This window comes from Pseudomonas sp. SWRI179 (assembly GCF_014268705.1).
GTDB classification, from domain to species: domain Bacteria; phylum Pseudomonadota; class Gammaproteobacteria; order Pseudomonadales; family Pseudomonadaceae; genus Aquipseudomonas; species Aquipseudomonas zanjanensis.
The window spans coordinates 1-115343 of sequence record NZ_JABWRA010000017.1; the positions used below are offsets into that span (position 1 = coordinate 1).

Annotated in this window: 99 protein-coding genes, 1 tRNA gene and 1 pseudogene (1 of these 101 running past the window's edge); 58 read left to right on the forward strand and 43 right to left on the reverse strand. The window is 60.8% G+C overall.

Annotation, left to right across the window (positions count from 1 at the left end; genetic code table 11):
* Window positions 1–248: 248 nt before the first annotated feature.
* On the reverse strand, window positions 249–1448 hold the full coding sequence (tyrS, locus tag HU767_RS11715; protein WP_186706991.1) for a tyrosine--tRNA ligase: 1200 nt from the start codon (window positions 1446–1448) through the stop codon (window positions 249–251).
* 212 nt (window positions 1449–1660) lie between these two features.
* Here tyrS and HU767_RS11720 point away from each other — a divergent pair, with 212 nt between their 5' ends.
* Window positions 1661–3079 (forward strand): peptidoglycan DD-metalloendopeptidase family protein, encoded by a 1419-nt coding sequence (locus tag HU767_RS11720; protein ID WP_186706992.1) that lies wholly within the window; start codon window positions 1661–1663, stop codon window positions 3077–3079.
* 2 nt (window positions 3080–3081) lie between these two features.
* Complete coding sequence (locus HU767_RS11725) at window positions 3082–4173, forward strand: anhydro-N-acetylmuramic acid kinase (RefSeq protein ID WP_186729585.1); 1092 nt, start codon at window positions 3082–3084, stop codon at window positions 4171–4173.
* A 67-nt stretch (window positions 4174–4240) separates the two neighbouring features.
* Here the strand turns inward: HU767_RS11725 and erpA are convergent, their stop codons facing one another.
* Complete coding sequence (gene erpA / locus HU767_RS11730) at window positions 4241–4591, reverse strand: iron-sulfur cluster insertion protein ErpA (RefSeq protein WP_003177727.1); 351 nt, start codon at window positions 4589–4591, stop codon at window positions 4241–4243.
* 149 nt (window positions 4592–4740) lie between these two features.
* Window positions 4741–5775, reverse strand: a complete 1035-nt coding sequence (argC, locus tag HU767_RS11735; protein WP_122566710.1) for an N-acetyl-gamma-glutamyl-phosphate reductase — start codon at window positions 5773–5775, stop codon at window positions 4741–4743.
* Window positions 5776–5910: 135 nt separating this feature from the next.
* On the opposite strand from argC, the gene hemJ reads away from it, so the two are divergent.
* The 6 genes from hemJ to coq7 all read left to right on the forward strand — a co-directional run bounded on the left by hemJ (window position 5911) and on the right by coq7 (window position 10359).
* Window positions 5911–6342: a protoporphyrinogen oxidase HemJ gene (hemJ, locus tag HU767_RS11740; RefSeq protein WP_186706988.1), complete on the forward strand. Its 432-nt coding sequence runs from the start codon at window positions 5911–5913 to the stop codon at window positions 6340–6342.
* A gap of 35 nt (window positions 6343–6377) precedes the next feature.
* On the forward strand, window positions 6378–7346 hold the full coding sequence (locus HU767_RS11745; protein ID WP_186706987.1) for a nitronate monooxygenase family protein: 969 nt from the start codon (window positions 6378–6380) through the stop codon (window positions 7344–7346).
* Between the two features lie 51 nt (window positions 7347–7397).
* Complete coding sequence (locus HU767_RS11750) at window positions 7398–8363, forward strand: DUF805 domain-containing protein (protein ID WP_186706986.1); 966 nt, start codon at window positions 7398–7400, stop codon at window positions 8361–8363.
* Window positions 8364–8425: 62 nt separating this feature from the next.
* Window positions 8426–9214, forward strand: coding sequence for an SDR family oxidoreductase (locus HU767_RS11755; RefSeq protein ID WP_186706985.1), 789 nt, complete (start codon window positions 8426–8428; stop codon window positions 9212–9214).
* An 83-nt stretch (window positions 9215–9297) separates the two neighbouring features.
* Window positions 9298–9636, forward strand: a complete 339-nt coding sequence (locus HU767_RS11760; protein ID WP_186729586.1) for an HIT domain-containing protein — start codon at window positions 9298–9300, stop codon at window positions 9634–9636.
* A 75-nt stretch (window positions 9637–9711) separates the two neighbouring features.
* Entirely contained in the window at window positions 9712–10359 is a 648-nt protein-coding gene (gene coq7, locus HU767_RS11765) for a 2-polyprenyl-3-methyl-6-methoxy-1,4-benzoquinone monooxygenase (protein WP_060740380.1), read from the forward strand.
* A 125-nt stretch (window positions 10360–10484) separates the two neighbouring features.
* Here coq7 and HU767_RS11770 read toward each other — a convergent pair whose 3' ends face one another.
* Window positions 10485–10907: an OsmC family protein gene (locus HU767_RS11770; protein WP_003206127.1), complete on the reverse strand. Its 423-nt coding sequence runs from the start codon at window positions 10905–10907 to the stop codon at window positions 10485–10487.
* A 235-nt stretch (window positions 10908–11142) separates the two neighbouring features.
* Between HU767_RS11770 and crp the strand changes: the two genes are divergently transcribed.
* Entirely contained in the window at window positions 11143–11787 is a 645-nt protein-coding gene (gene crp, locus HU767_RS11775; RefSeq protein WP_186729587.1) for a cAMP-activated global transcriptional regulator CRP, read from the forward strand.
* Here crp and HU767_RS11780 read toward each other — a convergent pair.
* From HU767_RS11780 to HU767_RS11795, 4 genes are read right to left on the reverse strand one after another with little or no spacing between them, the layout of a single operon-like run.
* Window positions 11784–12485 carry a lipoate--protein ligase family protein gene (locus HU767_RS11780; protein WP_186706983.1) on the reverse strand — a complete coding sequence of 234 codons (702 nt, stop codon included), beginning with the start codon at window positions 12483–12485 and terminating at the stop codon, window positions 11784–11786. The two genes, crp and HU767_RS11780, sit on opposite strands and share 4 nt — an antisense overlap.
* A 3-nt stretch (window positions 12486–12488) precedes the next feature.
* The gene (gene trpC, locus HU767_RS11785) at window positions 12489–13325 is read right to left on the reverse strand and encodes an indole-3-glycerol phosphate synthase TrpC (protein WP_186729588.1); all 837 of its coding nucleotides are present in this window, start codon (window positions 13323–13325) and stop codon (window positions 12489–12491) included.
* Window positions 13322–14371, reverse strand: a complete 1050-nt coding sequence (trpD, locus tag HU767_RS11790; RefSeq protein WP_092146427.1) for an anthranilate phosphoribosyltransferase — start codon at window positions 14369–14371, stop codon at window positions 13322–13324. The genes trpC and trpD overlap by 4 nt, the downstream gene beginning before the upstream one ends.
* 9 nt (window positions 14372–14380) lie before the next feature.
* Entirely contained in the window at window positions 14381–14974 is a 594-nt protein-coding gene (locus HU767_RS11795) for an aminodeoxychorismate/anthranilate synthase component II (RefSeq protein ID WP_186729589.1), read from the reverse strand.
* 410 nt (window positions 14975–15384) lie between these two features.
* Here HU767_RS11795 and estP point away from each other — a divergent pair, with 410 nt between their 5' ends.
* Window positions 15385–17292 (forward strand): esterase EstP, encoded by a 1908-nt coding sequence (gene estP / locus HU767_RS11800; RefSeq protein WP_186729590.1) that lies wholly within the window; start codon window positions 15385–15387, stop codon window positions 17290–17292.
* Between the two features lie 153 nt (window positions 17293–17445).
* Here estP and trpE read toward each other — a convergent pair whose 3' ends face one another.
* The 10 genes from trpE to HU767_RS11850 all read right to left on the reverse strand — a co-directional run bounded on the left by trpE (window position 17446) and on the right by HU767_RS11850 (window position 29983).
* On the reverse strand, window positions 17446–18927 hold the full coding sequence (trpE, locus tag HU767_RS11805) for an anthranilate synthase component I (RefSeq protein WP_186706979.1): 1482 nt from the start codon (window positions 18925–18927) through the stop codon (window positions 17446–17448).
* A gap of 70 nt (window positions 18928–18997) precedes the next feature.
* Window positions 18998–19816: a phosphoglycolate phosphatase gene (locus HU767_RS11810; protein ID WP_186729591.1), complete on the reverse strand. Its 819-nt coding sequence runs from the start codon at window positions 19814–19816 to the stop codon at window positions 18998–19000.
* Complete coding sequence (gene rpe / locus HU767_RS11815) at window positions 19813–20487, reverse strand: ribulose-phosphate 3-epimerase (RefSeq protein WP_186706977.1); 675 nt, start codon at window positions 20485–20487, stop codon at window positions 19813–19815. Before rpe ends, HU767_RS11810 begins: the two co-directional genes overlap by 4 nt.
* Before the next feature lie 78 nt (window positions 20488–20565).
* The gene (locus HU767_RS11820; protein ID WP_186706976.1) at window positions 20566–21714 is read right to left on the reverse strand and encodes an iron-containing alcohol dehydrogenase; all 1149 of its coding nucleotides are present in this window, start codon (window positions 21712–21714) and stop codon (window positions 20566–20568) included.
* A gap of 202 nt (window positions 21715–21916) precedes the next feature.
* On the reverse strand, window positions 21917–22741 hold the full coding sequence (locus HU767_RS11825) for an ABC transporter permease (protein ID WP_186706975.1): 825 nt from the start codon (window positions 22739–22741) through the stop codon (window positions 21917–21919).
* 13 nt (window positions 22742–22754) lie between these two features.
* Window positions 22755–24002, reverse strand: a complete 1248-nt coding sequence (locus HU767_RS11830; protein WP_186706974.1) for an ABC transporter permease — start codon at window positions 24000–24002, stop codon at window positions 22755–22757.
* A 184-nt stretch (window positions 24003–24186) separates the two neighbouring features.
* Window positions 24187–25230 (reverse strand): ABC transporter substrate-binding protein, encoded by a 1044-nt coding sequence (locus HU767_RS11835; RefSeq protein ID WP_003206153.1) that lies wholly within the window; start codon window positions 25228–25230, stop codon window positions 24187–24189.
* Between the two features lie 49 nt (window positions 25231–25279).
* Window positions 25280–26404, reverse strand: coding sequence for an ABC transporter ATP-binding protein (locus HU767_RS11840; protein WP_053125916.1), 1125 nt, complete (start codon window positions 26402–26404; stop codon window positions 25280–25282).
* A 347-nt stretch (window positions 26405–26751) separates the two neighbouring features.
* Window positions 26752–27381, reverse strand: coding sequence for a response regulator transcription factor (locus HU767_RS11845; RefSeq protein ID WP_003206156.1), 630 nt, complete (start codon window positions 27379–27381; stop codon window positions 26752–26754).
* 205 nt (window positions 27382–27586) lie between these two features.
* Window positions 27587–29983 carry a sensor histidine kinase gene (locus HU767_RS11850; protein WP_186729592.1) on the reverse strand — a complete coding sequence of 799 codons (2397 nt, stop codon included), beginning with the start codon at window positions 29981–29983 and terminating at the stop codon, window positions 27587–27589.
* Between the two features lie 74 nt (window positions 29984–30057).
* On the opposite strand from HU767_RS11850, the gene HU767_RS11855 reads away from it, so the two are divergent.
* Window positions 30058–31050, forward strand: coding sequence for an alpha/beta hydrolase family protein (locus HU767_RS11855; RefSeq protein ID WP_186729593.1), 993 nt, complete (start codon window positions 30058–30060; stop codon window positions 31048–31050).
* 179 nt (window positions 31051–31229) lie between these two features.
* Here HU767_RS11855 and HU767_RS11860 read toward each other — a convergent pair whose 3' ends face one another.
* Genes HU767_RS11860 through HU767_RS11870 form a run of 3 tightly spaced genes read right to left on the reverse strand, consistent with a single transcriptional unit; the run spans window position 31230 to window position 33692 of the window.
* Entirely contained in the window at window positions 31230–31997 is a 768-nt protein-coding gene (locus tag HU767_RS11860) for a TerB family tellurite resistance protein (RefSeq protein ID WP_186729594.1), read from the reverse strand.
* 1 nt (window position 31998) lies between these two features.
* The gene (murU, locus tag HU767_RS11865) at window positions 31999–32670 is read right to left on the reverse strand and encodes an N-acetylmuramate alpha-1-phosphate uridylyltransferase MurU (protein WP_186729595.1); all 672 of its coding nucleotides are present in this window, start codon (window positions 32668–32670) and stop codon (window positions 31999–32001) included.
* Window positions 32667–33692 (reverse strand): phosphotransferase, encoded by a 1026-nt coding sequence (locus tag HU767_RS11870; RefSeq protein WP_186706969.1) that lies wholly within the window; start codon window positions 33690–33692, stop codon window positions 32667–32669. The genes murU and HU767_RS11870 overlap by 4 nt, the downstream gene beginning before the upstream one ends.
* Window positions 33693–33822: 130 nt before the next feature.
* Between HU767_RS11870 and HU767_RS11875 the strand changes: the two genes are divergently transcribed.
* The 11 genes from HU767_RS11875 (at window position 33823) to HU767_RS11925 (ending at window position 47894) form a co-directional block, all read left to right on the forward strand.
* Window positions 33823–36591, forward strand: a complete 2769-nt coding sequence (locus HU767_RS11875) for an LPS-assembly protein LptD (protein ID WP_186706968.1) — start codon at window positions 33823–33825, stop codon at window positions 36589–36591.
* Entirely contained in the window at window positions 36572–37888 is a 1317-nt protein-coding gene (gene surA / locus HU767_RS11880; RefSeq protein ID WP_139197732.1) for a peptidylprolyl isomerase SurA, read from the forward strand. The genes HU767_RS11875 and surA overlap by 20 nt, the downstream gene beginning before the upstream one ends.
* Window positions 37885–38874 carry a 4-hydroxythreonine-4-phosphate dehydrogenase PdxA gene (gene pdxA / locus HU767_RS11885; RefSeq protein ID WP_186729596.1) on the forward strand — a complete coding sequence of 330 codons (990 nt, stop codon included), beginning with the start codon at window positions 37885–37887 and terminating at the stop codon, window positions 38872–38874. Before surA ends, pdxA begins: the two co-directional genes overlap by 4 nt.
* Window positions 38871–39689: a 16S rRNA (adenine(1518)-N(6)/adenine(1519)-N(6))-dimethyltransferase RsmA gene (gene rsmA, locus HU767_RS11890; RefSeq protein WP_186706966.1), complete on the forward strand. Its 819-nt coding sequence runs from the start codon at window positions 38871–38873 to the stop codon at window positions 39687–39689. Before pdxA ends, rsmA begins: the two co-directional genes overlap by 4 nt.
* A gap of 116 nt (window positions 39690–39805) precedes the next feature.
* Window positions 39806–40186, forward strand: a complete 381-nt coding sequence (apaG, locus tag HU767_RS11895) for a Co2+/Mg2+ efflux protein ApaG (protein WP_186706965.1) — start codon at window positions 39806–39808, stop codon at window positions 40184–40186.
* Complete coding sequence (locus HU767_RS11900) at window positions 40186–41061, forward strand: symmetrical bis(5'-nucleosyl)-tetraphosphatase (protein ID WP_186706964.1); 876 nt, start codon at window positions 40186–40188, stop codon at window positions 41059–41061. The genes apaG and HU767_RS11900 overlap by 1 nt, the downstream gene beginning before the upstream one ends.
* Window positions 41062–41093: 32 nt before the next feature.
* Window positions 41094–41423, forward strand: a complete 330-nt coding sequence (gene glpE, locus HU767_RS11905) for a thiosulfate sulfurtransferase GlpE (protein WP_186729597.1) — start codon at window positions 41094–41096, stop codon at window positions 41421–41423.
* Window positions 41424–41722: 299 nt separating this feature from the next.
* On the forward strand, window positions 41723–43645 hold the full coding sequence (locus HU767_RS11910; protein ID WP_003177689.1) for a PrkA family serine protein kinase: 1923 nt from the start codon (window positions 41723–41725) through the stop codon (window positions 43643–43645).
* A gap of 125 nt (window positions 43646–43770) precedes the next feature.
* Entirely contained in the window at window positions 43771–45042 is a 1272-nt protein-coding gene (locus HU767_RS11915; RefSeq protein WP_003206179.1) for a YeaH/YhbH family protein, read from the forward strand.
* Window positions 45039–46604, forward strand: coding sequence for a SpoVR family protein (locus HU767_RS11920; protein WP_186706962.1), 1566 nt, complete (start codon window positions 45039–45041; stop codon window positions 46602–46604). The genes HU767_RS11915 and HU767_RS11920 overlap by 4 nt, the downstream gene beginning before the upstream one ends.
* 63 nt (window positions 46605–46667) lie before the next feature.
* Entirely contained in the window at window positions 46668–47894 is a 1227-nt protein-coding gene (locus tag HU767_RS11925) for a multifunctional CCA addition/repair protein (protein ID WP_186729598.1), read from the forward strand.
* A 151-nt stretch (window positions 47895–48045) separates the two neighbouring features.
* On the opposite strand, the gene folK is transcribed toward HU767_RS11925, so the two are convergent.
* Together folK and folB are read right to left on the reverse strand one after the other, a co-directional pair.
* The gene (gene folK, locus HU767_RS11930; protein WP_186729599.1) at window positions 48046–48564 is read right to left on the reverse strand and encodes a 2-amino-4-hydroxy-6-hydroxymethyldihydropteridine diphosphokinase; all 519 of its coding nucleotides are present in this window, start codon (window positions 48562–48564) and stop codon (window positions 48046–48048) included.
* A complete protein-coding gene (gene folB, locus HU767_RS11935) occupies window positions 48555–48908 on the reverse strand; it encodes a dihydroneopterin aldolase (RefSeq protein WP_186729600.1) in 354 nt (117 codons plus the stop codon). Before folB ends, folK begins: the two co-directional genes overlap by 10 nt.
* Window positions 48909–48982: 74 nt before the next feature.
* Here folB and plsY point away from each other — a divergent pair, with 74 nt between their 5' ends.
* A complete protein-coding gene (gene plsY / locus HU767_RS11940) occupies window positions 48983–49552 on the forward strand; it encodes a glycerol-3-phosphate 1-O-acyltransferase PlsY (RefSeq protein ID WP_003206189.1) in 570 nt (189 codons plus the stop codon).
* Between the two features lie 8 nt (window positions 49553–49560).
* Here the strand turns inward: plsY and tsaD are convergent, their stop codons facing one another.
* On the reverse strand, window positions 49561–50586 hold the full coding sequence (gene tsaD, locus HU767_RS11945; RefSeq protein ID WP_186706959.1) for a tRNA (adenosine(37)-N6)-threonylcarbamoyltransferase complex transferase subunit TsaD: 1026 nt from the start codon (window positions 50584–50586) through the stop codon (window positions 49561–49563).
* Window positions 50587–50785: 199 nt separating this feature from the next.
* On the opposite strand from tsaD, the gene rpsU reads away from it, so the two are divergent.
* The 9 genes from rpsU to HU767_RS11990 all read left to right on the forward strand — a co-directional run bounded on the left by rpsU (window position 50786) and on the right by HU767_RS11990 (window position 63623).
* The gene (gene rpsU / locus HU767_RS11950) at window positions 50786–51001 is read left to right on the forward strand and encodes a 30S ribosomal protein S21 (protein WP_002551877.1); all 216 of its coding nucleotides are present in this window, start codon (window positions 50786–50788) and stop codon (window positions 50999–51001) included.
* Window positions 51002–51479: 478 nt separating this feature from the next.
* Window positions 51480–53438 (forward strand): DNA primase, encoded by a 1959-nt coding sequence (gene dnaG / locus HU767_RS11955; protein WP_186729601.1) that lies wholly within the window; start codon window positions 51480–51482, stop codon window positions 53436–53438.
* Between the two features lie 67 nt (window positions 53439–53505).
* Window positions 53506–55353, forward strand: coding sequence for an RNA polymerase sigma factor RpoD (gene rpoD / locus HU767_RS11960; RefSeq protein WP_186729602.1), 1848 nt, complete (start codon window positions 53506–53508; stop codon window positions 55351–55353).
* Between the two features lie 127 nt (window positions 55354–55480).
* On the forward strand, window positions 55481–59224 hold the full coding sequence (locus HU767_RS11965) for an EAL domain-containing protein (RefSeq protein WP_186729603.1): 3744 nt from the start codon (window positions 55481–55483) through the stop codon (window positions 59222–59224).
* A 15-nt stretch (window positions 59225–59239) separates the two neighbouring features.
* Window positions 59240–59316: transfer RNA gene (locus HU767_RS11970), tRNA-Ile, on the forward strand.
* Window positions 59317–59566: 250 nt separating this feature from the next.
* On the forward strand, window positions 59567–60034 hold the full coding sequence (locus tag HU767_RS11975) for a helix-turn-helix domain-containing protein (RefSeq protein ID WP_186706956.1): 468 nt from the start codon (window positions 59567–59569) through the stop codon (window positions 60032–60034).
* A complete protein-coding gene (locus tag HU767_RS11980; RefSeq protein ID WP_186706955.1) occupies window positions 60031–60606 on the forward strand; it encodes a PIN domain-containing protein in 576 nt (191 codons plus the stop codon). Before HU767_RS11975 ends, HU767_RS11980 begins: the two co-directional genes overlap by 4 nt.
* A gap of 230 nt (window positions 60607–60836) precedes the next feature.
* Window positions 60837–63125, forward strand: coding sequence for a hypothetical protein (locus tag HU767_RS11985; protein ID WP_238349459.1), 2289 nt, complete (start codon window positions 60837–60839; stop codon window positions 63123–63125).
* A gap of 36 nt (window positions 63126–63161) precedes the next feature.
* Window positions 63162–63623, forward strand: coding sequence for an Lrp/AsnC family transcriptional regulator (locus tag HU767_RS11990; protein WP_018607342.1), 462 nt, complete (start codon window positions 63162–63164; stop codon window positions 63621–63623).
* Window positions 63624–63683: 60 nt separating this feature from the next.
* Here the strand turns inward: HU767_RS11990 and HU767_RS11995 are convergent, their stop codons facing one another.
* Both HU767_RS11995 and HU767_RS12000 read right to left on the reverse strand, forming a co-directional pair.
* A complete protein-coding gene (locus HU767_RS11995; RefSeq protein ID WP_186706953.1) occupies window positions 63684–63998 on the reverse strand; it encodes an XRE family transcriptional regulator in 315 nt (104 codons plus the stop codon).
* Window positions 63991–64355 (reverse strand): annotated as a pseudogene (locus HU767_RS12000) (type II toxin-antitoxin system RelE/ParE family toxin). The gene HU767_RS11995 and the pseudogene HU767_RS12000 overlap by 8 nt, the downstream one beginning before the upstream one ends.
* 276 nt (window positions 64356–64631) lie before the next feature.
* On the opposite strand from HU767_RS12000, the gene HU767_RS12005 reads away from it, so the two are divergent.
* From HU767_RS12005 to HU767_RS12045, 9 genes are all read left to right on the forward strand, one after another.
* Window positions 64632–66314, forward strand: coding sequence for an NAD(P)/FAD-dependent oxidoreductase (locus HU767_RS12005; RefSeq protein ID WP_186706951.1), 1683 nt, complete (start codon window positions 64632–64634; stop codon window positions 66312–66314).
* Between the two features lie 12 nt (window positions 66315–66326).
* Window positions 66327–67121, forward strand: coding sequence for a carbon-nitrogen hydrolase family protein (locus HU767_RS12010; protein ID WP_186729605.1), 795 nt, complete (start codon window positions 66327–66329; stop codon window positions 67119–67121).
* A gap of 62 nt (window positions 67122–67183) precedes the next feature.
* Window positions 67184–69616, forward strand: a complete 2433-nt coding sequence (gene pqqF / locus HU767_RS12015; RefSeq protein ID WP_186729606.1) for a pyrroloquinoline quinone biosynthesis protein PqqF — start codon at window positions 67184–67186, stop codon at window positions 69614–69616.
* Window positions 69617–69786: 170 nt separating this feature from the next.
* Window positions 69787–69861 carry a pyrroloquinoline quinone precursor peptide PqqA gene (gene pqqA, locus HU767_RS12020; RefSeq protein ID WP_003177660.1) on the forward strand — a complete coding sequence of 25 codons (75 nt, stop codon included), beginning with the start codon at window positions 69787–69789 and terminating at the stop codon, window positions 69859–69861.
* A gap of 80 nt (window positions 69862–69941) precedes the next feature.
* Complete coding sequence (gene pqqB / locus HU767_RS12025; RefSeq protein WP_186706948.1) at window positions 69942–70853, forward strand: pyrroloquinoline quinone biosynthesis protein PqqB; 912 nt, start codon at window positions 69942–69944, stop codon at window positions 70851–70853.
* A 214-nt stretch (window positions 70854–71067) separates the two neighbouring features.
* Window positions 71068–71820: a pyrroloquinoline-quinone synthase PqqC gene (gene pqqC / locus HU767_RS12030; RefSeq protein WP_186729607.1), complete on the forward strand. Its 753-nt coding sequence runs from the start codon at window positions 71068–71070 to the stop codon at window positions 71818–71820.
* On the forward strand, window positions 71817–72092 hold the full coding sequence (gene pqqD / locus HU767_RS12035) for a pyrroloquinoline quinone biosynthesis peptide chaperone PqqD (RefSeq protein ID WP_186729608.1): 276 nt from the start codon (window positions 71817–71819) through the stop codon (window positions 72090–72092). The genes pqqC and pqqD overlap by 4 nt, the downstream gene beginning before the upstream one ends.
* Entirely contained in the window at window positions 72064–73215 is a 1152-nt protein-coding gene (gene pqqE, locus HU767_RS12040) for a pyrroloquinoline quinone biosynthesis protein PqqE (RefSeq protein ID WP_186729609.1), read from the forward strand. The genes pqqD and pqqE overlap by 29 nt, the downstream gene beginning before the upstream one ends.
* The gene (locus HU767_RS12045) at window positions 73181–75010 is read left to right on the forward strand and encodes a S9 family peptidase (RefSeq protein WP_186729610.1); all 1830 of its coding nucleotides are present in this window, start codon (window positions 73181–73183) and stop codon (window positions 75008–75010) included. Before pqqE ends, HU767_RS12045 begins: the two co-directional genes overlap by 35 nt.
* A 129-nt stretch (window positions 75011–75139) precedes the next feature.
* Here HU767_RS12045 and HU767_RS12050 read toward each other — a convergent pair whose 3' ends face one another.
* From HU767_RS12050 to bioB, 11 genes are all read right to left on the reverse strand, one after another.
* Complete coding sequence (locus HU767_RS12050) at window positions 75140–75298, reverse strand: YqaE/Pmp3 family membrane protein (protein ID WP_003177654.1); 159 nt, start codon at window positions 75296–75298, stop codon at window positions 75140–75142.
* A gap of 347 nt (window positions 75299–75645) precedes the next feature.
* Window positions 75646–77424 carry an acyl-CoA dehydrogenase C-terminal domain-containing protein gene (locus HU767_RS12055; protein ID WP_186706944.1) on the reverse strand — a complete coding sequence of 593 codons (1779 nt, stop codon included), beginning with the start codon at window positions 77422–77424 and terminating at the stop codon, window positions 75646–75648.
* A gap of 271 nt (window positions 77425–77695) precedes the next feature.
* The gene (locus HU767_RS12060) at window positions 77696–79492 is read right to left on the reverse strand and encodes an acyl-CoA dehydrogenase C-terminal domain-containing protein (protein WP_186729611.1); all 1797 of its coding nucleotides are present in this window, start codon (window positions 79490–79492) and stop codon (window positions 77696–77698) included.
* A 91-nt stretch (window positions 79493–79583) separates the two neighbouring features.
* A complete protein-coding gene (locus HU767_RS12065) occupies window positions 79584–80873 on the reverse strand; it encodes a GGDEF domain-containing protein (protein ID WP_186706942.1) in 1290 nt (429 codons plus the stop codon).
* Window positions 80874–81239: 366 nt separating this feature from the next.
* Entirely contained in the window at window positions 81240–83045 is a 1806-nt protein-coding gene (locus HU767_RS12070; RefSeq protein ID WP_186706941.1) for a phenylacyl-CoA dehydrogenase, read from the reverse strand.
* Window positions 83046–83321: 276 nt separating this feature from the next.
* Entirely contained in the window at window positions 83322–83618 is a 297-nt protein-coding gene (locus tag HU767_RS12075; protein WP_186706940.1) for a pyrroloquinoline quinone biosynthesis protein PqqE, read from the reverse strand.
* A gap of 121 nt (window positions 83619–83739) precedes the next feature.
* A complete protein-coding gene (gene bioD / locus HU767_RS12080) occupies window positions 83740–84420 on the reverse strand; it encodes a dethiobiotin synthase (RefSeq protein ID WP_186706939.1) in 681 nt (226 codons plus the stop codon).
* Window positions 84417–85229, reverse strand: coding sequence for a malonyl-ACP O-methyltransferase BioC (gene bioC, locus HU767_RS12085; protein WP_186729612.1), 813 nt, complete (start codon window positions 85227–85229; stop codon window positions 84417–84419). Before bioC ends, bioD begins: the two co-directional genes overlap by 4 nt.
* The gene (locus HU767_RS12090; protein WP_186729613.1) at window positions 85222–85953 is read right to left on the reverse strand and encodes an alpha/beta fold hydrolase; all 732 of its coding nucleotides are present in this window, start codon (window positions 85951–85953) and stop codon (window positions 85222–85224) included. The genes bioC and HU767_RS12090 overlap by 8 nt, the downstream gene beginning before the upstream one ends.
* On the reverse strand, window positions 85946–87124 hold the full coding sequence (gene bioF, locus HU767_RS12095; protein WP_186729614.1) for an 8-amino-7-oxononanoate synthase: 1179 nt from the start codon (window positions 87122–87124) through the stop codon (window positions 85946–85948). The genes HU767_RS12090 and bioF overlap by 8 nt, the downstream gene beginning before the upstream one ends.
* Window positions 87125–87275: 151 nt before the next feature.
* Window positions 87276–88331 (reverse strand): biotin synthase BioB, encoded by a 1056-nt coding sequence (gene bioB / locus HU767_RS12100; RefSeq protein ID WP_186706935.1) that lies wholly within the window; start codon window positions 88329–88331, stop codon window positions 87276–87278.
* Window positions 88332–88421: 90 nt separating this feature from the next.
* On the opposite strand from bioB, the gene HU767_RS12105 reads away from it, so the two are divergent.
* The 5 genes from HU767_RS12105 (at window position 88422) to rarD (ending at window position 94232) form a co-directional block, all read left to right on the forward strand.
* Window positions 88422–89162: a ComF family protein gene (locus tag HU767_RS12105; protein ID WP_186729615.1), complete on the forward strand. Its 741-nt coding sequence runs from the start codon at window positions 88422–88424 to the stop codon at window positions 89160–89162.
* Between the two features lie 58 nt (window positions 89163–89220).
* Entirely contained in the window at window positions 89221–89985 is a 765-nt protein-coding gene (locus tag HU767_RS12110; protein ID WP_186729616.1) for a TOBE domain-containing protein, read from the forward strand.
* Between the two features lie 67 nt (window positions 89986–90052).
* Window positions 90053–91948, forward strand: a complete 1896-nt coding sequence (locus HU767_RS12115; RefSeq protein WP_186729617.1) for a PhoX family phosphatase — start codon at window positions 90053–90055, stop codon at window positions 91946–91948.
* Between the two features lie 197 nt (window positions 91949–92145).
* Window positions 92146–93120 carry a serine/threonine protein kinase gene (locus tag HU767_RS12120; protein WP_186729618.1) on the forward strand — a complete coding sequence of 325 codons (975 nt, stop codon included), beginning with the start codon at window positions 92146–92148 and terminating at the stop codon, window positions 93118–93120.
* A gap of 224 nt (window positions 93121–93344) precedes the next feature.
* The gene (rarD, locus tag HU767_RS12125; RefSeq protein WP_186706930.1) at window positions 93345–94232 is read left to right on the forward strand and encodes an EamA family transporter RarD; all 888 of its coding nucleotides are present in this window, start codon (window positions 93345–93347) and stop codon (window positions 94230–94232) included.
* Between the two features lie 217 nt (window positions 94233–94449).
* Here the strand turns inward: rarD and HU767_RS12130 are convergent, their stop codons facing one another.
* Entirely contained in the window at window positions 94450–94968 is a 519-nt protein-coding gene (locus HU767_RS12130) for an ACT domain-containing protein (protein ID WP_186706929.1), read from the reverse strand.
* Window positions 94969–95493: 525 nt separating this feature from the next.
* Between HU767_RS12130 and HU767_RS12135 the strand changes: the two genes are divergently transcribed.
* Complete coding sequence (locus tag HU767_RS12135; protein ID WP_186729619.1) at window positions 95494–97671, forward strand: malate synthase G; 2178 nt, start codon at window positions 95494–95496, stop codon at window positions 97669–97671.
* A gap of 241 nt (window positions 97672–97912) precedes the next feature.
* Here the strand turns inward: HU767_RS12135 and HU767_RS12140 are convergent, their stop codons facing one another.
* Complete coding sequence (locus HU767_RS12140) at window positions 97913–98359, reverse strand: response regulator (RefSeq protein WP_053126003.1); 447 nt, start codon at window positions 98357–98359, stop codon at window positions 97913–97915.
* 257 nt (window positions 98360–98616) lie between these two features.
* Between HU767_RS12140 and HU767_RS12145 the strand changes: the two genes are divergently transcribed.
* From HU767_RS12145 to HU767_RS12175, 8 genes are all read left to right on the forward strand, one after another.
* On the forward strand, window positions 98617–100551 hold the full coding sequence (locus HU767_RS12145) for a putative nucleotidyltransferase substrate binding domain-containing protein (RefSeq protein WP_346343466.1): 1935 nt from the start codon (window positions 98617–98619) through the stop codon (window positions 100549–100551).
* Complete coding sequence (locus HU767_RS12150; RefSeq protein ID WP_186729621.1) at window positions 100548–101255, forward strand: exonuclease domain-containing protein; 708 nt, start codon at window positions 100548–100550, stop codon at window positions 101253–101255. The genes HU767_RS12145 and HU767_RS12150 overlap by 4 nt, the downstream gene beginning before the upstream one ends.
* A 242-nt stretch (window positions 101256–101497) precedes the next feature.
* Window positions 101498–102016, forward strand: coding sequence for an RNA polymerase sigma factor (locus HU767_RS12155; protein WP_018607416.1), 519 nt, complete (start codon window positions 101498–101500; stop codon window positions 102014–102016).
* Window positions 102013–102987, forward strand: a complete 975-nt coding sequence (locus HU767_RS12160) for a FecR family protein (RefSeq protein WP_186706925.1) — start codon at window positions 102013–102015, stop codon at window positions 102985–102987. The genes HU767_RS12155 and HU767_RS12160 overlap by 4 nt, the downstream gene beginning before the upstream one ends.
* Window positions 102988–103220: 233 nt before the next feature.
* Window positions 103221–105659 (forward strand): TonB-dependent siderophore receptor, encoded by a 2439-nt coding sequence (locus HU767_RS12165; protein ID WP_186706924.1) that lies wholly within the window; start codon window positions 103221–103223, stop codon window positions 105657–105659.
* Between the two features lie 222 nt (window positions 105660–105881).
* Window positions 105882–107012 carry a PepSY-associated TM helix domain-containing protein gene (locus tag HU767_RS12170; RefSeq protein ID WP_186706923.1) on the forward strand — a complete coding sequence of 377 codons (1131 nt, stop codon included), beginning with the start codon at window positions 105882–105884 and terminating at the stop codon, window positions 107010–107012.
* Window positions 107009–107188: a hypothetical protein gene (locus tag HU767_RS29190; RefSeq protein ID WP_346343465.1), complete on the forward strand. Its 180-nt coding sequence runs from the start codon at window positions 107009–107011 to the stop codon at window positions 107186–107188. The genes HU767_RS12170 and HU767_RS29190 overlap by 4 nt, the downstream gene beginning before the upstream one ends.
* Before the next feature lie 175 nt (window positions 107189–107363).
* Window positions 107364–107993: a glutathione S-transferase gene (locus HU767_RS12175; protein ID WP_186706922.1), complete on the forward strand. Its 630-nt coding sequence runs from the start codon at window positions 107364–107366 to the stop codon at window positions 107991–107993.
* Window positions 107994–108174: 181 nt separating this feature from the next.
* Here HU767_RS12175 and creD read toward each other — a convergent pair whose 3' ends face one another.
* The 4 genes from creD to HU767_RS12195 form a co-directional block, all read right to left on the reverse strand.
* Window positions 108175–109548 carry a cell envelope integrity protein CreD gene (gene creD / locus HU767_RS12180; protein ID WP_186729622.1) on the reverse strand — a complete coding sequence of 458 codons (1374 nt, stop codon included), beginning with the start codon at window positions 109546–109548 and terminating at the stop codon, window positions 108175–108177.
* Window positions 109549–109777: 229 nt separating this feature from the next.
* The gene (gene creC, locus HU767_RS12185) at window positions 109778–111196 is read right to left on the reverse strand and encodes a two-component system sensor histidine kinase CreC (RefSeq protein WP_186729623.1); all 1419 of its coding nucleotides are present in this window, start codon (window positions 111194–111196) and stop codon (window positions 109778–109780) included.
* A complete protein-coding gene (gene creB, locus HU767_RS12190; RefSeq protein WP_186706919.1) occupies window positions 111196–111876 on the reverse strand; it encodes a two-component system response regulator CreB in 681 nt (226 codons plus the stop codon). The genes creC and creB overlap by 1 nt, the downstream gene beginning before the upstream one ends.
* A 69-nt stretch (window positions 111877–111945) precedes the next feature.
* The gene (locus HU767_RS12195) at window positions 111946–112452 is read right to left on the reverse strand and encodes an ATP-dependent zinc protease (RefSeq protein ID WP_186706918.1); all 507 of its coding nucleotides are present in this window, start codon (window positions 112450–112452) and stop codon (window positions 111946–111948) included.
* Between the two features lie 296 nt (window positions 112453–112748).
* On the opposite strand from HU767_RS12195, the gene HU767_RS12200 reads away from it, so the two are divergent.
* From HU767_RS12200 to HU767_RS12210, 3 genes are all read left to right on the forward strand, one after another.
* Window positions 112749–113642: an acyltransferase gene (locus HU767_RS12200; protein ID WP_186706917.1), complete on the forward strand. Its 894-nt coding sequence runs from the start codon at window positions 112749–112751 to the stop codon at window positions 113640–113642.
* A gap of 81 nt (window positions 113643–113723) precedes the next feature.
* Window positions 113724–114710, forward strand: coding sequence for an RHS repeat-associated core domain-containing protein (locus HU767_RS28805; protein WP_238349460.1), 987 nt, complete (start codon window positions 113724–113726; stop codon window positions 114708–114710).
* A gap of 234 nt (window positions 114711–114944) precedes the next feature.
* A protein-coding gene (locus HU767_RS12210; protein WP_186706916.1) for a DUF3757 domain-containing protein crosses the window boundary here: on the forward strand, window positions 114945–115343 show its 5' portion. Its footprint extends 9 nt past the window's final position; 399 of the gene's 408 nt are visible here — the first part of the coding sequence; its start codon is at window positions 114945–114947; its stop codon lies off the right edge, out of view.

Sequence of the window (115343 nt, forward strand, 5' to 3'; positions counted from 1 at the left end):
GAATTCTACAGCGTTACTCGCTGCTGTCAACACCTCTTTTTCACCGCTTTCGACCGAGAAGATCGAACCGCCGATAGAGCCAAACATCACCGCTCTATCTGCTCCTTCCAAGCTTCGATGAACTGAAGCCCAACACCTTCGAAACCTACTTAACTCATTGAATCTCAAGGAGTTTTCCGTTTCGACTGCGCCGGAAGTGGGGCGAATTATAGACTTCCAGAATCTGCCGTCAACCCTTAATTTCAGCTTTATTCGGATTTCAGCGTAATCCGCGCAAAAGCCTTCTTGCCGGCCTGGCATACATGAGTAGATCCCAGCTCATATATATAGGTGCGATCCACAACCTCACCATCTACACGCACACCGCCCGAACCAAGGAGATCTCGTGCCACCGCTGCATTCTTGACCAAGCCTGCTTTATTAAGGACGGCCGCAATCGGCATATCCTCGGCAGCAACCAGCTCGATCTCCGGCAAGTCATCCGGCAGCTCGCCATCCTTCATACGATTACCCGCCGCACGGTGAGCGTTGGCAGCTGCCTCTTCACCATGGAAACGAGCAACGATCTCTTCGGCCAACTTGATCTTGACGTCCCGCGGATTAGCCCCAGCTTCTACATCAGCACGAAACGCATTGATCTCATCCATGGACCGGAAGCTCAACAGCTCGAAGTAGCGCCACATCAGCGCATCAGGAATGGAGACCAGCTTGCTGTACATGACGCCTGGCGCTTCCTGGATGCCCACGTAGTTGCCCAGCGATTTGGACATCTTCTTCACGCCATCCAACCCTTCCAGCAATGGCATGGTCAGGATGCACTGCGCCTCTTGACCATAACCGCGCTGCAGCTCACGCCCCATCAACAGGTTGAATTTCTGATCGGTACCGCCGAGCTCAACGTCCGCGCGCAACGCAACCGAGTCATAACCCTGCACAAGCGGATAGAGGAACTCATGGATAGCGATTGGCTGGTTGGTCGTATAGCGCTTGTCGAAGTCATCGCGCTCAAGCATGCGAGCCACGGTGTATTGAGACGTCAGGCGAATGAAATCCGCCGGCCCCATTTTATCCATCCAAGTGGAGTTGAAAGCCACTTCGGTCTTGGCCGGATCAAGAATCTTGAATACCTGGGTCTTGTAGGTCTCGGCGTTATCGAGGACCTGCTCGCGGGTCAGCGGCGGGCGCGTAGCACTCTTGCCGCTCGGGTCACCGATCATGCCGGTGAAGTCCCCTATAAGGAAGATGACCTGGTGGCCCAGATCCTGGAACTGGCGCAGCTTATTAATAAGCACGGTGTGACCCAGGTGCAGATCGGGCGCCGTCGGATCGAAGCCAGCCTTGATACGCAGCGGCTGCCCACGCTTGAGCTTTTCGATCAGCTCGGACTCGACCAACAGTTCTTCCGCACCACGCTTGATCAGCGCTAGCTGCTCTTCAACCGACTTCATAACAGACCCGTAAGGCTCAGATTCAAAGGGCCCCAACCATACAAGATCGCGCACCAAATACAAGGTTTGCCAGGCGCAAGGACGCCAATCCACAGAACAGAGCGTTCGCGGGCTTGCTTCGCAGGGGTTTTGGTTATATTTTATACAGTTATTTCATCTTCATCATGTCATTCATCTTTTCCAATTCATTTTTTCAAAAGCCAAAATTACTTATGACCACAGAACCGTCTAAAGCGCCGCCGCTTTACCCGAAGACCCACCTGCTTGCCGCAAGTGGCATCGCAGCCCTCCTTAGCCTGGCGCTCCTGGTGTTTCCCTCCAGCGATGTTGAAGCCAAAAAGACGACTCTGAGTCTTGAACTGGAAAGCCCTGCTGAACAACTGACACAAGAACAAGACGCCGCCGAAGCCGTTCAAGCCACAAACGAGCCGGCTGCTTCTCCGTTTGCACAGATTGAAAACAGCCCGCAAGACCCTGCCCAGGCCGCCTCTCAGGCAGAAGCGCCTGTGGCAGAAGAAAAGAAAGGACCGGACCATCGCGAAGTGATTGTTGCCAAGGGCGACACTCTCTCCACACTCTTCGAAAAGGTTGGCCTGCCTTCGACTTCGGTCCATGAAGTCCTGGCCAGCGACAAACAAGCCAAGCAATTCACTCAATTGCAACGCGGCCAGAAACTCGAATTCGAACTCAATCCAGACGGACAGCTGACCAACCTGCACACCAAGCTGAGTGACCTGGAAAGCATCACCCTGACCAAAAATGACAAGGGTTATGTATTCAACCGCGTCACCGCCAAGCCTACCGTTCGCTCGGCCTACGTCCATGGCGTCATCAACAGTTCGCTGTCCCAGTCCGCTGCGCGCGCCGGCCTTTCCCATAGCCTGACCATGGATATGGCCAGTGTCTTCGGCTACGACATCGACTTCGCCCAGGACATTCGCCAGGGCGACGAATTCGACGTCATCTACGAGCAGAAAGTGGTCAATGGCAAGAGCGTCGGCAACGGCCCGATTCTCTCCGCGCGCTTCACCAACCGCGGCAAGACGTACACTGCGGTGCGCTACACCAACAAGCAAGGCAACAGCAGCTACTACACCGCCGACGGCAACAGCATGCGCAAGGCATTCATCCGTACACCGGTTGATTTCGCCCGTATCAGCTCGAAGTTCTCCGCAGGTCGCAAGCATCCGATCCTGAACAAGATTCGCGCCCACAAAGGTGTCGACTACGCCGCCCCTCGTGGCACGCCAATCAAGGCAGCCGGCGACGGCAAGGTGTTGCTGGCAGGCCGTCGCGGCGGTTATGGCAACACCGTGATCATTCAGCACGGCAATACCTATCGCACCCTGTACGGGCACATGCAGGGCTTCGCCAAAGGCGTGAAGACTGGCGGCACCGTCAAGCAAGGCCAGGTGATTGGCTACATCGGCACCACCGGCCTCTCCACCGGCCCGCACTTGCACTATGAGTTCCAGGTCAACGGCGTTCATGTCGATCCACTTGGCCAGAAATTGCCGATGGCCGATCCGATCGCCAAGGGCGAGCGCACACGCTTCCTGGCTCAAAGCCAACCTTTGATGGCTCGCATGGATCAAGAGAAAGCCACCATGCTGGCCTCGAGCAAGCGCTAAGCATGGCGCTTTATATCGGTGTGATGTCCGGGACCAGCCTGGACGGCTTGGATATCGCACTGATCGAACTGACCCCGGCGATCAAATTGATCGCCACGCACTACATCCCCATGCCCGCCGTTCTGCGCACCGAATTGCTCGAATTGTGCAGCAGCGGGCCCGATGAGATCGCCCGCTCCGCCATTGCCCAACAAAGCTGGGTAAAGCTGGCCGCGCAGGGCATCCATACCCTGCTCAACGAACAGAAACTCAAGCCTGAAGACATCAGGGCGATTGGCAGCCACGGCCAGACCATCCGCCATGAACCGGCCCGTGGGTTTACTGTGCAAATTGGCAATCCGGCACTGTTGAGCGAATTGACCGGCATCACCGTCGTCAGCGATTTCCGAAGCCGCGATGTCGCCGCTGGCGGGCAAGGCGCCCCACTGGTCCCGGCGTTTCACGAAGCATTGTTCGAAGAACGAGCCGGTCATCGTGCCGTGCTGAATGTCGGTGGCTTCAGCAACCTCAGCCTGATAGCGCCCGCAAAACCTGTCGCCGGTTTCGACTGCGGCCCAGGCAACGTATTGCTCGATGCCTGGATTCATCAACACCGCGGTGAGCATTTCGATCGCGACGGCCAATGGGCCGCCAGCGGAAAAGTCGAGCCAGCCTTGCTCAAGGCACTGCTCAGCGACCCCTTCTTCGTCACCAAGGGTCCGAAAAGTACCGGTCGTGAAGTATTCAACCTGCCGTGGCTGAGCCAGCATTTGTCGCAGTTGCCAGCCTTCGCCCCGGAAAACGTCCAGGCGACGTTACTCGAACTGACCGCCCTGACTATCGTCGAATCACTTCAGTATGCCCAGCCGAATACTCAGGAGTTGCTGGTCTGCGGCGGCGGCGCGCACAACCAGGCGTTCATGAAGCGCCTGGCTGAATTGCTGCCAGAGGCCACCGTCAGCAGCACGGCGGCATATGGCGTGGATCCGGACTGGGTCGAAGCCATGGCGTTCGCCTGGCTCGCCCATTGCTGTCTTGAAGGTATTCCAGGTAACCGTCCAAGTGTCACGGGCGCCCGTGGCCTGCGCATACTCGGCGCTATCTACCCGGCCTGAATCCAATAATCACGGACAAAAAAAACGCCGCAGGGCCTAAGGCACCGCGGCGTTTTTATTGAAGCCTTCAGATCGAGAACGAAGAGCCGCACCCACAGGTCGTGGTGGCGTTAGGATTCTTGATCACGAAACGCGAGCCTTCCAGACCTTCCTGATAATCCACCTCGGCACCTGCCAGGTACTGGAAGCTCATCGGGTCGACCACCAGGCTGACCCCTTCGCGCTCGACAATGGTGTCGTCTTCGGCCACTTCTTCATCGAAAGTGAAGCCGTACTGGAAACCGGAACAACCGCCGCCCGTAACAAATACGCGCAGCTTCAAACGATCATTGCCCTCTTCATCGACCAGGCTCTTCACCTTGTGCGCGGCACCGTGGGTGAATTGCAAAGCCGTGGGGGTGAAGGTTTCGACGCTCATGCTGAATATCTCCCGGCGCTTACGCCGCCATAATGCGTGATGGCGGGCATTATCCGCTTCTCCTAGAAAATTGGTCAACTATTTAGAAGAGCAGCGGCGAGCTACAAGCCTCAAGCTTGCAGCCGCCAACATAAAGCTTATTGCTGCTATTACGGCAACATCCCCGCATGGGACAGTCCCAGACGCTCATCCAGCCCGAACAGGATGTTCAGGTTCTGCACGGCCTGGCCGGACGCGCCCTTGACCAAGTTGTCGATGACCGACAACACCACCACCAGATCACCGTCCTGGGGACGATGCACGGCGATCCGGCAAACGTTCGCACCGCGCACGCTGCGGGTTTCCGGATGACTGCCAGCCGGCATCACGTCGACGAACGGTTCGTTGGCATAACGTTTTTCAAACAACGCCTGCAGATCCACCGAACGATCGACGACAGTCGCATACAGGGTGGAATGGATACCACGAATCATCGGGGTCAGGTGCGGCACGAAGGTCAGGCCGACGTCCTTGCCCGCTGCCCGGCGCAAGCCCTGGCGAATTTCCGGCAAGTGGCGATGCCCTTTGACCGCGTACGCCTTCATGCTTTCCGACGTCTCGGAATACAGCGAGCCGACACTGGCGCCACGCCCGGCACCGCTGACACCGGACTTGCAGTCGGCGATCAGGCGCGAAGCATCGGCAAGACCGGCTTCCAGCAGCGGCAAGAACCCCAGCTGTGTCGCCGTCGGATAGCAACCCGGCACAGCGATCAATCGTGCCTGTTTGATCTTCTCGCGATTGACTTCCGGCAAGCCGTAGACCGCCTCTTCAAGCAGTTCCGGCGCACCGTGGGGCTGGCCGTACCATTTGGCCCATTCATCGGCGTCCTGCAGGCGGAAGTCCGCCGACAGGTCGATGACCTTGGTGCCGGCGGCCAGCAGTTCGCCGGCCAGGGCGTGAGCAACACCGTGGGGCGTGGCGAAGAACACCACATCGCAGGCGCCGAGGGTCTTGACGTCCGGAACGCTGAACGCCAGGCCGTCGTAATGGCCTCGCAGGTTCGGGTACATGTCGGCGACGGCCAGGCCGGCCTCGGATCGGGAGGTGATGACCACCACTTCAGCCTGCGGATGCTGTGCCAGCAGACGCAGCAGTTCGACACCGGTGTAACCCGTGCCGCCGACGATACCGACCTTGACCATAAACCTGCCCTCAACGAACCCACTGGAAAGCCGTCGATGATAGGGGCCGCAGGGCGTGGCGACAACCGTCAAGGTGACGTGCGGCCGCTCTAACCTCTACTATCGAGCTACCGTGATTTCTTGGAATAACTAAAAATGCTCTATCTGTGGCTCAAAGCACTTCACATTGTCAGCATGGTCTGCTGGTTCGCCGGCCTGTTCTACCTGCCTCGCCTGTTTGTCTATCACGCCCAAAGCGAGGACAGCGTCAGCAAAGAGCGCTTCAGCGTCATGGAGCGCAAGCTGTACCGCGGCATCATGGGCCCGGCGATGATCGCCACCCTCATATTCGGCATCTGGCTGCTGAGCCTCAACGCCGGTGCCTACTTCACTCAGGGAGGCTGGATGCACGCCAAGTTGACCTTGGTCGTGCTGTTGATCGGTTACCACCACATGTGCGGCGCCCAGGTGAAACGCTTCGCTCGTGGCGAAAACACCCGCAGCCATGTCTTTTATCGCTGGTTCAATGAGGTGCCGGTTCTGATATTGCTGGCTATCGTAATTCTGGTCGTCGTCCGACCGTTCTAATCTCCAATCAGCATTCATTATCCGGGGTACTTCCAATGTCGTTGCCCGCTCTGCTTGAACAACGCTTGCGCCTGCCCGTCGTGGCGGCGCCCATGTTCCTGATTTCCAATCCGCAATTGGTGCTGGCCTGCTGCCGCAATGGCATCGTCGGCAGCTTTCCGGCGTTGAACCAGCGCGAAAGCAGCGGCTTCAAGGCCTGGCTGGAAGAAATCGAAGCAGGCCTGGCGACCCTGGAAAACCCGGCGCCCTACGCCGTGAACCTGATCGTCCATCACAGCAACCCGCGACTTCAAGCCGACCTGGCCATCTGCATCGAACACAAGGTGCCGATCGTCATCACCAGCCTGGGCGCGGTGAAAGAACTGGTGGACGCGGTGCACGGTTATGGCGGGCTGGTGTTCCATGACGTGACGACCCGACGTCATGCCGAAAAAGCCGCCGAAGCCGGTGTCGATGGCTTGATCGCCGTTGCCGCCGGCGCAGGCGGGCATGCCGGGACCTGGAGCCCGTTTTCACTGATTGCCGAGATCCGCCAGTTTTTCGATAAGACCCTGCTGCTTGCAGGATGCCTGAACCACGGCCATCAGATTCTGGCCGCACAATTGCTTGGCGCGGACCTGGCCTACTTCGGTACGCGATTTATCGGTACAAGCGAAAGCCACGCACCTGACGCTTATAAAGAGATGTTGCTCACATCCAGAGCCGCGGACATCGTGCATACTCCTGCTGTATCCGGGGTGCCGGCGAGTTTCATGCGCCAGAGCCTGGAGAATGCCGGTTTCGATCTCGCCGCCCTGCAGAACAAAGGCGAGGTGGATTTTGGCTCGAAACTCAAACCGCTGAACGATGAAGCCAAGGCCTGGAAAACCGTATGGTCCGCCGGCCAGGGCGTGGGTGGAATCGATGATTTGCCCAGCGTCGATCAGTTGGTGGCGCGCCTGGATGAAGAATACCGTCAAGCACAAGCCCGGGCGGCACAGCTTGGCGGGCAATGGCCGCGCTGAACCAGCCCAAACAAAACAACTACTTAACTTTCAGAGACAAGGATGCCGGGCATGAGCGAAACCCGTTTCAACATCGTGTTCGACGGCGGCGTGATGCCGGGCGTCGATACCACCACCGCCAAACTCAACCTCGCCGAGCTGTTCAAGAGCGACGTCGCCGCCATTGAACGACTGTTCACCGGTCGCAAGGTGGCCCTGAAAAGCAACCTGTCCCAGAACGAGGCGCAGCAGTACCTCGAAGCGCTCAACAAAAGCGGTATCGATGCCAGGATCGAAGCCGAACCCACCGTCCAATTGAGCCTTGGCGAAGTACAGGACGCGCCACGGCAACCGAGTGGACGCCACCCCGATTCGATCATCGAACCCGCCTCGCCCTACGCGCCTCCCCGCGCCGAAGTCGGTGAAGCGCTTGCCGAGTACAGCACCCTCAAGCCCTTCAGCTTCGATGGCCGTATTGGGCGCCTTCGCTACCTGGCCTGGACCATGGCGTTGACCCTGGCTCTACTGCCGTTGGTCGGCGTGGGCTTCTGGCTCGCCTCGACCTGGCTGCTGGCTTCCGACTCGATAGCGGCGCTCATTGTCGGCGGCCTGCTCGCCGCGGTCGTTGTGCTTGCCTTTGCCTTCGTGAGCATCCAGTTCAACGTCCAGCGCCTGCACGACCTCGGTTGGTCGGGGTGGTTGTGGCTGATCAACCTGGTTCCCTTCGTGGGCAGCATCTTCCCGTTCATCCTCATCATCGCGCCAGGCAACACCGGTGCAAACCAATATGGCCCGCCACCCCCGCGCAATACCACGGGGGTCAAGCTGTTGGCCTCGCTCTGGCTCGTGATGATCGTATTGATTTTCATCGCCACGTTTGCAGGCATCTTCGGAGCCCTCCAGGAAGACTACGACACCAGCAGCCTGAGCAGCTACGAAAGCAGCGAGTCCAGCAGCGAAACCGCTGAAGAGCCCGCCGTTGAGGCAGCCGAGCCCGCTCCGCCTTCTGTAGACTATGAAGAAGAAGAGGAACAATAAGCGCGCTTCATGCCGGTGACAGCCCAGTCATTTGGCGGCGGGCTGTTGCGATGGAGAACTGCATGACCCGTTACGCACTGATCACTGGCGCCTCCAGCGGCATCGGCCTGGCCATGGCTGAAGCGCTGGCCCGGCGTGGCCGCAACTTGATACTGGTGGCTCGACAACGTGATCGGCTGGAAAGCATTGCAATCGAACTGACCCAGCGGTTTGGCGTGGAGGTACTGTTCCGGGCTTGCGACCTGGGCGAACCGCTGAGGCTTTCAGGCTTTTTGCTGGAACTGGAGGAAGGTGAACGGCAAATCGACCTGCTGGTCAATTGCGCGGGTATCGGCACCAGCGGGCCGTTCCTGGGCCAGGACTGGATGACCGAGCAGGACCTGATCGAAGTCAACATTCTTGCCCTGACACGGCTTTGTCATGCCGTTGGCAATAGCATGGCGCTGCTTGGCGGCGGCCAGATCCTCAACGTTGCCTCGGTCGCCGCGTTCCAGCCCGGACCTTGGATGAGCACCTACCACGCCAGTAAGGCCTATGTGCTGCACTTCTCCGAAGCCCTGCGGGTTGAATTGAAGAAATGCGCGATCAAGGTCTCGGTGCTTTGTCCTGGTCCGACCCGAACCGGCTTTTTTTCCAAGGCGCAGATGGACGAGCAAAAACTCATCGCCAGCAAATCGCTGATGAGCCCGGAAGAAGTCGCCCTGTACGCCGTGCGCGCACTGGACAAAAACCGCGCCATCATCATTCCCGGACGCCGCAACCGCTGGCTGGCCGCACTGCCGCGGCTAGGATCACGGTGGCTGGTCCGGACGATCGCCGGCATGGTCAACAAGGCTTACTGCCCGCACTGATGCCCTCACGCTGAACAGCCAAGACACCTCAACCGAGGCCTTCGAGGCATTCGACCTCAACGAACCCAACGGAGAAAACAGCTGTGGATACTCTGTTTACCAAGATCATCAACCGGGAAATCCTGGCGAAGATCATTTACGAGGATGACCAGGTACTGGCCTTCCACGACATCGCCCCACAGGCGCCCGTGCACTTTCTAGTCATTCCAAAGAAACCGATCCGAACGCTCAATGATCTTACCGAAGAAGACAAGGGCCTGGCCGGGCACATTCTGTTCACTGCCCAGCGCCTGGCGCTGGAATTGGGCTGTGAAGAAGGTTTTCGCGTGGTGATGAATTGCAATGAACTGGGTGGGCAGACGGTCTATCACATTCATATGCATGTGCTGGGTCAGCGCCAGATGAACTGGCCGCCGGGCTGATACCCCTGACCCAACGCAAATCTTCGGCGGCCGATTGGGTTAAACTGGCCGCTGTGATTTTTCCCGGAGGTAAGCATGACTACCCAACGTCACTACTCGCCGATTGACCGCCTGTTGCTGCAAGCCGACACCGCGATGCGCACCCTGCTGCCCTTCAGTGGCCAGCCGTACCGCCCATCACCGGCGATCGTGCAACCGGACGCGCAATTGAGTGACGAGCAAACGCGCCACGTCGCTGGATTGATGCGTATCAACCACACCGGCGAAGTCTGTGCCCAGGCGCTGTATCAGGGCCAGGCGCTGACAGCGAAGCTGCCGCAGGTGCGTGAGGCAATGGAACATGCCGCCGAGGAAGAAATCGATCACTTGGTCTGGTGTGAACAACGGATTCGCCAACTGGGCAGCCACACCAGTGTCCTGAACCCGCTGTTCTATGGGATGTCGTTCGGGATCGGCGCCGTCGCCGGGCTGATCAGCGACAAAGTCAGCCTCGGCTTCGTCGCGGCGACCGAGCATCAAGTGTGCAAGCACTTGAACGAGCATCTGGAGCAATTGCCGGCTGAGGATGAGAAGTCCCGAGCGATCCTCGAGCAGATGCGCGTGGATGAAGAACACCATGCCGAAAGTGCGCTTGACGCCGGTGGTTTCCGTTTCCCGGCCCCGGTGAAATTCGGCATGAGCCTGCTGGCCAAGGTCATGACCAAGAGCACTTATCGGATTTGACGGATTGTAATCTGGATAACCCATCCTCATTCCTCGGAAACTAAAAAGGCGACTTCCCAACGGGAGTCGCCTTTTTTCTATCCGACAATTTCTGTGCAGCAAGTCGCAAGCCCTTGGATGGCGACTCAACCCAACTCGATGATTTCATAATCGTGGGTGATTTCGACCCCGGCGGCACCGAGCATGATCGAAGCCGAGCAGTACTTCTCGGCAGACAGCTCAATGGCGCGCTTGACCTGGGCTTCCTTCAGGGCTCGCCCCTTCACCACGAAGTGCATGTGAATCTTGGTAAACACCTTTGGGTCCTCAGTGGCGCGTTCCGCTTCGAGGAACGCTTCGCAGCTTTCGACGGCCTGGCGGGACTTCTTGAGAATGCTGACCACGTCGAAGTTGCTGCAACCGCCCACGCCCAACAGGAGCATTTCCATCGGCCGAACACCCAGGTTCCGGCCACCGGCCTCTGGCGGGCCGTCCATGACGACCACATGACCACTGCCTGACTCACCGAGGAACATGGCTTCGCCAGCCCATTGGATGCGTGCCTTCATCGCCAAGACTCCACTGTTAAAAAAGGGTCGCCAGCTTAGCACAGCACCTCGTCATGACGGCTCTCCGTCTTAGGAAGCTCTTCCTGTCAGCCTGTAGGTAAATTCTCGAATCTATTCAAGACGCCTCTGTTAAGCTGGCGCGAATTCGCTGGCGTATGGCCAGCTTTTAGCGATAGCCATTCGCCCTCATCACAAAACCAAATCACAACACTGCGCAGTCTTTCGGGATACAACCATGGTTGCCATTACTCCCACGCTCAAGATCAAGAATCTCGACAAACTTTTGATGCATTGTCAGCGCCGCCGCTATCCAGCCAAACACAACATCATTTGTGCAGGTGATCGTTCCGACACGCTGTTTTTCATCATCAAGGGCTCGGTTACCATCCTGATAGAAGATGACGACGGTCGGGAAATGATCATCGCCTATCTCAACTCCGGAGATTTCTTCGGCGAGCTGGGGTTGTTCGAACAGGCGGGCAAGGAGCAAGAACGCAGTGCCTGGGTGCGGACCAAGATTGAATGTGAAGTTGCGGAAATCAGCTACGCCAAATTCCGAGAACTGTCCCTGCAAGACCCGGACATTCTTTACGTCCTCAGCGGACAAATCGCACAACGCCTGCGCAATACCACCCGCAAGGTCGGCGATCTCGCGTTTTTCGATGTCACCGGACGTGTCGCACGTTGCCTGCTGGAATTGTGCAAGCAGCCCGATGCCATGACCCACCCCGACGGCATGCAGATCAAGGTGACCCGCCAAGAGATTGGACGGATTGTCGGTTGTTCGCGGGAAATGGTCGGTCGCGTACTCAAGGACCTGGAAGAGCGCAACCTGGTCAGCGTCAAAGGCAAGACCATGGTGGTGTTCGGAACGCGTTAAGCGCCCAGCAGTTGGGTCAGCATTTGCCGATACAACGCTTCGAGCCGCTCCAACGCGTGAGGCGCCGGGAATTTTTCATGCAGGGCGATGTGGCTCTCGGCACGCACTCGCTGCTCCAGGCCACAGGCTTCATTGAAGCGATTGACCGCCGCGACCATGGACTCGCGTTCGTTCTCCAGCAACAGCGCGCCATGAACCAGGCCCACCGGACGCTGACCGCCCTTGCTCTGGCGCCAGCGCTGAGCGGTGCCAACCATCTTCCGGCCGTCGAGGTTGACGTTGAAGCGTCCGTCGCAAAAGGCCCCTTCCACTTCGCCCAGCGAAGCCACCCCGCCCAATTCATCCAGCAATTGGCAGATGGGATCGCACAATCGGCGGTACCCGGTTTCGATGCGGCCATGGTCACCTTCGCTGCGCGGTGGCGCGTAGACCAAGGCGATATTGACGGTAGCGGCCGACTGCGGCACCGGCTCACCGCCGGTTTCGCGCAGCAGGACTGGCCAGCCATGGGCGGCCGATACTTCACAGGCGTGCTCGAACCCTGGCAGGCGACTCAAGCGGCGCGGCATGACCAGCGCGCGGTCATTGGGCTGCCAGAACAGCAGGCCGAACTCGGCGTCGCCCGCGCAGATGCTGGCCAAAAGATCCTGTTCGGCTTGCAGGCCCGCTTCGACGGTGAGGGACATCACAGGCGACATGGGTCAGTCCAGCGTCGAGCCGCTCACCGGCAGGCCTCGTTCAGGAAAGAACAGCCGCTGCAATTCCGTCCCCGGGTTCTCGGCCCGCATGAATGCCTCGCCCACCAGGAATGAATAAACATCGCTGACTTCCATCAGCTCGACATCGGCCCGATTGAGGATGCCACTTTCAGTGATAACCAAGCGATCCCGTGGGATGCGTGGCAACAGGTCCAGAGTGGTTTCCAGGCTGACTTCAAAGGTGTGCAGGTTGCGATTGTTCACCCCGACCAGTTTGGTATCGAGGGTTTTCAGGGCTCGCTCCAACTCGTCGCCGTCATGGACTTCCACCAGCACATCCAGCCCGACACTCTTGGCCACTGCCGCCAGCTCGGCCATTTTCACGTCGTCCAGGGCGGAAACGATCAACAGCACGCAATCGGCGCCCAGCGCCCGAGCCTCGACGATCTGGTACGGGTCGATCATGAAATCCTTGCGGATCACTGGCAACTTGCACGCTGCCCGCGCCTGCTTCAGGTAATCGTCGGCCCCTTGGAAAAAGTCGACGTCGGTCAGCACCGAGAGACAGGTCGCGCCGCCCTTCTCGTAGCTTCGTGCGATGTCGGCCGGAACGAAGTGTTCACGGATCACGCCCTTGCTGGGGGACGCCTTCTTGATTTCGGCAATCACCGCCGGCTGTTTTTTCTTGGCCTGATCGATCAGCGCCGTGGCAAAACCCCGCGGCGCATCCGCTGAACGCGCCAGGTTTTCCAGCTCGGCCAGACTGACGCGAGCGCGACGCTCAGCCACTTCCTCAGCCTTGCGAGCCAGAATGTTTTCCAGAACCGTTGGCACGCTCATCCTTCGTTCTCCACTTTGAATACGGCGGTAAATGCACCTAGCTCTTCGAGTTTTTCCCTGGCCAGGCCAGTGTGCAGTGCATCATGGGCCAGTTCCACGCCTTGCTTGAGGCTGCTGGCGTGGTCGGCGGCGTACAACGCGGCACCGGCATTGAGCACGATCATCTCGGCGGCTTTCTGGCCATTCTCGGTCTTGCGGCGACCCAGGGCATCGCGGATCAACTCCAGCGATTGGGCCGGACCATCGACCGCAAGGCCATGCAAGCTCTGGCTCTTCATGCCGAGGTCTTCAGGTTCGACCCAATACTCGCTGATCTGATCATTTTTTAGTTCGGCCACGAATGTGGGCGCCGCCAGGCTGAATTCATCCAGGCCGTCCTTCGAATGGACCACCAGCACATGCTTGCTGCCCAGGCGTTGCAGGACCTCGGCCAAAGGCCGACACAACGCCTGGCTGAACACGCCCACCACTTGATGCTTCACGCCGGCCGGATTCGTAAGCGGGCCGAGCATGTTGAACAGCGTACGCAGGCCCAGCTCACGGCGCGGCGCGGCAGCGTGTTTCATGGCGCTATGGTGCGTCTGGGCAAACATGAAACCAATGCCGACATTGTCGATACAGCGCGCCACTTGAACCGGCGTCAGGTTCAGGTAGATGCCAGCCGCCTCCAGCAGATCGGCACTGCCGCTCTTGCCTGAGACTGCGCGGTTGCCATGCTTGGCAACGGTGCAACCGGCCGCCGCAACGACAAACGACGAGGCGGTGGACACGTTGAAGATATTGGCGCCGTCACCACCGGTGCCGACCACATCGACCACGCCGTCCAGCGTCTTGAGTTCGACCTTGTCCGCCAACTCACGCATCGCCGAAACGGCACCGACGATCTCATCGATGCTCTCGCTTTTCATACGCATGGCCATCATGAACGCGCCGATCTGCGCATCCGTGCATTGGCCGGTCATGATTTCGCGCATCACGTCGCGCATCTCGTCGGTGCTCAGGTCGAGATGGCCGACGATACGGCTCAGGGCTGTCTTGATATCCATGAAAAGTCCTTAGCGCGTGCCGCCGGTTTGTTTGAGGAAGTTGGCGAACAGCTCGTGGCCCTGCTCGGTGAGAATAGACTCGGGATGGAATTGCACACCCTCGATATTCAACGTCTTGTGGCGCAACCCCATGATTTCATCGACGGAGCCGTCTTCAAGCTGGGTCCAGGCCGTCAACTCCAGGCAGCCGGGCAGCGTTTCGCGCTTGACGATCAGCGAGTGGTAGCGGGTGACGGTAAGCGGATGATTCAACCCGGCGAACACGCCCTTGTCCTCGTGGAATACCGGGCTAGTCTTACCGTGCATGACGTGCCGGGCGCGCACCACATCGCCACCGAATGCCTGGCCGATCGACTGATGCCCCAGGCAGACGCCCAGGATCGGCAGCTTGCCGGCGAAGTACTTGATGGCGTCGATGGAGATGCCCGCTTCGGTCGGCGTGCAGGGGCCGGGGGAAATCACGATGCGCTCAGGCTTGAGGGCTTCGATTTCGGCGATGGTCAATTCGTCGTTGCGCACGACCTTGACTTCGGAGCCCAGCTCGCCGAGGTATTGCACAACGTTGTAGGTAAAAGAGTCGTAGTTATCGATCATCAGCAACATGGCGTAAGCAACCTATTGAATTCACTGACTTTAAACACAGCCTTCAGCGAGTGACCCGCACGCTGCTGCGCTTGGCGAGGCGATTGATGCCCCGGCGAAGCGGTTCTACAGCGGGTAAAGAAGGCAAATCGGTACAGGTCCGGCGAGGCCGGCGGAGAATCGTCAGGCGCGCCAACGCCAACGGGCGTGTGCCTTGATCATTTGATCCAGAAGTTTGCTGACAATCGACACAGGGGAAGTCTCGTTCATACGTCCCGGCACAGTAGCTTAGCTGGGCGGAGCACGCAATATGAGCGATCCCGAAGGGCTTTGAAACAATCACGACGTTCCTGACAGGTGGCAAAACGCCGGAAGTTTTTGGTACTGTCGTCTCGTTTTCTAACAAAAATAAGATAAAAACGGACTTTCACATGATAAAGAAGACGCTGTTCGTACCGATTGCCGGTTGCCTGCTCGCGATGGCCTGCGCCCAGGCGAGCGCCGCCCCCAACCCTTATTCCAAGTTCATCGTGTTCGGCGACAGCCTCAACGACGCCGGCCAGCTCGCCGACCCGAACGGCCCGCCCGGCTCGACAGCGCGCTACACCAACCGAACCGGTCCGATCTACACCGACGGCAGCGGTGAAGCCTATTCGGCCAACTCCACCCAATTGCTTGGTGGGCGCCTGGGCTATTCCGCCGACGAGACCGCCGCTTCCACGTCGGCGGTCCGCGCCGGCGAGGGGCTGGCAGATGGCAACAACTGGGCGGTAGGCGGGTATCGCACCGACCAGATTCTCGAATCGATCACTGGCGTGTCCGACACCGGCGAGCGCAGCCGTCCCGGCTACTTGCAGTCCAATGGCCTGCGTGCCGATCCGAATGCGCTGTATTACATTTCCGGTGGAGGCAACGACTTCCTGCAAGGCCGGGTGCTTACCCTCGAGCAAGCGAGTGAAGCCGCGGACCGCCTGGCCACCAGTGTCCAGGCGCTGCAAACGGCCGGCGCCCGCTATGTGATGGTCTGGCTGCTACCCGACCTGGGCCTGACGCCCTTCCTCAACGGCAGCCCTGCACAAGACTTTTTTTCGCAGCTGGGCAACCAGTTCAACCAACAGCTGATCACGCGACTGCAAGGCATCGACGCCGAAATCATTCCGCTGAACATTCCGCTTTTGCTGAAGGAAAGCTTCGCCGACCCGGCACGATTCGGCCTCGCCACCGGCGAGAACCTCACCGCCACTTGCTTCAGCGGCAACGGCTGCACGGAGAACGCCACCTATGGCATCAACAGCGCCACGCCGGATCCCAGCAAGCTGATCTACAACGACGCGGTCCATCCCACCGAAGCCGGACAGAAACTGATCGCCGACTACGCCTTTTCCCTGCTCGCGGCGCCCTGGGAGCTGACACTGCTGCCGGAAATGGCCCACTCGACCTTACGTGCTCACCAGGATGAATTGCGCAGCCAGTGGCAATCGGACTGGGAAAACTGGCAGACGGTCGGCGAGTGGCGAGCCATCGTCGCCGGTGGCGGCCAGCACCTGGACATGGACAGCCAAGGCAGCGGCGCCAGCGCCGACGGCAGCGGCTACAGCCTCAACGTGGGCGGCAGCTATCGCCTCAACGAGGCTTGGCGCATAGGTGTCGCCGCCGGTTTCTACCGCCAGGACATGGACGCAGGCGATAACGATTCGACGTACAAGCTCAACAGCTACCTGGCGACGGCTTTCGCCCAGTTCCAGCAAAACCGCTGGTGGGCCGACGCGGCGCTGACCGGCGGCAAGCTCGACTACGACAACCTGGAGCGCAAGTTCGACCTGGGCGTCAACGAAGCGCAGGAGAAAGGCGACACCGACGGCCATCTCTGGGCATTCAGCACGCGGGTGGGCTACGACATCGCCCAGCCGGGCAGCGAATGGCACCTCTCGCCGTTTGTCAGCGCTGATTATGCGAAGGTGGAAGTGGATGGTTATTCGGAAAAGAGCAACCGCTCCACGGCCCTGACCTTCGATGACCAGACCCGCGATTCGAAACGCCTGGGCATTGGCTTGCAGGGCAAATACAACATCACCCGGCAGACCCAGGTGTTTGGCGAATATGCCCACGAACGCGAGTACGAAGACGACACGCAAAAGGTCAACATCGCCCTCAACAGCCTGCCGGCCAACGACTTCACGCTGGAAGGCTACACACCACAGAGCCACCTGAATCGCCTGAACCTGGGGGTCAGCCACAAACTCACCCAGGACCTGGCGTTGCGGGGCGGTTATACACTGCGCAAGGACGATGACATGACCCAGCAAGGGGTGAGCCTGGGGGTCAGCCTGGACTTCTGATTGTGTAATCCCTGTGGGAGGGAGTTGCCTGAAGGACCTGTGGCGAGGGAGCTTGCTCCCGCTCGACTGCGCAGCAGTCGCATCAATGTGATGGGCCCGCTTCGCAGGCCAGCGGGAGCAAGCTCCCTCGCCACAGTTGTATGCTGAAGGGCTTCAGTCGTTCGAGGTCTGCTCGGCCAGCGCCACGGCGCGGAACATCGCGCGGCGCTTGTTCAGGGTTTCTTCCCATTCCAATGCAGGCACCGAGTCGGCGACGATACCGCCGCCGGCCTGCACGTGCAGTTCGCCGTTCTTGATCACCGCGGTGCGGATGGCAATCGCGGTGTCCATGTTGCCGTTCCAGGCGAAATACCCCACCGCCCCGCCGTATACCCCACGCTTGACCGGCTCCAGCTCATCGATGATTTCCATCGCGCGGATTTTCGGCGCGCCGGACAAAGTGCCCGCAGGCAGGATCGCCCGCAAGGCATCCATCGCCGTCAGCCCGGCCTTCAATTGGCCGGTGACGTTGGAGACGATGTGCATCACGTTGGAATAGCGCTCGATGACCATCTTCTCGGTGAGTTTCACCGAACCGATTTCCGAGACCCGCCCGGTGTCGTTGCGCCCCAGGTCGATCAACATCAGGTGCTCGGCGATTTCCTTGTCGTCCGACAGCAGGTCCTCTTCCAGCGCCCGGTCAGCCTCCTCCGTGGCGCCACGGGGGCGAGTGCCGGCGATCGGGCGCACGGTGATCAGGTTGTCTTCGACCCGCACTAGCACTTCCGGCGAACTGCCCACGACATGGAAGTCGCCGAAGTTGAAGAAGTACATGTAGGGCGTCGGGTTGAAGCAGCGCAACGCCCGGTAGAGATCGATGGGCGCGGCCTTGAAGTCGATGGACATCCGTTGCGACGGCACCACTTGCATGCAGTCGCCGGCGAGGATGTATTCCTTGATGGTGTCGACGGCCCGTTCGTAATCGTCCTGGGTGAAGCTGGAACGGAACACCGGGTCGGCCGCCGACTGCTTGCTGAAATCCAGGCCAGGACGCGGCGTGATCGGCTGACGGAGTTTTTCCAGCAGTGCCTGCAGGCTTTTCTGACCTTGCTCGTAGGCATCTTCCCGGGACGGGTCGGCGAGGACGATCGCGTGCATCTTGCCGGCGAGGTTATCGAAGACCACCACCGCGTCGGAGACCATCAGCAAGATGTCTGGCACGCCCAGCGGATCAGGGTTCGGGCAGGTGCCCAGGCGCTTTTCCACGTAGCGCACGCAGTCGTAGCCGAAATACCCCACCAGCCCGCCGTTGAAACGCGGCAGGCCGGGGATGGTCGGCACGTTGTAGCGGGCCTTGAAGGTTTCAACGAAGGCCAGCGGATCTTCGACTTCGAGGCTTTCGATTTCGACGCCGTCGTGGGTCACGCTGATGCGATGGTCATGGACCCGCAGCACCGTACGGCACGGCAAGCCAATGATGGAATATCGACCCCACTTTTCGCCGCCCTGTACCGATTCGAGCAGGTAGGAATTGGGCTGGTCGGCGAGCTTGAGATAGATCGACAGCGGTGTGTCGAAGTCGGCCAGGGTTTCGCAGGCAAGGGGGATGCGGTTGTAGCCGGCAGCGGCTAGACGCAGGAATTCTTCACGGATCATGGGATGCCTCGTGGCAAGAGGAACTGACAGTCAGGTATGCAAACGCGCCGGATAACCGGCCAGGATCATGTCAGGTGCGCCAACGCCAGCGGGCCAAGGCCTTCATGACTTTCATCCAGAGTTTGCGAGTGACCACCACGATGGCGTTTCCAGAAGAGGATTGAACAGCGTCGGGCAACGTTATCTCAGCGGCCGGGTCCAGGCAACCGGGAATTAACAGGCGCAAATCGTCGATCACCAGCGTCGGAAACTCTTCGGCGATGGGCCGGCCATGGTTGTAGCCATAACTCAACGCCACGCACTTGACCCCCGCCGCCTTGGCCGCCAGCACATCGCTGCGCGAGTCGCCGACAAACAAGGATTGGGAAGCCGGGATGTTGGCCATTTTCATCACGAAGAACAGCGCGGCCGGATCCGGTTTTTTCTGTGGCAAGGTATCGCCACCGATGATCCAACGGAAATAGCGGCCAATTTTCATCTGGTCCAGCAGCGGCGCCACGAAGCGTTCCGGCTTGTTGGTGATCAGGGCCATTTCCACGCCCTGCTTTTTCAGCCACTTGAGGGTGGAGCGCACGCCAGGATAGACCACTGTCAGCTGGTGATTGTCTTCGTAGGCTTCATTGAACAACGCCAGCGCCTGCTCGGCTTCGGCCTCATCTACGCCTTGGGCATCGATGTCGTTGGCCAGGGCCCGGCGCACCAGCATGGGCGCGCCGTTGCCGACCCAGTGGCGCACCGCGTCGATGCCGGCGGGCGGGCGCCCAAGCTTGAGCAGCATCGTGTCCACGGCCGCCGCGAGGTCCGGGACCGAATCGACCAAGGTGCCATCGAGGTCGAACATCACCAGACGCGGCAAGCTGCCGGGGAAGAGCTGCTCGAAGCCGCTCATGGGCGCGCCAGGGCCAGTTCGGCGCGCATTTTTGCGATCACCTCTTGGTAGTCGGGCGCGTTGAAGATCGCAGAGCCGGCGACAAAGGTGTCGGCGCCGGCCGCGGCGATTTCACGGATATTGTTCACGTTCACGCCACCGTCGATTTCCAGGCGGATGTCACGGCCCGAGGCGTCGATCAGGGCACGGGCTTCGCGCAGCTTGTCGAGGGTGCCCGGGATGAACTTCTGCCCGCCGAAACCAGGGTTGACGCTCATCAGCAGGATCATGTCGACCTTGTCCATCACGTACTTGAGCACGTCCAAGGGTGTCGCCGGGTTGAACACCAGGCCGGCCTTGCAACCGCCTTCGCGGATCAACTGCAAGGAGCGGTCGACATGCAGCGTGGCTTCCGGGTGGAAGGTGATGTAGGTGGCGCCTGCCTCGATGAAGTCACCGACGATGCGGTCCACCGGGCTGACCATCAGGTGCGCGTCGATCGGCGCGGTGATGCCGTATTTGCGCAGCGCCGCGCAGACCATCGGGCCGATGGTCAGGTTGGGCACGTAGTGGTTGTCCATGACATCGAAATGCACGATGTCGGCCCCGGCGGCCAGAACATTGTCCACTTCCTCCCCCAGGCGGGCGAAGTCGGCGGAGAGAATCGACGGAGCAATAGCGAAGGGCTGCATGACGCACCTGTTTTGAGCGAAATCACGATGGCGCGCATTGTATACCTCAAGATTTGGCGCGCCCACCGTGACAGTCGATCAATACGCCGCGCGGTAGATCTTCTCGATATCGGCGGCGCTCAACTGACGCGGATTGTTGCGCATCAGGCGCTCGATCCCCGCCGCCTCCACCGCCATGGACGGGATCACGTCCTCGGTCACCCCCAGGCTGCTCAGGCCCTGGGGAATCTGCACGGCGGCGCACAGCGCAACCATGGCTTCCACGGCTTCGTCGGCCGCTTCAAGATCACTCAAATGAGCGGTCCTGATGCCCATGGCCTCGCCGATATCACGCATGCGCTCGACGCAGGCCATCTTGTTCCAGGCCATCACATACGGCAGCAACAAGGCGTTGGCGACACCATGGGACACATGAAAGCGCCCGCCCAACGGATAGGCCAGCGCATGCACCGCACCGACCCCGGCATTACCGAAGGCCATGCCGGCCATCAAGCTGGCCGTGGCCATGTCTTCACGGGCTTGCAGATGGTTAGGATTGGCATAGGCCTTGGGCAGCGCGCGGGTGATCAGTTTGATTGCGCCGATGGCCAGGGCATCGGTGATCGGCGAAGCATTGAGCGACAGGTAGGCCTCGATGGCGTGCACCAGCGCATCGACGCCACTGGCGGCCGTGACGCTGCGCGGGCAGGTGAGGGTCATTTGCGGGCTGACCAGCGCCACGTCCGGCAACAGAAAATCGCTGACGATGCCTTTTTTCAGCTGCGCGGCCTTGTCGGAGAGGATCGCCACGTTGGTGACTTCCGAACCGGTGCCGGCCGTGGTGGGGATGGCAATCATGGGCGGGCCTTTGCGCGGCACCTGATCGACGCCGAACATGTCCTGCAATTCGCCGTGATAACCGGCATAGACGCCCACGCATTTGGCGATGTCGATGGCACTGCCGCCGCCCAGGCCGATCAGGCCATCGTGGCCGCCGTCGCGGTAGGCTTGCATGCAGTCTTCGACGATGGCGATTTCCGGGTCCGGCATGACCCGGTCGAAAATCTCGTAGTCGCGCCCGCCCAGGTGCTGCAGGGCCAAGTCCACGGTGCCGGACTTGACCAGCGCCGCGTCGGTCACGATCAGCGGATTGTCGACGTCCAGTCGCGTCAGCTCGGCGGCCAGTTGCTCGATGGCAGCGGCACCGGTGATCAGTTTATGGGCGATCTTGAATGAGGAAAGACTCATGTGCGCGGCCTCTTATTCGAGTATGGGCTGGCACAAGGATAGCTCGGTATTGAGGGTTGTCTGCCATTCAGCTTATGAATACACCGCAAACCCAATGTGGGAGCGGGCTTGCTCGCGAAAGCGGTGTAACAGTCGACCCAGTTGTTGGATGTTCCACCGCATTCGCGAGCAAGCCCGCTCCCACAGGGATCAACGCTAACCGTCAGACTTGGGCAGTGCGCAGCTTCTCGCTACGCCCGCGCAACCATTCCAGGGTCAGCAGCAGGACCACCGAGAACGCAATCAGCAACGTCGCCGCCGCGGCGATGGTAGGGCTGAGGTTTTCGCGGATACCACTGAACATCTGCCGTGGCAGGGTTGCCTGCTCAGGGCCAGCGAGGAACAGCGTCACCACCACCTCATCGAACGATGTTGCGAAGGCGAACAGTGCGCCAGAGATCACGCCCGGGGCGATCAACGGCAGGGTCACCCGACGAAACGCCGTCAGTGGCGATGCTCCAAGGCTGGCGGCGGCGCGGACCAGGTTGTGGTTGAACCCCTGCAAGGTCGCCGACACCGTGATGATGACGAACGGCACACCCAGCACCGCATGGACCACGATCAGCGAGAAGAAACTGTTGCCCATCCCCAGCGGTGCGAAGAACAGATAACTGGCCACGCCGATGATCACCACCGGCACTACCATGGGCGAGATCACCAAGGCCATCACCAGCGCCTTGCCGGGGAAGTCGCCGCGGGTCAGGCCGATGGCCGCGAGCGTGCCGAAGATCATCGCCAGCAAGGTCGCCGCCGGGGCCACGATGATGCTGTTTTTCAGTGCCCGCATCCATTCGGCCGAGGCGAAGAAATCGTGGTACCACTGCAGCGAAAAACCTTGCAGCGGGTACACCAGGAAACTGCCGGAGTTGAACGACAGCGGAATGATCACCAGCACCGGCAGGATCAGGAACAACAGGATCAACCCGCAGAGTATGCGCAGGCTGTAGAACCACACCCGCTCAATGGGGGACATGTAAGGACTCACCATTTTCGATCTCCCCTTAGCTCAGGCGCAGGCGACTGGCGCCCACCAGCCAGCTGTAAATCAGATAAAGCACGATGGTCGCCAGCAACAGCAGCCCGCCGAGCGCTGTGGCCATGCCCCAGTTGATGCTGGTGTTGGTGTAGAACGCGACGAAGTAGCTGACCATCTGGTCGTTCGGGCTGCCCAGCAACGCCGGCGTGATGTAGTAGCCAATCGCAAGGATGAACACCAACAGGCAACCGGCGCCAACACCGGCGTAGGTCTGCGGGAAGTACACCCGCCAGAAGCTGGCGAACGGGTGGCAGCCCAGGGAAATCGCCGCCCGCATGTAAGTAGGCGAGATGCCTTTCATCACGCTGTAGATCGGCAGGATCATGAACGGTAATAGGATGTGAACCATGGAGATGTACACACCGACGCGGTTGAACACCAGTTCCAGGGGTTTATCGATGACACCCATGGCCATCAGCGCGCTGTTGATCAAGCCGCCCGATTGCAGCAGCACGATCCACGCCGCGACCCGCACCAGGATCGACGTCCAGAACGGCAGTAGCACCAGAATCATCAACAGGTTGCTCTGGCGCGATGGCAGGTTCGCCAACAGGTAGGCCAACGGATAGGCCAGTACCAGGCAAATCGCGGTAATCACCAGGCCCATCCAGAAGGTGCGGGCGAAGATGTCGAGGTAGATCGACTGGTCAGGGGTGGCCGGGGCCAGTTCGCCGAGGTCATCGATGCGGTGATCGACGGCTGCCAGCAGGTAATACGGGGTAACGTTACTGGTGTTGCGGCGGATCACCTGCCAGTACGCCGGGTCGCCCCAACGCTCATCGAGGTTTTCCAGGGCTTCTTTATAGGAAGCCGGCTCGGTGGCAAACGGCAACGCCCGAGCGGTCTTGGTCAGCAGGCTGCGGTAGCCGGCCAATTCCATGTTCAAGCGCTTGGACAAATCGCCCAGGGTCTGATTCTTGCGGGCTTCGGCCAGGTCTTCAGTGGCAGCCTTGTACACCGGCTCGCCCGGCAGACCGCGTCCGTCCCAGGCCGCGACAGCGGCGACAGTGCGCGGCATGGCGCCCACCACTTCCGGGTTGCTGACGCTTTTGAACAGCAGCGCCACGATTGGCACCAGAAACACCAGCAACAGAAACAGCACCAGCGGCGCGATCAAGGCCTGGGCTTTCCAGCGGTTGACCCGCTCGGCATGTTTGAGCCGCTGCTTGAGGGTGGGGCTGGTGCCCGCGTTCAGTGGAACGGCGATGGCCATGGCGAACTCCGCAAATCTTTTTATCGTTACAGGGGCGGCGAGCCGCCTCTGTTCTTTTGAACATCCGATTGAAGCAAACCCCGTGGGAGCGGGCTTGCTCGCGAAAGCGGTGTGTCAGTCAACCCAAATGCCGAGAGTGATGACGCCTTCGCGAGCAAGCCCGCTCCCACACGACCATCAGCGGTTACTTCGCAGCCCAGGAGTTGAAGCGCTGCTCCAGTTGCTCGCCGTTGTCAGCCCAGAAGCTGACGTCGATCTGCACCTGGTTGGCGATGTTTTCCGGGGTGGTCGGCATGTCTTTCAGGACATCCTTGGCCAGCAACGGCACTGCCTGGGTATTGGCCGGGCCGTAGGCGATGTTTTCCGAGTAGGTCTTCTGCTGCTGCGGTGCCACCGAGAAGGCGATGAATTTCTTCGCCGCTTCCGCGCGGGTCTTGTCCAGGCCGCGAGGGATGGCCCAAGCGTCGAAGTCGTAGATGCCGCCGTTCCACACCACCTTCAGGTTGCTTTCTTTTTGTACCGCGGCGATCCGGCCGTTGTAGGCCGAACTCATGACCACGTCACCGGATGCCAGGTACTGCGGCGGCTGGGCGCCGGCTTCCCACCACTGGATATTCGGCTTGAGCTCATCGAGCTTCTTGAACGCACGGTCCTGGCCATCTTTGCCGGCCAGCACCTTGTAGACGTCCTTCGGTGCAACGCCGTCGGCCATCAAGGCGAACTCCAGGGTGTACTTGGCGCCTTTGCGCAGGCCGCGCTTGCCTGGGAATTGCTTGGTGTCCCAGAAGTCCGCCCAACTGGTCGGTGCGGTCTTGAGCTTGTCGGCGTTGTAGGCCAGCACGGTCGACCACACGAAGAAACCGACGCCGCAAGGTTGGATAGCGCCCTTGACGTAATCCTCGGCCTTGCCGAACAGGGCCGGATCGAGTTGCTCGAACATGTCTTCGTCACAACCACGGGACAATTCCGGAGACTCGACTTCCACCAGGTCCCAGGAAACGCTCTTGGTGTCGACCATGGCCTTGACCTTGGCCATTTCGCCGTTGTACTCGCCAGCCACGATCTTGCCGTTGCCGGCCGCTTCCCACGGTGCGTAGAAGGCTTTGACCTGAGCCGCCTTGTTCGCCCCGCCGAAAGACACCACGGTCAGGTCCGGGCCCGCCGCCATCGCGCTTGCCGCACCCATCATGCCCAGTGTCAGGGCTGTGAACTTCAGGGATCTCAACATTTATTGTTCTCTCCACGTGCAGGGTTGGTGTTGGTACAGCAGGGGGCGATCAATTCGCCTCTAAAAGGGGATCGAGCGCACGCACATGCTCGACTTGCCAGCCAAGCGGAACCACGTCCCCGACGGCGAGCGCGGGATCGAGCTCGGCAATCGGCTGTTTCACGAAGAAGTCGTTCTTGCCGCAGACTTCCAGGCGAACCCGGACGTGGTCGCCCAGATAGATGAATTCCGCCACCCTCCCTGAGAAGCGGTTGACACATTGTTCGCTGACACCGTTGAGGCTCACCCGCTCCGGACGGATCGACAGGGTCACCGGCTCGCCGGGCTGGCCGACGTTCACCGCCAGGGCCTCGACTTTCTCGCCGCGCGCCAACTCCACCAGGCAACGATCGCCGGTGTGGCTGTGCAGGCGACCGTTGAGACGGTTGTTTTCGCCAATGAAGTTGGCGACGAAGGTATTTTTCGGCTCTTCATACAGGGTGCGTGGTGGGGCGATTTGCTGGATCTCGCCCTGGTGGAACACTGCCACGCGGTCGGACATGGTCAAGGCTTCGCCCTGGTCGTGGGTCACGTAGACCACGGTCACGCCAAGGCGCTGGTGCAGGTGCTTGATTTCCATCTGCATGTGTTCGCGCAATTGCTTGTCCAGCGCGCCGAGGGGTTCGTCCATCAGCACCAGCTGCGGCTCGAACACCAGCGCCCGGGCCAGGGCTACCCGCTGCTGCTGGCCGCCGGACAATTGCGCCGGGTAGCGTTGGGCGAAGCTGTCCAGCTGGACCATGCTCAGGACGCGCTTGACCCGATCGCTTACGTCGCTCTTGTTCAAACCACGCACAGTCAGTGGGAAGGCGAGGTTCTCGGAGACGGTCATGTGCGGGAACAAAGCGTAGTTCTGAAACACCATGCCGATGTCCCGCTTGTGCGGCGGCACATTATTGATCGAGCGCCCGGCCAGCAGGATCTCGCCGGCGGTTGGGGTTTCAAACCCGGCGAGCATCATCAGACTGGTGGTCTTGCCGGAGCCGGAGGGCCCGAGCAGGGTCAGGAATTCGCCTTTGCGAATGTCCAGGTTGAGGTCTTTGACGATCAGGTTCTCGCCGTCGTAGCTCTTTTGCACACCACGAAAGCTGACCAGCACATCACTGGCCCCCGCGCTTGAATCGACCTGGCTCATACCCGCACCTTTTGTTTTGATGACTGCTTGTGAATCAAGCCTAGTGGAGCCTGGGGGCCGCGCAAATCGGGGGGCAGGAGAGAATCGCCTCAGCCGGATGGAAGAGTCGGGGTAGGGATTGCCCTACAAGGATGGCGGGATTGGATAAGGACAGCGGGCAGTTGGCAGCGGCACGCCGCAAGTAGGGGCAAAAGCGCTGTTGGGGCGTGTCGCAAATGGATATGCCTACCCATCTTCCTTGTGGGAGCGGGCTTGCTCGCGAAGGCGGAGTGTCAGTCGACAAATCGCTGAATGTCAGTCCGTCTTCGCGAGCAAGCCCGCTCCCACAGGGGAAATTGTGGTGAGGATTAGAGCAACTTGTGCTCCATCGCATATTTCACCAGTTCCGCCAATGAGGTGATGTTGAGCTTTTGCATCAGCCGCGCCTTGTGGGTGCTGATGGTCTTGCTGCTCAGGGCCAGTTGCTGGGCGATGTCGTTGACGTTGGCGCCCTGGGCCAGGCGTTCGAAGACCGAGAATTCGCGTTCGGACAACAGCGAGTGCAGCGGCCGCGTATCGGTGAGGCCGACTTCGAAGACCATGCGGTCGGCCAGGTCCGGGTCGATGTAGCGTCCACCGGCCGCGACCTTGCGAATCGCCATGAGCAGCAGGGCCGGGTCGCTGTCCTTGGTCGCGTAGCCGGCGGCGCCGACTTTAAGCGCGCGAGCAGCCATTTGCGCTTCATCATGCATCGATAGCACCAGGATAGCCGGCGGATTGTTCAGCGCCCGGATCCGTGGGATCGCCTCCAGGCCGTTGACCCCCGGCATGGAAATGTCCAGCAGCACTACTTCGCAGGGCACGTGACGCAGGGTCTCGAGCAATTGTTCGCCATTGCTCGCCTCCCCTACCACCACCAGATCCTTGGCCAGGCCGATCAACTGCTTGATGCCTTCGCGGACAATGGTGTGGTCTTCGGCTACCAGTACACGGATCACGTTCTTCTCCAGGTTCAAAATCTCATCGCGAACGGGTTCGCAATGGCTACTTTACGCTCGACATCCTGGCAAGCCGATACACCGCTTTCGCGAGCAAGCCCGCTCCCACAATGGATCGGCGGTAAACACTCATCTTGAATCCACCCCGATACAAGGTGGGAGCGGGCTTGCTCGCGAAGGCGCCAGCCCAGGCAACCCAAGACCATCAGGCCTCATGCAGCGGCACCCGCACTGACAGGGTCGTGCCCTCCCCCGGCTCGCTGTCCAAGGTCAACTGCCCACCCATGATCAGCACCCGTTCGCGCATGCCGACCAAGCCAAAGGATGTGGGCCGGCTCGTATCGGCAATAAATCCTACACCGTCGTCGCTGACCGTCAGACATAAATCAGCACCTTGCTGGACCAGCGTCAACTCCACGGTATGCGCCTGGGCATGGCGCATCACGTTGGTCAGCGCCTCCTGGAGAATCCGAAACAGGCCGATGGCCTTGGCGTCGCTCAGGGTTGGCAGGTTGTCCGGCACCTGCACCAGGCAAGGAATCTGCGTGCGCGCCTCGAAGCGCCGGGCCTGCCATTCGATGGCCGAGGCAATGCCCGCATCCAGGATGGGCGGGCGCAACGCCGTCGCCACGTCCCGCACCAGTTGGAACAACTGGGCAATCAGGCGCTTCATGCTGTTAAGCCGCTCCTGCAGACCCGGGTCGAGTTGCGCATAGGCCAACTCACACATGGATGTTTCAAGCTTCAACACCGTCAGCATCTGGCCCAGCTCATCATGAACTTCCCGGGCAATACGGGCCTTTTCCTCTTCCCGCACACTCTCCAAGTGTGCCGACAATTCGCGCAATTGCTCCCGGGAGCTGGCCAGCTCCAGCTCGATGCGCTTGCTGTTCGTGATGTCCCAAACGATACCGTCCCAGACGTAAGCGCCATCCTCGAGGCGACGGGTGATTGCCTTGATCTCGGCCCAACGTTCCTGGCCTTCGCGGGTCAGGATACGGCCCTGCCAGGACCAGTCACTGTCGGTATCCAGCGCCTGGTCCTGGGTACGGTGGTAATCGGCCTTGTCCTGCGGGTGCACCAGGCTGCGCAGCCCAGTGTCGCTGCGGGCCAGGGTTGCAGGGGAATAGCCCACCAGGCTTTCGCTGCCTTCGCTGATGTAGGCGAAGTCGATCTGGCCGGTCACCGGCGCCCGCTCCAGGCGAAAGACCAGGCCGGGCACATTGGCGGCGATCCCTTGCAACCGCGCCTCACTTTCGCGCAACGCCGCCAGCGCACGTCGGCGTTCGGTCACGTCGTTGAGGTAGACCACCAAATATTCGGCGTCGCGAAAACGCAGGAAGCTCAGGGAAACGTCGGTCGGCAGGATGCTGCCATCGGCTCGCACGCATTCGGTCTCGAAACTCTGCGGTCCGTCTTCACTGGCCCGGGCGCGCTTCCACAGGTTCAACCAGCGATCCATGTGCAAGCCCGGTTCGAAGTCAATCAGGGGTCGGTCAATAATGGCGCCCGAGGCGTAGCCAAGCATGGTTTCGGCCGCTCGGTTGGCATAACGCACGTGGCTGTCCCAATTGACCCAGAGGATGCCCACCGTGCTTTGATCGATGGAGAACTGCGTCAGGCGCAAGGCCTCCTCGCTGGCCGTACGCTGGGCGATGTCTTCCCGCGCGGAACGCAATCGGCGCTCCAGGCCGCGTTGCTGGCGGCGCTGCCAGAACACGATGGCGACACTGCTGAGCAGCAAGGCCAGGATCAACAGGGTCAGGTTCTGCCAGAAACCCGGGGTTTCGGTCAGGCGCGGGTATTTGGGCTTGAGCCAACGGCTGTGCAGTTGCTCCAGCTCCTTGGCCGGGATTGCCTGCAAACCGCTGTCGATGATCTCGGCCAGTTCCGGCCAATCCCGGCGTGTGGCGACCCGCAGCAGCTGCGGCAGGCCAATGTCGCCCACCACCGCCAGCTCGGCGAATTCGGGTTCGACCATCAGTCGTCCAAGTTGCGCCTCGTCGACCACCGCGTATCGGGCCTGCTGGGTCAGCAGCAATTGCAAGGCCTCGCGCTCCAGCGGCACACCTTGCAGATTCAGTGTCGGGTAGTTGCTGCGCAAGTAATCAGCCGTGGCGCTGGGCATGCGCACGGCGACGCGGGCCTGGGCGTCGAGTTTTTCCAACTCCACCCCCTCGGCGCCCTTCTGCGCTCCGACGATCAATTGCGGCACACGCATGTAGGGGTTGGAGAACTGCCAGAGCTTGAGCCCGCCCGGGGACTGGGTCAGGCCGGGAGCGATGTCCACCTCACCCGCGCGCACCGCGGCTTCCAGTTGCGCCACGTCCTGAAAATTGCGCCAGGTCAGCTCGACGTTCAATGCCTTGCCCAGCCATTGCATCAACTCGACGTTGGTGCCGGACAACCGCTGCAAGCGTCGGTCGTATTGCGCATAAGGCGCCTGCAAGACCAGGCCGACCCGCCATTGTGGATGTTGCACCAGCCATTGGCGCTGCCCTGCATTCAATTGCACCCCAGGCGACGACGGCGCGGGGGCGGCCCACGCCATCAAGGGAAGCCATAAACAGCCGATAACCCACAGGCAGCAAAAACGCATCATTGAAGTCTCATGCACTGACAAATACTGACCAACCCATTAGGCTGCCGGAAATACTTCTGGTCATGGAATATCCGATGCCCTTTGTTTATCGCCTGGCATTGCCAGCATTGTGCCTGTCGCTGATCCTGCCAAGTGCCTTTTCTGTCCAGGCCAGCGAAACGGCCCCCGTCGCCGAGCAACCTGCCGAGGAGAAACCCGTCGAGCGCCAACCCTTGCTCGAGCGTAGCCAGGAGGAAGCGACGGCACTTGAACGAAAGGTTCCCCCCCAGGAACAGCAACAGTTGCAGACCGGCAGCGACACCTTCCTGGCGCTGTGGAAACCGGCCAATACCAGTGACCCCAGGGGTGCGGTCATCATAATCCCCGGTGCCGGCGAAACGGCTGACTGGCCTCAAGTCGTCGGCCCATTGCGTAAAAAACTGCCCGATGCCCAGTGGAGCAGCCTGAGTATCACCCTGCCGGACCTGCAAAGCGACGTCATTGCACCGCGCGTGGTGGAAGCGCCGCCCGAGACCAAACCGGCCGACGCCGTTGCAGCGGCACCGGACGCGACCACTTCGGCACCGATCGAACAAGTCGCCGGCGGCGAAGCCGATGCGGTGGACCCAGTCGTTGCAGGCACCGATGAAGAACACGCCAGGGCTGATGCCGAGCGCATCTTCGCCCGCATCGACGCGGCGCTGGCCTACGCCGAACAGCAAAGCGCACGCCGCATCGTGTTGCTGGGCCATGGCACCGGCGCCTATTGGGCCGCGCGTTACTTGAGTGAAAAACAGCCTGCGCAAGTCGAACGCTTCGTGATGGTGGCCGCCCAGACGCCAGTCACCGCCAAGCCTGGCCTGGCCGAACTGACCCCCACCTTGAAACTGGCCACCGCCGATATTTTCTACATGGACAAGGCGCTGGATCGCAACGCGGCGCTGGAGCGTTTGCAGGGGAGCAAACGCTTGAAAGGTTCCACATTCAGCCAAGTGTCCCTCAAGGCCCTGCCGAACCGGTCGGCGGAGCAGGAACAGCTGTTTCGGCGGGTGCGGGGTTGGTTGGATCCGCAGAAGGTGGGGGAGTAAGGGCTAGTCCAGCGTGTGCGCCCACCATCCACCGTGGCGAGGGAGCTTGCTCCCGCTGGACTGCGAAGCGGTCCTGAGACCAGGCGCCGCCGCTCTTCAAAGAACGATCGCGTGAACCGGATTGCGACTGCTGCGCAGCCGAGCGGGAGCAAGCTCCCTCGCCACAGAGGCGGGTGAGGCTAGCGAAAATCCCGTCGCTCGCGAATCAACCGATAGGCGTTATGCAATTCCCGGGTTCTATCGGTGGCTTCACGCACCTGCAAGGGTGTCGCACCGCTGCCGGCAATCTTGTCCGGGTGATGCCGACTGAGCAGGCGCCGATACGCGCGCTTGATCTGCGACGGTTCGCTGGTGGCCGAAACCCCCAGCAGGCGCAAGGCCTCCTGATAGGTCACGCCGGCGTTCGGCCGCGACAGTTTCTGCGGCTCGTAATCAGCCGCCAACGCCTGGACCTGTTGCGGCGTCCAGCCCAACCAGCGTCCCCATCGGGTCACCAGTTCTCGCTCGCCGACACCGGCGCGTCCGTCGGCCCAGACCATCCGCCAACAGGCGCGTAATACCCCTTCGGCCGCATGGGGCTGGGCGGCCAGGCGACGCATATAGCCGCGCAAGCGATCGTTGCCGGACTTGCCCCGGTTGAACGCCGCGATGGCCCGGCGTTGCGCCGATTCGCTCAAGTCCAGCGCCCGCATCTCCTGGCGAGCCTGCTGGATATGGCCATCGACCACACGCCCGTCGCATTTGGCCAGGCGTCCGAGCAACACAAACAATAATTCGTCGTTGCGTAACGCCGGGCGTCCGCCCAGACGCTCACGTATTTGCGCCCAACCCTGCAGGTTCAGGCGCCGGTCCAGCGCCTGCCCTAACAACGCGCCGAGCATGGCCCCCGGGATGCTGGCTATGGCAAAGCCCGCCCCGGCTCCAATCAGAGTCCCTGGCCACCACATATCAACCGCTCGCTTCTATCAAGGTTTCGACCTGCGCCAAACGTTCATGGGTACCGACATCGACCCAATGCCCTTTCAGGTGCTCGCCACTGACGCGCCCCTCGGCCATGGCCGTGCGCAACAGCGGTGCAAGCTTGAAGGCACCGTCCGAGCAACCATTGAACAATTGCGGATGCAGGACGGCGATGCCGCTATAGGTCAGGTTGTCGGCAGGTGTTTGCCCATCGTGAACCTTTCCGTCGACCAGGGTGAAATCGCCGCCCGGGTGATGCTCGGGATTATCGACGAGCACCAGGTGCGCCAGTCCTTCCAGCGGCTTGCGCAATACACTGAAATCGTAATCGGTCCAGACATCGCCGTTCACCACCAAAAACGCGTCATCGCCCAGCAGCGGCAAGGCCCGGAAGATTCCACCGCCGGTTTCCAGCGGCTCGCCTTCGGGGGAAAAACGGATGTTCACGCCAAACCGTGAACCATCCCCCAAGTGATCTTCGATCTGCTGGCCGAGCCAGGCGTGATTGATCACGACCTCGGTGAAACCGGCCTTGGCGAGCGCCCGCAAGTGGTATTCGATCAAGGGCACGCCACCCACACGAATCAACGGCTTTGGCGTGGTCAGGGTCAAGGGGCGCATGCGCTCGCCCTTGCCCGCGGCCAGGATCATCGCTTTCATGCCGTTTCCCCGGCCGATTGCCGCAGGCTGCCAAGCAGCTCATCGAGCGGTGCCAGCTCAGGACGACGGGCAATGACCGCTTCTATATAGGCAAAGAAACGCGGCACATCGCCGAGGTAACGTGGCTTGCCGTCACGATGGCAAATGCGCGCGAAGATCCCGATGACCTTGAGATGACGCTGCACGCCCATCAAATCGCTGGCCCGCAGGAAATCCTCAAGATCCGGCTGGACGGGAATACCCAGGGCGCCGGCCTGCTGCCAGTAACGCTCCAGCCAACCGCGCACCCGCGCCTCGGGCCAACTGAGGAAGGCATCCTTGAACAGGCAGGTCACGTCATAGGTCACCGGGCCATAGACCGCATCCTGAAAGTCCAGCACGCCGGGGTTCGGCACGCTGAGCATCAGGTTGCGCGGCATGTAGTCGCGGTGCACCAGCACTTTGGGCTGGGCCAGGGCGCTGTCGATCAGCAGCTCGGTGGCTTGCTGCCAGAGTTGCTGCTGGGCCGAATCGAGTTCGATGCCCAACTCGCGCTTGACGTACCACTCGGGAAACAGTTCCAGCTCTCGACGCAGCAACGCGACATCGTAGCTCGGCAGCGGCGCGACCATCGGCAGTTGCTGGAAAGCCAACAAGGCTTGCAGGGCATCTGCGAATAAATCGTCGGCATTTTCACCGTCGATCACGTCCAGATACGTCTGGTTGCCCAGGTCGTTGAGCAAAAGAAAGCCGCGCTCGAGGTCTTCGGCATAAATTTTCGGCACGTTGATGCCGGATTTCGCCAGTAAAAAAGCAATATCCACGAAGGGTTTGCAGTTTTCCTGGGGCGGCGGCGCATCCATCACGATCAACGTGCGGCCCTCGCCTTCCCAGCGGAAATACCGCCGGAAACTCGCGTCACTGCTGGCGGCGGTCAACGTGGCCGGGGGTACAGCCCCCCAACCCTGTTGAGTGAAAAGGATCGGCAGCTGTTCATCGAGCCAAAGTTTCAGGTGTTGCAAGCGTACATCTTGGTCGGGCATTGCAAGGGTCTCCGACGGCGCTAGCCGTCAAGCGGGTCATGCTTTATTATCCAGCATCTTTTTCAGACCATCGAGAGGCGTGCGGCCCACACCGCGGGCAGATGGCACGCAGGAAGCCCGGACTAATAAGATGGCATTGAAATCCCCCGCGTTTCGTAAAAAATTTCCGTTGCTGGTCACCGGCAGTCTGCTGGCCCTGCAACCCCTGGCCTCTTCATTCGTCGTCGCGGCGCAGCAGTATGACTGCTCCGTCTCCGCTTCGGGTGCCTGGGACTGTGCACCCAAGACACCGGCTGCCGCGTTGCCGCCGCGTCCCGTGCATGATGGCAGTGCGGTTTCCGACAGCGGCGCCGCTGTGGCCGACAGCAGCTCGGGCGAGGAAGCCGGCGAAAAGCCGATGCTCGTGACCGAAGCCAAGGGCCGTGGCTTGAAGTCGCGCAGTGCAGACTACAGCCACCTGGATTGGGTTCCACGCGAGAACCTCACCCCGGCGCAACTGGCTGAAACCGGTCCTTACTGTGCGGGTGCCTATATCGAGCCGACGCGTCCTGGCATGGATGACAAGACGGCCAAGAGCGACGCGCCCACCTTCCTCGGCGCCAAGGCGTCGCGCTATCAGCAGGAAGAACAGGTGGCGACCCTGGCCGGCGACGTGGTCATGCGCCAAGGCAGCATGCAGGTCGAGGCCGACGAGGCCAGCCTGTACCAGGCCGAGAACCGTGGCGAGCTGAGCGGCAACGTGCGGGTTCGCGACAACGGTGCGCTGATTGTCGGCGACCACGCCGATGTGCAGCTGGACACCGGCGAAGCCAAGGTCGACAACGCCGAATACGTGATGCACAAATCGCGCATCCGCGGTAACGCGCTGTACGCCAAGCGCGCCGAGAACGCGATCATCCGCCTCAAGGACGGTACGTACACCACATGCGAGCCGGGCAGCAATGCCTGGACACTCAAGGGCAACAACATCACCTTGAACCCGGCCACCGGTTTCGGCACCGCGACCAACGTGACGCTGCGGGTCAAGGACTTCCCGGTCCTGTACACGCCATACATCTATTTCCCGATCGACGACCGTCGCCAGTCCGGCTTCCTGCCGCCGACCATCGGCAGCGGCAGCGACACCGGCTTCCTGCTGGTCACCCCGTACTACTTCAACCTGGCGCCGAACTACGACGCCACGTTGTACCCACGCTACATGGCCAAGCGCGGCCTGTTGATGGAAGGCGAGTTCCGCTACCTGACCAAGTCCAGCGAAGGTCAGTTCGGTGCTGCGTACCTCAACGACGAAGACGATGAGCGCAGCGGGCAGAGCGATTACGACAAGACCCGCTACATGTACAACTGGCAGCACAAGGGCGGTCTCGATTCGCGCGTGCTGACGGAAGTCGACTACACCAAGATCAGCGATCCTTACTATTTCCAGGATCTTAAAAGCGATCAGATTGGTATCGAGACCAATGATCGCGTCAATCAGCAAGGGGTCGTCAGCTATCGGGGGGACAACTATGTTGCCCGCTTGAATGCACAGGCTTACCAGCTGGCGACGATTTCGAAGATCACACCGTATAACCGCCTGCCTCAGATCACGTTCAGTGGTGCCCTGCCGGAGCATCCGTATGGGCTGGATTTCGCATACAAGACAGAGTTGGTACGGTTTGACCGTGATTTGCGCACTGGCAACTATACCGATGAGGACGGCAACGTCGAGCCGTGGCTGGATACCAACGTTCGCGGCCTGGCACGGGCTAACGGCAATCGCATGAACCTCGCGCCGGTTATGAGCCTGCCGATGACCGCGTCCTATGGCTATCTCAAGCCGTCCCTCAAGTACCAATACACCCAATATGATTTGGATCTGGATGGTACGGGCAAAAGCGTCGTTGGAAACGGCTACGACAGCACGCCAAACCGCAGTGTCCCTATCGCCAGCATCGACAGCGGTCTGTACTTCGACCGCAACACGCAATGGTTTGGCACCAACTATCGTCAGACTCTGGAACCACGCCTGTTCTATCTCTATGTACCCGAGAAGGACCAGAGCGACATTCCTATCTTCGATACCAGCGAATCGACCTTTAGCTATTCCTCGTTGTTCCGCGACAATCGCTTCACCGGCTCTGACCGTGTCGGGGACGAGAACAAACTGTCCCTGGGCGTGACCAGTCGCTGGATTGAAGAGAACGGCTTTGAACGCCAACGTATCGCCGTCGGCCAGGCGTTTTATTTCAAGGATCGCAAAGTCCAACTGCCAGGCATCGACTTCGATACCCGAGAAGACGCCAAGTCGGACGTTTCGCCGTACGCACTGGAATACGAATACCACTGGAACCGCGACTGGCGCACCACCGCGACCTACAACTGGGACCCGGACACCCGCAGCCCTCGCTCGGGTAGCGCGATGTTCCATTACCAGCCGGAAGACAACCCGAACAAGGTCATCAATGCCGGTTACCGCTACCGCAACGACCAGGTCCGCTACGACGAGGCGACTGGCCAATGGCAAGTGGGCGGTGGCGACTATGGTCGCCCGGGCGATGCGGACTACGTGAAGGACTACTACAAGATCAAGCAGCACGACTTCTCGGTCATCTGGCCGATCGTGCCACAGTGGAACCTCATCAGCCGCTGGCAGTATGACTACAACCGCAACCGTACCCTGGAAGCCTTCGGTGGTTTCGAATACGACAACTGCTGCTGGAAACTGCGCCTGATCAACCGTTACTGGGTCGACTACGAAGAGTTCAGTCAAGCCGCCCCGGAAAACGAAAAAGGCGACCACGGCATCTTCCTCCAAATTGTTCTGAAGGGACTCGGCGGCCTGACTGGCGCCAAGGTAGAGAGCTTCCTCGACAAAGGCATCCAAGGTTATCGTGAACGTGAAGACCAAGCTTTCTGATTGTCTGCGCCCGCTGATGTTGGGCGCGCTGTTCCTGGGTACCGCAGCCAACGCCGCGGTACAGTCCATCGACAAGGTAGTGGCCATCGTCGACAACGACGTGGTCATGCAGAGCCAACTGGACCAGCGCGTCCATGAAGTGCAGCAAACCATCGCCAAGCGCGGCGGAGGCCTGCCGCCTCCGGGCGTGCTGGACCAGCAAGTGCTCGAACGCCTGATCGTCGAAAACCTGCAATTGCAGATCGGCGAGCGTTCCGGCATCCGCATCACCGATGAAGAACTGAACCAGGCCGTTGGCACCATTGCCCAGCGCAATAACATGAGCATCGACCAGTTCCGCGCCGCCCTGGCTCGCGACGGCCTCTCCTACGAGGACGCCCGCGATCAGATCCGCCGCGAAATGGTCATCAGCCGTGTGCGCCAACGCCGTGTCGCCGAACGCATCCAGGTGTCGGAACAGGAAGTGAAAAACTTCCTCGCCTCCGACTTGGGCAAGATGCAGCTTTCCGAAGAACTGCACCTGGCGAACATCCTGATTCCTACCCCGGAAAGCGCTAACTCCGAAGCTATTCAAAGTGCTTATCGCCAGGCAATGGATGTCTACCAGCAGCTCAAGCAAGGGGCCGACTTCGGCCAGATGGCCATTGCCAAGTCGGGCAGCGACAACGCCCTGGAAGGCGGCGACATGGGCTGGCGCAAGCCCGCTCAACTGCCACCTCCGTTCGACCGCGAGCTGAGCGCCATGGCCGTCGGCGACATCACCCAGCCAGCACGTACCCCTGGTGGCTTCATTATCCTGAAAGTGCTGGAAAAACGCGGTGGCGGAACCCAGGTCCGTGACGAAGTGCATGTTCGCCACATCCTGATCAAGCCAAGCGAGATTCGCAGCGAAGCCGAGACCAAGCGTCTGGCGGAGAAACTCTACGACCGCATCGAAGCGGGTGAAGACTTCGCCGAACTGGCGAAGAGTTTCTCGGAAGACCCGGGTTCGGCCCTCAACGGCGGCGACCTGAACTGGGTTGACCCAAATGCCCTGGTTCCCGAGTTCCGCCAGGTCATGGCTGATACGCCGCAAGGCCAGCTGTCCAAGCCGTTCAAGAGCCCTTATGGCTGGCACGTACTGGAAGTCCTCGGCCGTCGCGCCACCGACAGCACCACCCAGGCGCGCGAACAGCAGGCGATGACCGTATTGCGTAACCGCAAATACGACGAAGAGCTGCAAACCTGGCTGCGTCAGATTCGCGACGAAGCCTACGTTGAAATCAAACTTCCTGGCGCAGACCAGGCAGCGCAGTGAAACCCAAGCGTTTCGCGCTGACACCCGGCGAACCAGCCGGCATCGGTCCCGACCTGTGCCTGCTGCTCGCCTCGCAACCCCAGCCGCATCCCCTGATTGCCATCACCAGCCGCGACCTGCTCCTTGAGCGGGCCGCGCAACTGGGGGTGGTCGTCGACCTGTTGCCGGTGACGCCGCAGGCCTGGCCGGATATTCCAGCGCCCGCCAACAGCCTGTACGTATGGGATACGCCGTTGGGCGCCCCGGTCGTCACCGGGCAATTGGACCAGGCCAACGCCGCGTTCGTCCTGCAAACCCTGACCCGCGCCGGTCAAGGCTGCCTGGATGGGGCGTTCGCAGGCATGATCACCGCGCCGGTGCACAAGGGCGTGATCAACGAATCCGGGATTGCCTTTTCCGGGCACACCGAATTCCTGGCGGAGCTGACCCACACCGCGCAAGTGGTGATGATGCTCGCCACTCGTGGCCTGCGCGTGGCCCTGGTAACCACTCACCTGCCCTTGCGGGACATCGCCGACGCCATCACCCCGGAACGCCTGGAACGGGTCACGCGCATCCTGCACGCCGACCTCCAGGAAAAATTCGGCATCGCCCGACCGCGCATCCTGGTCTGTGGACTCAACCCCCATGCCGGTGAAGGCGGACACCTGGGCCGAGAAGAAATCGACATCATAGAACCCACGTTGGAGCGCTTGCGCAGCGAGGGCATGGACCTGCGTGGCCCGCTGCCTGCCGACACTCTGTTTACCCCCAAATATCTGGAGCACTGCGATGCGGTGCTGGCGATGTACCACGACCAGGGCCTGCCCGTGCTGAAGTACAAAGGCTTCGGCGCGGCAGTCAACGTGACGTTGGGCCTGCCGATCATCCGCACCTCCGTGGACCATGGCACCGCCCTGGACCTGGCCGGCAGCGGCAAGATCGATACCGGCAGCCTGCAAGTCGCGCTGGAAACCGCCTACCAGATGGCCGAGACCCATTTATGACCGAGCAATACCAACACCGCGCGCGCAAGCGCTTCGGCCAGAACTTCCTGCATGACGCCGGCGTGATCGATCGCATCCTGCGCTCCATCCGGGCCAAGCCCGACGACCGTTTGCTGGAAATCGGGCCGGGCCAGGGCGCCCTGACCGAGGGCCTGCTCGACAGCGGCGCACAACTGGACGTGGTGGAGCTGGATAAAGACCTGGTCCCGATCCTCAACCAGCAGTTCGCCGGCAAGAGCAACTTCAACCTGCACCAGGGCGACGCGCTGAAGTTCGACTTCAATAGCCTGAACGCCGCGCCGAACAGCCTGCGGGTAGTGGGCAACCTGCCGTACAACATCTCCACGCCGCTGATCTTCCATCTGCTGAGCAATGCCGGCCTGATCCGCGATATGCACTTCATGCTGCAAAAAGAAGTGGTCGAACGTCTAGCCGCCGGCCCTGGCGGTGGAGACTGGGGTCGCCTGTCAATCATGGTCCAGTACCATTGCCGGGTCGAACACCTGTTCAACGTAGGCCCGGGTGCATTCAACCCGCCGCCGAAAGTCGACTCGGCCATCGTCCGCCTGGTGCCTCATGCCGTCCTGCCGCACCCGGCCAAGGATCATCGCCTGCTGGAGCGGGTGGTGCGCGAAGCGTTCAACCAGCGCCGCAAGACCCTGCGCAACACCTTGAAACTGTTGCTCAGCAGCGCCGAAATCGAAGCCGCCGGCGTTGATGGCAGCCTGCGCCCCGAGCAGTTGGACCTGGCGGCGTTCGTACGCTTGGCCGACAAGCTCAGCGAACAGGCCGCCCCGCAAGCCGACGCCAACTGAACAGAGGTCGAGCGCTATCGGGCAGTACGCCAGTCTGGTCTACTACCCGATACTTGGCCTAGACTCATCTCCTGAGTCGCGCCCGCGTCCCGCTTCGTTTTTAAGGCCTTATTTGCATGTCTGATCCTCGTTACCAAGTCGACGTCAGCGTCACCACCCGTTTTCTGGCAGAACAGTCGCAACCCGAACATGACCGCTTCGCCTTCGCCTACAGCATTACCGTAAGCAACAACGGTTCGTTGCCGGCCAGGCTGTTGTCGCGGCACTGGGTCATCACCGACGGCGACGGTCACGTCGAAGAAGTGCGTGGTGAAGGCGTGGTCGGCCAGCAACCATTGATCGACGCCGGTAAAAGCCACAGCTACAGCAGCGGGACGGTGATGACCACCAAGGTCGGCACCATGCAGGGCACCTACCAGATGCTGGCCGAGGACGGCACACGCTTCGATGCTGTCATCAAGCCCTTTCGCCTGGCTGTGCCCGGGGCCTTGCACTAATGGCCACCTACGCGGTCGGCGACCTGCAGGGCTGCCTCGACCCGCTCAAGTGTCTATTGGAGCGCGTCGCCTTCGATCCACAAAAAGACACGCTGTGGCTGGTGGGTGACCTGGTCAACCGCGGCCCGCAGTCCCTTGAGACGCTGCGCTTTCTACACAGTATCCGCCAGTCAGTGGTGTGCGTACTCGGCAACCACGACCTGCACCTGCTGGCCACCTGGCAGAACATCGAGCGCCTGAAAAAATCCGATACCTTGAGCGAAATCCTCGCCGCCCCCGATTGCGTTGAATTGCTGGAGTGGCTGCGCCAGCAAAAGCTCATGCACTACGACGAGCAGCGCAACCTGGCGATGGTCCATGCCGGCATCCCGCCCCAGTGGTCCCTGCGCAAGGCGCTCAAGTGCGCCGCCGAGGTGGAACAGGCATTACGCGACGACAATTTGTTCGCACCCTACCTGGATGGCATGTACGGCAACGAGCCGGTCAAGTGGGACAACGACCTCACCGGCAGCGCCCGCCTTCGCGTCATCACCAATTACTTCACGCGGATGCGCTTCTGCACCCGCGACGGCAAGCTCGACCTCAAGGGCAAGGAAGGCATCGAGACCGCACCACCCGGCTATGCCCCGTGGTTCAAGCACAGCGAGCGCAAGACCCGTCACCTGAAGATCATTTTCGGACACTGGGCGGCGCTGGAAGGCCAGTGCGACGAACCCGGCGTCTTCGCCCTCGATACCGGCTGCGTGTGGGGCAGCGCCCTGACGCTGATGAACATCGACACCGGCGAGCAACTGCGCTGCGATTGCGACGAACAGGGCCACGCCAAAACCCACCCCCCAGCCACAGCACCATCGCCGGCCGGCACCGCCGTTTGACCGGCGTTGCGCCCACGCTACAGGAGTCCCCCATGACCGAATTCAAACGCATCCCCCCGGAACAGGCCCAGGCCCTGCGCGAGCAAGGCGCGGTCGTCGTCGATGTCCGCGACCCGGCCACTTTTGCCGCTTTGCATATCCGTGGCTCCAAACATCTGGATAACCATTCCATTGCCGATTTCATCCGTGCCGCCGACCTCGATGCGCCCACGGTCGTGGTCTGCTATCACGGCAATTCCAGCCAGAACGCAGCCGCTTATCTGATCAGCCAGGGCTTCAGCGACGTCTACAGCCTCGACGGCGGATTCGAGCTATGGCGTGCGACTTATCCTGCAGAAACAGCGCAAGGCACCCACGAATAATTTTTTATCCCGGCCAAGCCCGCGTGAACCGTGGGCTTGAGCGATGGCAGACGAACGGTCTGCCACAACTAATTACGTATTCCACCTTTACCTCCCCGATTCCGAACTATCCTTAGCCTCAGGCCATCCAAAACAGGGGAGAGCCGGTACACCGGCGCGCGGGTCATCGGGAGTCAGCTTTCAGGAGCCTGCATTCTTGAAAGCATTCTGGGGGGTAAACGGCAACTGGGTCCCCAGGGGCTGTCCAGCATCGACTGATTGATCCGACACCGGCTCCACGTATCGAGCGAGGTGACGTCATGAGCATTTTTAGCCACTTCCAGCAACGTTTCGAGTCCACGCGGCAAGAGGAATACTCGCTGCAGGAATACCTCGAACTCTGCAAGCAGGACCGCAGTGCCTATGTGTCGGCTGCGGAGCGTCTGTTGCTGGCCATCGGAGAACCGGAGCTGCTGGATACCTCGACCAACTCGAGGCTCTCGCGCATCTTTTCCAACAAGGTGATTCGCCGCTATCCGGCCTTTGCGGACTTCCACGGGATGGAAGAATGCATCGAACAGATCGTGTCCTATTTCCGCCACGCCGCCCAAGGCCTGGAAGAGAAGAAGCAGATCCTTTATCTGCTCGGCCCCGTAGGTGGCGGTAAATCGTCCCTGGCCGAAAAACTCAAGCAACTGATCGAAAAAGTGCCCTTCTATGCCATCAAGGGCTCGCCGGTGTTCGAATCGCCCCTGGGGCTGTTCAACGCCACCGAGGACGGCGCGATCCTCGAAGAAGACTTCGGCATTCCACGCCGCTACCTCAATACCATCATGTCGCCATGGGCGACCAAGCGCCTGGCCGAGTTCGGCGGTGACATCAGCCAGTTCCGGGTGGTCAAGCTCTACCCCTCGATCCTCAATCAGATCGCGGTCGCCAAGACCGAGCCAGGCGACGAAAACAACCAGGACATCTCGGCCCTGGTGGGTAAGGTCGATATCCGCAAACTGGAAGAATTCCCACAGAACGACGCCGACGCCTACAGCTATTCGGGTGCGCTGTGCCGGGCCAACCAGGGCCTGATGGAATTCGTCGAAATGTTCAAGGCACCCATCAAGGTCCTGCACCCGCTGCTGACCGCCACCCAGGAAGGCAACTACAACAGTACCGAGGGTCTGGGGGCCATTCCGTTTACCGGCATCCTGCTGGCTCACTCCAACGAATCGGAATGGCATACCTTCCGCAACAACAAGAACAACGAAGCCTTCATCGACCGGATCTATATCGTCAAGGTGCCGTACTGCCTGCGAGTGAGCGATGAGGTGAAGATCTACGACAAGCTGTTGTTCAACAGTTCGCTGTCCAAGGCTCATTGCGCCCCCGACACCCTGAAAATGCTGGCCCAGTTCACGGTGCTGTCGCGCCTCAAGGAACCGGAAAACTCCAACATCTATTCGAAGATGCGCGTGTACGACGGTGAAAACCTCAAGGACACCGATCCCAAGGCCAAGTCGATCCAGGAGTACCGCGACAACGCGGGTGTGGACGAAGGGATGAACGGGCTGTCCACGCGCTTCGCGTTCAAGATCCTGTCCAAGGTCTTCAACTTCGACCCCCACGAGATCGCGGCCAACCCGGTTCACCTGCTGTATGTGCTGGAACAGCAGATCGAGCAGGAGCAATTCCAGGCCGAAACCCGCGAACGCTACCTGCGCTTCTTGAAGGAATACCTGGCACCGCGCTACATCGAGTTCATTGGCAAGGAGATCCAGACGGCGTACCTGGAGTCCTACAGCGAATATGGCCAGAACATCTTCGACCGCTATGTGCTGTATGCAGACTTCTGGATCCAGGACCAGGAATACCGCGACCCGGAAACCGGCGAGATACTCAACCGCGTGGCCCTCAACGAGGAACTGGAAAAAATCGAGAAACCAGCCGGCATCAGCAATCCGAAGGACTTCCGCAACGAAATCGTCAACTTCGTGCTGCGCGCCCGGGCCAACAACAACGGCAAGAACCCAACCTGGCTCAGCTATGAAAAGCTGCGGGTGGTCATCGAGAAGAAAATGTTCTCCAACACCGAAGACCTGCTGCCCGTTATCAGCTTCAACGCCAAGGCCAGCAAGGAGGACCAGCAAAAACACAACGACTTCGTCACACGCATGGTCGAACGTGGCTACACCGACAAACAGGTACGACTGCTTTCCGAGTGGTACCTGCGGGTCCGGAAATCGCAGTAGTACAGCGACAAGCTACAAGCTATAAGCTATAAGCTGCAAGAGAACAGCGCGTGAGCCCTGGGCACGGGCGCCTGCTTTTACTTGCAGCTTGTAGCTCACGACTTGAAGCTCCCCCGGAGGGGCCTATGAGCTATGTGATCGACCGACGCCTTAATGGCAAGAACAAAAGCACGGTGAACCGCCAGCGGTTTCTGCGGCGTTACCGTGACCACATCAAGAAGGCCGTTGAAGAGGCGGTCAGCCGACGCTCCATTACCGACATGGAACACGGCGAACAGATCAGCATCCCCGGCCGCGACATCGACGAGCCGGTGCTGCACCATGGACGCGGCGGCAAGCAGACCGTCGTGCACCCTGGCAACAAGGAGTTCACCAGTGGCGAGCATATCCCCCGTCCCCAAGGCGGAGGTGGCGGCAAAGGCCCTGGCAAGGCCGGCAACTCCGGCGAAGGCATGGATGAGTTCGTCTTCCAGATCACCCAGGAGGAATTCCTGGAGTTCATGTTCGAGGACCTGGAGCTGCCGAACCTGGTCAAGCGCAATCTGACCGGCACCGACACCTTCAAGACCGTGCGTGCCGGTATCAGCAATGAAGGCAACCCATCACGCATCAACATCATCCGCACCCTTCGCTCCGCCCACGCCCGGCGCATCGCGCTGTCGGGCAGCAGCCGGGCAAAACTGCGCGAAGCCAAGGAAGAACTGGCTCGCCTCAAACGCGAAGAACCCGACAATTTCGGCGATATTCAGGACCTCGAAGCGGAAATCGAGAAGCTTAGCGCCCGCATCCATCGCGTCCCGTTCCTCGACACCTTCGACCTCAAGTACAACCTGCTGGTGAAACAGCCAAACCCCAGTTCCAAGGCGGTGATGTTCTGCCTGATGGACGTATCCGGCTCCATGACCCAAGCGACCAAGGACATCGCCAAGCGCTTCTTCATCCTGTTGTACCTGTTCCTGAAACGGAATTACGACAAGATCGACGTGGTGTTCATCCGCCACCACACCAGCGCCCGGGAAGTGGATGAAGAGGAGTTTTTCTACTCCAGGGAAACCGGCGGCACCATTGTGTCCAGCGCCCTGAAGCTGATGCAAGAGATCATGGCCGAACGCTACCCAGCCAACGAATGGAACATCTATGCGGCCCAGGCGTCGGACGGTGACAACTGGAACGACGATTCGCCGATCTGCCGTGACATCCTGATCAACCAGATCATGCCGTTCGTCCAGTACTACACCTATGTGGAAATTACCCCACGGGAACACCAGGCCTTGTGGTACGAATACGAACGGATTGCCGAAGCATTTTCCGACACGTTTGCCCAACAGCAACTGGTCTCGGCCGGGGATATCTACCCGGTCTTCCGTGAACTCTTCCAGCGCAGGTTAGTGACATGACCGCCAAAAAAGAGCAGAAGCGCCAGCCCATTTCCACCGGCTCCGAATGGACGTTCGAGCTGATCAAGGCCTACGACCGCGAAATCAGCCGTATCGCGGACCGTTATGCCCTGGACACCTACCCGAACCAGATCGAGGTGATCACCGCCGAGCAAATGATGGACGCCTACGCGTCGGTCGGCATGCCTCTTGGCTATCACCACTGGTCCTACGGCAAGCATTTCCTCAGTACCGAGAAATCCTACAGCCGCGGCCAGATGGGGCTGGCCTATGAGATCGTGATCAATTCCGACCCATGCATCGCCTACTTGATGGAAGAAAACACCATCTGCATGCAGGCTTTGGTGGTGGCGCATGCCTGCTACGGGCACAACAGCTTCTTCAAGGGCAACTACCTGTTCCGCACGTGGACCGATGCCAGTTCGATCATCGATTACCTGGTGTTCGCCAAGCAGTACATCATGCAATGCGAGGAGCGCCATGGGATCGACGCGGTGGAGGACTTGCTGGACTCCTGCCACGCCCTGATGAACTACGGCGTGGATCGCTACAAGCGCCCCTATCCGATTTCCGCCGAAGAGGAACGTCGGCGCCAGAAGGACCGCGAAGAGCACCTGCAAAAACAGATCAACGATCTATGGCGCACCATTCCCAAAGGTGCCGACAAGTACAACGAAAAAGACAATGCCCGTTTCCCGGCCGAGCCCCAGGAGAACATTCTCTATTTCATTGAAAAACATGCGCCGTTGCTGGAGCCGTGGCAGCGGGAAATCGTGCGCATCGTGCGCAAGATTGCCCAGTATTTCTATCCACAGCGCCAGACCCAGGTGATGAACGAAGGCTGGGCCACGTTCTGGCACTACACGCTGATGAACGACCTGTACGACGAAGGCCTGGTCACCGACGGCTTCATGATGGAGTTCCTGACGTCCCATACCAGCGTGGTGTTCCAACCTGGCTTCGACAGCCCGTACTACAGTGGCATCAATCCTTACGCACTGGGTTTCGCCATGTACCGCGACATCCGGCGCATGTGCGAAAACCCGACCGAGGAAGATCGTCGCTGGTTCCCCGAGATCGCCGGCTCGGACTGGTTGTCCGCCATCAAATTCGCCATGAGCAGCTTCAAGGACGAGAGTTTTATCCTGCAGTACCTTTCACCCAAGGTGATCCGCGACCTGAAATTGTTCAGCATCCTTGATGACGATCAGAAAGATGACTTGGTGGTTCCTGCCATTCATGATGAGAGCGGCTACCGCATCATCCGCGAAACCCTGGCGGCGCAGTACAACCTGGGTAACCGCGAACCCAATGTGCAGATCTACAGCATCGATCGCCGCGGAGACCGCTCGCTGACCCTACGCCACCAGGCCCACAACCGTAAACCTCTTGGTGACTCCACCGATGAAGTGCTCAAGCACCTGCATCGGCTCTGGGGCTTCGATATTCATCTGGAAACCCTGCAAGGTGACCAAGTGATGAAAACCCATCACGTCCCTCCAAGAAGCGAACAAGCCGAAGGCGACTATGGCCGCCTGGACCTGGCCGTCATCCATCTTTGATCCCGTTTTCGCCTCCAGAGGTCCGACGCAAAGGTTATCCTGTCGGACCAACGGAGGTTTTTTATGCAGATCTATAAAGTTGGCGGCGCCGTTCGCGATCACCTGCTGGGCATTCCCGTCACCGACGTCGATCGGGTCGTGGTGGGGGCGACTGCCGAGGAAATGCTCGCCAAGGGTTTTCGCCCTGTGGGGGCCGATTTTCCAGTATTCCTCGACCCGAAGACTGGCGAGGAATACGCCCTCGCCCGCACTGAGCGCAAGAGCGGCCGCGGCTATGGCGGCTTCGTGTTCCATGCCAGCCCCGAAGTGACCTTGGAAGAAGACTTGGTTCGCCGGGACTTGACCATCAACGCCATGGCTGAAGACGACCATGGCAACCTGACCGATCCGTACCACGGCCAGCGCGATCTTGAAGCCCGCCTCCTGCGCCACGTTTCCCCCGCTTTCGCCGAAGATCCACTCCGAGTCCTGCGTGTTGCCCGATTTGCCGCCCGTTATGCGCCGCTGGGTTTCAAGGTGGCGGACGAAACCCTCGAACTGATGCGCCAGCTCAGTGAGTCCGGCGAATTGGAGGCGTTGACGGCCGAGCGCAGCTGGAAAGAAATTTCCCGCGCCCTCATGGAAAAACAGCCACAGGTATTTATCCAGGTGTTGCGCGACTGCACGGCGCTCAAGATCTTGATGCCCGAGGTCGACGCGCTGTTTGGCGTGCCGCAGCCTGAAGCCCATCACCCGGAAATCGATACCGGCGTCCACACCTTGAGCGTGCTGGAGCAGGCGGCATTGCACCAACAACCGCTAACGGTCCGCTGGGCCTGCCTGCTCCATGACTTGGGTAAAGGCCTGACACCCCAACACGAATGGCCGCGTCACATCGCCCATGAGCACACGGGCCTGAAGCTGATCAAAGCCGTCAGCGAACGCTTCAAGGCACCGCGGGACTGTCAGGAACTGGCGTTACTGGTTGGCCAGTACCACACCCATGGCCACCGTGCGCTTGAACTGAAGGCCTCTACTTTGCTTGAGCTGCTGCAAAGTTTTGATGTGTATCGTCGGCCCCAGCGCTTCGAGGAATTCATCGCGGCATGCGAGATGGATGCACGGGGGCGCAAGGGGCTCGAAGAGCGAAGTTATCCACAGGCTGAATATCTGCGAGGCGCTGCGGCAGCGGCCCGCGCAGTGGCTGTGCAGCCTTTGTTGGAGAAGGGTTTCAAGGGACCGGAGCTGGGAGAGGCGATCAAGCGTGAGCGTCTCAGGGTGTTGAAGGTCTACAAGGAAGCGGCGAGCTGACGGGAGTTTGGACCAACTGATATTTCTGCTGAATATACAACCGCCATCGCGAGCAGGCTCGCTCCCACATTAGGATTTCAGCGGGCACATATCTTGTGCCTGACCGAGATCCACTGTGGGAGCGAGCCTGCTCGCGATAGCGGCAGCCGTCTCACAACAGATTCGACGGCGTAAGCGGCTGGCCTCGCCATTCGAAAGCCACCGGTGCCAGCACCTGGTCGATCTGGGCTTCTTCCCACAGCGTGGCGAAGCTCTTGCCCACGCCCGGATGAATTCGATCCGGCGCCATCAATGACAAAGGCCACAGGACGAAGGCGTTCTTGAGAATTTCCGCGCGCGGCAGGATCAGCCCATCGAAATTGCCGACCTGTTCGCCATACAACAACACGTCGATATCCAGTGGCAATCCCTTGCGGTCCGGCGCATAGCGACCGTTATCCGCCTCGATGAACTTGAGGCGACGGTCCAATTCCATCAGCGGCAGATCCGTGAAGGCCGAGACGACAAAATTGAAGAACGGCCCGCTCTTGATCCCCACCGGCTGGCTCTCGAACACGGCTGAACAGCGCATGTCCACGAGGAATCCAGCCAAGGCCTCAAGACCGGCGCACAAATGGGTTTCGCGCTCGATATTGCTGCCGAGCCCGAGAAAAACCTGAGTCAGCGACATCCGCGCTCGATCTCCACGCCAACGCCGCTGGCCGCCGATACGGCGCCAGGCTTGGTCACTTTCAGACGCAGCCAGGTGATCTTGAACTCATCCATCAGTTCCTGGGCCAGCCGCTCGGCGAAGGTCTCGACCAATTGGAACTGCGCCTGCTCGGCAAATACCTGGATGCGCGACGACACGCTGGCGTAGTCGAGCGCCAGGGTCAGGTCGTCGCCTGCGGCGGCCGGGCGGTTGTCCCAGGCGAAGCTCAGGTCAAGCCGCAGGCACTGTCGGATGCCTCGCTCCCAGTCGTAGGCACCGATTACCGTGTCGACTTCCAGACCCTCGATAAACACTCTGTCCAAGCACTCTTCTCCGCAGCACGACAAGGGCGCGATGCCCCGTTAGAATCAGGGCGTCCTCGCCCGGAATAGTTAGCATGTTTTGGTTACTGGCGATTCTCGCCTACCTGCTCGGCTCGCTGTCCTTCGCCATTTTGCTCAGCCGCCTGACCGGTCGCCCGGATCCGCGAATGAGTGGCTCGGGCAATGCCGGCGCCACCAACATGCTGCGCCTGGCCGGACGCAAACTCGCCATCCTGACCCTGCTGGGCGACCTCTGCAAAGGCCTTGTCCCGGTATTGATCGCCAGCCTTGCAGGGCTTTCGTTGCAGCAACAGGCCTGGATCGGCGTCTGCGCCGTCATCGGCCATCTATTCCCGCTGTACTTTCGCTTTCGTGGCGGCAAGGGTGTCGCCACCGCCGCCGGCATGCTGCTGGGCCTGTACCCGCCCGCCGCCCTGCTGGCTGTCTGTGCCTGGCTGCTGACGTTCTACCTGACCCGCACCAGCTCCCTGGCCGCGCTGATCGCCACACCGCTGACCCTGCCGTTACTGGCCTGGCAGGAACCGGCGGCCTTGCTGCCAATGACCGCGCTGGTTGCCCTGATCGTCTGGCGTCACCGCGGCAATCTACGCGACCTGTTCGCCGGGCGCGAACGGCATTTTTAAATAACGTTTCACAAGGGTGCCAACTGCTCCATGGGCCAGCGCGCCTGCACGCTGATCGCCAGGCTTTCCTGCTGGCCGGCCTGCAAACGCTGGCAGCCGGCAAAGGCAATCATCGCACCGTTATCTGTGCAGAACTCCGGCCGGGCGTAGTAAACGTCGCCCTTCATGTCGCCGAGCATTTTCTCCAACGATGTCCGCAAGGCCTTGTTCGCACTCACGCCGCCGGCGATGACTAACCGCTTGAGTCCGGCCTGTTTCAGGGCACGCTTGCACTTGATGGTCAAAGTCTCCACCACAGCCTGCTGGAACGCCAGTGAGATGTCGCAACGGGCTTGTTCACTGTCGTCCCCGGCGCTGACGCACTGCTGCCAGGTGTTCAGGGCGAAGGTCTTCAGCCCACTGAAACTGAAATCCAGGCCGGGACGGTCGCACATCGGCCGCGGGAACACGAAACGCCCCTCGACCCCTTGCGTCGCCAGCCGGGAAATTTCCGGCCCGCCTGGATAATTGAGTCCCATCATTTTTGCGGTTTTGTCGAACGCTTCGCCGGCGGCATCGTCGAGGGTTTCGCCGAGCAGCTCGTATTGGCCGATTCCATCGACCCGGATGAGCTGCGTATGGCCACCCGAAACCAACAAAGCGACGAACGGGAATTCTGGTGGTTGCGACTCCAGCATCGGCGCCAGCAAATGGCCTTCCATGTGATGCACGCCCAAGGCTGGAATGCCCCAGGCAAAGGCCAGCGCCTGGGCACAGGAAGCGCCCACCAGCAACGCGCCCACCAGGCCCGGGCCGGCGGTGTAGGCGATGCCGTCGATCTCGGTCGGCACGCAGCCGGCCTCGGCCAGCACCTGGCGGATCAAGGGCAGCATGCGCTTGACGTGATCGCGAGAGGCAAGCTCGGGCACCACCCCGCCATAGGCACGATGCAGGTCGATCTGGCTGAACAGCGCATCGGCCAGCAGGCCGCGCTCACTGTCGTAGAGTGCGACACCGGTTTCGTCGCAGGAGGTTTCTAATCCCAGTACTAGCATGGGTTTGCGCCTTGTAGAGGCTGAATTCGAAGGCGCGCATAATAGTCGCCGCTTTGTGCCCCGACCAGCGGTTTTCGATCAGAGGCTTTGCATTCCGAGCGTTGAGGGGTTAACATCCGCAACCCTTAAAAACCGACGTCTTCAAGTGCTCTTTTGCCGCGAGGATGTTGACCCCGGTAATGAATGAAGGTAGCTCTGGATGCCAGCCGTCAAAGTAAAAGAGAACGAACCCTTCGACGTAGCTCTGCGTCGTTTCAAGCGCTCCTGCGAAAAAGCCGGTGTTCTGGCTGAAGTTCGTAGCCGCGAATTCTACGAGAAGCCGACTTCTGAGCGTAAGCGCAAGGCAGCAGCCGCTGTTAAGCGTCACGCCAAGAAAGTTCAGCGCGAACAGCGCCGCGCCGTACGTCTGTACTAATACACAGACGTCCGTAGCAAGCTTCTGCCAAGCCCGGCCTTCAAGCCGGGCTTATGGCATTTGCGGAATAACGCTTGATGCTTCACCGTCGAAGCCGCAGACGCGACCAAGACAACCGCTTCACTGCGTCAGACCTGGCTCTTTTGCCAGCGGTGCACGTCTTTCCTGACGAGCCTTCCAAGGCTACCGACGAGCACACCCTGATTCCTCTAACGACGATCAGCCCAAGGCACCTACCTGCGTGCCCGCTTCATGAGCTATCCGAGGCCCGACCGGCCGTTACCGGACTCAGCGCAACACATTCAAACAGTCGAATACTGATAGTTATTAACGTCAGTGGATTATCGGCAGATACACTTCCCGACAGCGATGATGCAGACGACCCGGTCGAGCCACCGATTCAGCGTGCCTCAAACCCAGACCCGGTTACGCCTGCCGATTTCGGGCCCCTATTTCGCGCAGTGATGATGAGAACGCCATGGCCGGGCTGATTCCCCAGAGCTTTATTGACGACCTCCTGAACCGCACCGACATCGTCGACGTGGTCAGCTCTCGCCTGCAAATGAAGAAAGCAGGCAAGAACTACACCGCCTGCTGCCCGTTTCACAAAGAGAAAACCCCCTCCTTCAGCGTCAGCCCCGACAAGCAGTTCTACTATTGCTTCGGTTGCGGCGCTGGCGGCAACGCCCTCGGCTTCATCATGGACCACGACAACCTGGACTTTCCCCAGGCCGTCGAAGAACTGGCCAAAGCCGCGGGCATGGAAATTCCCCGGGAGGAAAGCGGTCGACAACACAAGCCGCGCCAACCGACCGATTCGCCGCTCTACCCGCTACTGACGGCTGCAGCCGATTTCTATCGCCAGGCCCTCAAAAGCCATCCGGCGCGCAAGGCCGCGGTGGATTATCTCAAGGGCCGCGGCCTGACTGGCGAAATCGCCCGAGACTTCGGCCTCGGCTTCGCCCCGCCCGGCTGGGACAACCTGTACAAGCACTTAAGCAGCGACACACTGCAGCAGCGCGCCATGATCGACGCCGGCCTGCTGATCGAAAACGCCGAAACCGGCAAGCGCTACGACCGCTTCCGCGACCGGGTCATGTTTCCGATCCGCGACACACGCGGGCGGATCATCGCCTTTGGTGGCCGGGTACTGGGCGACGACAAGCCGAAATACCTGAACTCTCCGGAAACCCCGGTATTCCATAAGGGCCAGGAACTCTACGGCCTGTACGAAGCGCGCAAGAACAACCGCAACCTCGACGAAATCATCGTCGTCGAAGGCTACATGGACGTGATTGCCCTGGCCCAGCAAGGCCTGCGCAATGCCGTCGCGACCCTGGGCACAGCCACCAGCGAAGAGCACATGAAGCGCCTGTTTCGCGTGGTGCCCAACGTGCTGTTCTGCTTCGACGGCGACCAGGCCGGCCGCAACGCTGCCTGGCGCGCACTGGAAGCCACCTTGCCGTGCCTGCAGGATGGGCGCCGGGCACGCTTCCTGTTCCTGCCCGAGGGCGAGGATCCGGATACCCTGGTGCGCTCCGAAGGCACCGACGCGTTCCGTGCGCGGATCAACCAGCACGCACAACCGTTGGCCGACTATTTTTTCCAGCAGTTGACCGAAGAAGCCGATCCACGCTCCCTCGAAGGCAAGGCCCACATGGCCACCCTCGCGGCGCCACTGATCGACAAGGTGCCCGGCGCCAACCTGCGCACCCTCATGCGCCAGCGCCTGACCGAAATCACCGGGCTGAACAGCGAAGCAGTCAACCAACTGGTGCACAGCGCCCCCCACGAGGCGCCGCCGGCGTATGACCCGGGCATCGATTACGACGCGATGCCCGACTTCGCCGACTATCATCAACCCCAGCAGGATTACGCGCCGCAACAGGAATGGACGCCAAAAAAACCCGGCAGTGGTGGCAAGAAATGGGACAAAAAACCCTGGGACAAGAACGGCAAGCGCGGCGATCGCGACCAACCACGTGCCCCGCGCGTGCCGGCCGCCGTCGAACCACCAACACTGGCCGCCCTGCGCACCTTGCTGCATCACCCGCAACTGGCGGAGAAAGTCGAGGACGCAGGGCACTTCGCCGCCGAGGACCACAGCAATACACAATTGCTGGTGGCACTCCTTGAAGCCGTGCAGAAGAACCCCAAGCTAAACTCGTTCCAGTTGATCGCACGATGGCACGGTACCGAGCAGGGACGCCTCCTGAAGGCACTGGCCGAGAAGGAATGGCTGATTGAGGGAGACAACCTTGAACAACAGTTTTTCGACACCATTACTAGCTTGTCCGCCCGCCAACGCGAGCGAAACCTGGAACAACTTCTGCGAAAAGCTCGCCAGAGCGAGTTGACCAGCGAAGAGAAAAACCAATTGCGCGACTTACTCAGCCGCAATGTTTGCGCATCAAACCCGACCTCAACTGGCGCGTGAGGTCACAGCTCAGGTATAATCCTCGGCTTGTTTTTTGCCCGCCAAGACCTTCAGTGGATAGGGTGTTATGTCCGGAAAAGCGCAACAGCAGTCTCGTATCAAAGAGTTGATCCTATTGGGTCGTGAGCAGGGCTACCTGACTTACGCGGAGGTCAACGACCACCTGCCGGAGGATATTTCAGATCCGGAACAGGTGGAAGACATCATCCGCATGATCAACGACATGGGGATCAACGTATTCGAGGTTGCTCCAGATAAGGATGCCCTTATGCTGGCCGACGCCGATACCGACGAGGCGGCCGCTGAAGAAGCGGCCGCAGCGTTGGCAGCGGTCGAGACCGACATTGGTCGCACCACGGACCCCGTGCGCATGTACATGCGTGAAATGGGTACGGTAGAGCTCCTCACACGCGAAGGCGAAATCGAAATCGCCAAGCGTATTGAAGAAGGCATCCGCGAAGTGATGGGCGCAATCGCGCACTTCCCTGGCACGGTTGACCATATTCTCTCCGAGTACACCCGCGTCACCACCGAAGGTGGCCGCCTGTCTGACGTCCTGAGCGGCTATATCGACCCGGACGACGGCATTGCGCCGCCTGCCGCCGAAGTGCCGCCGCCGATCGACGCGAAAGCCGTCAAGGCCGACGACGAAACCGATGACGACGACGCCGAAGCCAGCGACGACGAGGAAGAAGCCGAAAGCGGTCCGGATCCGGTCATCGCCGCGCAGCGTTTCGGCGCCGTGGCCGACCAGATGGAAATCACCCGCAAGGCGCTGAAAAAGCATGGCCGCAACAACAAGCAGGCGATTGCCGAGCTGTTGGCACTGGCCGAGCTGTTCATGCCGATCAAGCTGGTACCGAAGCAATTCGAAGGCCTGGTCGAGCGTGTTCGCAGCGCCCTGGATCGCCTTCGTCAGCAAGAGCGCGCGATCATGCAGCTCTGCGTGCGTGACGCCCGCATGCCACGTGCCGATTTCCTGCGCCAGTTCCCTGGCCACGAAGTCGACGAAAGCTGGACCGATGCATTGGCCAAGGGCAAGAGCAAATATGCTGAAGCCATTGCCCGCCTGCAGCCGGACATCGTTCGTTGCCAGCAAAAGCTGAGTGCGCTGGAGGCCGAGACCGGCCTGAGCATCGCCGAGATCAAGGACATCAACCGTCGCATGTCGATTGGCGAGGCCAAGGCCCGTCGCGCGAAGAAAGAGATGGTCGAAGCGAACTTGCGCCTGGTGATCTCCATCGCCAAGAAGTACACCAACCGCGGCCTGCAATTCCTCGACCTGATCCAGGAAGGCAACATCGGCCTGATGAAGGCGGTGGACAAGTTCGAATACCGTCGCGGCTACAAGTTCTCGACTTATGCCACCTGGTGGATCCGTCAGGCGATCACTCGCTCGATCGCCGACCAGGCCCGCACCATCCGTATTCCGGTGCACATGATCGAGACGATCAACAAGCTCAACCGCATTTCCCGGCAGATGTTGCAGGAAATGGGTCGCGAACCGACGCCGGAAGAGCTGGGCGAACGCATGGAAATGCCTGAGGACAAGATCCGCAAGGTATTGAAGATCGCCAAAGAGCCGATCTCCATGGAAACCCCGATCGGCGATGACGAAGACTCCCATCTGGGTGACTTCATCGAAGACTCCACCATGCAGTCTCCGATTGATGTCGCCACGGTCGAGAGTCTCAAGGAAGCGACTCGCGAAGTGCTCTCCGGCCTCACTGCCCGTGAAGCCAAGGTACTGCGCATGCGCTTCGGCATCGACATGAATACCGACCACACCCTTGAGGAAGTCGGTAAGCAGTTCGATGTGACCCGTGAGCGGATTCGCCAGATCGAAGCCAAGGCGTTGCGCAAACTGCGCCACCCGACGCGAAGCGAGCATCTGCGCTCCTTCCTCGACGAGTGACCTTCAAAACCCCCGGCCCTGCCGGGGGTTTTGTTATGCACAGATAAAATCCCCTTCGTTACGCTCCTCACCACCCTGTTGCCCGTCTACACTCGACTCATCCTCACCAAGCCATGACGAGACAGTGATGCCCAGACTGACGGCCGCGCTTTTGCTGTCATTGATGACCTGGACCGCAACAGCTGGCGCGTTGACGCTCACCGACGAGGAGCTCCGCTGGCTCAAGGACCACCCCGACCTGCGCCTGGGTGTCGACGCCTCCTGGCCGCCGTTTGAGTTCCGCGACGATCAAGGCCGTTACCAAGGCCTGGCCGCCGATTACATCGAGATCATCCGTGAACGATTGGCCGTCAAGGTCACCCCGATCGAGCCGGTCAGCTGGACGGCCGTGCTGGAGCAAGTCGCACAAGGCAAGATCGATCTTTTGCCAGGCATCATGTCCACCCCGGAGCGCCAGAATTACCTGGCATTTACCCGCCCCTACCTGGACTTCCCCATTGTCATCCTGGCTCATCACGGTGGCGCCCGGCCTCACAACCTCAAGGAACTGTACGGGCTGAAGATCGCCGTGGTGGAGAACTATGCCCCCCATGAATTGCTACGCAACCATCATCCCGACCTGAACCTGGTGGCACTGCCCAACGTCAGCTCAGCCCTGCAAGCACTGGCGACCGACGAAGTGGATGCGGTAGTGGGCGATCTGGCTTCCAGTGTCTGGAGCCTGCGCCAACTCAAGCTCGAAGGCCTTTATGTCAGCGGTGAAACGCCCTATCGCTACCAGCTAGCAATGGCCGTCCCTCAAGACAACAAGATATTGGTCAGTATCCTGGATAAGGTCATCGCGGACATGAGCCCGGCCGAGGTCGCCGAGATCCAGCAGAAATGGGTCGGCAATGTGCATGACTACCGCCAGCTCTGGTCGGACTTGCTGCTGTACGGCCTGCCGGCGCTGCTGCTCCTGGTCGGCATATTGGCGGTGGTGATTCGCATCAACCGCCGGCTCAGTTCGGAGATCGCCCGACGGGTCGAGCTTGAGCAGGAGCTGCGCAGCAGCGAATACCATTACCGTGGGCTGGTGGAGAGCCTGTCGGCCATTGCCTGGGAGGCAAGGGTCAGCGATTTCACCTACAGCTACGTATCGCCCCACGCCGAAGACCTGTTGGGCTATCCACTCTCCCATTGGCTGGTCCCAGGTTTCTGGCGCAACATCATTCATCCGGCCGACCTGATCCGTGCCCAGAGCTACTGTGATCAAGAAGTGTTGGCGGGGCGCGACCACTGCATCGATTACCGGGTGATCACCGCCGATGGCCGCTGTCTGTGGGTACGCGATATTGTCAGCCTGATCGAACACGGGCACGAACCGCTGATGCGCGGGTTGATGATCGATATCAGTGAAGCCAAGCGTACCGAGGAAGCCCTGCGTCTTTCGGAGCAGAAATTTGCCTCGGTGTTCCGCCAGTGCCCGGATATCCTGGTGATTGCACGGCTGTTTGACGGTTGCCTGCTGGAGGTCAACAAGGCCTTCGAAGAGCAGATCGGCTTGAGTGCCGCAGACGTGATAGGGCGTAGCGCAACCGCACTGGATATCTGGGGCATCCAGGGTGTGGGGCCGAGCCTGTTGCAGCGTTTGCAGGCCGGCAGCATCCGCAACCTGGAAATGCCCTTTCGCCGCAGCAATGGCCAGGTGTTCACCGGGCTGATCTCCGCCGAGCCCTTCGACCTCGACACGACGCCCGCCCTGGTCGTGGTGGTGCGAGACATCAGCCAGCTCAAGGAAACCCAGCAACAACTGCAGACATCCGAAGAGAAGTTCGCCAAGGCATTCCACGCCTCGCCCGATGGATTGCTGCTGTCCCGGCAAAGCGATGGCTTGCTGATTGAAGTCAACGAAGGATTCAGCCGCATTACCGGCTTCAACAGCGCCCTGTCGGTCGACCGCTCTACCCTGGACCTGGGCATCTGGGTCAATCTCAACGAGCGCAAGCAGATGCTCGACCTGCTGAAACGGGACGGCTTCGTCAGGGATTTCAGCTGCCATATCCGTCGCAACGACGGGCAGATACGGCTCTGCGAAGTGTCCAGCCGCCCGCTGCCCATCGGCAACGAAGATTGCATGCTGACCATCGCCCGGGACATTACCGAACGCCACCTGATGCAGGAAAAACTGCAACAGGCCGCCACCGTGTTCGAAAGCACTGCCGAAGGCGTGCTGATCACCGATACCCAACAACACATCAGCGCCGTGAACCGGGCGTTCACCGAAATCACCGGCTACAGCGAAACCGAAGCCCTGGGCCACACACCCCGGCTGTTGGCTTCCGGCCTGCATGACAGCGCGTTTTACGCGGCGATGTGGCACCAGTTGACAGCGGAGGGACACTGGCAGGGAGAAATCTCCAACCGACGCAAGAACGGCGAGCTGTACCCCAGTTGGCTGACCATCAGCGCGGTACGCAATCGGGACCGACAGATCACCCATTTCGTCGCCGTCTTCGCCGATATCTCCAGCCTCAAACACGCCCAGGCCCGGCTCGATTACCAGGCTCACCACGACCCGCTGACGGGCCTGCCCAATCGCACACTGTTCGAAAGCCGCTTGTTGGCGGCCCTCAACAGCCAGCAGGAAAACGGCGGCCAGGGTGCCGTGCTGTTCCTGGACCTGGACCGCTTCAAGCACATCAATGACAGCCTCGGACACCCGGTCGGCGACCTGCTGCTCAAGGGCATCGCCGTGCGCTTGCGCGAGCAGTTGCGTGACATCGACACCGTGGCGCGCCTGGGCGGCGACGAGTTCATTATCCTGCTGCCGGGCCTGCAACAGCCCAGCGATGCCGAGCACATCGCCCAGAAACTGTTGAACTGCTTTACCGCACCGTTCCAGGCCGGCGAACACGAGTTCTTCATCAGCGCCAGCATCGGCACCAGCCTCTACCCGCAGGATGGCTGCGACGTCGCCACGCTGGTCAAGAATGCCGACGCGGCGATGTACCGCTCCAAGGCCAAGGGGCGCAACCGGGTGGAGAAATACACCCGCGACCTCACCGCCCAGGCCAGCGAGCGCGTGGCCTTGGAACACGAGCTGCGCCGGGCGATTGAACGCAACGAGCTGTCACTGTCCTTCCAACCGAAAATCAGCCTCGTCGACAATCGATTGGTAGGCGCCGAGGCACTGATTCGCTGGAATCACCCGACGTTTGGCGACGTCCCGCCCGAACACTTCATCCCGCTGGCGGAAGAAAACGGCATGATCCTGCAAATTGGCGATTGGGTTCTGGAACGTGCCTGCCGGCAGCTGTGCGAATGGAACAGCACCTACGAAAGCCTCGGCCCACTGTCGGTCAACCTGGCCGGTGCCCAACTGCGTCAACCCAACTTGCTGGGGCGTATCGAACAACTGCTGCGCGAACACCAACTCAAGCCCGACCTATTGCAACTGGAAATTACCGAAAACTTCATCATGAGCCAGGCCGAAGAGGCCCTGACGGTGCTGCACCAGCTGAAAAAGCTTGGCGTGCAACTGGCCATCGACGACTTCGGCACGGGCTATTCCTCCCTGAGTTATCTCAAGCGCCTGCCGCTGGACATCCTCAAGATCGACCAGTCCTTCGTCCGCGGCCTGCCCGATGATCCTCACGATGTGGCCATCGTGCGGGCAATCATCGCCCTGGGCCGCAGCATGCAATTCACCATCATCGCCGAGGGCGTCGAAACCCTGGCCCAGCAGCAATTCCTGACCGAAGAGGGTTGCGAACAGATCCAGGGCTACATCGTCAGCCTGCCCCTGTGCGCCGAGGAGTTCGCCGCAACGTTTCTATGTGTGTCCGTATCGGATTTTTCGGATAGCACAGCCGAGAAACCGTCGCTATAATCCGCGGCCTACTGAGGGCCTATAGCTCAGTTGGTTAGAGCAGAGGACTCATAATCCTTTGGTCCACGGTTCGAGTCCGTGTGGGCCCACCAAATTGAAAGCCGCGCATTGCGCGGCTTTCGTCGTTTCTGACATCCGAAAACCAACGCCCTAAAAACCTCAAAAACGGCGTTCCGTCCAAAAAACGTCCAATTTCATTCTTGGACGGCGATTTCCAAGCCCGTCGATTGTCGTGGGAAAGGTTTCGTTTATTGCGATTTTCGTTTATTTCGAATATATCTCTTAGGTGATCGCTGCACCGAACCATGATCACTACCAAATACCTGGTTCCTGGAGATAGTCATGACCACCACCGACCTCACTCGCACCGTTCTTCCCGATGAGAAAGAAATTGCTGCAGCTATGGAGTCAAGCCGGCAGTTAGCTGCTTTCCTTTCGACAAAATTCGAAACCCAGCGCATAGAACTGGTTGACGAGACACAGCAGCGCGAAGTGGTCGAATTGCCTACGTTTGCCCTTCGTTTGCTCGGGGAAATCCTCGGCGAACTCGCGCTGGGTAACGCAGTCAAGGTCGTTCCCATTCACGCCGAGCTAACCACCCAAGAAGGTGCGGACATACTCAATGTTTCGCGACCTCATCTGGTGAAACTCTTGGATGAAGGCGCGTTACCACACACAAAAACGGGCCGGCACCGCCGGATCAAACTGGCTGATCTCATGGCCTACAAGGAACAGCGTGACCACGCGAGCCGTGCGGCCATGGACGAACTGGCAGCACAAGCCCAGGAGCTAGGGATGGGTTACGAATGAGATGTTCGGCTTTCACGGCGTTCTATGACGCGAATGTTCTCTACCCTGCACCACTGCGTGACTTCTTGATGCATCTAGCGCTCACCGGCATATATCGTGCACGTTGGTCAGCTCAAGTCCATGACGAGTGGAAGCGAAATCTTCTGTCAAATAGACCGGAGCTTACCTGCGAGCAATTGAATCGGACGTCCTCACTGATGGATAGCGCCGTGCCAGGCTGCCTCGTGACTGACTATGAACCCCTCATAGAAGGGCTTCATTTGCCGGATGTCGATGATCGTCACGTGCTTGCTGCAGCCATCAAATGCAATGCATCTGTCATCGTTACTTTTAACCTGAAGGACTTTCCCAAGAGTGCTCTCGAAGCATTTGATATCGAGCCTTTGCACCCTGACGATTTTGTTGCCGACCTTTGGGATATTGACCAAGCGGCTGTTCTCGAAGCAGCACAGCGGCAGCGAGCATCCTTGAAAAATCCGCCCCACAGTGCGCGTCAATACCTCGATAAGCTACTCCAACAAAAACTCCCCGAAACTGTGAAATTGCTCTCCAGATTTGAATTCCTGATTTGACGATTGCTGCGAAGGACTTGAGGCTACCAAGATGAATTAACATCTCACCCCACGTCCGCCTCTGTTACTCAACCTCTATCGCCGAGACGCCCATCATCGCCAGCCCCAGCCTCCCCCGCCTGTTTCTTGAACTGTTCTGGCAACTCGGCATCCTCCTGGTACCAGCCTTTTTCGTCACAATACTGCCGCCCCCATTGGCCTTGCTGGCGGTAGTCTGCCTCGGATTGCTAATGGGCCTTGCCGCTCGCCTGGGCTTTTTGGCGATGGGCCGGGGCATTGCCCGGGTGACGGTCGGCGCGGTGTTTGGCCTGGGTTTCAGCCTGGGTCGGGCGTTGCCTGAGTGGTGGGGCATTTTGGTGGCGATTGTCGGCATCATCGTCGGGCTCGCCTGCGTCAGTCGCTGGGAGCGGCGCCTTGGGTTGGCACCCGTTTCCAGCAAAGGGCCGAGTGCCTGGGGTGGAAATGAGCCATTGCTGACCCCTGAAGGCGAGCCGATCCGGGTCTTCAACCACAGTGAGATCGCCATGGGCGGCCCGACCTATTGCGACTATCTGTTTCCCGATGGTGCACTCCTTCTCGGCTTGGGTTCCTCGGCCCTGTTCTCCCGCGACGGGCGCTACTTCGCCGCGACAATACCGTCCAGGCAGAACTGGGGCCTGCTGATTCTCGACCGCCAGCAGCGTCAGGTGTATCGCTGCGCCGACAGCGAGCTCTGGGAGCTGGACGCTTTTGACCTCGGCGTTTTGAGCGGGCGCCATAGCCCACTGGTGAACGACAGCGTTCGCGAAGTTCGGTTGCCTGAGCTATTCCAGACGGCCAGTGTTACGCACCTGCTACCCTTCGCTGACCTGTGGCTGGAATCCGATTGGCATCCCGAACAGGTTCAACAGACCTTTGAACGGCGCTCCACCGATGGCCAGCACTGCCTGCGGGGCGACATCGCCTTGCCCGCGACCTTTCGCAACCTGGCCCAGCCGCTGGAACCGCTGATTTCCCCGCGCTATACCATCAGCATCAACGGGCAACCCTCCGGCCTGCGGATGGCGGCCGATGCGCCGTTGATCTGGAGCAGCGATCATCGCGCCCTGGTGTGCCTGGCTCAGGCGCAAGATTCCCAAGCAGATGGCGACCAGTATTGGTTGTGGCAGCTCGACAACGGCTGGCGGGCCTTGCCGTCGCCCTGGGTGAGGCGGGAAGCGGAACCATCCTTCTACTGGCATGAATTGCTGGGCCTCGATACCAACCACGTGTTTATCGGCTCGTACCTCGACTACGCGCGACCGGGCTCCGGCCGGTATGGCTATCGCCTGGACAGCATCCACGGCGATACCGAGACCCAGGCCGGTCACGACGCCCAAGGGCGCGTGCAGGTTGGCGAATTTATGCTGACCCGCATGACCATCGCGATGCCGTTGGACAGCCAAGGCCAGCGCGGCGATTCATTCATTGAAACGCAACCGATGCAGGACGGAGTACGCGCACGGTTGACCTGGCTTGTCGATAATTCCGACGGGCTGGGAGGCTATCGCTGCCAGATCGGTGGCTGGCACTTGCCGGGAAGTTGGCTGCTGGATCACCGCGTCTCTGACTGCGGACGTTACCTGGCACTGCTGCCCTTCGAACAGTCAACGACCGTAACCACCCATGGGGTGGTTGCCGACGTGAAGGATCGACGCCTGCTGGTAGGGCCGCCGATGTGGGTGCAGCGCATCCTCGATTTTCGTGATGGCCGGCTGAGCCTGGCGGTGGTTGCCGGTCGTCTTGACCAGGATCTGGACAGCAGCGCGCTGCAACGCTTCAACATTCCTGCGCAGCCAATTGGCGGTGATCCGGCATTCTTTCATCCCGACGAACGTTCCCGGCTGTTCTACAACACCGTGGAGCTGCAGGTGACGGGCTCACAATTGCACAGCATCGCCCCCTGGCGCCTGGTGGATTGTCCGCAAGTGGCCAACGCCGACGGCGACTTCATCCTGCCCGCGCCTGACCATCGGGATGCCGCCTGGTTGTTTGGCAGCGAAACGGAATATGCCGACAGTTGGGTGCGTGCCCAGACGCCCCGACTCGGAGGCCATTTGCTGACAGCCTCAGGCTGCGCGTTGGTCGACTTGGCGCCCTCGATGATCTGGTCGACGGATGCCCGTTTCCTCGCCCTGACTTGCATGGCGACCGATGCGGCAGAACTGTGTGGCAGCTACCGGGGCTGGCAATTATTACTTCTGGACGTCCAGCAGCACACGTTGCGGGTGCACCCACAATGGCTGGGCAACCGGCCGCTGTTTGAACGCTTCGACGAGCAACTGCATGTACGTTGCTTTGAGCGCGATTGGGCAGCCGAAGACGATGAGGACCCTGGTTCAGTGCAGGCGTTCTCCCTGGATGCTCTGTTGCAGTTGCCCGCTGAACAGTTGGTTTGCCAGGACGGTTTCTGGTTCAGGGTTTCACAGGTGTACCAGGCCCCCGCCTGGCGCGCACTGGCTTTGCCTGCCATTGGCTATTTCGCACGTGAGAGCCTGTAACATGCTCGCCATCGAATGCCTGCGCCGGAGCCCACTTTGACTGATACCCGCCCCCCCGTCCTCGACGAAATCGACCGGCAACTGATCGCGGCGCTGCAAATCAACGCCCGGGAAAGCGTCGCGATGCTGGCTCGGCAACTGGGCATCGCCCGCACGACCGTGACGTCGCGGCTGGCGCGCCTGGAAAAGACCAAGGTGATTACCGGCTATGGCGTGCGCCTGGGCCAACGGGTGATTGATGGCGGCTTGCAGGCTTACGTCGGCATCAAGGTCCAACCGCGCTCCGGCAAGGACGTGCTGCGACGTTTGAGCGCCATGGCCCAGGTCCAGCAGTTGTGTGCGGTCAGCGGTGAGTTCGATTACGTCGCCTGGCTGCGCACCGACTCTCCAGAACAGCTGGATCAACTGCTGGACCAGATTGGCAGCGTGGATGGCGTGGAGAAAACCACCACCTCGATCATCCTCAGCAGCAAGATCGATCGGGGCCAGCCCGTCTAGCCCTGCGCAACTTAACCCGTGGGAGCGAGCAAGCTCGCTCCCACGGGGGAAAATCGTCAGTTATGGTGCTTGATAGGCAAAGTTTTCGATTCTGACCTGCCCCTCCGGAAAGGTCGCGATAATCTCCAATTCGCCTCCCATGGCACGGATGTAATTTCGCAACGTGCTGATGTACATATCCGTACGGCGCTCCATTTTCGAGACCGCCGCCTGGTTGATATGCAGTGACTTGGCCAAGGCCTCCTGGCTCAACTCCTGCGCTTGGCGCAACTCGTGCAATGGCATCTCTGCACGCAACTTCTGATACAGAGCCTGTGCACGCGCCTGAGAGTCAGGCGCACGACGCGCCATCAAGTCGGAAAACTTCTTAGCCATTGTCACAGCCCTCTCTCTTCAATACTTCCAAAGCTCGTCATAGAGGCGTTCGGCCAAGGGCACATATTCCTGATACCAGCGGTCCCGGCCAGTTTTGTCTCCCCCGATCAGGAGGATGGCGCAGCGGCGCGGATCAAACGCATAGAGCACACGATAAGGCCTACCTGCGTGTTGCACTCGTAATTCACGAAGGTTGCCATGACGCGAACCTTTGATATCACTGGTGTGAGGAAAGCCCAGATAAGGCCCGGTGTCGCCGAGCAGCATTACCGAAGCCTGTACCGAGTCTTGCTCTGACGCACGGATACAGTTCCACCACATCTCAAATTCATCCGTGTATTCAACGTCCCATTTCATACAAATATGCCACCTAGGTTATATAACCTCAAGGGAATAACCATAGAAGTAACGGCGGGTATCTGCTCCCGTTGATCGCGCAGGTAATTGTTAGGGAGAGTTTCTGTGGGAGGCTGGTTTCGTCATTACGATTGAGCAATTGGTCAAAATGACTGGAACATATTCAAAACGACGACATATTGTGTCTTATTAACGTGTTCCACCCTCCCTAGAATGGCTGGCATCTTTCCTATACTCAGACGCGAAGCCGCGTCGAGTCGCCCATCAAGGTCAGCCATGAACAAGAACAATCGCCACCCAGCAGACGGTAAGAAGCCCATCACCATTTTCGGGCCGGACTTTCCTTTCGCCTTTGACGACTGGATCGAACATCCGGCCGGCCTGGGCAGCATTCCCGCGCACAACCAGGGTACGGAAGTGGCGATTGTCGGTGCTGGGATCGCCGGTCTGGTGGCGGCGTACGAGCTGATGAAGCTGGGACTCAAGCCCGTGGTCTACGAGGCGTCGAAGATGGGTGGGCGCCTGCGCTCACAGGCGTTCAACGGCGCTGAAGGGGTGATCGCCGAGCTGGGCGGCATGCGTTTTCCGGTGTCGTCCACCGCGTTCTACCACTACGTCGACAAACTGGGGCTGGAGACCAAACCGTTTCCCAACCCGCTGACCCCGGCGTCCGGCAGCACGGTTATCGACCTGGAAGGCCAGACGTATTACGCCCAGAAACTGGCGGACCTTCCCGCACTGTTCCAGGAAGTCGCCGACGCCTGGGCCGATGCGCTGGAGGATGGCTCGCGCTTCGGCGACATCCAGCAGGCGATCCGCGACCGCGACGTGCCACGCCTCAAGGAGCTGTGGAACACCTTGGTGCCCCTCTGGGACGACCGCACCTTCTACGACTTCGTCGCCACCTCCAAGGCGTTCGCCAAGCTCTCGTTCCAGCACCGCGAAGTGTTCGGCCAGGTCGGCTTCGGCACGGGCGGTTGGGATTCTGATTTCCCCAATTCGATGCTGGAAATCTTCCGCGTCGTGATGACCAACTGCGACGACCACCAGCATCTGGTGGTCGGTGGCGTCGAACAGGTACCTCACGGCATCTGGAACCACGTGCCGGAACGCTGTGCGCACTGGCCCGAAGGAACCAGCCTGAATTCGCTGCACCTGGGCGCCCCCCGCAGCGGCGTGAAGCGCATAGCCCGTGCGGCCGATGGCCGGTTCAGCGTGACGGACGTCTGGGAAAACACCCGCGAGTACGCCGCCGTGCTGGTCACCTGCCAGAGCTGGCTGCTGACCACCCAGATCGAATGTGAAGAAGCGCTGTTCTCGCAAAAGATGTGGATGGCCCTGGACCGCACCCGCTACATGCAATCGTCGAAGACATTCGTGATGGTCGACCGGCCGTTCTGGAAGGACAAGGACCCGGAGACCGGCCGCGACCTGATGAGCATGACCCTGACCGACCGCCTGACCCGTGGCACCTATCTGTTCGACAACGGCGACGACAAGCCCGGCGTGATTTGCCTGTCGTATTCCTGGATGAGCGATGCGCTGAAAATGCTTCCGCATCCGGTGGAAAAACGCGTGAAGCTGGCCCTCGATGCCCTGAAGAAGATCTACCCCAAGGTGGACATCGCCGCACGCATCATTGGCGATCCGATCACCGTGTCCTGGGAAGCGGATCCGCATTTCCTCGGCGCCTTCAAGGGCGCCCTGCCCGGCCACTATCGCTACAACCAGCGCATGTACGCGCATTTCATGCAGGACGACATGCCGGCCGAACAACGCGGGATCTTTATCGCCGGCGATGACGTCTCATGGACACCTGCCTGGGTCGAAGGCGCGGTACAGACCTCACTCAATGCCGTGTGGGGAATCATGAAGCACTTCGGCGGAGAAACTCACGCCGAGAACCCGGGTCCAGGTGATGTGTTCCACGAGATCGGTCCGATCGCCCTGCCCGAATAAAAGGAGTTTTTGATGCGTGTAGCCCTCTACCAATGCCCACCGCTGCCACTGGATCCAGCCGGCAACCTGCAACGCCTGCACCAGGTGGCGCTGGAGGCCAGGGGCGCCGATGTGCTGGTGCTGCCGGAGATGTTCATGACCGGCTACAACATCGGCGTCGACGCGGTGAATGTATTGGCCGAGGTCTACAACGGCGAGTGGGCGCAACAGATCGGCCGCATTGCCAAGGCGACCGGCCTGGCGATCGTCTATGGCTACCCCGAACGCAGCGAAGACGGGCAGATCTACAACGCCGCGCAGTTGATCGACGCTCAGGGCGAGCGCCTGGCCAACTACCGCAAGAGCCACCTGTTCGGTGACCTCGATCACGCCATGTTCAGCGCCGGCGACTCAGCGCTGCCTATCGTCGAGCTCAACGGCTGGAAGCTCGGCCTGCTGATCTGCTACGACCTGGAGTTCCCAGAGAACGCCCGCCGCCTGGCCCTGGCCGGCGCCGAGCTGATCCTGGTGCCGACCGCCAATATGCAACCCTACGAGTTCATCGCGGACATCACCGTCCGTGCCCGCGCCATCGAAAACCAGTGTTTCGTGGCCTACGCCAACTACTGCGGCCACGAAGGTGAACTACTGTATTGCGGCCAAAGCAGCATCGCCGCACCGAATGGCAGCCGACCGGCGCTTGCGGGGTTGGACGAGGCGTTGATCGTCGCAGAACTGGATCGACAACTGATGGACGATTCCCGAGCGGCCTACAACTACCTGCATGATCGCCGCCCCGAGCTTTACGACGACCTGCACAAACACTGATTGAGGATTGAGAACGCGGCCTAATCCGCTAGCATGAGCGCATCTTTGTTCTGGAAGCGCTCATGCCGGCCCCCGACTCCCTCCTCCCCCACACTGAAACCCTGGCCAACGGCTTGCGGGTGACATTGCGTCACGTCCCAGGCCTCAAGCGCAGCGCTGCAGTATTGCGAGTCGCGGCTGGCAGCCATGACGCGCCCCTGGCCTGGCCGGGATTGGCGCACTTGCTCGAGCATCTGTTCTTCCTCGGCACCGAGCGTTTTCCCGCTGGGGAGAACCTGATGGCCTACGTGCAGCGCCATGGCGGTCAAGTCAATGCGCGCACCAGCGAACGCACCACGGATTTCTTCTTCGAATTGCCACCCGCCACCTTCGCCGACGGACTGGAACGGCTGGGGGACATGCTCGCTCACCCACGCCTGGATGAGGCCGATCAGTTGCGTGAACGGGAAGTGCTACACGCCGAGTTCATCGCCTGGTCCCGGGATGCTGCAGCCCAGCGACAGCTTGCCTTGCAGGACGGCCTGTCGGCGACCCATCCGTTGCGAGGTTTTCATGCGGGTAATCGCGACAGCCTCGCGGTGGAGCACGCCGAATTCCAAAGCGCATTGCATGACTTCTATTGCAGCTTCTACCAGAGCGGCCAGATGAGCCTGAGCCTGGCCGGCCCGCAAAGCATCGCCGTTTTGAAAGCGCTGGCTGAACAGTTCGACAGCCAGATACCTGCCGGCGAAGCGCTTGCCAGGCCGGCACCGCCACAGCTGATGGCATCGTCCCAGACGAGTTATCAACAGGCCCGCGAGGGTTGCCTTGATCTGCTGTTCGCCTTCGAAGATTTGCCCAGCGCCTCGCCCCAAGCCTTGGACTTTCTCTGTACGTGGCTGAACTCCAGCAAACCGGGCGGCCTGCTCGCCCTGTTGCGTCAACGCCACTTGGCGGACAGCCTCAAGGCTACCGCACTGTATGAATTTACCGGACAGGCACTGCTGCATATCGAATTCACGCACGCCAACGCCCAGACAGCGGCGCAGATCCAGCCGTTGCTGCACGACTGGTTGGGTTTCTTTGCCGCCCAGGACGACTGGGCGCCGTTGCGCCAGGAGTTCACCGCACTGCTGCAGCGCCGGCAGGAAACAGTGTCGGCCTTGCAGTTGGCCCGCTGGGATTGTGAAGGTCGTGACGGGCCGCTGTTGGCACACGACCTCGTGAGGCTCAGGGAAATCCTCAAGCAACTGCACCCTGTCGACAACGTCACGGGACAATGGCAACTGCCCGCGTCCAACCCGTTCCTGCAAACGCCAAGCGAAGCGCCTCGCGCCGGGCTGATACGCGGCCAGACCAGCGCCCACCGCGGCTTGCGCACCTTCGCCCAGGACCGCTCCCGAGGCCGGCGGGAACGCTCGCCCATGCAGTTCAGCCAGGCGCTGCCCGACAACAGTCGTGAAGGCGCGGTGTACCTGCGCTGGCAACTGACGACTCAGCCACCGCTGGATCTTCAATCCCGGCTCGACCGGCATCTGGAGGAGGTGCGTGAGGATGCTCGCCAGGCCGGCGTGGACGTCAGTTTCGAACCTTCAGGGAATCAATGGCTGCTGAAACTGGTCGGCTTGCAGACCCCGGTGCCGTTGGTGCTCGAACACGTCCTGGCGAAGCTTTCACAACCGCTGCCCATGGCTCAGGCCGCCCACGAACCCCCACCGATACCCATTCGACACTTGCTCAAAGCGCTGCCGAATCATTGCCGGCAATCGCCAGCGTTGCCCATGCCTGACAGCGACCAAAGCGTGTGGACAACGGCCCGCTGGGATGGACTGTCCATCGGTCTGTCGGCCGCCACTCAAGGGGCACTGGGCCCGGCGTTGGCCCGTGTGCCAGGCATCGCCAGCGAGGACATCAGCTTGGTGATGGCGCCGCGCGGGCAACGCATCTGGCATACGCTCCAGACCCACGGTGAAGAAGCGGCCGTGTTGCTGTTTTGCCCGACCGCCACCCTGGCGCTGGCCGACGAGGCCGCCTGGCGGTTGCTGGCACAGTTGTGCCAGACGCCGTTCTATCAGCGCCTGCGGGTGGAGCTGCAGTTGGGTTATGCCGTGTTCAGCGGCTTGAAGCAGGTCGATGGGCAAACCGGGTTGCTGTTCGGCGTCCAATCGCCCAGCGTCTCGGCGGCGCAACTGATCGCCCACATCGAGACATTCCTGGTCGGGTTACCGGCGCTGATCCAGCAGCTCGATGATGCGTCCCTGACCGATCAGCAACAGGCGCTCGCCGCTCAACTCCAAATTGATGCCCTGCCCCGCGCCCAGGCCGCCGAACTGCTCTGGCAGGGCAAGTTGGCTGGCCGCCCGTCGGATTATCTTGAGCGACTGGCCGATGCCATCCTGCAACTGGATCGCCCACAACTACGAGCCGCCGCCCAGGGTTTGGTCGATGCTGACGGGGGATGGTATTGCCTGAGCAATGGCGCCTGCCTGACAGAGCGTTGGCAAGCGGCGCAATGATCATTGCAGCCGCTGTAATGAGCTTTCTTCGAGAATCGCGGCGAACGAATTTGTCAGATTTAGTAACATAGCCGCCTAAGCATCTGAACATCTCCGAACGGAGGTGGACTATATGTATAGGTTTCCACCGTTCCATCGAACCTGATTCCCCCAACCAAAGGAGTATTCCCATGTCTTGGTCCAAACCCGCATATATCGACCTGCGTATCGGTTTCGAAGTCACCATGTACTTCGCCAGCCGCTGATTGCTGCAGGCGCTCAAGCACGCAGCACTACGCCTCGGCCAGCCGAGGCGTTTTTATTTCGGTTTGCAGATGGAGCAGCCATGTTCGTCCAGATTCTAGGTTCCGCCGCCGGTGGCGGTTTCCCCCAGTGGAACTGCAACTGCGCCAATTGCGCAGGTTTTCGCAACGGTAGCCTGCGGGCCCAGGCGCGTACCCAGTCATCCATCGCCCTGTCCGATGACGGGGTGAACTGGGTGCTGTGCAACGCCTCCCCGGACATTCGCGCCCAGCTCCAGGCGTTTGCCCCGATGCAGCCGGGCCGGGCCCTGCGCGACACCGGCATTGGCGCGATCATCCTGATGGACAGCCAGATCGACCACACCACCGGCCTGCTCAGCCTGCGTGAAGGTTGCCCGCATCAAGTCTGGTGCACCGACATGGTCCATGAAGACTTGAGCACCGGCTTCCCGCTGTTCAACATGCTGACCCACTGGAACGGCGGGTTGAGCTGGAACCGTATCGAACTCGACCAGAGCTTCATCATCGCCGCCTGCCCGAACCTGCGCTTTACCCCGCTGCCCCTGCGCAGCGCAGCGCCGCCCTATTCGCCCCATCGCTTCGACCCGCACCCGGGCGACAACATCGGACTGATCGTCGAAGACCTGCGCACCGGCGGCAAGCTGTTCTATGCACCGGGGCTGGGCAAGGTCGACGAGTCGTTGCTGGAGATCATGGCCGGCAGCGACTGCCTGCTGGTGGACGGCACGATGTGGGACGACGATGAAATGCAACGCCGTGGCGTCGGCACCCGCACCGGTCGGGAAATGGGCCACCTGGCTCAAAACGGCCCCGGCGGCATGCTGGAAGTGCTGGAGCAACTGCCCGAGCAGCGCAAGGTCCTTATCCATATCAACAACACCAACCCGATCCTGGACGAAGACTCGCCCGAGCGGGCTGAGCTTGTACGTCGAAAGATTGAAGTGGCTTACGACGGAATGAGTATTGAGTTGTAGAAAGGGTAGGACGATGGTGGACGTGAGCTTGCGGTTGTATCAGCCAACATTATTGCTGGCTGACAGGACGCATTCGCGAGCAAGCCCGCTCCCACAGAGACCGAGTAAGACTTGATATTTCATGCACCGCAAAACCAATGTGGGAGCGGGCTTGCTCGCGAAGAGGCCAGACCAGGCACCCCAACCGCCAGCGGTTATTCCCCGGAGAACCGAAATGACTGACACCCCCCTGTCCCCCGCCGAGTTCGAAGCCGCCCTGCGTGCAAAAGGCGCGTATTACCACATCCATCACCCCTATCACGTGGCGATGTATGAAGGCCGTGCCACTCGCGAGCAGATCCAGGGTTGGGTCGCGAATCGCTTTTATTACCAGGTGAATATCCCGCTCAAGGATGCCGCGATCCTGGCCAACTGCCCGGACCGGGAGATCCGCCGCGAGTGGATCCAGCGCCTGCTCGACCATGACGGCGCGCCCGGCGAAGACGGCGGCATTGAAGCCTGGCTGCGGCTGGGCCAGGCGGTGGGGCTGGACCCCGATCAACTGCGCTCCCAGGAATTGGTGCTGCCGGGCGTGCGCTTCGCGGTGGACGCCTACGTCAACTTCGCCCGCCGGGCCAGTTGGCAGGAAGCCGCCAGCAGTTCGTTGACTGAACTGTTCGCCCCGCAGATCCACCAGTCGCGCCTGGACAGCTGGCCGCAGCATTACCCGTGGATCGACCCGACCGGCTACGAATATTTCCGCACTCGCCTGGGCCAGGCCCGGCGTGATGTGGAGCATGGCCTGGCGATCACCTTGCAGCACTACACCACCCGCGCCGGGCAGGAGCGCATGTTGGAGATTCTCCAGTTCAAACTGGACATCCTCTGGAGCATGCTCGACGCCATGACCATGGCCTACGAATTGAACCGCCCGCCCTATCACACCGTGACCGACCAACGGGTCTGGCACAAAGGAATTACCTTATGAGCTTCGACCGCAGCCAAACCCCGCGCTGGCGCCCCGGCTATCGCTTCCAGTACGAACCGGCCCAGAAAGGCCACGTGCTGCTCTATCCTGAAGGCATGATCAAGCTGAACGACAGCGCGGCGCTGATCGGCGGCCTGATCGATGGTGAACGCGATGTGGCGGCGATCATCGCTGAGCTGGATAAACAATTTCCCGGTGTGCCAGAGCTCGGTGACGACATCGAGCAATTCATGGAGGTCGCCCGTGCACAACACTGGATCACCCTTGCCTGAGAAGCCCGCCGTCGGCCTGCCGCTGTGGCTGCTGGCCGAGCTGACCTATCGCTGCCCGCTGCAATGCCCATACTGCTCCAACCCGCTGGACTTCGCCGAGCAAGGCAAGGAACTGAGCACCGAGCAGTGGTTCAAGGTGTTTCGCGAAGCCCGGGAGATGGGCGCCGCGCAGTTGGGTTTTTCCGGTGGGGAGCCGCTGGTGCGCCAGGACTTGGCGGAGCTGATTGGCGAGGCGCGCAGGCTGGGTTTCTACACCAACCTGATTACCTCCGGCATCGGCTTGACCGAACAGAAGATCAGCGACTTCAAGAAAGCCGGCCTGGACCACATCCAGATCAGTTTCCAGGCCAGCGACGAGCAGGTGAACAACCTCCTGGCCGGCTCGAAGAAAGCCTTCGCGCAAAAACTGGAAATGGCCCGCGCGGTGAAAGCCCACGGTTATCCGATGGTGCTGAACTTCGTGACCCATCGGCACAACATCGACAAGATCGACCGCATCATCGAGCTGTGCATCGCCCTCGAAGCTGACTTCGTCGAGCTCGCCACCTGCCAGTTCTATGGCTGGGCGCAGCTCAACCGCGTCGGCCTGCTGCCCACCCGGGAGCAACTGGTGCGGGCCGAGCGCATCACCAATGAATACCGCGCCAAGCTGGAAGCCGAAGGCAACCCGTGCAAGCTTATTTTTGTCACACCGGACTACTATGAGGAACGCCCCAAGGGTTGCATGAACGGCTGGGGCAGCATTTTCCTGACCGTCACACCGGACGGTACGGCACTGCCCTGTCACGGCGCCCGACAGCTACCGGTGCAATTTCCCAACGTGCGCGACCACAGCATGCAGCACATCTGGTACGACTCGTTCGGCTTCAACCGCTTCCGCGGTTACGACTGGATGCCTGAACCGTGCCGCTCCTGCGATGAAAAAGAAAAGGACTTCGGCGGCTGCCGCTGCCAGGCGTTCATGCTCACGGGCGATGCCAGCAACGCCGACCCGGTGTGCAGCAAGTCCGAACATCACGGGGTGATCCTTAAAGCGCGTGAAGACGCCGAGCACGCCACACAAACCATTGAACAGTTGGCCTTCCGCAATGAACGAAACTCGCGCCTCATCGCTAAAGGCTGAGCCTTTCAGCGCCACCCAGGCCGTAGCCGCCGGCACCGACTTCGCCGAACTGCAAGTCGGGCCCTTGGGCTTGTTCTGGAATGAATACCGCCCCGCGGACGGCGCCTGCCGGATCTGGCATTGGCAAGACGCCGAGGCCCGCTGCCTGACGCCGGACGGATTCAGCGCCCGCAGTCGGGTCTATGAATACGGCGGCGGGTCGTTCTGCCTGAGCCATGATGGCGTGCTGTTCGTCAACGAGGCCGACCAACAGCTGTACCATCAATCGCTGAGTGACGAACAGCCCGTGGCGCTGACCTTCGGTGAGTGCCGCTATGGGGACCTTGGCTTCGCCGACGGCCAGGTGTTGGCGGTGGAAGAACAGGCCAACCAGCATCGCCTGGTGTCGATCGGGTTGGCGGATCGTCAACGGCATCTGTTGGCCGAAGGCGCCGATTTCTACGCTTCGCCTACCCTGAGCCCGGACGGCCAGCGGCTCGCCTGGATTGAATGGAGCCGTCCGCATCAGCCCTGGACAGCGACGCGGTTGATCTTGGCCGAGCGCACTGCTTCGGGCTGGAGTGAGCCGCGCTGTGTGGCCGGCAACGGTGAGGAAGAATCCATCCAGCAACCGCGCTTCGACGCGGCCAGTCGCCTTTATTGCCTGACTGATCGCGGCGGTTACTGGCAGCCCTGGATGGAATCGGCCCAGGGCTTAGAACCCCTGCCCGCCGCCGCAGCCGATCATGCCCCAGCGCCGTGGCAACTGGGTGGCTGTACCTGGCTGCCGCTGGACGAACACACCTACCTGGCGAGTTGGACCGAAGCAGGTTTCGGACGCCTGGGCTTGTGCCGCCGTGACGATGCCAACGAGGACTTCACCGACACCTACAGCCGCTTTCGCAGCCTGGCGCTGGATGAGCGGTTCATCTACGCCATTGCCGCCTCGCCGACTCATCCATCGGCAGTCATTGCCATCGAGCGGCAGCGTCATGAAGGAGTGGTGCTGGCCGGCGGCGTCACGCCATTGGCCATCGAACAGATCAGTCGTCCGCGAACCCTGCGCTATCCATCCGGGTCAGGTGAAGCCCACGGGTTCTTTTACCCGGCCATGAATGCACAAGCGAAGCCGCCCTTGGTGGTGTTCATTCACGGCGGTCCTACCTCGGCCTGTTATCCCCTGTTCGATCCACGTATTCAGTATTGGACCCAGCGCGGCTTTGCCGTTGCCGATCTCAATTACCGCGGCAGCAGCGGTTATGGCCGGGCCTATCGGCAGGCGCTGCATTTGAATTGGGGCGTGGTGGATGTCGAGGACGCCTGCGCGGTGGTCGCCTATCTGGATGAACAAGGCTTGATTGACAGCCGTCACGCGTTCATTCGCGGTGGCAGTGCCGGTGGCTACACGACCCTCTGCGCCTTGGCGTTCCAGGATGTATTCCGCGCCGGTGCCAGCCTCTATGGCGTGAGCGATCCTGTCGCCCTCGGCCGGGCCACGCACAAGTTCGAAGGTGATTACCTGGACTGGCTGATCGGCGACCCGCAACAGGACATCGAACGCTATCGCGCCCGCACTCCGTTGTTGCACGCCGAGGACATCCGCGTGCCGGTGATCTTTTTCCAAGGTGAGTTGGATGCCGTGGTGGTACCGCAGCAAACCCGCGACATGGTCAGCGCCTTACAGGCCAACGGCGTGGCGGTCGAGGCGCACTACTACCCGGAGGAACGCCACGGTTTTCGCAAGGCGAAGAACCAGGCCCATGCCCTGGAGCATGAGTGGTTGTTCTATCGCAAGGTGATGGATAGCGATCTGTAGGCAGTGGGAACACCACTTGTGGCGAGGGAGCTTGCTCCCGCTCGATTGCGCAGCAATCGCAAAAGCTTGGGGCCGCTGCGCGACCCAGCGGGAGCAAGCTCCCTCGCCACAGATCCAACAACAGAAACTTCAGCGCTTGGCGATGATATACACCGCGTGCACGATGCCTGGGATGTAACCCAACAGCGTCAGCAGGATATTCAGCCAGAACGCCCCACCGAAACCCACTTGCAGGAACACCCCCAGTGGCGGCAGCAGGATGGCGATAATAATGCGAATGAAATCCATGGATGACTCCCTGATCAACGATGGCCAAATTGCCATATAGCTCATTGACCCCAGACCGCTCGTCAGGGTTCAGTGGGACGCATCTTGAAGAAGCCCCAAGGGTTAGACGCCTGCAAGAATAAAAAAACGCAGGTAAAAGAAAACCCCGCCGAAGCGGGGCTTTGCAGACTGTTTCCCTGACATCCATTTCACTCCGCCGTCCTGGCAGAATCCTACGTGTCCGTGTTGTTACTTTTGCGCGTCCTGCGCTACGTCCATGGAAGCTAGGTTAGTCCTGGATCCAATTCGCCGATAGAGGGAAAACACCGGCACGTTGTGTAAGCAAATGCTTACACAACGTCATCGTTTCAGAACTGGCTGGCTTCCAGCAGGAACAGCGACTCGCTGCCCGCCTTTACCGAAGCGCTCAAGGAGTGGATACGCGGCAGCAGGCGAGCGAAATAGAACCGCGCCGTTCCGAGTTTGCTCGCGTAGAAATCATCCTGGTTTTCCTTGCCCGAGGCAGCCCGGGCCATCAGCGCCCACATGTAGGCATACGCGGTGTAGCCGAACGCCTGGAGATATTCCACCGACGCTGCGCCAATTTCGTTCGGGTTGCTCTTCGCCCGGTCCAGCAGCCAGTCGGTCAACTCATCCAGCGTGTCGACCGCGCCGTTCAACGGCTTGATGAACTCTTCCAAGTCGCCGCTCGCAGTGGCGGTGAAATGGCGAATCTCATCGGCGAACAGGCGATAGAACGCACCGCCGCTGCCGACGATCTTGCGCCCCACCAGGTCCAGCGCCTGGATACCGTTGGTGCCTTCGTAGATCTGGGTGATGCGCACGTCACGCACCAGTTGTTCCTGGCCCCATTCGCGGATGTAACCATGGCCGCCGAATACTTGTTGACCATGGACGGTGGTTTCCAGGCCCAGGTCGGTCAGGAACGCCTTGGCCACCGGCGTCAGCAACGCCACCAAGTCTTCGGCGCGCTTGCGGGTGACCGGGTCTTCGCTGAACTTGGCGGTGTCCAGTTGCATCGCCACGTAGGTGGAAAACGCCCGGCCACCCTCGTTCGAGGCTTTCATGGTCAACAGCATCCGGCGCACGTCGGGGTGGACGATGATCGGATCAGCGACCTTGTCCTTGTTCTGCGCACCGGTGGGCGAGCGGCTTTGCAGGCGGTCGCGGGCGTATTCGACGGCGTTCTGGTAGGAGCGCTCACCGGTGGCCAAGCCCTGGATGCCAACCCCGAGGCGCTCGTAGTTCATCATGGTGAACATCGCCGCCAGGCCTTTGTTCGGCTCGCCCACCAGATAGCCCACGGCTTCATCGAAGTTCATCACGCAGGTGGCGGACGCCTGGATGCCCATCTTGTGTTCGATCGAGCCGCAGTTGGCCGCGTTGCGCGCGCCCAGGCTGCCGTCGGCATTGACCATGAACTTGGGCACCAGGAACAGCGAAATGCCCTTGGGGCCTGCCGGCGCGTCCGGGAGTTTCGCCAGTACCAGGTGAATGATGTTCTCGGTGAGGTCGTGCTCGCCACCGGTGATGAAAATTTTCGTGCCACTGACCTTGTAGGAACCGTCGGCCTGGGGCTCGGCCTTGGTGCGGATGATCCCCAGGTCCGTGCCTGCATGGGGCTCGGTCAGGCACATGGAGCCGGCCCAGACGCCGGCGTACATGTTCGGCAAGTACGTCGCCTTCAGCTCTTCGCTGGCATGGGCATTGATCGACAGGCAAGCGCCGGCGGTCAGCATCGGGTACAGGCCGAAGGACAGGCTCGCGGAGTTGACCATTTCCTCGACCTGGGCCGAAACGGCCTTGGGCATGCCCATGCCGCCGTACACCGGATCGCCGCCGACACCGACCCAACCGCCTTCAGCATACGTCTTGTAGGCCTGTGGGAAACCTGCCGGCGTGGTGACGGCGCCGTCCGCCCAGTGGCAGCCTTCTTCGTCAGCGGAGCGACTGAGAGGCGCGATGCTTTTGCTGGTGACTTTGCCGGCTTCTTCCAGGATCGCTTCGACCGTTTCAGCGTCCACGGTGTCGGCCAGCACCGGCAATTGGGCCCAGAGTTTCGCGACCTCGAACACTTCATTGAGGACGAAGCGCATATCGCGCAGGGGCGCTTTGTAGTCAGCCATGGCAAACCTCGCAGGATCTAAACAATTGTTCGTAAAAGACGGTTTTCGCAGTGACCTGAGTGTACCTCAACAACTTTTGCGACACATAGGGTCAACCCATGACCGTTTTGTTATTTTTAGTCATCACAGAAGTTCGAGTAATTTATCGTGGCGAGGGAGCTTGCTCCCGCTTGACCGGGCTGGCGCTCCAGTGCGTAGCGCTCACAAAGAGGGTCTGCTGCGCAGCCCAGCGGGAGCAAGCTCCCTCGCCACAGAGAAATGTTTCAGCCCATCAGAGTGCAAACAACTCCGCAGGCAATTGCATCAGGCAATCACTCCCCGCCTCGATGGCGGCCCGATGGGCGGTCGTGCGCGGCAACAGGCGCTTGAAGTAAAACTCGCACGTCGCCAGTTTGCCTTGGCAAAAATCACTGTCTCCAGTGCCACCGTCGAGTTGCGCCTGGGCCACCAAGGCCATGCGCAACCACAGGTAGGCCAGGATGATGTAGCCGCTGTACATCAGGTAGTCCACTGAGGCGGCGCCCACTTCATCCGGGTTCTTCATGGCAGCCATGCCAACCTGGGTGGTCAGTTCGCTCCATTCCCGGTTGAGCCCGTCCAATTGCGCAATATAGGCGTTGAGCTGCGGATGCCCGGCGTTGGCGGTGCAGAATTTATGGACAATTTTAGTGAAGCCACGCAGTAACTTGCCCTGGCTGCCCAACACCTTGCGCCCCAGCAGGTCCAAGGCCTGGATGCCATTGGTGCCTTCGTAGATCGGCGCGATCCGACAATCGCGCACAAGCTGCTCCATGCCCCACTCGCGGATAAAACCGTGTCCGCCAAAAACCTGCATGCCGTGGTTGGTGACCTCCAGCCCGGTGTCGGTCATGAAGGCCTTGCAGATCGGGGTGAGGAACGCCAGCAGGTCCTCGGCCTCCTGGCGAGCGGTTTCGTCCGGGCTCAGGTGCGCGGTGTCGAGCAGTTGCGCAGTGAAATAGGTCAGCGCCCGGTTGCCTTCGTTGAAGGCCTTCATGGTCAGCAACATCCTGCGCACATCGGGATGGACGATGATCGGGTCGGCGACTTTTTCCGGCGCCTTGGGGCCGGTCAGCGCGCGCATTTGCAAACGGTCATTGGCGTATTTGATCGCCCCCTGGAAGCTCGCTTCCCCCAGGCAAAGGCCCTGCATGCCGGTGCCGAGGCGCGCGTGGTTCATCATGGTAAACATGCAATTAAGGCCTTTGTTCGCCTCGCCGATCAGAAAACCCTTGGCCCCGTCGAAATTCAGCACGCAGGTAGCCGAGGCCTTGATGCCCATTTTGTGCTCGATCGATCCGCAGGAAACGCCGTTGCGCTTCCCGGCCTCACCCGCGGCGTCCGGCAGGAACTTTGGCACGATGAACAGCGAGATGCCTTTGGTCCCGGCCGGAGCATCGGGCAGCTTGGCGAGCACCAGATGAATGATGTTGTCGCTCATGTCGTGCTCGCCGGCGCTGATGAAGATCTTGCTGCCGGTCACCGCGTAGCTGCCGTCCGCCTGGGGCACCGCGCGGGTCTTGATGATGCCGAGGTCGGTGCCACAGTGGGCTTCAGTCAGGCACATGGTGCCGGTCCACTGGCCGGCGGTGAGTTTGCTGAGATAAGTCTGCTTCTGTTCCTCGGTGCCGTGGGCGTGGATGGCCGACATGGCGCCGTGGGTCAGGCCGGGATACATGCCCCAAGAGGTGTTGCTCGATCCGATCATTTCGCTGATGACCAATCCCAGGGAACTGGGCAAGCCCTGGCCACCGTAATCTGGGTCCGCCGCCAGGCCATGCCAGCCGCCTTCCACGTACTGTGCGAAGGCTTGCCTGAAGCCTGTAGGCGTAGTCACCACGCCATTGTCGAAATGGCAGCCCTCTTCGTCACCCGAGCGATTGAGGGGCGCCAGCACGTTCTCACAGAACCGAGCGCCCTCCTCGAGAATGGCGCTGACCATGTCCGGACTGGCATCGCTGGCACCCAGTTCGGCATAGCGGCCATGAAAATCGAAGACGTGGTCGATCAAGAAGCGCATGTCGCGCAGGGGAGCTTTGTACTCGGGCATGGTGGTTTTCTCCGGTAGCAGATCGCTCCAACCTACTGCCGGCCACCCAGGCCCACAATCACAGTCCAGACGCTGAATGCGCCGTCATCACTCAACCCGCGGCGGCTTCCATGCGCACAGCGCCGCGGCGATTCTGCCCATAGGCGATCACACAGTTTCGCCCCGCGCCCTTGGCGTTATAGAGCGCCTGGTCGGCCGATTTGAGCACCTCTTCGGGCGTACGCTGCTCGATGCGCTCGGCCACGCCGATGCTGACGGTCACCGATACGCTGGAGGCGCCAGTGCCGGAGCGCCGCTGGCGACCTTGCTGATCGTCCTGTGGACGGCTGTCGGGATTACGCAGTTGGATAGCGTACGTCTCGATGGACTGGCGAATAACTTCCAGATGGGGCATGCATTCGTCGATGGTCTTGCCCGCGAACACCAGGGCGAATTCCTCGCCGCCGTAGCGATACGCCCTACCGCCACCGCCGATCTTCGACAGTTTGCTGGCGACCAGGCGTAGCACTTGGTCGCCCACGTCGTGGCCGTGGGTGTCGTTGAATTTCTTGAAATGGTCCACGTCGCTCATTGCCAGCACATAGTTACGCCCCAGGCGCTGCATGCGTTCATTCAATGCACGACGCCCCGGCAGGCCGGTGAGCTCGTCACGGAAGGCCATTTGATACGCCTCGTGGGCGACCGCCGCGGCGATCATCAACATCACCTGGCTGCACATGATGTTCAAGGTGAATGGCAGGATGAAGGTTTTCGGCAGCATCCAGAACAACCCAAGCAGTCCCACCAACTGCGCCGCGTGCAACGGCCGGGGGTTACGCCAGTATTGCCAGGCCAGCAGCAGGAACGCGGCGGCGAACATCGGGTAGGACAATTGGATCAGGCTCATCCAGGCGCCGTGCAACGCGGGCCAGCGGATCTCCGACAGCCACAACAACAACGCCTGTGGGAAGCTCTGCTCCAACGCCAGCGCCACGCTGCCGAAAACCAGCAACACCGCAAACCGCGCCACCATGTCCTGGAACAAATGGGTGCGCTCCTGCCACGCCGCGAACAGCCCGAACAACAGCGGCAGCAACAGGCAGACGAGATGGAACACCACCGCCGCGTCCTCACGCACCTTGCCGTTGTCGCGGTAGAAATCGGTCTGGGTATCCAACAGGAAGTAGGCGATGTACACCGTGACCATCAGAAACAATTCACGTTGACGTCGGTAGACGGAGCAATACGCCCCGCCCAGCAACAACACCAGCGTCGGCAGAACGTTGAACAACGAGGTGAAGAAAACGTTGAGATCCTTGACGTAGGCAGCCGCAAGCCCCGCCACCAACAACAGCAACGACGGTAGGAAATGGCTCAGGCGTACAGCGGAAGAACGCGGCAAGGGTAAAGCTCCGACCCGGCTGATCAAGGATGGCATTGTGCCTGCGCTGTGTGACCGATGTCACACTGCCATCGCTGTAACGGCAGAGCGGGAAGTTTTCTTAGGGTTGGGTTGGATGAATATTGTTTCAGGATCACCGCGCCCTTCCCGTGGCGAGGGAGCTTGCTCCCGCTCGGCTGCGAAGCAGTCGTAAACCGGCGGGTGCGGTGTGTCTGATATTCCGCATTTGGCAGGTTTGGGGGCCGCTTCGCAGCCCAGCGGGAGCAAGCTCCCTCGCCACGAATTTGCCTTGACTGGCGTTATGGCAGACACAAAAAAGCCGCTGCTCCCGAAGAAGCAGCGGCTTTTGGAAGAACCGCCTTAGGCTTAGTAGCCCAGCGCGAAGTCTTCTTCTTTCATGTCCATCAGGTTGTTGGCGCCCGACAGCATGGTTGCCACATGGGTACGGGTACGCGGCAGGATGCGCTGGAAGTAGAAGCGCGCGGTCTGCAGCTTGGCGGTGTAGAAGGCTTCTTCGGTGGTGCCGGCGGCGAGTTTTTCCGCCGCCAGGCGTGCCATGTCAGCCCAGAAATAAGCCAGGCAGGCGTAACCGGAGTACATCAGGTAGTCCACCGAGGCCGCGCCCACTTCTTCGCGATCCTTCATGGCTGCCATACCGACCTTCATGGTCAGCTCGCCCCATTCCTTGTTCAGCGCAGCCAGGGGTTCTACGAACTCCTTGACCGCTTCGTTGCCTTCGTTGCCCTGGCAGAACTTGTGGACGATCTTGGTGAAGCCCTTGAGTGCCTCGCCCTGGGTCATCAGCACTTTACGACCCAGCAGGTCCAACGCCTGGATGCCGGTGGTGCCTTCGTACAGCATCGAGATGCGGCTGTCGCGAACGTTCTGCTCCATGCCCCACTCGGCGATGAAACCGTGGCCGCCATAGATCTGCACGCCGTGGTTGGCCGATTCGAAGCCGACTTCGGTCATGAAGGCCTTGGCGATCGGGGTCATGAACGCCAGCAGCGCATCGGCTTTTTTCTTCTCTTCTTCATCCACGCCGTATTTGACGATGTCGACCTGCTTGGCGGTGAAGTAGACCATTGCCCGGTTACCTTCGGCGAAGGCTTTCATGGTCAGCAACATGCGACGCACGTCAGGGTGCACGATGATCGGGTCGGCGGCCTTGTCGGGCGCTTTCGGGCCGGTCAAGGAACGCATTTGCAGGCGGTCACGGGCATATTTCAGGCCGCCCTGGAAGCCGATCTCGGCGTGGGCCAGGCCTTGCAGCGCAGTGCCCAGACGCGCGGTGTTCATGAAGGTGAACATGCAGTTCAGGCCTTTGTTCGCCGGGCCGATCAGGTAACCGGTGGCCGCGTCGAAGTTCATCACGCAGGTGGCGTTGCCGTGGATGCCCATCTTGTGTTCCAGGGAACCACAGCTCACCGCGTTGCGCTGGCCAATGGTGCCATCGGCGTTAGGCAGAAACTTGGGAACGATGAACAGGGAAATGCCCTTGGTGCCGGCCGGTGCGTCGGGCAGGCGTGCCAGCACGATGTGGACGATGTTGTCGGCCATGTCGTGTTCGCCGGCCGAGATGAAAATCTTCGTACCGGAAACCTTGTAGGAACCGTCGGCCTGAGGCTCGGCCTTGGTGCGCAACATGCCCAGGTCGGTGCCGCAGTGCGGTTCGGTCAGGCACATGGTGCCGGTCCATTCGCCGGACACCAGTTTGGTCAGGTAGGCCTCTTGCTGTTCGGGCGTACCGTGTTCGGAAATCGTGTTCATCGCGCCATGGGACAGGCCCGGGTACATGCCCCACGACCAGTTGGCTTCACCGACCATCTCGCTGACCGCCAGGCCCAGGGATTCCGGCAGGCCTTGGCCACCATGCTCGACGTCATGGGCCAGGCTTGGCCAGCCGCCTTCGACGAATTGCTTGTAGGCTTCCTTGAAACCGGTCGGGGTTTTCACGCCGGACTCGCTCCAGGTGCAACCTTCGATGTCACCCACGCGGTTCAGCGGAGCCAGCACCTGCTCACAAAACTTGGCGCCTTCTTCGAGAATGGCGTCAACCATGTCCGGAGTTGCGTCCTGGCAAGCCGGAAGGCTCTGATAATGCGCTTCGTAGCCAAGCAGTTCGTCACGAACGAAGCGAATATCACGCAAGGGGGCCTTGTAGTCAGGCATAGCGATAAACCTCTGCTGATGTAACCGGGAATGAACGACCGCGTGGATTTGTTATAGCGGTCAAACAGTTGTTTGAAACATACGTTTACGCCCAAATCTTGTCAAGCGCCGATCTTTTGCCGTTCGTCATTAGCCGAAGAAAATGTCGGACACGGGAAATCCATCGCAATGAAAAATCCGCGATGCGCGTAGGAAAAGATTAGTTGAGCAATAAGACGTTAGAGACAAGAACGCCGCGAATAATCGCGGCGTTTTCGTAAATCTGGAGGAACGGGATCAGGCAAAGGTATCGATCAACGTACCGAGCATTTCGTCGGATGCCTTGGCTACGCTCACACCCAGTTGCACCTGGGACTTGCCCTGGGCCATTTCGACCATGTTGCTGACCAAGTCCGACTGCTGGCTGCGATCCACTGACCGCAAGCGATCCACCTGGACTTCGGACGACTGGCTGGTGACCGATCGCTCGATCGTGTTGTTGGCGATCTGGCTGGAGGCCTGATCGACGCGGTTCTGCCCTGTCTGAATCGTGCTCAGACCGGCGTAGAACGCGGTGCTTCCTGAGATTTCCATGGCAGAGTTCGTCTTCTTGAAGGGTCGACAGTGGCCATTGAATCAGAAGGCCAGGGAAAAGGCCCGACAAAAACACTAATGGCACAGTGCCTTGCCATAGGCAAAACCTTGTTGGGGTGTGTCAGTCCAGCAGATCCAATTGCAAGTGTTCGGCCACGGCTTCAGCCGTCACGCTCTGGATCCGCGCCACTCTGCCCAGGCAAGGCGCCGGAAGTCGCTCGGCCAAGGTTGCCAGGTTTTCCTCCAGGCGCGAGGTGGCCGGGTCGATGATGTTCGCGACCCAACCGGCAAGCGGCAAGCCATCACGGGCGATCGCCTCGGCGGTCAACAAGGCGTGGCTGATACAACCCAGGCGCACACCCACCACCAGGATCACCGGCAAGCCCAGCGCTATCGCCAGGTCGGACAGATTATCCTGGCCGGCCAGCGGCACACGCCAACCGCCCGCGCCTTCGATCAACGTGAAGTCGGCGTCCAGCGCCAGCACTTCGCGCATCGGCCCCAACAGCGACTGCACCGTCAACGCAACACCGGCCTCCCGGGCGGCCAAGTGCGGCGCAATTGCCGGCTCGAACGCCACCGGGTTGACCTGTGCATAAGTCAACGGTATCGAGCATTCCGCCAGCAAGGCCAAGGCATCGGCGTTGCGCAGGCCCTTGGGCGTCACGGCGCAGCCGGAGGCCACGGGTTTTCCGGCAGCCGTGCTCATGCCAGCCTGCCGCGCCGCGTGCAGCAGGCCCGCCGCGACGGTGGTCTTGCCGACATCGGTATCGGTGCCGGTGATGAAATAAGCCTGGCTCATAGCGGTTTCTCCAAAACGGCGTAGACCACTTGGTAAGTCGCGGGCAGCCCCTGTGCCTGACGAAACTGCTCATAAGCTTCAACCAGCGCGAGGATCCGCGCCCTGCCCGTCAAGCCGCCGGGCCGACCAGGGTTCAGATTATGGGCACCCAATGCTTTCAATTCGTGGGTCAGGCTACGTACATCGGGGTAATGCAAAACATGGGGGCGGTTTTCAAGACTGACAACGTTCAACCCGCTGGCCGCGCAAAGCTGTTGATACGTCTCGAATCCACGGAAACGGTTGACGTGCACCAAGCCATCCACCTGACGCCAACTGTCGCGCAATTCGTACAACGTACCTACGCAGAGGCTGGTGAAGGCCAACACTCCGCCCGGTTTCAACACCCGATACGCCTCACTCAGCACCGCGGCAAAATCCTCGCACCACTGCACCGCCAGGCTGGAGAACACCAGGTCGCAGCTCGCCGCCTGCAAAGGCAGCCGCTCGGCGTCACCGGCGACAAAATGCGCGGCGCCACCTTGGGGTCGAGCATGGTTGAGCATACCTTCGGCGATATCCAGCGCCAGCCCTGTGCTCGCGCCGAAACGCGCGCCCAGGGCGCGGGTGAAATAGCCGGTGCCACAACCCAGGTCCAGCCAACGTTGCGGCATGAACGAAGGCGGCAAGCGGTCGAGCAATTGCTGGCCGACGTCGCGCTGCAGCTCGGCCACGCTGTCATAGCTGCTCGCCGCCCGGGAAAACGAAGCCGCCACCTGGCGTTTGTCGGGCAAGGCACCAGGCAAAAGGGGAAGAGACAAATCAGTCATCACCGGACTCATGCAAAAAAGCCTGGATCGCCCCCGCCACACCATGGGGGTCTTCCAGAAGAAATCCGTGGCCGGCCTGTTCGATCAGGCCGATTTCAACATCCGGCAACAAGGCCAGCAAATCACCCGCAGCCTCAGCCGGCACCAAGGCGTCGAGCCCGGCAAACAAATGCAGTTGCGGGCCGCGAAAGCTTTGCAATGCAGCGCGAGTGTCCAACTGCGCCAGCAGTTCGAGCCCGGCCATCAGCACTTCGGACGAAGTGTTCGGCGCCCCGGCCAACAGCAACCGCGACAAGCCGCGCGGATCGCTGCAGCCCTGGGCACACAGCAAGCTGAAACGCTTGAGAGTCTGGCGTGGGTCGGCCGCACAGCCGGCGAGAAAGCCATCGAAGGTCTGGCCCTTCATCGCGCTCGGCCATTGTTCATGGGCGACAAAGGACGGATTGCTGGCCAAGGTCAACAAGCCGCAGCAGCGCTCACCCCGACGCGCCGCCAGCGCCGAGGCCAGCATGCCGCCCAGGGACCAGCCGCCAAGCCAGGCGTCCTGGGGCACGGTGGCGTCCAACTCTTCGAGCCATTCATCGGGATCGCTCGACAGCAATGCCGGCAACGGTTCGATTTCCACCCGCAGGTGTTCATCGAGCCCTTGCAAGGCCGCCGCCAGCGGCTCCAGAGGTGAAACGCCCAAGCCCCAGCCGGGCAGCAATATCAGTCGATCACGCATGGCTTGGCTCCGGCCCCAACAGGGCAAAACACTCGGCCAGTGCATTCAACAAAAGCTGCACCTGGGCCTCGCTGTGGGCGGCGGTCAGGGTTACACGCAAGCGAGCGCTGCCGGCCGGCACGGTGGGTGGACGGATCGCCGTCACCATCAGCCCGCGCTCACGCAGCATCTGCGACATGCGCATGGCCCGCCCCGCATCGCCAATCAGGATCGGTTGGATCGGCGTGAAGCTGTCCATCAATTGCAGGCCGATCTGCTCGGCGCCCTGGCGGAACTGGCGGATCAGCACCTGCAAGTGTTCGCGACGCCAATGTTCGCTGCGCAGCAGTTCGAGGCTCTTGAGGGTGGCGCAGGCCAAAGCCGGCGGCTGGCTCGTGGTGTAGATGTACGGCCGCGCGAACTGGATCAGGCTTTCGATCAGCTCTTCACTGCCCGCCACAAAGGCACCGGCCGTGCCAAACGCCTTGCCCAACGTGCCGACCAGCACCGGCACGTCCTCCCGGCTCATGCCGAAATGTTCGACGACACCGCCGCCGGAAACGCCCAACGTACCGAAACCGTGGGCATCGTCGACCATCAGCCAGGCGCCCTTGGCCTTGGCTTCACGGGCAAGCGCCGGCAAATCGGCCACATCGCCATCCATGCTGAAAACACCGTCGGTGACCACCAGGGTGTTGCCCACTGCTTTTTCCAAGCGTTGGGCCAGGCTCCGGGCATCGTTGTGCAGGTATCGGTTGAAACGCGCACCGGACAGCAGCCCGGCGTCGAGCAACGAAGCGTGGTTGAGGCGGTCTTCCAGCACCGTGTCGCCCTGCCCCACCAGCGCGGTGACTGCGCCGAGGTTGGCCATGTAACCGGTGGTGAACAGCAACGCTCGCGGACGCCCCGTCAGGTCGGCCAAGGCTTCTTCCAGGGCGTGATGCGGGCCGCTGTGGCCGATCACCAGATGGGAAGCGCCACCGCCGACGCCCCAACGGGCCGCCCCCGCGCGCCAGGCCTCGATCACTTGCGGATGGTTGGCCAGGCCCAGGTAATCGTTGTTGCAGAACGCCAGCAGGGGCTGGCCGTCCACCACCACCTCCGGGCCCTGGGGGCTTTCGAGCAGCGGGCGCTGGCGATAGAGATTATCGGCACGACGGGCAGCCAGGCGTGCGGCGAGATCGAAGGGCATGCAGGCCTCGGGTGAACGCTATTTAAAGGGCTGAAGTAGATCCCCTGTGGGAGCGGGCTTGCTCGCGAAAGCGGTGTGTCTGACAACATTACTTTGCCTGACGCACCGCTTTCGCGAGCAAGCCCGCTCCCACATTTGGTGTCGTGTTAGCTCAGAGGGCGGCGTTATAGAACTGCTCGCTGCTCTTCTGCTCCACCAACGCCTGTTCAATGGCCGCCTGGTGCACTTCGTCAGCATGTTCTTCGCGGGCTTCGGGTTGGATGCCCAGGCGTGCGAACAACTGCATGTCCTTGTCGGCCTGCGGGTTGGCGGTGGTCAATAGCTTGTCGCCGTAGAAAATCGAGTTGGCGCCGGCAAAAAATGCCAGGGCCTGCATTTGCTCGTTCATCGCTTCGCGACCGGCGGAAAGACGTACGTGGGACTGGGGCATCATGATCCGCGCCACGGCGAGCATGCGGATGAAATCGAACGGATCGATGTCTTCGGCATTCTCCAGCGGCGTGCCGGCGACCTTGACCAGCATGTTGATCGGCACCGATTCCGGGTGCTCCGGCAGGTTCGCCAGCTGGATCAGCAGATTGGCGCGGTCATCCAGGGACTCACCCATGCCCAGGATCCCGCCGGAACAGATCTTCATTCCCGAATCACGCACGTAGGCCAGGGTTTGCAGGCGCTCACTGTAGGTGCGGGTGGTGATGATGCTGCCGTAGAACTCCGGCGAGGTGTCGAGGTTATGGTTGTAGTAGTCCAGGCCAGCCTGGGCCAGTGCTTCGGTCTGCTCCTGGTCGAGGCGGCCCAGGGTCATGCAGGTTTCCAGGCCCATGGCCTTCACGCCCTTGACCATTTCCAACACATACGGCATGTCCTTGGCCGACGGGTGCTTCCACGCCGCGCCCATGCAGAAGCGGGTCGAACCGATGGCCTTGGCCCGTGCAGCCTCTTCGAGGACCTTCTGCACTTCGAGCAATTTCTCTTTATCCAGCCCGGTGTTGTAGTGACCGGACTGCGGACAATATTTGCAATCTTCCGGGCAAGCGCCGGTCTTGATCGACAGCAGCGTGGAAACCTGGACGCGATTGGCGTCGAAGTGCGCGCGGTGCACGGTCTGCGCCTGGAACAACAGGTCATTGAATGGCTGGACAAAGAGTGCTTTGACTTCGGCCAAAGACCAGTCATGACGCAGGTTGGCAGTGGTGCTGGCGCTCATGGGCATTTCCTTGATTATGCTTGGCTGGCGCCTGGGGCATGGAATACCCACAGGCGCGACACGGATGTTCGGCATATTTAAGGAAGAGTCATGCGCTGTCAACCACGATACAAAGGACCGGTTTACATCTGGTTAAAAAACAAACAATTCTGCCTGTTGTGTGGCGAAAGCACCGATACGCCGCAGCCTATCTGCACCCCCTGCGAAAGCGAGCTGCCCTGGCTCGGCGACCAATGCGGCGTCTGCGCCCTGCCGCTGCCCATGGCCGGGTTGCGTTGCGGCCAATGCGCCGCGCGACCGCCGGCCTTCGAACGGGTCCTGGCGCCCTGGGCCTATGACTTCCCGGTGGACAGCCTGATCACCCGCTTCAAGCATCAGGCGAAATGGCCTCTAGGCCGGCTGCTGGGCGAACTGCTGGCGCAATCGCTGCAACATCATTTCGACGAAGGGCTGGAACGGCCCGACGCCTTGGTACCGGTGCCACTGGCGACCCGACGCCTGCGCCAGCGGGGTTTCAACCAAGCGGCGCTGCTGGCCCGCTGGCTCAGTGGATCGTTGGCGATCCCTTGCGATGAAAACCTGCTGCGCCGCACCCAGGATACCCCCGCCCAACAGGCCCTTGATGCCAAGGCCCGGCGACATAACCTGCGCCAGGCCTTTGCCCTGGTGCCCCAGGCGGCGTTGCGTAACCGTCACCTGGCATTGGTCGACGATGTGCTCACCACCGGTGCCACCGCCCAGGCGCTGGCGGCTCTATTGCTGGATGCCGGCGCCGCGCGGGTCGATGTGTACTGCCTGGCCCGCACGCCGAAACCCGGTGAGCCGGCTTGACGTGCCGCGCCCAAGGCGCCAACGTCCGCCCATCGACCTTCGCACGCAGTTTTCTGTCATGTCATTGCCCACGCTCCTGACCCAGCACATCGTCCGGCGACCTCAACGCATCGCCCTGCTGCAGCACATCGCCGAACAAGGTTCGATCACCCGCGCCGCCAAGAGCGCGGGCCTGAGCTATAAGGCGGCGTGGGACGCCATCGATGAGTTGAACAACCTCGCGGATCAACCGCTGGTGGAGCGCAGCGTCGGCGGCAAGGGCGGTGGTGGCGCCAAGCTGTCGGAGGAAGGCCAACGGGTGCTGCGCCTGTATCTGCGCCTGCAAGCACTGCAGGCGCAACTGCTGGAAGCCAGCGAAGACGCTGGCGACCTCGGCCTGCTCAGCCGCCTGATGCTGCGCACCAGCGCCCGCAATCAATTGCACGGCAAGGTCCTGGGCATCGAGGCCCAGGGACACAACGACCGGGTACGCCTGGAGCTGGCCCGGGGCCTGGTCATCGAAGCGCAGATCACCCACGACAGCACGCTGCGCCTGGAGTTGGGTGTCGGCACCGACGTGGTGGCGCTGATCAAGGCCGGCTGGCTGCAATTGCATCCTGTCGAGCAAGGGGAAAAACCGGGGATCAATATTTTGCGCGGCGTGATCGAGCAGGTCGACGCCGCCCAAGATGGCCCCAGCGAAGTGCGCATCGGCCTGCCCAACGGCCAGACGCTGTGCGCCCTGGCCGATCCGCTACAGTTGCAAGTGCAGGACTTGGCAACCGGCTCACCCGTGCATGTGACGTTTTCAGCGACAAATGTGCTGCTCGGCACACCGCTGTAGCGCGTTGCAACAATAGTTTCATCGACCCGCTTTAAGGTGACTGCCAAAACCAGCAGGGAGCCTGATGATGAGCCTATTAGAAGAAAACCAATCCACCGACCTGGAAAAGATCGTCGGCCTGAGCCGTCGCCGTTTCATCGGCGCTGGCGCCTTGTGCGGCGCGGCGATGTTCCTGGGCGGCAACCTGCTGAGCCGCAGCGTCATGGCCGCCGCCGTGAGCGAAGGCAATAAAAGCATGCTGGGCTTCAACAGCATTGCCGCCTCCACCGCCGACACCATTACGTTGCCGCCGGGCTACAAGGCCTCGGTGCTGATCAGTTGGGGCCAGCCGTTGAAGAAAAATGCACCGGCGTTCGACCCCAGCGGCAATGGCACCGCCCGCGCACAGGAAGTGCAGTTTGGCGACAACAACGACGGCATGAGCCTGTTCGAATTCCCCGGCGACAAGAACCGGGCGCTGTTGGCGATCAACAACGAGTACACCAACTACCAATACCTGTTCCCTCACGGCGGCCAACCGCAGTCGGCCGAAGACGTGCGCAAGGCCCAGGCCAGCGAAGGCGTGTCGGTGATCGAAATCCAGCGCCGTCGCGGCCAATGGCAATTCGTCCAGGACTCGCGCTACAACCGCCGGATCCATGGCAATACGCCGATCCGCCTGCGCGGCCCGGCCGCTGGCCACGACCTGCTGAAAACCAGTGCCGACAAGAGTGGCAAGAAAGTGCTCGGCACCTTCCAGAACTGTGCCAACGGCATGACCCCGTGGGGCACCTATCTGACCTGCGAAGAGAACTTCACTGACTGCTTCGGCAGCAGCAAGTCGGACCTGCAATTCGACGCGGCACAAAAACGCTATGGCGCCACCGTCACCAGCAGCGAAATCAATTGGCACCTGCACGACCCGCGTTTCGATCTGGCGAAGAACCCCAACGAACTCAATCGCCACGGCTGGGTGGTGGAAATCGATCCGTTCGATCCAGAATCCACCCCGGTGAAACGCACCGCCCTGGGCCGCTTCAAGCATGAAAACGCGGCCCTGGCGCAGACCAATGACGGTCGCGCCGTGGTGTACATGGGCGATGACGAACGTGGCGAATTCATCTACAAGTTCGTCAGCCGCGAGCGCATCAACCATCGCAATGCCAAGGCCAACCGCAACCTGCTGGACCATGGCACGTTGTACGTGGCGCGCTTCGATGCCGGCGACGGCAACCCGGACCATCCCAAGGGCAAAGGCCAATGGATCGAGTTGACCCATGGCAAGAACGGCATCGACGCCAGCAGCGGTTTCGCTGATCAGGCCGAGGTGTTGATCCATGCGCGCCTGGCCGCCACCGCCGTTGGCGCCACGCGCATGGACCGCCCGGAGTGGATCGTGGTCAGCCCCAAGGACGGCCAGGTCTATTGCACCCTGACCAACAACTCCAAGCGTGGCGATACCGGCCAGCCAGTGGACGGGCCGAACCCTCGGGCCAAGAACGTCTACGGGCAGATCCTGCGCTGGCGCACCGACCGTGACGATCACGCCTCCAAGACCTTCGACTGGGACCTGTTCGTGGTCGCCGGCAACCCAACGGTACACGCGGGTACGCCGAAGGCCGGCTCGTCCAATATTAACCCGCAGAACATGTTCAACAGCCCCGATGGCCTGGGCTTCGACAAGGCCGGGCGGCTGTGGATCCAGACCGACGGTGACTCGAGCAACGCAGGCGACTTCGCGGGCATGGGCAACAACCAGATGCTGTGCGCCGACCCCAACAGCGGTGAGATCCGCCGCTTCATGGTAGGGCCGGTAGGCTGCGAAGTGACCGGGATCAGTTTCGCGCCGGACTACAAGACGCTGTTCGTCGGGATCCAGCATCCCAGCGGCGCCTCGACCTTCCCTGAGCACCTGCCCAACGGCAAGCCGCGCTCGTCGGTGATGGTGATCACGCGGGAGGATGGCGGAGTCATCGGCGCCTGACCCTCTGTGGCGAGGGAGCTTGCTCCCGCTGGGTTGCGCAGCGACCCCACTTTTTTGTGGGCGCTAAGCACTGGAGCGCCAGCCCGGCCAAGCGGGAGCAAGCTCCCTCGCCACGAAGTCTCACCAATCAATCCCGACTGCTTTGCGCTACCATGCTGGGCCGGACGCGGCAGCCCTGCCGCTGCGCAGGAGTCAGCATGTCCCATCCGTTTGAAACCCTCACGCCCGACCTGGTGCTCGATGCCGTTGAAAGCATCGGCTTTCTCAGCGACGCCCGCGTGTTGGCCCTCAACAGCTACGAGAACCGCGTCTATCAAGTCGGCATCGAAGATTCCGAGCCGCTGATCGCCAAGTTCTATCGCCCCCAGCGCTGGACCAACGAAGCGATCCTGGAAGAGCACAGCTTTACCTTCGAACTTGCAGACTACGAAGTGCCCGTGGTGGCGCCGCTGATTCACAACGGCGCCAGCCTGCACGAGCACGCCGGGTTCCGTTTCACCCTGTTTCCCCGTCGCGGCGGCCGAGCGCCGGAGCCGGGCAATCTCGACCAACTCTATCGCCTGGGCCAATTGCTTGGACGCCTACACGCGCTCGGGGCGACCCGGCCATTCGAGCATCGCGAAGCCTTGGGCGTGAAGAATTTCGGCCACGACTCGTTGGAGACAGTGCTGCAAAGCGGCTTCGTCCCCCGCGGCCTGCTGCCGGCCTACGAGTCGGTCGCCCGGGACCTGCTCAAGCGCGTCGAAGAGGTCTACGCCGCCACGCCCCACCAGAACATCCGCATGCACGGCGATTGCCATCCCGGCAACATGATGTGCCGCGACGAGGTGTTCCACATCGTCGACCTCGACGATTGCCGCATGGGCCCGGCGGTGCAGGATTTATGGATGATGCTCGCCGGCGATCGCCAGGAATGCCTGGGACAGTTGTCGGAATTGATGGACGGTTACCAGGAGTTCCACGATTTCGACCCCCGTGAACTGGCGCTGATCGAGCCACTGCGAGCCCTGCGCCTGATGCACTACAGCGCCTGGCTGGCGCGGCGCTGGGACGACCCGGCCTTTCCCCGCAGCTTCCCGTGGTTCGGCAGCGAACGCTACTGGGGCGACCAGGTGCTGGCGTTGCGCGAGCAACTGGCGGCGCTCAATGAAGAGCCGTTGAAGCTGTTCTGATTGGGCTGGGTTCCGCCAGTCACCGCAAATCCTCTGTGGGAGCGGGCTTGCTCGCGAAAGCGGTGGATCGGCTTGCATTGATGTTGAATGTGCAGCCGCCTTCGCGAGCAAGCCCGCTCCTACAAAGGACTTGTGCCGGGACGATTCCTAACAAGGTTCACAGCACGACCAGACAAATCTCCTTACAATCACCCCTTTGTTAGCTGCCTAAGCAAGGATTCTGCATGCAAGCCGCCAACCCGCGTCGCGGGTACATCCTGGGCCTGAGTGCCTACATCATCTGGGGTCTGTTCCCGATCTACTTCAAGGCCATCGCCAGCGTGCCGTCGGTGGAAATCATCATCCACCGGGTGCTGTGGTCGGCCCTGTTCGGCGCGGCGTTGCTGCTGGTGTGGAAACACCCGGGCTGGTGGCGCGAACTGCGGGACAATCCACAACGCCTGGCGATCCTCGCCCTGAGCGGGACGCTGATCGCGGCCAACTGGCTGACCTACGTCTGGGCAGTGAATAACGAGCGCATGCTCGAAGCCAGCCTGGGTTATTACATCAACCCGCTGGTCAACGTGTTGCTGGGCATGTTGATCCTCGGTGAGCGCCTGCGCCGCATGCAATGGCTGGCGGTGGGATTGGCGGCAGTCGGCGTGGCGCAGCAGGTCTGGCAAGTGGGCAGCCTGCCGTGGGTGTCGCTGGTGCTGGCGCTGACCTTCGGTTTCTATGGGCTGATCCGCAAACAGGCGCCGGTCAAGGCCTTGCCGGGACTGGTGGTGGAAACCTGGATGCTGGTGCCAATCGCCATCGCCTGGTTGCTGTTCAACCCCACGGCCACCAGTGCCCAGGCGACATTCTGGACCACCTCCGAAGCCTGGTGGCTGGTGGCGGCGGGCCCCGTGACGCTGGTGCCGTTGGTGTGTTTCAACGCCGCAACACGGCATTTACCCTACACGACCATCGGTTTTCTGCAGTACATCGCGCCGACGCTGGTGCTTTTGCTCGCCGTGCTGCTGTTCGGTGAGCATTTGTCGTCCAGCACGCTGGTAGCGTTCCTGTTTATCTGGGCCGGGCTGGCGGTGTACAGCATCGATGCCGTGATCAGCATGCGCCGGCGCAACTGATCAAGAAACATACAAACCTCTACAGGCCACGCCTGGCGTGGCCTGCGCTTATCCTTCCCAAGGTTATCCACAGCGTGATCCCCGCCGTTTGTGCACAAGCCCTTGAAAACTGGTGATTTTTTGATCATCTGCCGCTGAGCCCCGGCAGGCCTGGGCTGGAGCCGGGTCTCTACAGGTTATCCACAGGCAGGCGCAGTTTTTCCTTGGATAACCCTCGTCACGCTTCGTCGCTGAACTTGAGTTCCACCATCAACTCATCGGCCAAGGTCTCAAGGCGTTCCTGCAACGCCTCCAGCGACAGCGTCAAGGGCACGCCCAGGAGCGCCTCGGCATGAAACAGCAGCTCGCTGCTCATCGGTGCCGGCCGGACATGGGTCACCAAGCGTTCGACATTGACGCCCTGCTCGCTCAACAACCGGGTGATGTCCCGCACGATACCGGGACGATCATTGCCCACCAGCTCCATGGTGATGGGTTTCCAGGAGCAGGACTCTTCAACGGCGCTTTCCGCAATCAACACACGAATGCTGTGGGCCGATAACCCTTGCAACGCTTCGATCAACTCTTCATGGGCCTCGGCCGGGGCGCTGATTCGCAGGATCCCGGCAAACTGCCCGGCCAAGTGCGACATGCGGCTCTCCAGCCAGTTACCGCCATGGGCGGCGATGCAATCGGCAATGCGCTCGACCTGCCCGGGCTTGTCCGGGGCGAAAACAGTGATGACGAGGTGGTCCATGGGCGCAGTCCTCTTGTTGATGGAAGGGACAGTATAGGCAAGAGAGACAATCAGCACGGTCGCGCTTTTGTGGCGAGGGAGCTTGCTCCCGCTGGGCCGCGCAGCGGTCCCAGAATGTCAGTGCTGCGCACTGAAGCGGGAGCAAGCTCCCTCGCCACAGTGATTTGTGTACGAACTCTAAAATTATCTGGAACAATCCATCTGTTTTTTGAGAACATCCCGTGTCCCGACGTGACCGTAACACTTTAGTCGGTCGCGGAACGACGCAATTAGTCTAATTTTCACAACCGCAATTGATCATGTAGTATTCCGCAGCGCGCACTACATAATCGCGAAAACCCTGTTTTACCGATGTCTGCTTAAGGCCAGTCGCATCCCTGGAAAGCCCCGTCAGCAAGGCTTGAATACCCAGCCGCCAGCGATGGCATGTACTGGTTCCGGGGTTTGTGGTTTAAATGTCCCGAGGCTTCATTGTCAAAATCGAAGAGCTGAAAAGCGAAATAGCTGAGCAGAGTGAGGCAAGCAATGACTGAACACGTTCAAGTCGGTGGCCTGCAGGTCGCCAAAGTCCTGTTCGACTTCGTGAATAACGAAGCCATTCCCGGAACCGGCCTCACCGCCGACGCGTTCTGGGCCGGTGCCGACAAGGTCATCCACGACCTGGCCCCGAAGAACAAAGCCCTACTCGCCAAACGCGATGATTTCCAGGCGCGGATCGATGCCTGGCACCAGGCCCGTGCCGGCCAGGCCCACGACGCCGTGGCTTACAAAGCCTTCCTGCAAGACATTGGATACCTGCTGCCAGAAGCGGCGGATTTCCAGGCCACGACCCAAAACGTCGATGACGAAATCGCCCGCATGGCCGGCCCGCAACTGGTGGTGCCGGTGATGAACGCCCGCTTCGCCCTCAACGCCTCGAACGCCCGCTGGGGTTCGTTGTATGACGCGCTGTACGGCACCGACGCCATCAGCGAAGCCGATGGCGCGGAAAAAGGCAAAGGCTACAACAAGGTCCGCGGCGACAAGGTCATCGCCTTCGCCCGTGCTTTCCTCGACGAATCGGCGCCCCTGGCGGCCGGCTCCCATGTCGATTCCACCGCGTACAAAATCATCGACGGCAAACTGGTGGTCACCCTCAAGGGCGGCAGCAACAGCGGCCTGCGTGACGATGCCCAGTTGATCGGTTTCCAGGGCGATGCCTCGGCACCGACCGCCGTGCTGCTGAAACACAACGGCCTGCACTTCGAAATCCAGATCGATGCCAGCACCCCGGTCGGCCAGACCGACGCCGCCGGCGTCAAAGACATCCTGATGGAAGCCGCGCTGACCACCATCATGGACTGCGAAGACTCGGTCGCCGCCGTCGATGCCGATGACAAGGTGGTGATCTACCGCAACTGGCTCGGCCTGATGAAGGGTGATCTGTCGGAAGAAGTCGCCAAGGGCGGCCAGACGTTTACCCGGACCATGAACCCTGACCGTGTCTACACCGCCGTCGACGGTTCGAGCGTCACGTTGCACGGCCGCTCGCTGCTGTTCGTACGCAACGTCGGCCACCTGATGACCATCGACGCGATCCTGGACAAGGATGGCAACGAAGTGCCGGAAGGCATCCTCGACGGCCTGATCACCAGCCTGGCGGCGATCCACAGCCTCAACGGCAACACCTCGCGCCGCAACAGCCGCGCTGGTTCGGTGTACATCGTCAAGCCGAAGATGCACGGTCCAGACGAAGCCGCGTTCACCAACGAGCTGTTCGGTCGCGTCGAAGACGTGCTGGACCTGCCGCGCAACACCCTCAAGGTCGGGATCATGGACGAGGAGCGCCGTACCACGGTCAACCTCAAGGCCTGCATCAAGGCCGCCAGCGAGCGCGTGGTGTTCATCAACACCGGCTTCCTCGACCGTACCGGCGATGAAATCCACACCTCCATGGAAGCCGGCCCGATGGTGCGCAAGGCCGACATGAAAGCCGAGAAGTGGATCGGCGCCTATGAAAACTGGAACGTCGACATCGGTTTGAGCACCGGCCTGCAAGGCCGCGCGCAAATCGGCAAGGGCATGTGGGCGATGCCGGACCTGATGGCGGCGATGCTCGAACAGAAAATCGCTCACCCGCTGGCCGGCGCCAACACCGCGTGGGTTCCCTCGCCGACCGCCGCCGCCCTGCACGCGCTGCATTACCACAAGGTCGATGTGTTCGCCCGCCAGGCCGAACTGGCCAAGCGCGCCCGCGCGTCGGTGGACGACATCCTGACCATCCCGCTGGCCGTCAACCCGAACTGGACGCCGGAGCAGATCAAGAACGAACTGGACAACAACGCCCAGGGCATCCTTGGCTACGTGGTGCGCTGGATCGACCAGGGCGTCGGTTGCTCCAAGGTGCCGGACATCAATGACATCGGCCTGATGGAAGACCGTGCGACGCTGCGTATTTCCAGCCAGCACATCGCCAACTGGCTGCGCCATGGCATCGTCACTCAAGAGCAAGTGATGGAAAGCCTCAAGCGCATGGCGCCGGTGGTCGACCGCCAGAACGCCAGCGATCCGCTGTACCGCCCGCTGGCACCAGACTTCGACAGCAACATCGCCTTCCAGGCGGCGGTCGAGTTGGTGATCGAAGGCACCAAGCAGCCGAACGGCTACACCGAGCCGGTGCTGCACCGTCGTCGTCGTGAGTTCAAGGCAGCCAATGGTTTTTGATTGAGCAGTAGCCACGCGGCACAAAAAAAGCCCTGATCTCTCGATCAGGGCTTTTTCATTTGCAACACCTGACTGCCTTTGTGGCGAGGGAGCTTGCTCCCGCTCGGTTGCGCAGCGACCGCAATACAGGTCAATGAGATTCCGACGTCTGGAAAAGGTCTGCTTCGCAGCCCAGCGGGAGCAAGCTCCCTCGCCACAAAAGCGATCTCGCCATGGCTTCGTTCCTGGAAGAAGCGACTGGCTAGAGATCCATCCCCAACTCATGCTTGACCAACCCCAACAGCTTTTCGGTATCGATCGGCTTGAGCAAAAAATCCACCACGCTCAGGTGCATGGCTTCGATGGCGTCCTTCACGTCGGCATCGCCCGAGACGATGATGATCGGCAACGCCGCCCGTTCGGACTCGCGCACCAGGCGCACCAGCTCAAGGCCATCGACGTTGCCCATGCGCAGGTCGGTGATCAGCAGGCCGATCGACGGCTTGGTTTCCAGCATCTTGAGTGCCGTTTCGCCACTGGCGGCGGTCATACAGTGAATCCCGTCCAATGCCAGGATCTCCGACAACAGCTCCCGTGCGTCCTTGTCGTCGTCAACGATCAAGACGCGCTGCGGCGGCAGGTCAGGTTCCAGCATGACGGCACTCAGCGCCTCGCGCTCGGCATCACTCAAAATATCGTGGTCGGACATGGTGCTCTCTACGTTCTTAAATCGATCCCCTGGCACAGTGGTCAGACATCGTTCCGAGGCGCTTCAATGTGCACTTCGTCGGATTTTTTTCCAAGAACATTCAACGAAGATTTTTCTGACGTCTAGCGTAGGACTTTTCTGTAGGCCGGCCCTCTGGATAGCGACCTAGACTTACGTCCAATGGGCACCCCGCGCCGAGGGGTCGACCATGGGAACAGATCCGACCACAACAATTCGAATAAGACTGCGTAATGGTTATGAAAAAAGCGGACGCCTTCATCCAGGCAGGGAAAACCGCGGTGTTGCAAAACATCCAGGGGACGCTGCAGTTTCTCCAGCGCTTTCCCCCGTTCAACCAAATGGAAAACGCCCACCTGGCCTACCTGGTGGAGCAATGCCTGCTGCGTTTCTACGCCCCCGGTGACACCATCATCACGCCGGCCGACGGTCCGGTGGAACACTTCTACATCGTCAAGCAGGGCCGGGTGGTAGGAGAACGTCCGCATTCGGCCAAGGGTGGCACCGAGACCACCTTCGAGATCACCACCGGCGAATGTTTCCCCCTCGCCGCGCTGCTGGGCGAGCGAGCCACGCGCACCGAGCACCGGGCCGGCGAAGACACGTTCTGCCTGCAACTGAACAAACTCGCCTTCATCAAGCTGTTCGCCCTGTCCGGCCCGTTTCGCGATTTCGCCCTGCGCGGGGTCAGCAGCCTGCTCGATCAGGTCAACCAGCAGGTCCAGCAAAAATCGGCGCAAAACCTGGGCACCCAATACTCCCTCAATACCCGACTGGGCGAATTGGCGATGCGCCACCCGGTCAGTTGCAGCCCGGACACACCGCTACGCGAAGCCGTGAAGCTGATGCATGAGCAGCAGGTCGGCAGCATCGTGGTGGTGAATGAGCAAAAAGCGCCGGTGGGGATTTTCACCTTGCGCGACCTGCGGCATGTGGTGGCCGATGGGGCCGGGGATTTTTCCCAGGCCATCGTAGGACATATGACCCAGGCACCGTTTTTTCTCTCGCCGGACCACAGCGCCTTCGACGCGGCCATCGCCATGACCGAGCGCCACATCGCCCACGTCTGCCTGGTCAAGGACCATCGCCTGTGCGGCGTGGTCTCGGAGCGCGATCTGTTTTCCTTGCAGCGGGTCGATCTGGTGCACCTGGCCCGGACCATCCGCAACGCCCCCAGGCTGGAAAACCTCGTGGCCCTGCGCGGCGAGATCGGACAACTGGTGGAACGCATGCTGGCCCATGGTGCGTCGTCGACCCAGATCACCCACATCATCACCTTGCTCAACGATCACACCGTCTGCCGGGTCATCGAACTGACCCTGGCCGACAAGGGCGACCCGGGCGTGCCGTTCAGTTGGCTGTGTTTCGGCAGTGAAGGCCGGCGCGAGCAAACCCTGCACACCGACCAGGACAACGGCATTCTGTTCGAAGCCCGGGACGCCGCCCATGCCGCGCAGATCCGTGGCTTGCTGCTGCCCATCGCCCAACAGATCAACCAGAGCCTGGCCCTGTGCGGCTTCACACTGTGCAAGGGCAACATCATGGCCGGCAACCCCGAGCTGTGCCTGTCTCGCGCCGAATGGGCCCGGCGCTTCTCGGCATTCATTCGTGAAGCGACGCCGGAAAACCTGCTGGGATCGAGCATCTATTTCGACCTGCGGGTGGTCTGGGGCGACGAGCAAGGCTGCGAGCAGTTGCGCCAGCAGATCCTCGGCCAGGTGGCTGACAACCGCTTGTTCCAGCGCATGATGGCCGAAAATGCGCTGCGCCATCGCCCGCCCGTGGGCCGCTTCAGGGATTTCGTGCTGAGCCGCAAGAACGGCGAAAAGGCGACCCTGGACTTGAAAGTGCAGGGCCTGACACCCTTCGTCGATGGTGCCCGCCTGCTGGCACTGGCCAACGGCATCGAAGCCAACAACACCTTGGAGCGCCTGCGGCAATTGGTCGTCAAGGAGGTGATCGAACCGCTCGATGGCGCGGCCTATGAAGAGGCCTATCACTTCATCCAACAGACCCGCATGCAGCAACACCAACTGCAAACCCGCGAGAACCTGCCTTATTCCAACCGCGTCGACCCCGACAGTCTCAACCATCTGGATCGACGCATCCTGCGTGAATCCTTGCGCCAAGCCCAACGCCTGCAAAGCAGCCTGACGCTGAGGTACCAGTTGTGAGTATTTTTTCCTGGCTGCGCCCGGCCCAACCGACGGTACCCGATGCGCTGCAACAGCGCCTGGAGGGCCTCCCCGCGCCTTCGCCACTGAGTGAAAGCCACCTGCGGGAGCAACGCTGGGTCGTGCTGGATCTGGAAACCACCGGGTTGAACCTGAACAAGGACCAGGTGCTGTCCATCGGCGCGGTGGTCATTGAAGACGGCGCCATCGACTTCAGCCAACAGTTCGAACGGACCTTGCAGTGCGATAAGCAGAAACTCGGGCCCAGTGTGTTGATCCATGGCCTGGCCCCCAGCACAATTGCCGCTGGCAGCGACCCGGCCGAGGCGCTGCTGGCGTTCATGGAGTTCGTCGGCGACAGTCCGCTGCTGGCCTTTCACGCACCGTTCGATTCACACATGCTCGGGCGCGCCTTGAAAGACTACCTGGGCTATCGCCTGCAGCATCCGTTTCTCGACGTGGCGGACCTGGCCCCGATGCTTTGCCCCCAGGCCCATCTGCGCAAGTCCGGCCTGGACGAGTGGATCGACTGGTTCAAGCTGCAAGTCTTCGACCGCCACAACGCCAGCGCCGACGCCCTTGCCACGGCGGAACTGGCGCTGATCCTGTTCAGCCGCGCCCGTCAGCAACAGATCCACAGCGCGCTTGAGCTGCAACAGCGCCTGGGCCAGTGGAAACGGCGGCAGCAGGCGCCTTCGCTTTAACCTGAGGCCTGAGAACCCAGTTTTTTGTGGGAGCGGGCTTGCTCGCGAAGGCGGTGGATCAGCTTACATTGATGTTGAATGTGCAGCCGTCTTCGCGAGCAAGCCCGCTCCCACATAAGTACTGCATTCAGGCAGGCACAACGCACCAGCGCCACTGCCCGACCAGCGCCAATTGCTTTCCCTCCCCACCCTCTGCCACAATCGCGAACAATTCTCGTTACTTAAAACGTCGGTGATGCTCCGTGTCGTCAGTCCCCACTCCCCATAGTGATTTGGTTGGTGCGTTGTACCGTGACCATCGCGCTTGGCTATTGGCATGGCTGCGACGCAACGTGGCGTGTGCGCACCGAGCCGAGGACCTGAGCCAGGACACTTTCGTGCGCTTGCTGGGTCGCGAGGAACTGAAAGCACCCCGCGAGCCCCGGGCGTTTCTGGTGGCCATCGCCAAGGGCCTGCTGTTCGATTATTTCCGGCGCGCAGCCTTGGAGCAGGCTTACCTTACCGAACTGATGCTGATCCCCGAGGCCGAGCAGCCCTCGGTGGAAGAACAGCAAATCATCCTGGAAGACCTCAAGGCCATCGACCGCCTGCTCGGCAAACTGTCGAGCAAGGCCCGCGCAGCCTTCCTCTATAACCGCCTCGACGGCCTCGGCCACGCCGAAATTGCCGAGCGCCTGGGGGTTTCGGTGCCGCGGGTACGGCAGTATCTGGCTCAGGGCATCCGCCAGTGCTACATCGCCCTGTATGGAGAACCGACGTGAGCCAGGCCCATGCCAAACCGGTCTCGGCCAGCGTGCTGGATGCCGCCATCGCCTGGCAGTTGTCCCTGGACTCAAGCAGCGCCCAGGAGCGGGAAGCGTTCGTCCGCTGGCATGCCGCCGATGAAGAACACGCCCGGGCCTGGCGACAGCTAGGCATGCTCGACCAGCGCTTCAGCCTGGCCAACGGGCCGGCGCGGGCGGCGTTGCTGCAATCGCGGGTGAGCATTCGCCGACGGATACGCAAGGTGGGCAGCGGCCTTGCCAGCGTTGTCGCGGCCATCGGCCTGGCGTTGTTTGCCGCAGATCGTTACCTGCCGCTGGATTACTGGCTTGCCGACCAGCGCACCGCGACAGGTGAACAACGCACCCTGCGCCTGGCCGACGGCACGCTGATCAACCTCAACACCCACAGCGCCCTGGACGTGCGCTTCGATGACAAACAGCGTCGCATCATCCTGCAGGAAGGCGAGATCCTGGTGGAAACCGGCCATAACGATCCGCGCCCTTTCATCGTTGAAACTCGCGAGGGCAGCATGCGCGCCTTGGGCACACGGTTCCTGGTTAAGCGCGAAGACCAGGGCACACGCCTGAGCGTACTGAAATCCGCGGTAGCCGCGCACCCGCAGGCCACCGATGAAGAACAGATCCTGCGCGAAGGCCAACAAGTGCTGATGCGCCACGACGGCCTCGGCCCGACCATCGCCCTGAACCCCGGCGCCGATGCCTGGACCCGCGGCATGCTGGTGGTGGACAACGCCCGCCTCGAAGACCTGGTCCATGAGTTGGGGCGTTACCGGCGCGGCTACCTGGGCGTGGAACCACAAGTGGCCGACCTGCGCATCACCGGCAGTTTCCCGCTGCACGACACCGACCTGGCCCTGACCGCCTTGCTGCCGACCTTGCCGGTGCAGGTCGAGCATCACACGCGGTGGTGGGTGGTGGTGGGGCCAAGTACCGCGCCGAAACCCTGAGAGATCGTTGCTCAGTTAGGCCGCCTTCGCGAGCAAGCCCGCTCCCACATGGGAATGCGGACTCCTGTGGGAGCGGGCTTGCTCGCGAAGAGGCCTGTTGATCCAGTAAAAAAACAGACTGGACACCATCACCCGCAAACTGAATCTAAATTATTTTCATCCAGCCCTATCACTTTTCGATTTTCATCCGGCACCCAGGCAATTGAGAAATATTTCCATTCAGGAGCCGCCGTATGTCCCGCCCGCTAGACACCCTGTTGCGCCCCAGCTTGTTGGCCGTTGCCATTGCCTTTGCCGCCCCGTTGACCAGCGCCCCGCTGCTGGCCGCCGAACAGGCCACGAGCGTGCGCGCCTACAACCTGCCCGCCGCGCCCCTGGCCAGCACCCTGAACCAGATCGCCAGCCAGGCCGGCCTTGCGCTGAGCCTGAATCCGTCCCTGGCCTCGGGCAAGACCTCGGCCCCCGTCCAGGGTCAGTTCGACGCCACCGGCGCCTTGCGCGAGGCCTTGCGCGGCACCGGCCTGCAACTGGAACAAAGCAGCGCCGGCACCTACAGCCTGGTGGCCATGCCTGAAGGGGTCATGGCCTTGCCGGAAACCAGCGTGATCGGCGCCGGTCTCAGTGAAACCGCGTGGGGCCCGACCGAGGGCTACGCCGCCACCCGCACCGCCGCCGGCACCAAGACCGATACACCGATCGTCGAACTGCCGCGCTCGATCTCCGTGGTCACCCGCCAGCAGATGGAAGACCGCTCCGTGCTCAACCTCAACGACGCGCTGCGCTATACCGCCGGCGTGCAGAGCAGCGGCTACGGCTCGGACTCGCGTAACGATTGGCTGCTGGTGCGCGGTTTCGTGCCCACCCAGTTCCTCGATGGCCTGCCGCTGCCCAAGGGCAACTACATCACGCCAAAAATCGAGCCTTGGAACCTTGAGCGCATCGCCGTGCTGCGTGGCCCGGCTTCTTCGGTCTACGGCCAGACGCCACCCGGCGGCATGCTGGACATGGTCAGCCGCCGCCCACAAGCCGAAAGCAGCAATGAAGTCGAGCTGCAGGCCGGCAGCTACGAACACAAGCAAATCAACTTCGACAGCACCGGCAAGGTCGATGACGAAGGCCAGTTCCTCTATCGGGTCAGCGGCACCGTGCGCGACAGCAACGCCCAGGTCGATCACATCCCGGACAAGCGCTACAACCTCGCGCCGAGCCTGACCTGGAACATCAACGACGACACGCGCCTGACCTTCCTGTCGCAATACACCCGCGACGACACCGGCATCACCGGGCAATTCCTGCCACTGCAAGGCACCAAGCTGTCCTCGCCGGCGGGCAAGATTTCCCACCACAAGAACCTGGGCGATCCGGACTGGGAATTCTACGACCGCACCTACTACGCGCTCGGTTATGCGTTTGAACATCGCTTGAACGATACCTGGCAGTTCCGCCAGAACCTGCGCTATACCAAGAGCGATTTGGAAACCCAGGGTATCTCGGCTGGCGGCCAATTCTGGCCAGACGGCCCCGACCAATCGGTGGACGCCGACGGCAACGTCAAGCGCAGCGCCAGCGTCATCAATGAAGACATCAGCCAGTTCGCCGTGGACAACAACTTCCAGGCCGACTTCCAGACCGGCGCCCTCAGCCACACCCTGCTGCTGGGCCTGGATCACCAGCGCTCCAACAGCAATTCGCGCTGGGATTGGGGCTCGACTGGCGTGCCAACCAGCAACATCCACAACCCGACCTATGGACAGGATTTCTCCAACGTCGAGTACTTCACCATGTATGACTACAACCAGAAGACCCACCAGACCGGCCTGTACGTCCAGGACCAGATCGCCCTGGACAACTGGCGCCTGACCCTCGGTGGTCGTGAAGACTGGATTCACACCGGCACCGTGTTCCACAACCTGAACAACGTCACCAACACCCAGCGCGACAAGAAATTCAGCGGCAACGCAGCATTGAGCTACGTCTTCGATAACGGTGTGACGCCGTACCTTTCCTTCGCCCAGTCGTTCCAGGCGGCGGCAGGTTCAACCGTCAACAGCACCGAAGCGTTCAAGCCGACCGAAGGCGAACAGTACGAGGCCGGTATCAAGTACCAACCGCCCGGCACCAAGACCTTGCTGACCGCCGCGGTGTTCGACCTGACCCAGAAAAACAACTCCGTTACTGAAAACAACGTCACCCGCCAGGTGGGTGAAGTCCAGGTGCGTGGCCTTGAGTTGGAAGCGTCCGGCGATGTCACCGACAACTTGAAGCTGGTCGGTTCCTACACCTACAACGACAGCGAAATCACCAAGGGCACCGCGGCTGAAGAAGGCAAGCGCATGGCCCAGGTGCCGCGTAACCAGGCCACCGCCTGGGCCGACTACACCTGGCACAACGGCCCTCTGGATGGCTTCGGTGTCGGCGCCGGTGTGCGTTATGTCGGCGACACCTACGGCAACACCAGCAACACCGACTGGGGCCATGTCGGGTCCTACACCGTGTACGACGCCTCGGCCCATTACGACCTGGGTCGTTTGAACAAAACCCTCAAGGGCGTCACCGTGGCGGTGGATGCCAAAAACATCTTCAACAAGGACTACCTGTCCACTTGCGACGGCTTCTACTGCTACTACGGTGACCAACGTAATGTCGTCGCCAGCGTGAATTACAAATGGTAAACGGTTAGCATTTGCAAAACCTATTTGAGGGTGCTCGGTTGGCAAAGCTGTCCATGTAAGGAAAACCGTGGCGAGGGAGCTTGCTCCCGCTGGGCCGCGTAGCGGCCCCAAAAGCTTGGGATCGCTGCGCAATCCAGCGGGAGCAAGCTCCCTCGCCACAATGGCTGTCCCCCAAAAGAACAGTGTTATCCCCCCAAGTGCCCTTTTGCATTCGGATCGATCATGAAAAGCAAAACCATTCGCCGCTGGTCTTTCGTCCACACCTGGACCAGCCTGATCTGCACGGTCTTCCTGCTGATGCTGGCAATCACTGGGCTGCCGCTGATCTTCCACCATGAAATCGAACACCTGCTGGGCGATGCCCCCGAGCTTCGGGAGATGCCGGCCGGCACGCCGCCGCTGGACTTGCAGCAACTGGTGGAAAAAGCCAAGGCCCATCGCCCAGGTGAAGTGGTCCAGTATTTTGGCTGGGACGAGGACGAGCCCAACGGCGTCATCACCATCATGGCGCCGACACCGGGCACCGAACCCAATTCCTCCCACACCTTCATGCTCGACGGGCGCACCGGCGAAGCCTTGGAAATGCCCTCGGCCAATGGCGGTTTCATGATGGTCATGTTGCGCCTGCACGTGGACATGTTCGCCGGGTTGCCGGGCAAGCTACTGCTGGCCTTCATGGGGCTGTTGTTCGTGATTGCCATCGTCTCCGGGGTGGTGCTGTATTTACCGTTCATGCGCCGCTTGAAATTCGCCACGGTGCGCCAGGACAAATCCACGCGCCTGCGCTGGCTCGACCTGCACAACCTGATCGGCGTGGTCACGCTGGTCTGGGCGCTGACCGTGGGCGTGACCGGCGTCATCGCCGCGTGCGCCGACCTGCTCATCGCGGCATGGCGCAACGACAGCCTCAGTGCCATGGTCGAACCCTACCGCAACGCCCCGCCGCTGACCCAACTGGCTCCGGCCACGCGTTTGCTGGACATTGCCAAGGACGTCGCGCCGGGCATGGAGCCCAGCTTCATCGCCTTCCCCGGTACGCTGTTCTCCAGTGAGCACCACTACAGCGTGTTCATGAAAGGTGACACCCACCTGACCTCGCACCTGCTCACGCCCGTGCTGATCGATGCCACCACCCTGGACGTCACCGCCGTCGCCGAACGACCGTGGTACATGGACATGATGAGCCTGTCCCTGCCGTTGCACTTCGGCGACTACGGTGGCCGGCCGATGCAGATCTTCTGGGCGACCCTCGATATCCTGACCATCATCGTCCTGGGCAGCGGCGTGTATCTGTGGGTAGTTCGGCGCAAAGCCGCCAAACGTGCAACCGTCGGCGCGGAGGTCGCTTCGTGAGGCCTCGGCAGTCGAATTTCTGGAAGGTGTTTGGTATTCCCCTGATGATCGGTGCGCTTAGTGCGGCAGGGCTGTTTTCGGCGTTGCTGGGTGACGGCGCATGGGATGCGGTGAGCTGGGTTGGGTTAGGCATACCCACGGTGCTGGGGACTTGGGGCTTGATCAAACGCGGATAACCCCAGCCAGGCGCGCCCCTGTGGGAGCGGGCTTGCTCGCGAAGGCGGCGTGTCAGTCGCAATTGTGTTTCTGACACGCCGCCTTCGCGAGCAAGCCCGCTCCCACACTGGAACTCGCCAGCCGCCCAGCAACTGTCTAGGCTAAGCCCCTGCCCGCCCAATCGAGGATATCCGCATGTCCACCCCCAGCATGACGCTGTTCCACAATCCCGCTTCGCCCTTCGTGCGCAAGGTCCTGGTGCTGCTGCACGAAACCGGCCAGCAAGACCGCGTGGCGTTGCAGCTTAGCCAGCTCACGCCGGTCAAGCCGGACCGGGCGCTTATCGATGACAACCCGTTGAGCAAGATCCCGGCCCTGCGCCTGGCCAACGGGACAGTGATCCATGACAGCCGCGTGATCCTCGATTACCTCGACCACCAGCACGTCGGCAACCCGTTGATCCCCCGGGACGGCGCGGCACGCTGGCGGCGCCTGACCCTCGCCTCCCTGGCCGACGGGATCATGGATGCAGCGGTGATGATCCGCTACGAAACCGCGCTGCGCCCCGTGGAAAAACACTGGGACGAATGGCTCGATGCGCAACGGGACAAGATTCGCCGTGCCCTGGGCCTGCTCGAAGCCGAGGCGATTGCCGAATTGGCCAGCCATTTCGACGTGGCCTCCATCAGCGTGGCCTGCGCCCTGGGCTATCTGGACCTGCGCCATCCCGACCTGGAGTGGCGCAAGGCCAATCCGCAATTGGCGCAGTGGTTTGCCGAGGTGAGCGTGCGGTCCTCGATGGTCGAGACGGTGCCCAGGATTTAGTTCTGTATTGGCTGCACCGACCTCTTCGCGAGCAAGCCCGCTCCCACAATGTCTGCGCAAGACTTGTGGGAGCGGGCTTGCTCGCGAATGGGCCAATACGGTTCCAGAGGAAACAACCCAGCAATCAGCGCCACCAACTTTTCGCCCTGGCGCTGATCCTCCCGCAACCCCAGCGACCGGCTCACTTCACCTCCCCCAACTCGAAGCTCATCGCCGCGGCCGGCTTCGACCCGACCCCATACCAGTCCAGCTTGCGGGTCAGCACCATGAACACGCCCAACAGGCTGAACAACAATAGCGACCCCATCAACAACGCATAATCCTCGGCGCTCAACAGGCCATAAAGCAAACCGTACAAGCCCGCCAGCCCCGCCGAAAACCCGAGGCCGTGGCTCACGCTGCGCAGCACATGGCAGACATAAAACCCGATCAATACGACACAGGCACTGGCCGACACCAAGTACGCCAGGGTGAAACCGATGTGCTCCGACAACGACAACAGCAGCAAGTAGAAGAACGCCAGCGCCACGCCCACCAAGGCGTACTGGACCGGGTGCACCGCCAGGCTCTTGAGCACTTCGAAAAGGAAGAAACCGGCGAAGGTCAGCGCGACGAACAGCAACGCATATTTGATCGCCCGGTCGCTCTTGAGGTATTGGTCCACCGGATCGATGAAACTCACCCCGAAGGCACGGCTGCGGAACGCTTCACAACTATCGCTTGGCTCGCAGGCTTGCAGCGTTTCCAGCAGGTTGGTGGAGAAAAACGACGTTTGCCAATCAGCACTGAAGCCCTGCTCATTGATCTCGCGGTTGGTGGGCAGGTAGTTGCCGATGAAGCTGGGGTGCGGCCAGTCGGCCGACAGGTGCACCTTGGTGGATTTGCCCACCGGCAGAATCTGGAACTCGCCCGTGCCTTGCAGGCGCAGGTCAAAACCGAAGGTCAACTCAGGGCCGCCCTCGGCGGTGATCATCGGCAGCGGCACATGCACACCCTGCCCCAGCCAGCCGAGTCGCGAGCCGGGCAGGAAATCGACGGTCTGCTGGTTCAGCGTCAAGGTCAACGCATTCTCGATGCCACGAATATCGCTGATGCCAACGCTCAGGTACGGCTCGTCAAAACGGTAATCGGCGAAATCCTTGGCAGCGACACCGTAGCGCTCAGGCACCTTGAAGCGGCCATCGATGCGGTTGTCGGCGTGGAACATCCGCGCTTCGTAAATGCCCCGGGCACGGGTTTCAGTGCGGATCTGGCCGTCGAGCTCGAATTGCTCAGGCAAGAAATACAACTCGCCCGTTCGCTCGACGGTTTCCAGGAAACGCACACCGGTCTTCTCGTTGGTGTTCCAGACCTTCACGCTCTTGCGAAACGGCACCACGATCATCGGCCCGATCAGTTGCTGGTTGTAGCTGGAGCTGCGGGCGATGTCCTGCAGCACACCGTCGCGCAGTTCCTGGCGCTCGTCGATGAGGCCATTGATCATCAACAGCGGGATCATCAGCAAGAGGATCAAGAGGGCGATCATGCCCAGTTTAATGGCGAGGCTGCGGTTCATGTGGGGCTCTCCCTGTTCGAATGAGGGAGAGTCTGGGGTGGCTGTGTGAGGGGTTTATGGGGGAAATGTGGAGATTGTGTGGAGACTGAAATCCACCTGACCAATGAAACCTGTGGCGAGGGAGCTTGCTCCCGCTGGGCTGCGAAGCGGCCCCTTTGCGACTGCTTCGCAGCCGAGCGGGAGCAAGCTCCCTCGCCACAAGAGTGTTCCAAACTGAGTAACTGGGTTTTCAGGGCAACCTCAGCACCACCTCCACCCCACCCTCGACATTGCCAATACTGAATTGCCCCCCATGCAACTGCACCACTTCTTCGACAAAATTGAGCCCCAGGCCGGTGCTCTTGCGGCCGCTGTCCGGGCGCGGCAGGGAATAGAAGCGCTCGCTCAAGCGCGGCAGTGCGTAGTCGGGGATCGGCGCGGCCTGATTGAACAGGCGGATCTCGACACGATTCCCACGGCGCTCGGCGCTCACTCGCAGCAGGCCGTTGATGGGGGTGAAGTCCAAGGCGTTTTCCAGCAGATTGCCCAAGGCCTGGCGCAACAGGAACGGCTCTCCCGTCAGCGCCAGGTCGCCAGCGATCTGCTGTTCAACCGTCAACTGCCGACTTTCGATCCAACCGCCGCGCGCTTCCAGCAACTCAGCCATCAGCGCCGCCAGCGGCACGGCGACCTCCTCTTCCAGCCCCTGGCGCTGCTCGATCTGGGCCAGGTTGAGCAAGCGCTCGATCAACTGCTGCATACGCACACTTTCGTTATCGATGTTGCTGACAAAGCGCTGGTGCTGGGCGGCGGGCATGTCGCTTTGCAGCAGCTCGGCGGCGCCACGAATCGCCGCCAGCGGGCTCTTGAGTTCGTGGGTGAGCGTGTGCACGTAACGCTCGACGTAGGCCTTGCCTTCGAGTTGGGTGCGCATGTGCTCCACCGCCCCGGCCAGTTGCTCGAATTCACCGCCGCGATAATGCGGCACTTCCACCCGACGCCCCTGGCTGACCGCCTGGGCGTAGATCGTCAAACGCCGCAGTGCCGCGCTGAGCCACCAGGACAACAAGCCGCCCAGCAACAAGCCCAGGGCGACCAGCCCGGCGCCATAGATCAACAGCCGCCGCTCGGTGCGATCGACATAAGGCTGCAAGGAACTGTTGGGCTTGGCGACGGTGACAACGCCAATGATCCGGCCGTTGTCGCGAATCGGCGCACCGACGTGCATCACCGAAGACGCCGGGTCGTCCGGATCGCTGCGACTCGAACGGGCGCCGTAGTGGCCGCGCAGGGTCAGGTAGACGTCGTTCCAACGTGAATAATCCTGCCCCACCGCCACGCCACTGGAGTCGAGCACCACGATGCCCTTGGCATCGGCGACATAGATGCGATGGCTGACCTGGTTTTTCGGCAAGCCCCAGATCGTCGCCGCCGGCTGGCGCTCGCCATAAGCCCTGAGCAATTGTGGCCAACGATTCTGGTTAAGGGTGCCGGCCTTGAAATCATCCCGCAGGATTTCGGCCATCAGGTTGGCGGTGTCCACCAGGGTTTCCTCGGTGGACTGGCGCACGCCGGGGCGGATTTCTTCCATGACCGTGTTGAGCACGAAATAACCGGTCAGGGCGATAAACAACACATACACCAGGAAAATCCGGATCCCCAGCGACATCAGCTGTGCCCCGGGCTGTAACTGTAGCCCAGGCCCCGATGGGTCTGGATCGGCTCAGCCTCGGCGCGGACCAAGCGCAACTTGGCGCGCACGCTTTTAATGTGGCTGTCGATGGTGCGCTCGTAGCCGGCATCGCTGGCAACGCCCAGGGCATCGAGCAATTGTTCGCGGCTGAAAACCCGCTCGGGCTGCTCCAGCAGACAATTGAGCAGGCGGAATTCGTGGCGGGTAAGGTTCAGCGGTGTGCCGCGATAATTGATCTGCACGCGGTCCGCATCGACCTGAAACAACGCCGTGCCCACCTCCGCCACCGGCCGCGGCGCCACGCGCTTGAGGATCGCCCGAACCCTGGCCGCCACTTCGCGAGGGCTGAAAGGCTTGACCACGTAATCGTCGGCACCGATCTCCAACCCCACGATCCGGTCGATCTCGCCATCCCGGGCTGTAAGAAAGATGACCGGAACGTCGCTGAAACGTCTGATTTTTTTACAAGTCTCGAATCCGCTGATATCCGGCAGGCCCACATCGAGAATGATCAGGTCCGCCGGGGTGTTTTTCTGGTGTTCAAGAGCGGCTGCGCCGAGGCTCAACCAAGTGGTGTCAAACCCCTCCCCTTGCAGGGCAAACACCAGCGTATCGGCGATGGCGGCTTCGTCTTCGACAATCAGGATATGAGGCATGGCTTGCGGGCCCGGCAGTAAAGTTGCCGGAACGGTGCCGCAAGGTTTGGGGGGAGTCAATCAGGGAAATCAGCAGTCCGGCTTATCCGCCGTAAACCGCCGCGCAGGGTTCACCGCCGCGCCGAACTCACGCAACGCCTTGGCCCCAATCAACAAGGGGTAATTGAAACTGCTGCGGTCGGTCAGGTTGACCTCGACCGTGCGCTTGACGTTACCCAGGCACAATTCCAGGTCGACCACCGGGCGCTTGGTGGGGGCGATCTTTTCGTCGTCGTCTTCATCTTCTTCGGAACGGGTCTTGATCTTGCTGATGCGGGCGATCTTGTGTTCGTAGACCTTGTTGCTCGCGTCCTTGGTCGCCAGGCGGAACCGCACCCAATCGTCGCCGTCGCGGGTAAAGGTTTCGATGTCCTTGGCCGACAGCGAGGCGGTCAGGGCGCCGGTGTCCATCTTGGCCTTGAGCACTTCGCCGCCGATTTCCGGCAACGCGATGTATTCGTAGCGCCCGTACAGGGTCGGCTCGGCGGCCAGCACCGGAAGGGCCATCAGGGAAAGCAGGGCGAGAACTGATTTCATGTAGTTAGGGCTTCCATTGTGAGCGTGGGATTTTAGACCGTGGCCAACGAATTCGTTCGGTTAAACATCCCTGTGGCGAGGGAGCTTGCTCCCGCTCGGCTGCGCAGCAGTCGTAAATCGGTCTGGCCATGGCCGCCAATTGGGGGCCGCTTCGCAGCCCAGCGGGAGCAAGCTCCCTCGCCACAAAAGCGCCCCCAGCCTAACCTAGCCCAAGTGAAACTTTCGTCCAAGCCGATTTGGCCTACCACCCGAAGCTTGCTTATCATGGCCCGCCCACCCGTTTGCAAGAGTCATCTATGCGCCGCCTGCTCACCGGCTGTTTCGTCACCCTGTTGCTGTTGCTCAACACCCTGGTGCTGTTCGGGCCGCTGATGGTGTTCGCCCTGCTCAAACTGGTCTTGCCCGGGCGCTTTCGCGACTATGCCTCGTGGGCCGTGATGTGGATCGCCGAGACCTGGGCCGAGATCGACAAGCAGATCTTTGCCCTGTGCATCCCCACCCGCTGGGACATCCGCGGCGGCGCTGACCTGCGCGGCGATACGTCTTACCTGGTGATCAGCAATCACCAATCCTGGGTGGACATCCCCGCCCTCGTCCAGACCCTCAATCGGCGCACGCCGTTCTTCAAGTTCTTCCTCAAGAAAGAACTGATCTGGGTGCCATTCCTGGGGCTGGCCTGGTGGGCCTTGGATTACCCCTTCATGAAGCGCTACACCAAGGCGTTCCTGGCAAAGAATCCGGAGCTGGCCGGCAAGGACCTGGAAATCACCAAGGCCGCCTGCGAGCTGTTCAAGCGTCAACCGGTCACCGTGGTCAACTACCTCGAAGGCACCCGCTTCACCGCCGCCAAAAGCCAACAACAGCAATCGCCCTTCGCTCACCTGCTCAAGCCCAAGGCCGGCGGCGTGGCGTTCGTGCTGGCGGCCATGGGTGAACAACTGGACGCGGTGCTGGACGTGACCGTGGTCTATCCGCAAGACCGCATCCCCGGGTTCTGGGACTTGATCAGCGGCGCGGTGCCCAGGGTCATCATCGACATCCAGACCCGCGAACTGGACCCTACGCTCTGGCAAGGCGACTACGAAAACGACCCGGTGTTTCGCCAGCAAGTGCAGGACTGGGTTAATCGGCTATGGACTGAAAAGGACCGGCGCATCGCCCAATTGCGCAACGAGGGGATGGAAACCTAACAGTTCTGATAGTAGGCAGCGGCTGAAAAAGCTCCGATGCTGGAGGTCCGGATTTTTTGGACCTTGCGCGGAGTTCGGTGCATGCCTACCACCCCTCAACAAACCGTATTGTGCCGCTACTCCTACGACCCTTTGGATCGCCTGGTGGATTGTGCACCGTCCGCCGAGGCCGGGATCCAGCGGTTCTACTGCAAGAGCCGATTGGCGACAGAGATACAGGGCGCGGTGCAACGCAACGTTTTCCAGCATGAAGACCAGTTGTTGGCGCAACTTCAGCGCGAGGATGCGAAGGTCGATACCGCCTTGTTGGCGACCGATCAGCAGCGGTCGGTGTTGAATGTGCTCGATGCGAACCGGCTTCATCCCCTTATCTATACACCCTACGGCCATCGCCCACCGGGAAACGGCCTGCTCAGTTTGCTTGGGTTTAACGGTGAACGGCCGGATCCGGTGACGGGGCATTATTTGTTGGGGAATGGGTATCGGGGGTTCAATCCGGTGTTGATGCGGTTTAATACTCCGGATAGTTGGAGCCCGTTTGGGAAAGGTGGATTGAACGCTTATACATACTGTGAAAATGACCCTATAAATAAAGAGGATCCGACTGGCCACCTACCGCTACTTAGACAATTAAGACGTTTATTTGGAACCAAAATATCAATAAAGGACACCGTAAGCGCGATAGAAGGCGGGGCAAAAGTCAAGACAGGAGAGCGCACCATCGCGCGCAGGACGTTAAAGTCCACTGAAAAAACCATTCAACTAGACAAATATAAAAAAGATGAAATTCTTTCAATTTCAGAATCATTAAATAACAACAGCGATGAGCTCTACAATAATCGTATCAACCCAACCATCCCTATTGGAACCCCTAACAAGATCAACAATCCACTAAGACTTAAAATTGATGAACTTACGGACTGGTTCCCACCAGGTCCAAGCCGATCCGTCCGAATAAAGCATCTGGGTGATTCTATAGGTCTTCGCAGAAGCGTTGACGAAACAATAAGTGCTAGAGCACTTGAAGCAGCACCTTCTTCGAATATCCAAAAAATAAGAGCAATCTAATATTCATACTGAGGCGGCTTGCTGATCAGAAGGTGCTGGACCAGGCTTATCCCTTGGACATCCTCGTTTCATGCAGCGACACCGAGCCAACCGCTGGTCTGCAGGTTCCATCCAAAAGACTATCGAATTGAAGCCATCTATTCCAAATCAACATAAAAAACTGTCAACCCTGACAGTACCCCTCACCAGACCCAGCCATAACCATGTCCCCGAACCCTAATCGGAAGCACACCCATGCGAAACTTCATGACGGGCGGCGGTGGAATAATTCTGCTGATGATCGGCCATGTCCATGCTGGAGAAGTCACTTGTCCAGCCGTGACACAACTCCATGACAACACTGCGACGGTAGAAATGCAGGATGATCCCGAATGGCAAAGCCAGAGCCTCGTGCAGGAGCTCAACCCGGCGGCGCTGCCCTTCAACGACGCCGAGTTCGCGATCCATGAGCCTGACGAAAATCAACAGACACCGGCAAAGGTAAGCATTACATGCACACACGGTGAGAGAAATCTCACGCTGGATTATTACCCCACGCCCCAAGAGCTGAACTTGATGCCAGGGCTGGACACGCGTTGCGCCAGCCAGTTCCCTCACACGTGCAGGCGAGAAAACGCCGACTACCTCAGCTTG

Bases quoted from the DNA above. Each gene is read 5' to 3' on its own strand.
- tyrS (WP_186706991.1), bottom strand. From the start codon at position 1,448: ATGAAGTCGGTTGAAGAGCAGCTAGCGCTGATCAAGCGTGGTGCGGAA.
- HU767_RS11720 (WP_186706992.1), top strand. From the start codon at position 1,661: ATGACCACAGAACCGTCTAAAGCGCCGCCGCTTTACCCGAAGACCCAC.
- HU767_RS11725 (WP_186729585.1), top strand. From the start codon at position 3,082: ATGGCGCTTTATATCGGTGTGATGTCCGGGACCAGCCTGGACGGCTTG.
- erpA (WP_003177727.1), bottom strand. From the start codon at position 4,591: ATGAGCGTCGAAACCTTCACCCCCACGGCTTTGCAATTCACCCACGGT.
- argC (WP_122566710.1), bottom strand. From the start codon at position 5,775: ATGGTCAAGGTCGGTATCGTCGGCGGCACGGGTTACACCGGTGTCGAA.
- hemJ (WP_186706988.1), top strand. From the start codon at position 5,911: ATGCTCTATCTGTGGCTCAAAGCACTTCACATTGTCAGCATGGTCTGC.
- HU767_RS11745 (WP_186706987.1), top strand. From the start codon at position 6,378: ATGTCGTTGCCCGCTCTGCTTGAACAACGCTTGCGCCTGCCCGTCGTG.
- HU767_RS11750 (WP_186706986.1), top strand. From the start codon at position 7,398: ATGAGCGAAACCCGTTTCAACATCGTGTTCGACGGCGGCGTGATGCCG.
- HU767_RS11755 (WP_186706985.1), top strand. From the start codon at position 8,426: ATGACCCGTTACGCACTGATCACTGGCGCCTCCAGCGGCATCGGCCTG.
- coq7 (WP_060740380.1), top strand. From the start codon at position 9,712: ATGACTACCCAACGTCACTACTCGCCGATTGACCGCCTGTTGCTGCAA.
- HU767_RS11770 (WP_003206127.1), bottom strand. From the start codon at position 10,907: ATGAAGGCACGCATCCAATGGGCTGGCGAAGCCATGTTCCTCGGTGAG.
- crp (WP_186729587.1), top strand. From the start codon at position 11,143: ATGGTTGCCATTACTCCCACGCTCAAGATCAAGAATCTCGACAAACTT.
- HU767_RS11780 (WP_186706983.1), bottom strand. From the start codon at position 12,485: ATGTCGCCTGTGATGTCCCTCACCGTCGAAGCGGGCCTGCAAGCCGAA.
- trpC (WP_186729588.1), bottom strand. From the start codon at position 13,325: ATGAGCGTGCCAACGGTTCTGGAAAACATTCTGGCTCGCAAGGCTGAG.
- trpD (WP_092146427.1), bottom strand. From the start codon at position 14,371: ATGGATATCAAGACAGCCCTGAGCCGTATCGTCGGCCATCTCGACCTG.
- HU767_RS11795 (WP_186729589.1), bottom strand. From the start codon at position 14,974: ATGTTGCTGATGATCGATAACTACGACTCTTTTACCTACAACGTTGTG.
- estP (WP_186729590.1), top strand. From the start codon at position 15,385: ATGATAAAGAAGACGCTGTTCGTACCGATTGCCGGTTGCCTGCTCGCG.
- trpE (WP_186706979.1), bottom strand. From the start codon at position 18,927: ATGATCCGTGAAGAATTCCTGCGTCTAGCCGCTGCCGGCTACAACCGC.
- HU767_RS11810 (WP_186729591.1), bottom strand. From the start codon at position 19,816: ATGAGCGGCTTCGAGCAGCTCTTCCCCGGCAGCTTGCCGCGTCTGGTG.
- rpe (WP_186706977.1), bottom strand. From the start codon at position 20,487: ATGCAGCCCTTCGCTATTGCTCCGTCGATTCTCTCCGCCGACTTCGCC.
- HU767_RS11820 (WP_186706976.1), bottom strand. From the start codon at position 21,714: ATGAGTCTTTCCTCATTCAAGATCGCCCATAAACTGATCACCGGTGCC.
- HU767_RS11825 (WP_186706975.1), bottom strand. From the start codon at position 22,741: ATGGTGAGTCCTTACATGTCCCCCATTGAGCGGGTGTGGTTCTACAGC.
- HU767_RS11830 (WP_186706974.1), bottom strand. From the start codon at position 24,002: ATGGCCATCGCCGTTCCACTGAACGCGGGCACCAGCCCCACCCTCAAG.
- HU767_RS11835 (WP_003206153.1), bottom strand. From the start codon at position 25,230: ATGTTGAGATCCCTGAAGTTCACAGCCCTGACACTGGGCATGATGGGT.
- HU767_RS11840 (WP_053125916.1), bottom strand. From the start codon at position 26,404: ATGAGCCAGGTCGATTCAAGCGCGGGGGCCAGTGATGTGCTGGTCAGC.
- HU767_RS11850 (WP_186729592.1), bottom strand. From the start codon at position 29,983: ATGATGCGTTTTTGCTGCCTGTGGGTTATCGGCTGTTTATGGCTTCCC.
- HU767_RS11855 (WP_186729593.1), top strand. From the start codon at position 30,058: ATGCCCTTTGTTTATCGCCTGGCATTGCCAGCATTGTGCCTGTCGCTG.
- HU767_RS11860 (WP_186729594.1), bottom strand. From the start codon at position 31,997: ATGTGGTGGCCAGGGACTCTGATTGGAGCCGGGGCGGGCTTTGCCATA.
- murU (WP_186729595.1), bottom strand. From the start codon at position 32,670: ATGAAAGCGATGATCCTGGCCGCGGGCAAGGGCGAGCGCATGCGCCCC.
- HU767_RS11870 (WP_186706969.1), bottom strand. From the start codon at position 33,692: ATGCCCGACCAAGATGTACGCTTGCAACACCTGAAACTTTGGCTCGAT.
- HU767_RS11875 (WP_186706968.1), top strand. From the start codon at position 33,823: ATGGCATTGAAATCCCCCGCGTTTCGTAAAAAATTTCCGTTGCTGGTC.
- rsmA (WP_186706966.1), top strand. From the start codon at position 38,871: ATGACCGAGCAATACCAACACCGCGCGCGCAAGCGCTTCGGCCAGAAC.
- apaG (WP_186706965.1), top strand. From the start codon at position 39,806: ATGTCTGATCCTCGTTACCAAGTCGACGTCAGCGTCACCACCCGTTTT.
- HU767_RS11900 (WP_186706964.1), top strand. From the start codon at position 40,186: ATGGCCACCTACGCGGTCGGCGACCTGCAGGGCTGCCTCGACCCGCTC.
- glpE (WP_186729597.1), top strand. From the start codon at position 41,094: ATGACCGAATTCAAACGCATCCCCCCGGAACAGGCCCAGGCCCTGCGC.
- HU767_RS11910 (WP_003177689.1), top strand. From the start codon at position 41,723: ATGAGCATTTTTAGCCACTTCCAGCAACGTTTCGAGTCCACGCGGCAA.
- HU767_RS11915 (WP_003206179.1), top strand. From the start codon at position 43,771: ATGAGCTATGTGATCGACCGACGCCTTAATGGCAAGAACAAAAGCACG.
- HU767_RS11920 (WP_186706962.1), top strand. From the start codon at position 45,039: ATGACCGCCAAAAAAGAGCAGAAGCGCCAGCCCATTTCCACCGGCTCC.
- HU767_RS11925 (WP_186729598.1), top strand. From the start codon at position 46,668: ATGCAGATCTATAAAGTTGGCGGCGCCGTTCGCGATCACCTGCTGGGC.
- folK (WP_186729599.1), bottom strand. From the start codon at position 48,564: ATGTCGCTGACTCAGGTTTTTCTCGGGCTCGGCAGCAATATCGAGCGC.
- plsY (WP_003206189.1), top strand. From the start codon at position 48,983: ATGTTTTGGTTACTGGCGATTCTCGCCTACCTGCTCGGCTCGCTGTCC.
- tsaD (WP_186706959.1), bottom strand. From the start codon at position 50,586: ATGCTAGTACTGGGATTAGAAACCTCCTGCGACGAAACCGGTGTCGCA.
- rpsU (WP_002551877.1), top strand. From the start codon at position 50,786: ATGCCAGCCGTCAAAGTAAAAGAGAACGAACCCTTCGACGTAGCTCTG.
- dnaG (WP_186729601.1), top strand. From the start codon at position 51,480: ATGGCCGGGCTGATTCCCCAGAGCTTTATTGACGACCTCCTGAACCGC.
- rpoD (WP_186729602.1), top strand. From the start codon at position 53,506: ATGTCCGGAAAAGCGCAACAGCAGTCTCGTATCAAAGAGTTGATCCTA.
- HU767_RS11965 (WP_186729603.1), top strand. From the start codon at position 55,481: ATGCCCAGACTGACGGCCGCGCTTTTGCTGTCATTGATGACCTGGACC.
- HU767_RS11975 (WP_186706956.1), top strand. From the start codon at position 59,567: ATGACCACCACCGACCTCACTCGCACCGTTCTTCCCGATGAGAAAGAA.
- HU767_RS11980 (WP_186706955.1), top strand. From the start codon at position 60,031: ATGAGATGTTCGGCTTTCACGGCGTTCTATGACGCGAATGTTCTCTAC.
- HU767_RS11985 (WP_238349459.1), top strand. From the start codon at position 60,837: ATGGGCCTTGCCGCTCGCCTGGGCTTTTTGGCGATGGGCCGGGGCATT.
- HU767_RS11995 (WP_186706953.1), bottom strand. From the start codon at position 63,998: ATGGCTAAGAAGTTTTCCGACTTGATGGCGCGTCGTGCGCCTGACTCT.
- HU767_RS12005 (WP_186706951.1), top strand. From the start codon at position 64,632: ATGAACAAGAACAATCGCCACCCAGCAGACGGTAAGAAGCCCATCACC.
- HU767_RS12010 (WP_186729605.1), top strand. From the start codon at position 66,327: ATGCGTGTAGCCCTCTACCAATGCCCACCGCTGCCACTGGATCCAGCC.
- pqqF (WP_186729606.1), top strand. From the start codon at position 67,184: ATGCCGGCCCCCGACTCCCTCCTCCCCCACACTGAAACCCTGGCCAAC.
- pqqB (WP_186706948.1), top strand. From the start codon at position 69,942: ATGTTCGTCCAGATTCTAGGTTCCGCCGCCGGTGGCGGTTTCCCCCAG.
- pqqC (WP_186729607.1), top strand. From the start codon at position 71,068: ATGACTGACACCCCCCTGTCCCCCGCCGAGTTCGAAGCCGCCCTGCGT.
- pqqD (WP_186729608.1), top strand. From the start codon at position 71,817: ATGAGCTTCGACCGCAGCCAAACCCCGCGCTGGCGCCCCGGCTATCGC.
- HU767_RS12045 (WP_186729610.1), top strand. From the start codon at position 73,181: ATGAACGAAACTCGCGCCTCATCGCTAAAGGCTGAGCCTTTCAGCGCC.
- HU767_RS12050 (WP_003177654.1), bottom strand. From the start codon at position 75,298: ATGGATTTCATTCGCATTATTATCGCCATCCTGCTGCCGCCACTGGGG.
- HU767_RS12055 (WP_186706944.1), bottom strand. From the start codon at position 77,424: ATGGCTGACTACAAAGCGCCCCTGCGCGATATGCGCTTCGTCCTCAAT.
- HU767_RS12060 (WP_186729611.1), bottom strand. From the start codon at position 79,492: ATGCCCGAGTACAAAGCTCCCCTGCGCGACATGCGCTTCTTGATCGAC.
- HU767_RS12070 (WP_186706941.1), bottom strand. From the start codon at position 83,045: ATGCCTGACTACAAGGCCCCCTTGCGTGATATTCGCTTCGTTCGTGAC.
- HU767_RS12075 (WP_186706940.1), bottom strand. From the start codon at position 83,618: ATGGAAATCTCAGGAAGCACCGCGTTCTACGCCGGTCTGAGCACGATT.
- bioD (WP_186706939.1), bottom strand. From the start codon at position 84,420: ATGAGCCAGGCTTATTTCATCACCGGCACCGATACCGATGTCGGCAAG.
- bioC (WP_186729612.1), bottom strand. From the start codon at position 85,229: ATGACTGATTTGTCTCTTCCCCTTTTGCCTGGTGCCTTGCCCGACAAA.
- HU767_RS12090 (WP_186729613.1), bottom strand. From the start codon at position 85,953: ATGCGTGATCGACTGATATTGCTGCCCGGCTGGGGCTTGGGCGTTTCA.
- bioF (WP_186729614.1), bottom strand. From the start codon at position 87,124: ATGCCCTTCGATCTCGCCGCACGCCTGGCTGCCCGTCGTGCCGATAAT.
- bioB (WP_186706935.1), bottom strand. From the start codon at position 88,331: ATGAGCGCCAGCACCACTGCCAACCTGCGTCATGACTGGTCTTTGGCC.
- HU767_RS12105 (WP_186729615.1), top strand. From the start codon at position 88,422: ATGCGCTGTCAACCACGATACAAAGGACCGGTTTACATCTGGTTAAAA.
- HU767_RS12110 (WP_186729616.1), top strand. From the start codon at position 89,221: ATGTCATTGCCCACGCTCCTGACCCAGCACATCGTCCGGCGACCTCAA.
- HU767_RS12115 (WP_186729617.1), top strand. From the start codon at position 90,053: ATGAGCCTATTAGAAGAAAACCAATCCACCGACCTGGAAAAGATCGTC.
- HU767_RS12120 (WP_186729618.1), top strand. From the start codon at position 92,146: ATGTCCCATCCGTTTGAAACCCTCACGCCCGACCTGGTGCTCGATGCC.
- rarD (WP_186706930.1), top strand. From the start codon at position 93,345: ATGCAAGCCGCCAACCCGCGTCGCGGGTACATCCTGGGCCTGAGTGCC.
- HU767_RS12130 (WP_186706929.1), bottom strand. From the start codon at position 94,968: ATGGACCACCTCGTCATCACTGTTTTCGCCCCGGACAAGCCCGGGCAG.
- HU767_RS12135 (WP_186729619.1), top strand. From the start codon at position 95,494: ATGACTGAACACGTTCAAGTCGGTGGCCTGCAGGTCGCCAAAGTCCTG.
- HU767_RS12140 (WP_053126003.1), bottom strand. From the start codon at position 98,359: ATGTCCGACCACGATATTTTGAGTGATGCCGAGCGCGAGGCGCTGAGT.
- HU767_RS12145 (WP_346343466.1), top strand. From the start codon at position 98,617: ATGAAAAAAGCGGACGCCTTCATCCAGGCAGGGAAAACCGCGGTGTTG.
- HU767_RS12165 (WP_186706924.1), top strand. From the start codon at position 103,221: ATGTCCCGCCCGCTAGACACCCTGTTGCGCCCCAGCTTGTTGGCCGTT.
- HU767_RS12170 (WP_186706923.1), top strand. From the start codon at position 105,882: ATGAAAAGCAAAACCATTCGCCGCTGGTCTTTCGTCCACACCTGGACC.
- HU767_RS12175 (WP_186706922.1), top strand. From the start codon at position 107,364: ATGTCCACCCCCAGCATGACGCTGTTCCACAATCCCGCTTCGCCCTTC.
- creD (WP_186729622.1), bottom strand. From the start codon at position 109,548: ATGAACCGCAGCCTCGCCATTAAACTGGGCATGATCGCCCTCTTGATC.
- creC (WP_186729623.1), bottom strand. From the start codon at position 111,196: ATGTCGCTGGGGATCCGGATTTTCCTGGTGTATGTGTTGTTTATCGCC.
- creB (WP_186706919.1), bottom strand. From the start codon at position 111,876: ATGCCTCATATCCTGATTGTCGAAGACGAAGCCGCCATCGCCGATACG.
- HU767_RS12195 (WP_186706918.1), bottom strand. From the start codon at position 112,452: ATGAAATCAGTTCTCGCCCTGCTTTCCCTGATGGCCCTTCCGGTGCTG.
- HU767_RS12200 (WP_186706917.1), top strand. From the start codon at position 112,749: ATGCGCCGCCTGCTCACCGGCTGTTTCGTCACCCTGTTGCTGTTGCTC.
- HU767_RS28805 (WP_238349460.1), top strand. From the start codon at position 113,724: ATGCCTACCACCCCTCAACAAACCGTATTGTGCCGCTACTCCTACGAC.